Annotated in this window: 104 protein-coding genes, 2 tRNA genes and 1 pseudogene (2 of these 107 cut by a window edge); 54 read left to right on the forward strand and 53 right to left on the reverse strand. The window is 46.0% G+C overall.

Going from position 1 to position 115,343, the window contains the following annotated elements:
- Window positions 1–82, forward strand: the final stretch of a protein-coding gene (locus GV64_RS16120) for a DUF6482 family protein (protein WP_020583912.1). Its footprint begins 173 nt before the window's first position; the window shows 82 of its 255 coding nt (coding positions 174–255); its start codon lies off the left edge, out of view; the stop codon is at window positions 80–82.
- A gap of 91 nt (window positions 83–173) precedes the next feature.
- Here the strand turns inward: GV64_RS16120 and GV64_RS16125 are convergent, their stop codons facing one another.
- Together GV64_RS16125 and GV64_RS16130 are read right to left on the reverse strand one after the other, a co-directional pair.
- Entirely contained in the window at window positions 174–527 is a 354-nt protein-coding gene (locus tag GV64_RS16125) for a 5-carboxymethyl-2-hydroxymuconate Delta-isomerase (protein WP_020583911.1), read from the reverse strand.
- A gap of 47 nt (window positions 528–574) precedes the next feature.
- A complete protein-coding gene (locus GV64_RS16130; RefSeq protein ID WP_020583910.1) occupies window positions 575–811 on the reverse strand; it encodes a DUF5062 family protein in 237 nt (78 codons plus the stop codon).
- A 236-nt stretch (window positions 812–1,047) separates the two neighbouring features.
- Here GV64_RS16130 and GV64_RS16135 point away from each other — a divergent pair, with 236 nt between their 5' ends.
- The 5 genes from GV64_RS16135 to GV64_RS16155 all read left to right on the forward strand — a co-directional run bounded on the left by GV64_RS16135 (window position 1,048) and on the right by GV64_RS16155 (window position 6,830).
- The gene (locus tag GV64_RS16135) at window positions 1,048–1,995 is read left to right on the forward strand and encodes a D-2-hydroxyacid dehydrogenase (RefSeq protein ID WP_020583909.1); all 948 of its coding nucleotides are present in this window, start codon (window positions 1,048–1,050) and stop codon (window positions 1,993–1,995) included.
- Window positions 1,996–2,657: 662 nt separating this feature from the next.
- Window positions 2,658–3,656 carry a TerC family protein gene (locus GV64_RS16140; RefSeq protein ID WP_020583908.1) on the forward strand — a complete coding sequence of 333 codons (999 nt, stop codon included), beginning with the start codon at window positions 2,658–2,660 and terminating at the stop codon, window positions 3,654–3,656.
- A 147-nt stretch (window positions 3,657–3,803) separates the two neighbouring features.
- The gene (locus tag GV64_RS16145; protein ID WP_020583907.1) at window positions 3,804–4,250 is read left to right on the forward strand and encodes a cupin domain-containing protein; all 447 of its coding nucleotides are present in this window, start codon (window positions 3,804–3,806) and stop codon (window positions 4,248–4,250) included.
- Window positions 4,251–4,354: 104 nt separating this feature from the next.
- Window positions 4,355–5,215, forward strand: a complete 861-nt coding sequence (locus GV64_RS16150) for a PA4780 family RIO1-like protein kinase (protein ID WP_020583906.1) — start codon at window positions 4,355–4,357, stop codon at window positions 5,213–5,215.
- A 622-nt stretch (window positions 5,216–5,837) separates the two neighbouring features.
- Complete coding sequence (locus GV64_RS16155) at window positions 5,838–6,830, forward strand: hypothetical protein (RefSeq protein WP_020583905.1); 993 nt, start codon at window positions 5,838–5,840, stop codon at window positions 6,828–6,830.
- Window positions 6,831–6,976: 146 nt separating this feature from the next.
- On the opposite strand, the gene egtD is transcribed toward GV64_RS16155, so the two are convergent.
- Window positions 6,977–7,951 (reverse strand): L-histidine N(alpha)-methyltransferase, encoded by a 975-nt coding sequence (egtD, locus tag GV64_RS16160; protein WP_020583904.1) that lies wholly within the window; start codon window positions 7,949–7,951, stop codon window positions 6,977–6,979.
- 65 nt (window positions 7,952–8,016) lie between these two features.
- Window positions 8,017–9,354, reverse strand: coding sequence for an ergothioneine biosynthesis protein EgtB (gene egtB / locus GV64_RS16165; RefSeq protein WP_020583903.1), 1,338 nt, complete (start codon window positions 9,352–9,354; stop codon window positions 8,017–8,019).
- A gap of 257 nt (window positions 9,355–9,611) precedes the next feature.
- On the opposite strand from egtB, the gene GV64_RS16170 reads away from it, so the two are divergent.
- Both GV64_RS16170 and GV64_RS16175 read left to right on the forward strand, forming a co-directional pair.
- Window positions 9,612–10,631, forward strand: coding sequence for a hypothetical protein (locus GV64_RS16170; RefSeq protein ID WP_020583902.1), 1,020 nt, complete (start codon window positions 9,612–9,614; stop codon window positions 10,629–10,631).
- Window positions 10,632–10,744: 113 nt separating this feature from the next.
- Window positions 10,745–11,011 carry a hypothetical protein gene (locus GV64_RS16175; protein WP_020583901.1) on the forward strand — a complete coding sequence of 89 codons (267 nt, stop codon included), beginning with the start codon at window positions 10,745–10,747 and terminating at the stop codon, window positions 11,009–11,011.
- Window positions 11,012–11,058: 47 nt separating this feature from the next.
- Here GV64_RS16175 and lolD read toward each other — a convergent pair whose 3' ends face one another.
- Complete coding sequence (gene lolD / locus GV64_RS16180; protein ID WP_020583900.1) at window positions 11,059–11,769, reverse strand: lipoprotein-releasing ABC transporter ATP-binding protein LolD; 711 nt, start codon at window positions 11,767–11,769, stop codon at window positions 11,059–11,061.
- A complete protein-coding gene (locus tag GV64_RS16185; RefSeq protein WP_026258460.1) occupies window positions 11,762–13,006 on the reverse strand; it encodes a lipoprotein-releasing ABC transporter permease subunit in 1,245 nt (414 codons plus the stop codon). Before GV64_RS16185 ends, lolD begins: the two co-directional genes overlap by 8 nt.
- 309 nt (window positions 13,007–13,315) lie before the next feature.
- On the opposite strand from GV64_RS16185, the gene GV64_RS16195 reads away from it, so the two are divergent.
- Window positions 13,316–13,660, forward strand: a complete 345-nt coding sequence (locus GV64_RS16195; protein ID WP_020583897.1) for a hypothetical protein — start codon at window positions 13,316–13,318, stop codon at window positions 13,658–13,660.
- A 1-nt stretch (window position 13,661) separates the two neighbouring features.
- On the opposite strand, the gene GV64_RS16200 is transcribed toward GV64_RS16195, so the two are convergent.
- Window positions 13,662–14,612, reverse strand: coding sequence for a helix-turn-helix domain-containing protein (locus GV64_RS16200; protein WP_152554091.1), 951 nt, complete (start codon window positions 14,610–14,612; stop codon window positions 13,662–13,664).
- A gap of 258 nt (window positions 14,613–14,870) precedes the next feature.
- On the opposite strand from GV64_RS16200, the gene galE reads away from it, so the two are divergent.
- The 4 genes from galE to GV64_RS16220 all read left to right on the forward strand — a co-directional run bounded on the left by galE (window position 14,871) and on the right by GV64_RS16220 (window position 19,376).
- Window positions 14,871–15,887 carry a UDP-glucose 4-epimerase GalE gene (gene galE / locus GV64_RS16205; protein WP_020583895.1) on the forward strand — a complete coding sequence of 339 codons (1,017 nt, stop codon included), beginning with the start codon at window positions 14,871–14,873 and terminating at the stop codon, window positions 15,885–15,887.
- Between the two features lie 33 nt (window positions 15,888–15,920).
- Window positions 15,921–16,994, forward strand: a complete 1,074-nt coding sequence (locus GV64_RS16210) for a UDP-glucose--hexose-1-phosphate uridylyltransferase (protein ID WP_020583894.1) — start codon at window positions 15,921–15,923, stop codon at window positions 16,992–16,994.
- 27 nt (window positions 16,995–17,021) lie between these two features.
- Window positions 17,022–18,173 carry a galactokinase gene (gene galK / locus GV64_RS16215; protein WP_020583893.1) on the forward strand — a complete coding sequence of 384 codons (1,152 nt, stop codon included), beginning with the start codon at window positions 17,022–17,024 and terminating at the stop codon, window positions 18,171–18,173.
- Between the two features lie 135 nt (window positions 18,174–18,308).
- Window positions 18,309–19,376 carry a S8 family serine peptidase gene (locus tag GV64_RS16220; protein ID WP_020583892.1) on the forward strand — a complete coding sequence of 356 codons (1,068 nt, stop codon included), beginning with the start codon at window positions 18,309–18,311 and terminating at the stop codon, window positions 19,374–19,376.
- 72 nt (window positions 19,377–19,448) lie between these two features.
- Here GV64_RS16220 and GV64_RS26195 read toward each other — a convergent pair.
- Both GV64_RS26195 and GV64_RS16235 read right to left on the reverse strand, forming a co-directional pair.
- A pseudogene (locus GV64_RS26195) lies at window positions 19,449–22,208 on the reverse strand (autotransporter outer membrane beta-barrel domain-containing protein).
- Between the two features lie 175 nt (window positions 22,209–22,383).
- Window positions 22,384–23,751: a dicarboxylate/amino acid:cation symporter gene (locus tag GV64_RS16235; protein ID WP_236632962.1), complete on the reverse strand. Its 1,368-nt coding sequence runs from the start codon at window positions 23,749–23,751 to the stop codon at window positions 22,384–22,386.
- A 333-nt stretch (window positions 23,752–24,084) separates the two neighbouring features.
- Between GV64_RS16235 and GV64_RS16240 the strand changes: the two genes are divergently transcribed.
- Both GV64_RS16240 and GV64_RS16245 read left to right on the forward strand, forming a co-directional pair.
- Complete coding sequence (locus GV64_RS16240; protein ID WP_020583888.1) at window positions 24,085–24,576, forward strand: hypothetical protein; 492 nt, start codon at window positions 24,085–24,087, stop codon at window positions 24,574–24,576.
- Window positions 24,577–24,848: 272 nt separating this feature from the next.
- A complete protein-coding gene (locus GV64_RS16245; RefSeq protein WP_020583887.1) occupies window positions 24,849–25,589 on the forward strand; it encodes a substrate-binding periplasmic protein in 741 nt (246 codons plus the stop codon).
- A gap of 48 nt (window positions 25,590–25,637) precedes the next feature.
- Here GV64_RS16245 and GV64_RS16250 read toward each other — a convergent pair whose 3' ends face one another.
- Both GV64_RS16250 and GV64_RS16255 read right to left on the reverse strand, forming a co-directional pair.
- Window positions 25,638–25,952 (reverse strand): DUF4286 family protein, encoded by a 315-nt coding sequence (locus tag GV64_RS16250; RefSeq protein ID WP_020583886.1) that lies wholly within the window; start codon window positions 25,950–25,952, stop codon window positions 25,638–25,640.
- A gap of 86 nt (window positions 25,953–26,038) precedes the next feature.
- The gene (locus GV64_RS16255; RefSeq protein WP_020583885.1) at window positions 26,039–26,674 is read right to left on the reverse strand and encodes an O-methyltransferase; all 636 of its coding nucleotides are present in this window, start codon (window positions 26,672–26,674) and stop codon (window positions 26,039–26,041) included.
- Window positions 26,675–27,192: 518 nt separating this feature from the next.
- On the opposite strand from GV64_RS16255, the gene GV64_RS16260 reads away from it, so the two are divergent.
- Together GV64_RS16260 and GV64_RS16265 are read left to right on the forward strand one after the other, a co-directional pair.
- Window positions 27,193–28,761 (forward strand): ankyrin repeat domain-containing protein, encoded by a 1,569-nt coding sequence (locus GV64_RS16260; protein WP_020583884.1) that lies wholly within the window; start codon window positions 27,193–27,195, stop codon window positions 28,759–28,761.
- Between the two features lie 161 nt (window positions 28,762–28,922).
- On the forward strand, window positions 28,923–29,201 hold the full coding sequence (locus GV64_RS16265; RefSeq protein ID WP_020583883.1) for a SelT/SelW/SelH family protein: 279 nt from the start codon (window positions 28,923–28,925) through the stop codon (window positions 29,199–29,201).
- A gap of 84 nt (window positions 29,202–29,285) precedes the next feature.
- Here the strand turns inward: GV64_RS16265 and GV64_RS16270 are convergent, their stop codons facing one another.
- The 3 genes from GV64_RS16270 to GV64_RS16280 are packed head-to-tail and all read right to left on the reverse strand — an operon-like array spanning window position 29,286 to window position 30,851.
- Window positions 29,286–29,963 carry a TIGR04211 family SH3 domain-containing protein gene (locus tag GV64_RS16270; protein WP_026258458.1) on the reverse strand — a complete coding sequence of 226 codons (678 nt, stop codon included), beginning with the start codon at window positions 29,961–29,963 and terminating at the stop codon, window positions 29,286–29,288.
- A gap of 12 nt (window positions 29,964–29,975) precedes the next feature.
- Entirely contained in the window at window positions 29,976–30,275 is a 300-nt protein-coding gene (locus tag GV64_RS16275; protein ID WP_020583881.1) for a YciI family protein, read from the reverse strand.
- A complete protein-coding gene (locus GV64_RS16280; protein WP_020583880.1) occupies window positions 30,276–30,851 on the reverse strand; it encodes a septation protein A in 576 nt (191 codons plus the stop codon). It lies immediately after the preceding gene.
- Window positions 30,852–30,994: 143 nt separating this feature from the next.
- On the opposite strand from GV64_RS16280, the gene GV64_RS16285 reads away from it, so the two are divergent.
- From GV64_RS16285 to GV64_RS16295, 3 genes are all read left to right on the forward strand, one after another.
- On the forward strand, window positions 30,995–31,894 hold the full coding sequence (locus GV64_RS16285) for a PHP domain-containing protein (protein WP_081622187.1): 900 nt from the start codon (window positions 30,995–30,997) through the stop codon (window positions 31,892–31,894).
- Window positions 31,895–32,142: 248 nt separating this feature from the next.
- The gene (locus GV64_RS16290) at window positions 32,143–32,769 is read left to right on the forward strand and encodes an L-threonylcarbamoyladenylate synthase (RefSeq protein WP_026258456.1); all 627 of its coding nucleotides are present in this window, start codon (window positions 32,143–32,145) and stop codon (window positions 32,767–32,769) included.
- A 729-nt stretch (window positions 32,770–33,498) separates the two neighbouring features.
- Window positions 33,499–35,034: a MutS-related protein gene (locus tag GV64_RS16295; protein WP_236632963.1), complete on the forward strand. Its 1,536-nt coding sequence runs from the start codon at window positions 33,499–33,501 to the stop codon at window positions 35,032–35,034.
- Between the two features lie 129 nt (window positions 35,035–35,163).
- Here the strand turns inward: GV64_RS16295 and GV64_RS16300 are convergent, their stop codons facing one another.
- A complete protein-coding gene (locus GV64_RS16300) occupies window positions 35,164–38,676 on the reverse strand; it encodes a hypothetical protein (protein ID WP_152554093.1) in 3,513 nt (1,170 codons plus the stop codon).
- Window positions 38,677–39,175: 499 nt separating this feature from the next.
- On the opposite strand from GV64_RS16300, the gene GV64_RS16305 reads away from it, so the two are divergent.
- The 5 genes from GV64_RS16305 (at window position 39,176) to GV64_RS16330 (ending at window position 44,023) form a co-directional block, all read left to right on the forward strand.
- Window positions 39,176–40,351, forward strand: a complete 1,176-nt coding sequence (locus GV64_RS16305; RefSeq protein ID WP_026258455.1) for a tryptophan--tRNA ligase — start codon at window positions 39,176–39,178, stop codon at window positions 40,349–40,351.
- Window positions 40,352–40,435: 84 nt separating this feature from the next.
- Window positions 40,436–41,164: a hypothetical protein gene (locus GV64_RS16310; protein ID WP_152554094.1), complete on the forward strand. Its 729-nt coding sequence runs from the start codon at window positions 40,436–40,438 to the stop codon at window positions 41,162–41,164.
- A 277-nt stretch (window positions 41,165–41,441) separates the two neighbouring features.
- Window positions 41,442–42,305 carry a segregation and condensation protein A gene (locus GV64_RS16320; protein WP_020583872.1) on the forward strand — a complete coding sequence of 288 codons (864 nt, stop codon included), beginning with the start codon at window positions 41,442–41,444 and terminating at the stop codon, window positions 42,303–42,305.
- Window positions 42,306–43,187, forward strand: coding sequence for an SMC-Scp complex subunit ScpB (scpB, locus tag GV64_RS16325; RefSeq protein ID WP_020583871.1), 882 nt, complete (start codon window positions 42,306–42,308; stop codon window positions 43,185–43,187). It begins immediately after the preceding gene.
- 98 nt (window positions 43,188–43,285) lie between these two features.
- Window positions 43,286–44,023: an SDR family NAD(P)-dependent oxidoreductase gene (locus GV64_RS16330; RefSeq protein ID WP_020583870.1), complete on the forward strand. Its 738-nt coding sequence runs from the start codon at window positions 43,286–43,288 to the stop codon at window positions 44,021–44,023.
- Between the two features lie 82 nt (window positions 44,024–44,105).
- Here GV64_RS16330 and GV64_RS16335 read toward each other — a convergent pair whose 3' ends face one another.
- On the reverse strand, window positions 44,106–45,164 hold the full coding sequence (locus tag GV64_RS16335; RefSeq protein WP_020583869.1) for a hypothetical protein: 1,059 nt from the start codon (window positions 45,162–45,164) through the stop codon (window positions 44,106–44,108).
- Between the two features lie 111 nt (window positions 45,165–45,275).
- Here GV64_RS16335 and GV64_RS16340 point away from each other — a divergent pair, with 111 nt between their 5' ends.
- Together GV64_RS16340 and GV64_RS16345 are read left to right on the forward strand one after the other, a co-directional pair.
- Entirely contained in the window at window positions 45,276–45,770 is a 495-nt protein-coding gene (locus tag GV64_RS16340) for an acyl-CoA thioesterase (protein WP_020583868.1), read from the forward strand.
- 151 nt (window positions 45,771–45,921) lie between these two features.
- Window positions 45,922–46,428 (forward strand): AAA family ATPase, encoded by a 507-nt coding sequence (locus tag GV64_RS16345; protein ID WP_026258453.1) that lies wholly within the window; start codon window positions 45,922–45,924, stop codon window positions 46,426–46,428.
- A gap of 21 nt (window positions 46,429–46,449) precedes the next feature.
- Here GV64_RS16345 and GV64_RS16350 read toward each other — a convergent pair whose 3' ends face one another.
- Genes GV64_RS16350 through GV64_RS16360 form a run of 3 tightly spaced genes read right to left on the reverse strand, consistent with a single transcriptional unit; the run spans window position 46,450 to window position 50,323 of the window.
- Window positions 46,450–47,919: an NCS1 family nucleobase:cation symporter-1 gene (locus GV64_RS16350; RefSeq protein WP_020583866.1), complete on the reverse strand. Its 1,470-nt coding sequence runs from the start codon at window positions 47,917–47,919 to the stop codon at window positions 46,450–46,452.
- An 8-nt stretch (window positions 47,920–47,927) separates the two neighbouring features.
- On the reverse strand, window positions 47,928–49,370 hold the full coding sequence (hydA, locus tag GV64_RS16355) for a dihydropyrimidinase (RefSeq protein WP_020583865.1): 1,443 nt from the start codon (window positions 49,368–49,370) through the stop codon (window positions 47,928–47,930).
- 50 nt (window positions 49,371–49,420) lie between these two features.
- Complete coding sequence (locus tag GV64_RS16360) at window positions 49,421–50,323, reverse strand: nitrilase-related carbon-nitrogen hydrolase (RefSeq protein ID WP_020583864.1); 903 nt, start codon at window positions 50,321–50,323, stop codon at window positions 49,421–49,423.
- A gap of 410 nt (window positions 50,324–50,733) precedes the next feature.
- On the opposite strand from GV64_RS16360, the gene GV64_RS16365 reads away from it, so the two are divergent.
- Window positions 50,734–51,054: a hypothetical protein gene (locus GV64_RS16365; RefSeq protein ID WP_020583863.1), complete on the forward strand. Its 321-nt coding sequence runs from the start codon at window positions 50,734–50,736 to the stop codon at window positions 51,052–51,054.
- A gap of 82 nt (window positions 51,055–51,136) precedes the next feature.
- Here GV64_RS16365 and GV64_RS16370 read toward each other — a convergent pair whose 3' ends face one another.
- Window positions 51,137–51,823: a pirin family protein gene (locus tag GV64_RS16370; RefSeq protein ID WP_020583862.1), complete on the reverse strand. Its 687-nt coding sequence runs from the start codon at window positions 51,821–51,823 to the stop codon at window positions 51,137–51,139.
- Window positions 51,824–51,935: 112 nt separating this feature from the next.
- Here GV64_RS16370 and GV64_RS16375 point away from each other — a divergent pair, with 112 nt between their 5' ends.
- Window positions 51,936–52,871, forward strand: a complete 936-nt coding sequence (locus GV64_RS16375; RefSeq protein WP_201772496.1) for a LysR family transcriptional regulator — start codon at window positions 51,936–51,938, stop codon at window positions 52,869–52,871.
- Window positions 52,872–52,974: 103 nt separating this feature from the next.
- Window positions 52,975–53,448 carry a P-loop NTPase family protein gene (locus GV64_RS16380; protein WP_269078694.1) on the forward strand — a complete coding sequence of 158 codons (474 nt, stop codon included), beginning with the start codon at window positions 52,975–52,977 and terminating at the stop codon, window positions 53,446–53,448.
- 288 nt (window positions 53,449–53,736) lie between these two features.
- Here the strand turns inward: GV64_RS16380 and GV64_RS16385 are convergent, their stop codons facing one another.
- Entirely contained in the window at window positions 53,737–53,976 is a 240-nt protein-coding gene (locus GV64_RS16385) for a hypothetical protein (RefSeq protein ID WP_020583859.1), read from the reverse strand.
- A gap of 660 nt (window positions 53,977–54,636) precedes the next feature.
- On the opposite strand from GV64_RS16385, the gene rluB reads away from it, so the two are divergent.
- From rluB to GV64_RS16400, 3 genes are all read left to right on the forward strand, one after another.
- A complete protein-coding gene (rluB, locus tag GV64_RS16390) occupies window positions 54,637–55,518 on the forward strand; it encodes a 23S rRNA pseudouridine(2605) synthase RluB (protein ID WP_020583858.1) in 882 nt (293 codons plus the stop codon).
- A 112-nt stretch (window positions 55,519–55,630) separates the two neighbouring features.
- Window positions 55,631–55,924, forward strand: coding sequence for a YebG family protein (locus GV64_RS16395; protein WP_020583857.1), 294 nt, complete (start codon window positions 55,631–55,633; stop codon window positions 55,922–55,924).
- Between the two features lie 206 nt (window positions 55,925–56,130).
- Window positions 56,131–57,162 (forward strand): hypothetical protein, encoded by a 1,032-nt coding sequence (locus GV64_RS16400; RefSeq protein ID WP_020583856.1) that lies wholly within the window; start codon window positions 56,131–56,133, stop codon window positions 57,160–57,162.
- A 13-nt stretch (window positions 57,163–57,175) separates the two neighbouring features.
- Here GV64_RS16400 and GV64_RS16405 read toward each other — a convergent pair whose 3' ends face one another.
- Window positions 57,176–58,543, reverse strand: a complete 1,368-nt coding sequence (locus GV64_RS16405) for an amidohydrolase family protein (protein WP_020583855.1) — start codon at window positions 58,541–58,543, stop codon at window positions 57,176–57,178.
- 511 nt (window positions 58,544–59,054) lie between these two features.
- Between GV64_RS16405 and GV64_RS16410 the strand changes: the two genes are divergently transcribed.
- The 10 genes from GV64_RS16410 to GV64_RS16455 all read left to right on the forward strand — a co-directional run bounded on the left by GV64_RS16410 (window position 59,055) and on the right by GV64_RS16455 (window position 71,812).
- Window positions 59,055–60,053 carry an ABC transporter substrate-binding protein gene (locus GV64_RS16410; RefSeq protein WP_020583854.1) on the forward strand — a complete coding sequence of 333 codons (999 nt, stop codon included), beginning with the start codon at window positions 59,055–59,057 and terminating at the stop codon, window positions 60,051–60,053.
- 3 nt (window positions 60,054–60,056) lie between these two features.
- The gene (locus GV64_RS16415; protein WP_020583853.1) at window positions 60,057–60,836 is read left to right on the forward strand and encodes an ABC transporter ATP-binding protein; all 780 of its coding nucleotides are present in this window, start codon (window positions 60,057–60,059) and stop codon (window positions 60,834–60,836) included.
- On the forward strand, window positions 60,833–61,606 hold the full coding sequence (locus tag GV64_RS16420) for an ABC transporter permease (protein WP_020583852.1): 774 nt from the start codon (window positions 60,833–60,835) through the stop codon (window positions 61,604–61,606). Before GV64_RS16415 ends, GV64_RS16420 begins: the two co-directional genes overlap by 4 nt.
- A 102-nt stretch (window positions 61,607–61,708) precedes the next feature.
- A complete protein-coding gene (locus GV64_RS16425; RefSeq protein ID WP_020583851.1) occupies window positions 61,709–62,710 on the forward strand; it encodes an isopenicillin N synthase family dioxygenase in 1,002 nt (333 codons plus the stop codon).
- A 166-nt stretch (window positions 62,711–62,876) separates the two neighbouring features.
- Window positions 62,877–63,281, forward strand: a complete 405-nt coding sequence (locus GV64_RS16430) for a hypothetical protein (protein ID WP_020583850.1) — start codon at window positions 62,877–62,879, stop codon at window positions 63,279–63,281.
- 83 nt (window positions 63,282–63,364) lie between these two features.
- The gene (locus tag GV64_RS16435; protein ID WP_026258448.1) at window positions 63,365–65,467 is read left to right on the forward strand and encodes a protein-disulfide reductase DsbD family protein; all 2,103 of its coding nucleotides are present in this window, start codon (window positions 63,365–63,367) and stop codon (window positions 65,465–65,467) included.
- Window positions 65,464–66,015, forward strand: a complete 552-nt coding sequence (locus GV64_RS16440) for a protein disulfide oxidoreductase (RefSeq protein WP_020583848.1) — start codon at window positions 65,464–65,466, stop codon at window positions 66,013–66,015. Before GV64_RS16435 ends, GV64_RS16440 begins: the two co-directional genes overlap by 4 nt.
- 208 nt (window positions 66,016–66,223) lie before the next feature.
- Window positions 66,224–66,979 (forward strand): outer membrane protein, encoded by a 756-nt coding sequence (locus tag GV64_RS16445; protein WP_020583847.1) that lies wholly within the window; start codon window positions 66,224–66,226, stop codon window positions 66,977–66,979.
- Between the two features lie 402 nt (window positions 66,980–67,381).
- Window positions 67,382–70,270, forward strand: coding sequence for an RNA polymerase-associated protein RapA (gene rapA / locus GV64_RS16450; RefSeq protein WP_020583846.1), 2,889 nt, complete (start codon window positions 67,382–67,384; stop codon window positions 70,268–70,270).
- Between the two features lie 273 nt (window positions 70,271–70,543).
- Window positions 70,544–71,812 carry a hypothetical protein gene (locus GV64_RS16455; RefSeq protein ID WP_152554095.1) on the forward strand — a complete coding sequence of 423 codons (1,269 nt, stop codon included), beginning with the start codon at window positions 70,544–70,546 and terminating at the stop codon, window positions 71,810–71,812.
- 52 nt (window positions 71,813–71,864) lie between these two features.
- Here the strand turns inward: GV64_RS16455 and GV64_RS16460 are convergent, their stop codons facing one another.
- A complete protein-coding gene (locus tag GV64_RS16460; protein ID WP_020583844.1) occupies window positions 71,865–73,814 on the reverse strand; it encodes a BCCT family transporter in 1,950 nt (649 codons plus the stop codon).
- Window positions 73,815–74,168: 354 nt separating this feature from the next.
- On the reverse strand, window positions 74,169–75,122 hold the full coding sequence (gene lpxL / locus GV64_RS16465; protein WP_020583843.1) for an LpxL/LpxP family Kdo(2)-lipid IV(A) lauroyl/palmitoleoyl acyltransferase: 954 nt from the start codon (window positions 75,120–75,122) through the stop codon (window positions 74,169–74,171).
- A 117-nt stretch (window positions 75,123–75,239) separates the two neighbouring features.
- Between lpxL and minC the strand changes: the two genes are divergently transcribed.
- Genes minC through minE form a run of 3 tightly spaced genes read left to right on the forward strand, consistent with a single transcriptional unit; the run spans window position 75,240 to window position 77,145 of the window.
- Window positions 75,240–76,034 carry a septum site-determining protein MinC gene (gene minC, locus GV64_RS16470; protein WP_020583842.1) on the forward strand — a complete coding sequence of 265 codons (795 nt, stop codon included), beginning with the start codon at window positions 75,240–75,242 and terminating at the stop codon, window positions 76,032–76,034.
- Between the two features lie 47 nt (window positions 76,035–76,081).
- On the forward strand, window positions 76,082–76,897 hold the full coding sequence (minD, locus tag GV64_RS16475; RefSeq protein ID WP_020583841.1) for a septum site-determining protein MinD: 816 nt from the start codon (window positions 76,082–76,084) through the stop codon (window positions 76,895–76,897).
- Window positions 76,894–77,145: a cell division topological specificity factor MinE gene (gene minE, locus GV64_RS16480; protein ID WP_020583840.1), complete on the forward strand. Its 252-nt coding sequence runs from the start codon at window positions 76,894–76,896 to the stop codon at window positions 77,143–77,145. The genes minD and minE overlap by 4 nt, the downstream gene beginning before the upstream one ends.
- 19 nt (window positions 77,146–77,164) lie before the next feature.
- On the opposite strand, the gene GV64_RS16485 is transcribed toward minE, so the two are convergent.
- Window positions 77,165–78,265 (reverse strand): tRNA-queuosine alpha-mannosyltransferase domain-containing protein, encoded by a 1,101-nt coding sequence (locus GV64_RS16485; RefSeq protein WP_020583839.1) that lies wholly within the window; start codon window positions 78,263–78,265, stop codon window positions 77,165–77,167.
- A gap of 100 nt (window positions 78,266–78,365) precedes the next feature.
- On the opposite strand from GV64_RS16485, the gene GV64_RS16490 reads away from it, so the two are divergent.
- Complete coding sequence (locus tag GV64_RS16490) at window positions 78,366–79,658, forward strand: M18 family aminopeptidase (RefSeq protein WP_020583838.1); 1,293 nt, start codon at window positions 78,366–78,368, stop codon at window positions 79,656–79,658.
- A 36-nt stretch (window positions 79,659–79,694) separates the two neighbouring features.
- Here GV64_RS16490 and GV64_RS16495 read toward each other — a convergent pair whose 3' ends face one another.
- Window positions 79,695–82,223: a hypothetical protein gene (locus GV64_RS16495; protein WP_152554096.1), complete on the reverse strand. Its 2,529-nt coding sequence runs from the start codon at window positions 82,221–82,223 to the stop codon at window positions 79,695–79,697.
- A gap of 585 nt (window positions 82,224–82,808) precedes the next feature.
- On the opposite strand from GV64_RS16495, the gene GV64_RS25340 reads away from it, so the two are divergent.
- The 3 genes from GV64_RS25340 (at window position 82,809) to GV64_RS16505 (ending at window position 85,877) form a co-directional block, all read left to right on the forward strand.
- Window positions 82,809–82,985 carry a hypothetical protein gene (locus tag GV64_RS25340; protein WP_020583836.1) on the forward strand — a complete coding sequence of 59 codons (177 nt, stop codon included), beginning with the start codon at window positions 82,809–82,811 and terminating at the stop codon, window positions 82,983–82,985.
- Window positions 82,986–83,380: 395 nt separating this feature from the next.
- The gene (locus GV64_RS16500) at window positions 83,381–85,492 is read left to right on the forward strand and encodes a carboxy terminal-processing peptidase (protein ID WP_020583835.1); all 2,112 of its coding nucleotides are present in this window, start codon (window positions 83,381–83,383) and stop codon (window positions 85,490–85,492) included.
- Window positions 85,493–85,643: 151 nt separating this feature from the next.
- Window positions 85,644–85,877: a DUF2789 domain-containing protein gene (locus GV64_RS16505; protein ID WP_020583834.1), complete on the forward strand. Its 234-nt coding sequence runs from the start codon at window positions 85,644–85,646 to the stop codon at window positions 85,875–85,877.
- Between the two features lie 39 nt (window positions 85,878–85,916).
- Here GV64_RS16505 and GV64_RS16510 read toward each other — a convergent pair whose 3' ends face one another.
- The 4 genes from GV64_RS16510 to GV64_RS16525 form a co-directional block, all read right to left on the reverse strand.
- Window positions 85,917–87,143: a quaternary amine ABC transporter ATP-binding protein gene (locus GV64_RS16510; protein ID WP_020583833.1), complete on the reverse strand. Its 1,227-nt coding sequence runs from the start codon at window positions 87,141–87,143 to the stop codon at window positions 85,917–85,919.
- Window positions 87,136–88,035 (reverse strand): ABC transporter permease, encoded by a 900-nt coding sequence (locus tag GV64_RS16515; RefSeq protein ID WP_026258443.1) that lies wholly within the window; start codon window positions 88,033–88,035, stop codon window positions 87,136–87,138. The genes GV64_RS16510 and GV64_RS16515 overlap by 8 nt, the downstream gene beginning before the upstream one ends.
- Window positions 88,036–88,147: 112 nt before the next feature.
- Complete coding sequence (locus GV64_RS16520) at window positions 88,148–89,158, reverse strand: ABC transporter substrate-binding protein (RefSeq protein ID WP_020583831.1); 1,011 nt, start codon at window positions 89,156–89,158, stop codon at window positions 88,148–88,150.
- Window positions 89,159–89,438: 280 nt separating this feature from the next.
- Window positions 89,439–89,918 (reverse strand): MarR family winged helix-turn-helix transcriptional regulator, encoded by a 480-nt coding sequence (locus tag GV64_RS16525; RefSeq protein WP_020583830.1) that lies wholly within the window; start codon window positions 89,916–89,918, stop codon window positions 89,439–89,441.
- 331 nt (window positions 89,919–90,249) lie between these two features.
- Between GV64_RS16525 and GV64_RS16530 the strand changes: the two genes are divergently transcribed.
- The gene (locus tag GV64_RS16530; protein ID WP_026258441.1) at window positions 90,250–92,226 is read left to right on the forward strand and encodes a BCCT family transporter; all 1,977 of its coding nucleotides are present in this window, start codon (window positions 90,250–90,252) and stop codon (window positions 92,224–92,226) included.
- 217 nt (window positions 92,227–92,443) lie between these two features.
- Window positions 92,444–92,818 (forward strand): DUF2237 family protein, encoded by a 375-nt coding sequence (locus GV64_RS16535; protein WP_026258440.1) that lies wholly within the window; start codon window positions 92,444–92,446, stop codon window positions 92,816–92,818.
- 90 nt (window positions 92,819–92,908) lie between these two features.
- On the opposite strand, the gene GV64_RS16540 is transcribed toward GV64_RS16535, so the two are convergent.
- On the reverse strand, window positions 92,909–93,217 hold the full coding sequence (locus tag GV64_RS16540) for a hypothetical protein (RefSeq protein WP_152554097.1): 309 nt from the start codon (window positions 93,215–93,217) through the stop codon (window positions 92,909–92,911).
- Window positions 93,218–93,312: 95 nt separating this feature from the next.
- On the opposite strand from GV64_RS16540, the gene GV64_RS25345 reads away from it, so the two are divergent.
- Window positions 93,313–93,489 carry a hypothetical protein gene (locus tag GV64_RS25345; RefSeq protein WP_157237078.1) on the forward strand — a complete coding sequence of 59 codons (177 nt, stop codon included), beginning with the start codon at window positions 93,313–93,315 and terminating at the stop codon, window positions 93,487–93,489.
- A gap of 308 nt (window positions 93,490–93,797) precedes the next feature.
- Here GV64_RS25345 and yghU read toward each other — a convergent pair whose 3' ends face one another.
- From yghU to GV64_RS23925, 4 genes are all read right to left on the reverse strand, one after another.
- The gene (yghU, locus tag GV64_RS16545; protein ID WP_020583825.1) at window positions 93,798–94,670 is read right to left on the reverse strand and encodes a glutathione-dependent disulfide-bond oxidoreductase; all 873 of its coding nucleotides are present in this window, start codon (window positions 94,668–94,670) and stop codon (window positions 93,798–93,800) included.
- A gap of 92 nt (window positions 94,671–94,762) precedes the next feature.
- Entirely contained in the window at window positions 94,763–95,251 is a 489-nt protein-coding gene (locus GV64_RS16550) for a DUF2269 family protein (RefSeq protein WP_026258438.1), read from the reverse strand.
- 7 nt (window positions 95,252–95,258) lie between these two features.
- The gene (locus tag GV64_RS23920; protein ID WP_051087833.1) at window positions 95,259–95,744 is read right to left on the reverse strand and encodes a DoxX-like family protein; all 486 of its coding nucleotides are present in this window, start codon (window positions 95,742–95,744) and stop codon (window positions 95,259–95,261) included.
- An 88-nt stretch (window positions 95,745–95,832) separates the two neighbouring features.
- A complete protein-coding gene (locus GV64_RS23925; protein WP_051087832.1) occupies window positions 95,833–96,531 on the reverse strand; it encodes an NAD-dependent epimerase/dehydratase family protein in 699 nt (232 codons plus the stop codon).
- Window positions 96,532–97,758: 1,227 nt separating this feature from the next.
- Between GV64_RS23925 and GV64_RS16570 the strand changes: the two genes are divergently transcribed.
- The gene (locus GV64_RS16570) at window positions 97,759–98,253 is read left to right on the forward strand and encodes an MgtC/SapB family protein (protein WP_020583820.1); all 495 of its coding nucleotides are present in this window, start codon (window positions 97,759–97,761) and stop codon (window positions 98,251–98,253) included.
- Between the two features lie 43 nt (window positions 98,254–98,296).
- On the opposite strand, the gene GV64_RS16575 is transcribed toward GV64_RS16570, so the two are convergent.
- The 18 genes from GV64_RS16575 to gspF form a co-directional block, all read right to left on the reverse strand.
- Entirely contained in the window at window positions 98,297–98,866 is a 570-nt protein-coding gene (locus GV64_RS16575) for a response regulator (RefSeq protein ID WP_020583819.1), read from the reverse strand.
- Window positions 98,863–99,921: a diguanylate cyclase gene (locus GV64_RS16580; protein ID WP_020583818.1), complete on the reverse strand. Its 1,059-nt coding sequence runs from the start codon at window positions 99,919–99,921 to the stop codon at window positions 98,863–98,865. Before GV64_RS16580 ends, GV64_RS16575 begins: the two co-directional genes overlap by 4 nt.
- Window positions 99,893–100,972, reverse strand: coding sequence for a chemotaxis protein CheB (locus tag GV64_RS16585; RefSeq protein WP_020583817.1), 1,080 nt, complete (start codon window positions 100,970–100,972; stop codon window positions 99,893–99,895). The genes GV64_RS16580 and GV64_RS16585 overlap by 29 nt, the downstream gene beginning before the upstream one ends.
- The gene (locus GV64_RS16590) at window positions 100,969–103,851 is read right to left on the reverse strand and encodes a hybrid sensor histidine kinase/response regulator (RefSeq protein ID WP_020583816.1); all 2,883 of its coding nucleotides are present in this window, start codon (window positions 103,849–103,851) and stop codon (window positions 100,969–100,971) included. The genes GV64_RS16585 and GV64_RS16590 overlap by 4 nt, the downstream gene beginning before the upstream one ends.
- 12 nt (window positions 103,852–103,863) lie before the next feature.
- Entirely contained in the window at window positions 103,864–104,601 is a 738-nt protein-coding gene (locus GV64_RS23930; protein ID WP_020583815.1) for a chemotaxis protein CheW, read from the reverse strand.
- A gap of 57 nt (window positions 104,602–104,658) precedes the next feature.
- On the reverse strand, window positions 104,659–106,008 hold the full coding sequence (locus GV64_RS16600; protein WP_081622184.1) for a CheR family methyltransferase: 1,350 nt from the start codon (window positions 106,006–106,008) through the stop codon (window positions 104,659–104,661).
- On the reverse strand, window positions 105,998–106,483 hold the full coding sequence (locus GV64_RS16605) for a chemotaxis protein CheW (protein ID WP_020583813.1): 486 nt from the start codon (window positions 106,481–106,483) through the stop codon (window positions 105,998–106,000). Before GV64_RS16605 ends, GV64_RS16600 begins: the two co-directional genes overlap by 11 nt.
- A gap of 161 nt (window positions 106,484–106,644) precedes the next feature.
- Complete coding sequence (locus GV64_RS16610; RefSeq protein WP_020583812.1) at window positions 106,645–108,246, reverse strand: methyl-accepting chemotaxis protein; 1,602 nt, start codon at window positions 108,244–108,246, stop codon at window positions 106,645–106,647.
- Window positions 108,247–108,597: 351 nt separating this feature from the next.
- Window positions 108,598–108,674: transfer RNA gene (locus GV64_RS16615), tRNA-Asp, on the reverse strand.
- Between the two features lie 37 nt (window positions 108,675–108,711).
- Window positions 108,712–108,787 (reverse strand) — tRNA-Val (locus GV64_RS16620).
- Window positions 108,788–108,908: 121 nt separating this feature from the next.
- Window positions 108,909–109,421, reverse strand: coding sequence for a type II secretion system protein GspM (gspM, locus tag GV64_RS16625; protein WP_157237076.1), 513 nt, complete (start codon window positions 109,419–109,421; stop codon window positions 108,909–108,911).
- A gap of 11 nt (window positions 109,422–109,432) precedes the next feature.
- Window positions 109,433–110,839 (reverse strand): type II secretion system protein GspL, encoded by a 1,407-nt coding sequence (gene gspL, locus GV64_RS16630; RefSeq protein ID WP_020583810.1) that lies wholly within the window; start codon window positions 110,837–110,839, stop codon window positions 109,433–109,435.
- Window positions 110,840–110,841: 2 nt separating this feature from the next.
- Window positions 110,842–111,930: a type II secretion system minor pseudopilin GspK gene (gene gspK, locus GV64_RS16635; RefSeq protein ID WP_020583809.1), complete on the reverse strand. Its 1,089-nt coding sequence runs from the start codon at window positions 111,928–111,930 to the stop codon at window positions 110,842–110,844.
- Window positions 111,920–112,657 carry a type II secretion system minor pseudopilin GspJ gene (gene gspJ, locus GV64_RS16640; RefSeq protein ID WP_236632964.1) on the reverse strand — a complete coding sequence of 246 codons (738 nt, stop codon included), beginning with the start codon at window positions 112,655–112,657 and terminating at the stop codon, window positions 111,920–111,922. Before gspJ ends, gspK begins: the two co-directional genes overlap by 11 nt.
- A 32-nt stretch (window positions 112,658–112,689) precedes the next feature.
- Window positions 112,690–113,100 carry a type II secretion system minor pseudopilin GspI gene (gspI, locus tag GV64_RS16645; RefSeq protein WP_157237074.1) on the reverse strand — a complete coding sequence of 137 codons (411 nt, stop codon included), beginning with the start codon at window positions 113,098–113,100 and terminating at the stop codon, window positions 112,690–112,692.
- A gap of 17 nt (window positions 113,101–113,117) precedes the next feature.
- On the reverse strand, window positions 113,118–113,621 hold the full coding sequence (locus GV64_RS16650; protein ID WP_020583806.1) for a prepilin-type N-terminal cleavage/methylation domain-containing protein: 504 nt from the start codon (window positions 113,619–113,621) through the stop codon (window positions 113,118–113,120).
- Between the two features lie 29 nt (window positions 113,622–113,650).
- Entirely contained in the window at window positions 113,651–114,145 is a 495-nt protein-coding gene (gspG, locus tag GV64_RS16655) for a type II secretion system major pseudopilin GspG (RefSeq protein ID WP_020583805.1), read from the reverse strand.
- Between the two features lie 107 nt (window positions 114,146–114,252).
- A protein-coding gene (gene gspF / locus GV64_RS16660; RefSeq protein WP_020583804.1) for a type II secretion system inner membrane protein GspF crosses the window boundary here: on the reverse strand, window positions 114,253–115,343 show its 3' portion. The gene runs 130 nt beyond the window's last position; only the last 1,091 of its 1,221 coding nucleotides appear in the window; its start codon lies beyond the right edge, outside the window — the gene reads right to left on this strand; it ends in the stop codon at window positions 114,253–114,255.

Here is a 115,343-nt window from a genome sequence, read left to right on the forward strand (position 1 = left end):
TCACCACATCGCTCCACATCTACAGCTGGTTTATTCCGAAGCTTACGATGAAATGTTTCATCCTGAAGACAAGAACCAGTGATAAGTCAGGCTCTGTTGATATTAGCGCCCAAGCTCAGTGGCTCAAAGTGATATCCACAAAGCCTGAGGCTTCGTGCCTTAAATCGGCTCAATCATAAAACAACCGTTTTAGCGTAAACTTCACGATCCATATCAACCACTTCAACCGTAAGCGAAACATTTTCCAAGCTGAAGCGTTCAAGGCATTTCAACAGGCCACTTGATAGAAGCCGTTTCTGCTCGCGGTTCCGCCCAGAGAGAATACGGGCTGTCACATGGATAAACCTCATCCCACTTTCAATACCCGCAGTTACACGATAATGGTCGTAGGGGATTGCCCGAACTTTGATTGCCGCCTCTTCAAACAGCTCAGAACTGACCGCCCCCAGATAGACACTTTCCATCAAGTCTTCAGGGCTGACAGTCAACTCGAGGGGTCTGGAATATTCAATGACACAGTGCGGCAAGCAGAAACCTCCATAAAATGATTCTTTTATAAACTCAGGGGGCAGGATTACTTTTGTTTAGAAGCCCAGATCGCCAGCTTATGTTTCATCGTTACCTGAGAAACCTGATCCTCCGGCAAAGGCTGAATGAGCTTATCATGTACCAGGAGCCTGTATATATATTCAATTTTCTCATTAGAAGAGTCCGTCGCTTCAAACTCAACAACCCCCCGCTGCTCACCATATTTCATACCATATTCGATGGCTTTCTTTACCAGCTCTTTCTCATTTTTCAGTTTCTTCATCGAAGCCTCATTTGATCGAGTCATTCATAACCATCAGTCTTACTCTGTTTATATACCATTACGGACAAGATGGCCTGTATTATGTGTGTACCCGTCGCCTTTCAAGTTGCTACTTTGTTGGCTGCGCTTGCTCACACCGATCACATACTCTTTGTAAGCTCACGGGGCTTCGTTCACTTGCCGCCGCGCAGCAACTTGAAATCCTTTGGGTATTTAGAGGATTAACGTCATCAGTCATGGTACAAAATAATATGATCAATGGTGTATTTCTGGATGCCGGCACCCTGGGACCAGACCTGGATCTTTCACCAATGCGTAAACTGCCCATCAACTGGCAGTTTCACGACTTCACTGCACCAGAGCAAACCGTTGAGCGATGTCAGAGCGCTCAGGTCGTTATTACCAACAAAGTGGTGTTAGACGCTCATACCCTGTCCCATCTGAATAACCTGAAACTCATCTGCATTGCCGCCACCGGCATGAACAATGTGGACCTGAAGGCAGCAGAGCAACAGGGGATCGAAGTTAAAAACGTGGTGGGCTATGCCGGGAGCAGTGTTGCCCAGCTGGTATTCAACGTATTGCTGGAACTAACGACCCATGCCAGCCAATACAACCAGTTGGTGAGTACTGGCAAATGGAGCGAAAGCCAATCATTCTGCCTGTTTGATTACCCGATGATAGAACTCACCGGAAAAACCATGGGTTTAATTGGCTACGGTAATCTGGCGAAATCCGTTGAACACCTGGCAAAAGCCTTCGGTATGCAGGTAGTGATTGCTGAACAGAAAGGTGCTGGAACAATCCGACCCGGTCGTGCTCCCTTTGAGCAGGTTCTCAAAGAAGCGGATGCTATCAGTATTCACTGCCCACTGACGGATGGGACGCGAGACCTCTTTACCGCGAGTGAGTTCAAACAAATGAAATCATCCGCCCTCATTATTAACACTGCCCGTGGTGGCATTATTAATGAGCTGGATTTGATTGATGCATTGAATCGTAGGGAGATTGCCGGTGCTGCGGTAGATGTCATCACCACAGAGCCACCTGACAGAGACTACCCGCTGATTGTCAATAAACCAGACAACCTGATCATTACCCCCCATATCGCCTGGGCAACACTGGAAGCAAGGACTCGCCTGCTACAACTGTTAGTCAGTAACATTACCCAAAGCCTGTTCTGAGCAACCTACTTACATCGGAATAACTGCCTGCAAACGCAGGCGGTTGCGTTAAGCACTCAGCCATATGGAATCGAATATTTCTGGTTTATTGAACAGATAGTCTGCAAGGCGCAAAGGCGGGAGCATAGCCGTAGCTATGTGACCAGAGTTGCAACGCAGCAGAGTGCCTGAGCAATGAGTCAGAGCATATGATTTCATATGACTGGGTACTTATAACCACCTCGGTGAACCATTACCCCTCCCTGACAAAATAGCTATTGACTAAAAACCGGGTATCCCTTTAGATAGGCGCATGTTCCCGAAATGAGTTAATAACTAATGGACGTTTTGATCGGCCTTCTTTCTCAAAGGCTCATAAAAACAATGTATAAAGACGACACGGATTACTTAACAAGTGATACCCGTTCACAGGAAAAGCAACGCGAGCGTCTTCTTCGAAAAAGACTTCGCAGATAGCAAAAACTATTACCCGAGCAGATAACAGTCGCTGACTGTTGTTAAGTTTGCATCGTTGGGGAGTAGTCACCCACCTTAGTAGTGGAACCATTATCGTCAGTACGGAGCAATCCCGGTAATGGTGAGCCTTACACGCTTTGACGAGACCAGCACATTACCCATTGATCAGGGTGTCGCATTGCGCACGCTGTGACAGGAGCTGTACCGTGCTGAACAACACATGGCCTATTATTGGCTTTAATATCTTTGTGCTGGCCATGCTGGCCTTAGACCTTTATCTTCACCGCGATAACAAAGAAGTCTCACTGCGTCATGCCCTTGGCTGGAGTGCATTCTGGGTCGGTTGTGCCATCATCTTTAATCTGATTGTCTATTTTTTCTGGGAAACCATTAACCCGGGAAGCCTGTTGACCAATCAGGAAGCCGCCCTAGCCTTTACCACCGGTTATCTGATCGAAAAGTCTCTGAGCATCGACAACCTGTTTGTTTTTGCCATGATCTTCAGCGCCTTTGCTGTTCCCCGGGCTTATCAACACAAAGTACTGTTCTATGGCGTTATTGGCGCGCTGGTTATGCGCGGCATTATGATTGTTGTGGGCAGCGCTCTGATTGCCAAATACCATTGGTTACTCTATGTGTTTGGGGTTCTGCTCATTCTGAGTGCCCTCAAAATGGCGTTCTTCAAACCATCCCAGGATATTGGTGATAACCGTTTGATTCGATCTTTGTCCAGCCGCCTGCCCATGACCGATGATTTCCGGGGGGCCGCTTTCTGGGTACGGGAGAACGGTCGCCTGTTGGCAACTCCCTTGCTACTGGTAGTCATAGTAGTAGAGCTCAGTGACCTGATGTTTGCCATTGACTCTATACCGGCCATCTTTGCCGTTACCACCGATCCCTTTCTGGTGTATACCGCTAACGTTATGGCCCTGCTGGGTTTAAGATCGCTGTTCTTTGTCCTCGAAAGTCTAATGGAGCGCTTTAAATATCTACACTATGGACTGGCAGGCATGCTGGGTTTCGTGGGTATAAAAATGCTCCTGCTGGACACTGTCTGGTCAATTCCGACACCTGTATCTCTTATGGTCATTGTCTGTGCACTGACTATTTCCATTGTCTACTCGCTCTATCGCCAGCCAAAGACTATGCCCGTTATAGCTTTGCCACAAATGATGGCGCCAATACACGGAAAGAGTGCTCACTAACCCCAATCACCTGACAGTTCTCTCTTGCGGACAGGTTCTGTTGACAGCCTTATGTCAACAGAACCAATAGTTATTAAAAAATCTAGAATTGAACCCATTTCCTGCAGCGGGTGTCTATTATTAGATGACCTCGTCAAGGAGAACCCCATGTTCAGATTTGCACTCCCCCTGATAATGGCCGTTAGCTCTACAATCCTCTTTGCCTGCCCTGATCATAAAAAAGAATACGATGGCAAGCTTAAGGCAGACATTGTCAAAGCACAGGGAGTCACCGATGATGGCAGCCCCATGCACTATCCAAAAACCAAAAAACCCATGGTCAAGACGCTGAAAATCACCATACCCAGCGGTGGTGAAACAGGTTGGCATTACCACCCCTACCCGGGGTACGGCTATACCATCTCCGGCACCATGGAAGTAACCCTCAAGGACGGCCAGAAAAACCGTTATGAAGCGGAAGAAGCCATTTATGAAGTGGTGAACACGGCACACAATGGTCGCTGCATCAGTAAAACACCCTGTGACCTGATTGTTACGTTTACCGGGGTTGAAAATGAGCCAATAACGGTGATGCTCCCTCAGAAAAAACAGTAAATGATTAGTAAAACCCGAAGGCGCACACCTCAATGTGCGTTCTACCATCGCTTATTTCCAAAAACGCTATTCCATCGGGTTTACAAATAAGGTACAAGTTCCTTATGAGAACCCCGAAACGAATACAGCCCCTGGTTGATGAAGGTCTGGTGGATGAAGTACTCCGCCAGCTAATGAGTGGTAAAGAAGCCGATGTCTATGTGGTACGCTGCGGATCCGAGATCCGTTGTGCCAAAGTGTATAAAGAAGCCGCCAAGCGCAGCTTCAAGAAAGCCGTCCAATATCAGGAAGGTCGTAAAGAGCGTAACAGCCGAAGGCAACGCGCCATCGAGAAAGGCTCAAAGTTTGGCCGTAAACAGCAGGAAGAAACCTGGCAGAATGCCGAGGTAGATGCCCTGTTCCGGTTGGCACGAGCCGGCGTAAGAGTCCCTAAGCCTTACATCTGTCTGGATGGCGTACTGCTGATGGAACTGGTGACGGATGATGATGGTCAAGTCGCTCCTCGACTGGGCGAAGTCACCATGTCTGCTGAACAGGCCAGAGAAGACCATGCCATCGTCATGCATTACGTGATGCTGATGCTTTGCGCCGGTCTGATTCATGGTGACCTGTCGGAATTCAATGTGCTCGTCGATGAGTACGGCCCGGTAATCATCGATCTGCCACAGGCCGTGGATGCATCTGCCAACAACAATGCACGCGCAATGTTGACCAGAGATATCCAGAACATCACGGACTACTACGCCCAGTTCGCGCCAGACTTGCAGAATAACCGGTATGCCAAAGAGATGTGGTCCCTTTATGAAGAGGGTGAGCTGACGCCAGAGACTGAATTGACCGGACACTTCGAGGAGGTTGAAAAATCAGCGGATGTTGATTCAGTCATGGCAGAAATCAAGGCCGCTCTGGCCGAAGAGCAGCAACGACAGGAACGTCTGAGAGAATCAGACAATCCTGATGTCTGATAGGGAGTGAATTGATTAAAAGCCTGGACTTCCGGGCTTTTTCTTTTTCCATCGTATTTCTGTCTGTACTCGCTATAAAAAGCCGAAGCTCTTAAGCTTATTAAACTTAAGAATATCCAACATACAAAGCAATCATAAAATTAACAAAGAAATCTGATGACTTTTTTAAACATTATTTTTTAGTCAAAATTGAAACTAGTAACAAGAAAAATTATTCATTAATTATATTTAAAAAATAAAACAAGAACCATTCAAACCACCCAGCATTTCCTTCTGGGCAGCAAATATGGCAAGCCATCCAGAATTTTAAGACCGTTTATTAATCATTAAAACATCAACAACGATCAATTAAATAACATCAACAATATACTTTACCCTGAGCAGTTAGAGTAGCCACTACATCAACCAGCTTCTGGACGACTAAGAAATCCACTGCAATACTCATCCAAATAACTAGGGTAAAAGGTGCGATGGCAGAATGCTGATTATTTTTCATAAGAATAAAAATGGGTAATCACACTACTGAAAACCCCCTATCAAATGAGGTCACTTTAAAATTCGGTAACTGCCGTATCGAGCATGGATTTTCACAATTAATTCATTGATACACTGGAGAGTTGCTATGGACTCCAACATGATGTCTGTGACATTCATTCCAATGACTGCTGACCTCTCTAAAGAGGTAGGTGAGAGGTTAACCAATCCAGAAAAAAATCAAAAACCGCCAATAAAACCCGTTCAACTACCCAAAACAGAGGGTCTGTCATCAGATAACAGACCGGTAACCATTGAAAAGCCGTGGTATCAAAGGCAAACAGCAAGATGTCAGTCAATCACTGCCTGGGATGTTTTCAAGTACACCAAAGTCGTTGTCATAACCGGGAGTGCAGTGATAGGTCCCGCTCTGATAAAGGAATTTACCGGCCTGAACGTGGATATTTCCGGGACTACTGCAGCCACTACAAGTGCAGCTCTAATTTATGATGCTCTTTTTTTAAAATTTGCTGACCGGCTTATCAGAGCATGCAGGCCACAAAAAGAAGTGGTTGATGCAACAGTTGAAGAGCAAGACCCCCTAATTCAGCAGATTCCATCTCCAAAGCAAATACCCAACCAAGAAGCCCCCCTTCTTGATGACAAGGAAAACCCCGAATACAAGAGTTTGATGTCTGAGCCATCTATGTTGAGGGCAATGGAAAAACTTGAGATAGAGCCTTTATCCGATAATCCACTACAGAAACTTTATATGCATTTATGGAAAACATTTCATGATAAGACACCAATTGTCTGTGGAAGTGATGATAACACTGTTACGCGCACCTTTTCTGACAACCCTGATGAAGAAGCAGCTACCAAGAAGCCAGTAAGGTCCGCCCCCTCTATTACTTTCGAAGAAAGTACCAGCACTCATGAGCTTGAAGAAACAACTTCAGACAAGGTGCCCAGCTATTTGCTAGAAGCCTATAATCTTTGCCAATTATATAAGTCACTCCACGTGCGTAAGGAAAAAGAAGCTCCACTGGCAGAGTTTGAAGACGTTCTTGAAATAGTACCACCACATGACAGGGATTCTTCTGAAAATAAGGAAACAGTATTGAAAACCACTACTGTTTAATCAATTATTGAATTACAAATTTAAAGTCATAAAACTACTTATACCTTATAGTAACCATGACTTGGTCAATATTTTCCAAATGATTCAAAGGGTATACTGTATAATCAGGTTCTGGTTACTTTAATCGGTAATTTTTACTTTTTCTTTTAATCAAGTTCCAGATAGTGGACGCTGAACAGTACTTCCTCATCCACCCAACTATTAACTACCCGAAAACCTGCACTGGCCACCAGCGTAGAAAAACTGTCTACTGTATATTTATAAGAGCTTTCGGTATGAATGGATTCATTCTTGCCAAAAGTAATGGTTTCACCATCAATACTGACGCTATGATCCCGCTGACTGACCAAGTGCATTTCAATACGCTGTTCATTGGAATTGTAAAATGCGTGGTGTTCAAAATTAGCCAGATCAAAATCAGCCTCAGCTAATTGATTAATGTTATTCAGTGCGTTCAGATTAAACTGCGCGGTTATCCCTTCCCTGTCATTATAGGCAGCATTCAGCAGCGCTTCTGGTTTATGCAAATCGATCCCGATTAATACTCCACCGCTTCCATTCAGGAAAATTTTCAACTTTTCAAGAAAGTCCAGGGCATCTTCAGGTTGCATATTGCCAAACGTTGACCCCGGATAGAACACCAGTCGTTTACCTTCCGGTATTTTCTCTGGTATCCAGCCTGGTTGGGAAAAGTCAGCACATACCGCATGAATATCGAGCCAAGGAAATTGTCCCCCCAGCTTAATGGCCGATTCCAGTAAAAAATCCCCTGCAATATCCATCGGTACATAAGCCCTTGGACGCAGGCTATCCAGCAGGATACGAACTTTTTCACTGCTGCCACTGCCGGGCTCCATTATAATAGTCTCAGTACCACAGTGATCGGCGATTGACTGGGCGTTGTCTTTCAATATCTTCCGCTCAATTCGGGTCGGATAATATTCCGGCAGCTGAGTGATCTTTTCAAATAGTACTGAGCCATGATGATCGTAAAAAAACTTTGGGTTCAGCATTTTCTGTGGGCGTAAAAAGCCTTCCAGAATCTCTTTTTTGTCATTGTAGACCGGTTGATGGTTTTCAAAATTAACATTATCGATCTCCATAATGGCAGGTTCAGACATAAGTGTTTCCTTTTGAATGCAAATAAAAAAACTTGTGAGATGGCAATAACGGGGCTATTAACTGATTAAATACATCTTGCCAGGCGAAGTCCGGAGAACTGCCAACGGTCACGAGGATAGAAAAAATTTCGGTAGGTTGGCCTGAGATGGTTCGCTGGGCTAACGCAGGAGCCACCGCGTAATACCCATTGATTGCACATGAACTTGCCATTGTATTCGCCAATCGCCCCAGCGCCCACCTTGAAGCCGGGGTATGGACGATACGCACTGGATGTCCACTGCCAGCAGCTGTCATAGAGTTGTTTTAGCTGGGCTGAATGAATGTTATTTTCAGCGGGAATGGGCTGAAATATTTGTCCAGAAATAGACTCTCCCTGTCCTTGCTGAACTGCAGCAAACTCCCACTCGGCTTCTGTAGGTAACCTGGCCCTGGCCCAGCAAGCATAAGCATCCGCTTCATAAGCACTTAGGTGACACACTGGCTGTTCGGGTGATCTGGATTGTTCTCCATAGAGTGTAAACTCCATTAGACAACCTTCATCTTCGAGCCAGTAAAGCGGTTGACGCCATTGCTCCCGCTGTACCTCAGCCCAGCCATCAGACAGCCAGAACTCGGGACGATGATAGCCGCCATCGTCAATGAAAACCTGAAATTCCGCATTGGTAACCAATCGATCTGAGAGCTCGAAAGGTTCGATATATACCTGATGAGCAGGGCTTTCATTATCAAAAGAGAATGATTCACTGTCTTGATCAGCCCCCAAATGAAACAAACCACCCTGGTATTGAACCCATTGCGAACCCCGTAAAAGATCAGCCTCACCTTGATAACTGGTATTCTTGATGGATGAATAGCCGGGATAGAGTGGGTTTTTCGAGAGAGAATACTTCAGGTCCGTTAAGAAAAGCTCCTGATGTTGTTTTTCATGCTGTATGCCCAGCTGTACTCGCCTAGAAACCTCTTTCCTTTCCGAGTAGTGTTCATGAAAGGCGACTTTCAGTAATGCGTGCATCGCCTGATCAACATGATGCCGATACTTCATGACTTCATTGACCGTAGGTCTTGATAACAAGCCCCGTTGAGGCCTTGAATACTGCTTGCCAATCGCATTGTAATAGGAGTTAAAGAGCACTTCATAAGCGGTATGAAATACTGTGTACTCTTTACAAAAGGGCTTCAACAGAAAGGTTTCAAAAAACCAGGAGGTATGAGCCAAATGCCATTTCGGAGGGCTGGTAAATGCAGCTGCCTGCAAACCATAATCCTCAATTTCCAGAGGTCTGCACAGATCAACCGACTGCTGACGAGTCTTGCTGAACTGCTCCAATAATCCATTGTCTTCAGTGGCTGAATGAATATCTGCATCATTATTGAGACTGATTAACGCTTCCACCGAAGGCATAGGTGTCTCCTTTGTGGTGCTGATAGAGCTTCATGGCAAACGTCATAAGTTATCGATAAGACCGGATGAGATTTGCCATATGCAGAAGAAGAGTGATGTTCAAAAATTCAGATGATTGTTAAGGTAAGATTATGACGATCAAAAATAGCATATAGATTGTCTAGCAGTGTCTATTAGTCACTTTTTATCTATAAACAGAGATTTTTATAAAAATAATTATAAACAAACACATAACCATTGATTCACAAAAAGATACTATGCGTCTTCTTTTAGCCACTCTTGCTCCTTCTATTTTGATATTTATACTGACGGCCTGTTCAGAGTCAAACAATGCTACAAGTGATCGTCAGGTTGTAGTGATAAAACCACTGACTACCGATGATCAATCGACAAATGATCAACATTTTTCTTTCAAAATAAATTCAGAACCAGGGCGTTTTTTTAACGTTCTCAGCACTACCGACAACAATGGTTACAGCAACTTTCAGGTTGAATATGATAGTATCACTGTTTATGAGGATACAGACCGACATCTGAGCCCAGTTGCTATATGCTATGAACCCAGTTTTCAAAAGCCTGCTCTACTTTATACCGGTGTAATGGAAGGCGTAGGCGTAAACTTTTTAAACATGGTCATTCCCGGTGAATCCAGCGGATCAACAGAGGCCTTTCCACTTGATGCCTCTGATCTACCCGTTTCATGTGTAAATGGCCAATACTCAGATCTTTTGCAAATTCCTGAAAATGAGCCTTTAGAGCTATGCACTTGTGATATCAGTCGACTCGTAGACAGTATGAGAAGAGAACAGCAGCTCCGACAGCTTTTACCAGAACAGATAGAAATATCGTATACACCACAACTCATTAGCGGTAACGAAAAGGCGCTGACATTCGAAAAAGCGCTTCTTCCCATACAAGGAGATAGGCTGGCATTTGAAGAATTGCTAACAACATTACAACTGGCTGATAGCGACCTGAAAATTGAGTGGATTAATAAACCGTCGGGCAGTTTTGTGAATATTATTACCCTCAACCGCCCACTCTATCATCAGGCGTCATACAGTTTTATAAGTAATGCAAAAGGAAACTGGTTTCTGTTGCAGTATATGACCGACTCTTCGAAAGGCTTTAATACCATCAAACATGTCGAAGGGAGCAGGGAGGGGTTTATTGTTGATATGTGCCTGAAATCCTGCAACTGGTGGGGGGACTACGGTGAGGTTAAAATTGATACTCTCCGCCAGACGCTATCTCTGAAAGCTATTACTGATGGTTAGTCAAAAACCTTGTGCGCAGAAAATATTTACTCTAGCTTTATATTCAGCCGCTAATTCATAGCAGGCCATGGACGATAAAAATAAAGTCAGTAACAAAATCCAAAGGACGGAACATGATCATCAGAATTGCTACTACAATGACCCTTATTGCCGGATTAGCTATCAGTGCGGCATCAGCTATCGCCAATGAAAAAAGAGTAACCGGAGGTGATAACGCCTACTACATTTCAGAGCACTCTGGGCAAACTTTCAGCTCAGTCGATTTTTCCTGGCCTGAAAGTCAATTCAAAGGCGGTGATGGCTACAATGGTCCGGTAGAAAGCAAAGCTTTTAAAGCTTATGTTATTCATGAAGAGAAAAAAGGTGGTGATAATCAATAGCTGATCAAAACTCTTGAAAAAAACCCTCTATTGAGGGTTTTTTTTTATTATGCAGGCACAAGGTGCCCATCTTCCAAACGTAATGCCCTATCCATCTGCCGGGCAAAATCCATATCATGAGTCACCACTATAAAGCTGGTTGTCAGTTTTTGACTGAGAGACTCCATCAGTTCATGAATTTTGCTGGCTGTATGAGGGTCAAGGTTACCCGTTGGCTCATCCATTAGCACAAGGTCCGGCTTGGCAACCAACGCACGGGCAATAGCAACCCTTTGACGCTCTCCACCGGATAACTCCGCCGGTTTGTGAGACATTCTTTTCGATAAACCAACCATGCCAAGCATTTTCTCTGCTCGATTTCTTGCCTGCCGAACGGAAACCTCTTTGCGCAACAGCAACGGCATAGCAACATTTTCCAGGGCCGTAAATTCTGGCAACAAGTGATGGAACTGGTACACAAAGCCAAGATGGCGATTCCGTAGCTCACCCTGCTGATGTTCCGAGACATTCATCAATTGATGACCACAGAGAAGAACCTCACCCTTTGAAGGACGATCAAGACCTGCTAACAGTTGCAGCAACGTTGTTTTACCAGAACCGGAGGATCCAACAATAGCCACTCTTTCTGAAGGCATTACCAGAAGATCAATCCCTTTCAGGACTTCCAGCTTTTCCGGACCTTCCGAAAACTCTTTGGTAATTTTCCGACATTCAAGGACGACTTTCTTCACGACCGGCCGTGTTTCAAGATTATTCATAACGCAGGGCCTCCGCAGGCTGGGTTCTTGAAGCACGCCATGCGGGATAAAGGGTTGCCAGGAAACTCATCAGTAGACCAGATACACTGATCACCATAATGTCCTGCCACATTAATTCTGAAGGCAGATAACTGATAAAATAAACATCAGGGCTCAAGAAGTGAATCCCCAGAAACTTCTCCAAAGCACTGACAATTTCAGAAACATTCAATGCACCGATAATGCCCAGCGCAACCCCCAGGAGTGTGCCAATCACGCCGATGAGAGATCCCTGAACCATAAAGATACCCATGATCATTTTTGGGCTGGCACCAAAGGTTCTGAGAATGGCAATATCGCCTTGCTTGTCTGTCACCACCATCACTAATGTAGAGACAATGTTAAAGGCAGCAACCGCAACAATCAGGGTTAACAGAAGTCCGACCATGGTCTTTTCCATCTGGATGGCCTGAAACAAACGGCCATGAGTGCGAGTCCAGTCCTGAACGTAATAGCGGCCAGGCAAAGTAACGGCAACATCCCAGGCCAGTTTTGGCGCAGCAAAAAGATCATCCATTTTCAGGCGAATACCGGTGACACCTTCAGGTACCCTGAGAAACCGAGCCAGATCTTCCCGGTGGGCATAAGCCAGATTACCATCCACATCAGCACCAACAGAGAAAGTGCCCACGACGGTAAAGCGTTTAAGGCGAGGCAAAACACCGGCAAGATTAACACTCGCTTCCGGGAGCACCATGGTCACTTTATCACCCACAGAAACCCCTAGATAGTTGGCCAGGATCTCCCCGAGTAAAATACCGAATTCACCGGGCTTCAAGTCTTCAAGAGCGCCCTGTTTCATATGATCGGTGATGATCGATACTTTTTTCTCATACCCAGGGTCAACACCATAAACCAGTGTTCCACGAACCTGATCACCATTGGTCAGCATCCCCTGGGCATCGACAAAAGGAGCTGCTGCTTCAATACCCTCTTTTTCAGGAATAGTCGTCACCAGTTCTTCCCAGTCTTCAATACCTCCGCCAGCTGCTGTAATCGTGGCATGAGGAACCATACCCAGCACTCTCTGCTTGAGTTCACGGTCAAAGCCGTTCATCACTGACAACACAATAATCAGGACGGAAACCCCCAGCGTCAGTCCCACCATGGACGTACCGGAGATGAAGGAAATAAAGTGATTCCTTCGTTTAGCGCGGGTATAGCGCAAACCTATAAAAAGAGGTAATGGTCTAAACATTTATGCTGCCAGTTCTGCCTGTTTCCCAGCTGCAATGTGCAAAAGAGAACACGCTGTGCCTGTATCAGTAGGGACAAGATGCCTATTATGCCATAAAGGCTGCCGAATCCTGTTGAATTTTCCTGCCCTTTGCATCTATTTCTGCCAACTGCCTGACAACATGAGCAAAATGACCGTCTGTACCTTTCCTATCCGGCCAGACCTGAGATACATTAACCTGTTTTTGAATGAATATTCGTTTGTAAGAGTACATTGTATGCTGATATTTCCCAATGGAGCTATCAGCACAGGGATAAGGCAAATTCACAAATGACCAGAATACTTTTGATCTTTTTATCAGTAGCCCTGATTACCATTAGCTTGCCCTTTACTGCCAAAGTATCTGCCAATAACGATTCGTCTCAAGAAATCCAGCACTTTGATGGCACTATCGTAGTGCCCGTGGGTAGCCAGTCCAACCAGCTACGCCACTCCCAAGCCTTGCCGGAATACGGGCAAACCATGGATGACGTCAAAAAACTGCTGGGCACTGCCAGCCAGACAGATACGATTGGTGAACCTGCAATTACCCGCTGGTATTACCCAGATCAAAGACTGACCGTTTACTTTGAAGGTGAACGAGTATTGAGATCAGTGATTCATAACACGCCATAATTTATAAAAGCTTCTTACGAAACTGCCCCGGCGGCATCCCAAAGTAACGTTGAAAAGCTTCATAGAAGCGACTGAGAGAGCTAAAACCACAAGCATAACCAATATCCGCAATGGGCCGTTCACTGTCCATAAGCAACAGCTGAGCCTTTTGCAAACGTTGAAACTGCAGATACTGCTTAATGGATACCCCCATCACGCTGGTAAAAAGGTTCGTCGTATAATTCTTATGTAAGCCAAGGTGGGCAGCGACATCCGCCGTTGAAATGGGCCGGTGCAGGTTTTCTCCGATAAAGTGAATCATGGTGGAAACATGATGAGCACCTTTTAGTCGAGCGCTGCCAAAGTTAGCGGACATTTGATCCGTTACTGATGGTGATTCCTCAAACTGTACTCCGGGAAAAAAGCTCTCGGGGTGATCCCATCCCTGAAGGCTAATCTTTTTCAACAGCAATGCAAGCTCACCAAGGATAATCTCCTTCAGCTCCGGATGATCACTCTTAAAATCCTCATACCATCGGCTCAACCTCATGACCAGATAATCATGATCCGATTTCGCCAGAGCAATAAATCCAGCCATCACTTCCTGCCTGAGTTGCTCCGTCAATGGCCACTGAAGAAACTCGGGTAGCGGTATATAGAGGTTATAGAGTATGCCTTCCCCCTGTTTTTTTTCCCCAAGAGCCACCAGTCGATGTGGCGTATTAGCCCAGAAGATTGCCAGCCGGTTTTCAGGAATGTGCTGCTCCCGCCCATTGACAATATAAGTAGCTGAGCACCCGAGTAGATAGTTCAACTCTACATGGCCATGAACATGACCACTGTCCATAATATAGGGTGCCCGGTTTTCGATATAGAAGATGTCACCCTGAATATCGGAAATTGACCCAGGCATGGGTACCACGCCTTCGGTTTCTCTACCCTGCCTGACTGGCAATAGTTGACGACTGCCCACAAATATTGACCCTTATCAAAACGCCCAATAATGATACCTGTTGCTTCTGCATAAATCTTTGTTTTCGGGAAAAATGGATAAAAAACCGTAAAAGAAACACCTCTTATACCGCTCTTAAAATGATCGAAAGCAATAAATCAACAGGCATCTTAAAAATGCCTGAAACAGCCATGAGCTGAACATGCAACTCTCCCCTCCTGGGCATGAAAATGGCTAGGAGCCTGATAGAGCTGAATTTTCAGAACAAAGAGGTAGACTATGAGTATCCTGATAACCGGAGGCGCTGGCTACATTGGCAGCCACACCTGCCTGGAATTACTGAATGCAGGTTATGACGTAGTAGTGGTCGATAACCTGTGCAACAGCCATAAAACGTCTCTGCACAGGGTTGAAAGCCTGACGGGAAAACAGCCTGCTTTTTATCCCGTTGACATCCGTGACACCGATGCGCTTCGCACCGTATTTTCTGAACACTCAATAGAAGCGGTTATTCACTTTGCCGGGTTAAAAGCGGTGGGCGAGTCCACCCGGATACCGCTGGCTTATTTTGATAATAATGTCAGCGGTACGGTAAAACTGCTGGAAGTCATGGAAGAGTTCGACGTTCGTCACCTGGTCTTCAGTTCATCAGCAACTGTGTACGGCGATCCCCATGAAGTCCCCATTAAAGAAGACTTCCCAGTTGGTAAGGTTACCAACCCATACGGGCGCAGCAAATTCATGGTGGAAGAGATTCTTCAGGATACCGCTGCTTCAGACCAGCGCTGGAATTTCAGCATCCTTCGTTACTTCAACCCGGTTGGTGCCCATGAGTCTGGCATGATTGGAGAAGACCCCAGCGGTATCCCCAACAATCTGATGCCTTATATTGCCCAAGTTGCCGTTGGCAAGCTGGAGCAACTGAACGTGTTTGGCAATGACTACCCCACTCACGATGGTAGTGGTGTACGTGACTATATCCATGTGGTGGATCTGGCGCTTGGTCATCTCGCAGCACTGAAAACTCACTGGACTGATCATGGAGTCCACATATACAACCTGGGGACAGGCAAAGGCAGCAGTGTATTAGACATGCTTCATGCCTTTGAAAAAGCCTGCGACAAACAGCTCCCCTATCAAATCCAGCCCCGCCGTCCCGGCGATATTGCCCAGTGTTACGCCGATCCTGCCTATGCAGAAGAAAAGTTGGGTTGGAAAGCCACCCGCACCGTTGAAGATATGACCAGAGATACCTGGCGCTGGCAGTCAGAAAACCCAAACGGCTTTAATAAATAACATTTTCTCTATTTGAAACAGGCAATAATAACGATGAGTCAGTTCAACCCTGTGGATCATCCACACCGCCGATTCAACCCACTCGTTGGTGACTGGGTTCTGGTGTCACCCCATCGTGCCAAACGCCCCTGGCAGGGACAGGTGGAAAAAACGGCACCAGACGTTCGCCCAGTTCATGATCCCGAATGCTTTCTATGCCCCGGGAATGATCGTATTACCGGTGACCACAATCCCGACTACACCGATCCCTATGTGTTCCCCAATGATTTTCCAGCGCTGCTGACGGATACCCCGGATGCAACCAGTGATTCAGACCTTTTCCGGAGCAGCCCAGCCAGAGGTGAAGCAAGGGTTATCTGTTTTTCGCCAGATCACAGTAAAACACTGCCACAGCTGTCTGAGCAGGACATTCGCAAAGTCGTCGATACCTGGGCTGACCAGGTAGTTGAGCTAGGCCAGACTTACCCCTGGGTACAGCTGTTTGAAAACAAAGGGGCTGTGATGGGCTGCTCCAACCCTCACCCCCACGGCCAGATCTGGGCCAGCAGTTTTTTGCCCAATGAAGCCCGCAAGGAAGACGATAATCAACGTCAATGGCAGGACGATAAAGGGGTAAACCTGCTGGTTGAATATGCGCTGAAGGAATCTGAATCCGGTGAACGCACCGTCGTCGAAAATGATCACTGGATTGCCGTAGTGCCTTACTGGGCAGCCTGGCCATTTGAAACACTGTTGCTTCCCAAGCGCCATGTACTGCGTATGCCAGATCTGACAGAAGTTGAACGGGATGCTCTGGCCGACATTCTGAAAAAACTGACGACAAAGTACGACAACCTGTTTCAAACGTCCTTCCCCTACTCCATGGGGTGGCATGGCGCTCCCTGCCATCAGGGCGATGCTTCTTCTGACGACAATCACTGGCAGCTTCACGCTCATTTTTATCCACCACTACTCAGATCTGCCACGGTTCGTAAATTTATGGTGGGCTTTGAAATGCTTGCTGAAACCCAGCGTGATCTCACTGCCGAGCAGGCTGCTGCTCGTCTAAGGGAACTGCCAGAAAAGCACTACCTGGAAAATGGCCATGAGCCTGAAAGCAGCCTTTAAGATTGACTCGAGTTTATGGAAAGTACAATGAACCAGAAACAAGCCCTGACCGAACTGTTTGCAAAGACCTTTGGTCATCAGCCAACTCACTATTTTCAAGCACCTGGCCGGGTCAACCTGATTGGTGAACACACTGATTACAACGATGGTTTCGTTCTGCCCTGCGCCATTGACTATCAGGCAATGATTGCTGCATCCCCCAGAGATGACCAAAAAATGGTGGCCACCGCTCACAGCTACGATGGCCAAGTCTCAGAGTTTGAACTCTCACTACCGGTATCGCATAGTGAAGAAGCCTTCTGGAGTAACTATGTCCGCGGTGTAGCCTCCGTTCTGATGGAAAAAGGAATGAGCCTGAAGGGTGTTAATATTGCCATTATTGGTAACGTCCCCCAGGGAGCAGGACTCAGCTCATCCGCATGCCTGGAGGTTGTGACGGGCCTTACACTGACCAGAATGTCCGGACTGGATATCAGCCTGAAAGAACTGGCACTGATCGGACAGAAAGCTGAAAACGAGTTTGTTGGCTGCAATTGCGGCATTATGGATCAAATGGTTTCCGCCTGCGGCCGTGAAGATCATGCCATGCTGCTGGACTGTCGCTCTCTGGACACACGACTGGTATCCATTCCCAAAAATGCGGCGGTAGTGATCATTAACTCCAATGTGAAACGTGGTCTGGTCGACAGCGAATACAATACCCGTCGCGAACAATGCGAAGCAGCAGCAAAGCATTTTGGGGTCAAAGCACTGCGGGATATTACCTTTGAGCAGCTGGAGGCCGGTCGAAATGATCTCGACGAACTGACCTATCGCAGGGCCCGCCATGTGGTCACTGAAAACGAACGAACTCTGGCCGCTGCAGAAGCACTGGCCAGGGGTGACCTGAAAGCCATGGGTGAATTCATGGCGGAATCCCATATATCCATGCGGGATGATTTTGAGATCACTGTACCAGCCATTGACGGTATTGTTGAAATTGTGAAGGACGTGATTGGTAGCGAGGGTGGTGTCAGAATGACCGGGGGAGGTTTTGGTGGCTGCGTAGTAGCACTGATACCGGAAGAAAAAGTGGATGCCGTCAAAAAGGCGGTCCATGAACACTATCCGAAATACGCCAATGGCCTTACCGCTGACATCTACATCTGTCATGCTTCTCAGGGGGCTGGTGAGGCATAAACCACCGCCTTATACGGGACTCCTGAAGGGAGTCCCTCTCCTGAAGGTCAATATTTTCCTGCCTCCCTCCTGAAACTAAATTGCCAGAAATGCAGTCTATAGCATCCGGCTATCAGAGACTTTTAATGACCTGGCATGAACATTAAAAACCTGGCGATATTGCTTCTCCTGTTTTCAAGTGTGAGCAACGTTTCCTCTGCTACCACTGGTAATGACCTGCCACCTGAAAAACCGCATGGAATTATCCTGATTGAAGATATCTTTACGGATCGACTGGGACCTTTTTTCCCGTCCCATGGTCAGCTTATGAGGGATATTATTGTTGGTAAGTACCACAATGAACTCAAGATAAAAGATAAGCGCAATATAAGGTCTTGGGCTGTCACCCTGAACCTGGATGTTATGAAGGGAAATAACAGCGACCTGCCTCCAGCAGAAGAACTGAAAAACCAACTGCCAAAAGCAAACAAGAAAAGTATCCCCGGCTGGTTATGGCGAAGCTTTTTAGACTTACCTGAAACACTGATCAACGTATTTCTGGGGCCATTAGATCGTCCTCCGATACTGAATCTGGACACAGAAAACAATATTATTATTGTCAATCAGAGCTATATTCTTTCGGGCTACAGTGCAACTAGAGCAATTCTTCAGGGATATATTGATCGGCTTCCAGAATTGCCCCTTTTTATCAGTGCTGCGGGCAATGACACTAACCGTTGTACAGAGCAGGCCGCCACCATTAACCGTCATATTGGCTCCACCGAAGCCCCTATCAAATTCTATTTTTTTAATGAGCCTCAATCTGCTTATAAGCAGTTCTACAATGCCTGCAACCTCCATTTGCTGGCAGCACAGGATCTTGGATTGGAAGAGTATTATATTAATGTTGTCGGTGATATGGGCAATGACAAGCCCAATAAACCTGCGGGCGTGCTGAAAAATAGAACGGTCGCAGCACCTTACCATGCAGGCATCTTCAATATTTATGAAGGCACCAGTGGTGCCACTGCCTATGTTACCGCTCTAGCTGGGATGATTCATGAGCGGGCACCTGAACTGACGCCGCCGGAAATAGCCAGCATCATTTTTCTGACAGCGGATAAAAAGGGAGAGAATACGATCAACGAAATATGGGGGCATGGTGTCGTAAATCCCGGGGCAGCCATGGCGCATATGGACTCAATGGGTTACCCAAGACTATAAAAAATAACGATCTAAAATGTGATCGCTATTTTTTACAAGTGCAAACCGCTTATCTTGTTTGCCGGACAGACTTTAAAAATCGTACCGAACCTGAGCCTGCAGACTGTCAGACTTAAATCCTGATGCCCAGCGGTGCTCATAGTTAAGCATCAGGCTCAGATTATTATCCATCCAGTAATCAACACCCAGGCTGGCCTTATAAGAGGTTTTCTCAGGATCGACACCAATGGTGCGCAATGTCAGGGTTTGATTAAAAACGTCTGCAGTCACGCTGGCATCAACCGCATCACCGATAACATCGTGGTAGACCATAAAGCTCGCTTCCGGCAGCAGGATTCCACGATCCAGCTCCACCAAATGACTGAAACGAACACCAGTCCCCAGCTCCAAGACATTAATATTCTCAGAGGATATCTGAGCCGATGGAGACCCATCACTGTAATTCTGAGAGTAGTCTTCCGTTTTCAGATGGCTGTATTCCAGACTGAACCGCGGCTCAACCAGTGTATCGTTATTGTTATACCAGAACTCTTTACCGCCCGTTGCCAGCAAACCAAGCTGCTTACTGTTATAGTCGGAAGTTCCCTTGACACTGCCATCGTAACTGACACTTTACGTATTATTGAATCCAACGTTAACAACCGAATCCACAAACCAGTCATCACGCTGCCAGTTACTGTATACACTGAGTTGATAGCTTTCGATATCACTGCTGGCTGAAGAATCCTTAACATTGACATCAGCCTCGGCATAACTGAAGGAAGCCCCCAGCGTATAGGTATCACTTAAATCAGTGTCACCTCCGAAGCTGATACCTTTCAAACGACTTTTATAACCACTGTAAGTGGTACCATTACTGCTTTGACTGTTTTGATCTGCTTCAGAACCAATGGCCTTAATCCAGACCGCACTCTGTTCCACTAAATCACCGGATGACACACCGGAACGTCCGCCACCTCTAAGGCTTGCCAGTCGAGTCAGCAGATTGTTGAATACCTCACCCTGCATTTGCTCTACGGCCGCAGCAACCGCAGCAAGAGAAGCCGTATCCCCATTCGGATACTGCTGCTGCAGATAATCAATCAACCCATCAGCGTCAGAGATGGTGAGCAGCTGCTCACTGTCAATAAAGCCAGCGGTGGCCTGTTGATCAAGGCTTCCAAGATAGCTTTCCAGAAAGCCGGCGACCTGAGTGACAAGGGCATCGCTGGTATTTTCTGCAACCACTGCAGAAAGATCGGTCGTCGATACAGTGACATCCAGGTGCTGACCATCCACTACAGAGGAGTCGTCAACGGTATAAAGAATGGATTCAGAAGAGACTGATGCCGTTCCTGTAATACCATTTCCTGCGCTCAACACCCGGTATTGCTCTGTGTCCCCATAGGCAAAATCACCGTCGTAATCCGGGGTAACGAACACTGAAGCGCCATCTGAAAATGTTATTGCCGGGCTGCTGAAATTAACAGGCTCATCCATTTGAGGAACAACTTGCGACTGCAGGGTTAACCTGGCGGTTGCACCCTCATTATTGAGGTTATTTTCGGCACCGAGCCTAACCGTCATCTGCCCCTGTTGATTGAGGCCAGTATCGTAGACAACGTCACCACTGCCACCCACTATTAAGTGTCCAGTGTCGTAAATACTCAATACTCCAGAGTCAGAACTGGTAATATTACCGGTTAATTCTGTTCTCCCAGTGACATTGATTGTGGGCACACCCTCTACATTACCATTGACCAGACCACCAGCCAGAATAAATGTATTACCCTGACCATTAAAGCTCACCAGCCCAGTCATGGTGCCGCTATTAATCAATTGATTTAAGTCACCATAAACTTCAACCGCATCGCCGTTCGAGGATGTGATTGTGCCATTATTAATAAACGTGTGAGCATTGCCACTGATCCCGACGGCATCATCTTCCACCGATGTGATTGAGCCGGTATTGGTTACCGTACCAATAGTGCCCTCATCATAGCTTCGGACGTATAAACCATAATCTCGTTGAGAAATCAGTGTTCCGGAATTGAGAACATCACCAATTGTTCCTCTATTGGCAAAAACATATAAGGCATCTTGATCAGAATTAATCGTTCCTGAATTAGTAACAGTGCCAACCAGGGCATTGCCATCGTCACCTTCAAGGTTGTTCGTCTGAACCACAAGTCCCCAATAGCCTGACTGAATATCACCGCTATTGATTACATGACCAACTGTGCTGTTCTCCCTGGCATACACCTTAAACGCATCATCATCACTCTTTATCGTTCCGGAATTAATCACATCTTGAACAGAACTATTACCATAGGTACCAACAAACAGACCAAACCTTGAGCTGGACTCAATTCTATTCTGGTTTTCAATGGTACCAACCTGGCCGTTTCCGCCGAGCTCTACTTCTATGCCTTCCCAAACTGAGTAAATCTCACCGACATTGGTAATATCACCGATAATGCCTGTTGTAGGTTGGTCATTACTCCCGACCTGAATTCCTTCCCGGGCAGACCTGAGAGTGCCGCTATTAATAATATTTCCGACATTTGGCTCATTGCCATCAAACTGTCCAACAGCATTTATATAAAGCGCTGCACCGTCACCACTGGTATCAATCGTACCTTTGACGGATATATTACCAACACGACCATTGCCTTCTGGGTCTGGAGAGGCATCTACACTGACCGCACCACAGGTTTCACCCTCAACACTGATGACAATGTCACCGCCTTCAGAGGCGGGGGATCCTGCACACTGGGCTACCGCTCCACTGGAAAAAGAGAAAGCAGTTACAGCCGCAATAGCGATACTTAACAATGATCGATTAAAATCCATTTCTACGTCCTTATACTTCTGCTTTTTATTAATGTTTTTTCGAGTATAAAGAATAATCTGATAAATCTTCAAACAATTGTTTGATCTAAGGTTATCCTGCCTCGTTTATAAAACAGAAAAGCCAGAAGCACTTATCGTACTTCTGGCTTTATCTTTAGTTCAGGTTTGGAAATATTCAGCTGTACTGAACTTCGCCTGACGTTTTCTCATTATTCTCAATCACAACATCCGAGATCTGACCTTCACTCTTGGCAACAATAGTACTGACAGCAGTATCCCCCACCACATTGGTTACGGTGCAGGCAGCGTCCAGAATCCGGTCGGTGGCAATGATGATGCCTAAAGCCTCGGCCGGCAGACCCAGTGTGTGCAGAAGAACGCCCGTGGTCACCACTGCCCCACCCGGAATACCACCGGTAGCAATCGCCAGCAGAAATGCGGTAAACCCAAGGGTAAACAGTGCAGTGCTGCCCAGTTCCACACCATAGGCGTTGGCAACAAAGATGGTAGCAACCACCATGTAGATTGCCGCACCCGACATATTCATGGTCGCCCCCAACGGTACCGAAAATCCTGCTACTTTCTCAGATACACCCAGTTTCTCAGTCAGTGTTCTGAAGGTCACCGGAATCGTTGCATTGGAACTGGCGGTAGACAGGGAGAACATCATCTGTTCACGGGTCTGACGAATAAACTGCAGTGGGCTGATACCCGTGGTAATGCCAACAGCCAGTGGGTAGAAGACAAACAGCCATACCACCATTACTGCCAAGGCAGTCAGGACATAAGTCATCACACTGACAATACTGCCTGCATCCAGAGTCGCACCCAGCTTGGCCGTCAGGAACAGAACCCCAAGAGGCGCCATACTCATCACCATTGTGATCAGTTTCATCATCACACTGTTCGCCAGGGCAAAGGCATTACTGACACTGTGGGTCTCATGGTTCTCCAATTTCTTGACCGCAATACCGGTGACTATAGCCATAAAGAGAATCTGCAAAATATTACCTTCAGCAAATGCCTGCACCGGATTCGTTGGTACAACAGCAATCACCATATCCAGCAGATTAGGAAGACTGGTACGACTCAATGTCAGGGACTCATCGGCCAGCCCAAGGTTAGCCCCGATACCCGGCTGAACCAACATTGCCAGACCAATAGCCGCAGCAATGGCAACAACGGTGTTGACCAGATACAGGCCAAAGGTTTTAAACCCGAGACGTCCAAACTGCCCAACATCTTCCAGGTTACACACGGCATTGACAATAGAGATAAAGATTAGGGGAACCACCAACAGCTTAATCATGCCTACGAATATGCTGCCGCCTGCATGGAACAAACCACTGACCAGGTAGGTCTGTAAAAATCCATCGGGACTGGCAAAGAGCTGAATGGCGCTGCCGAGAGCAAGACCAATGACCAGAGAGGCAAGAATACGGGTTGCCAGATTTTGATTCATAAACTCAAGTACTCCTTCGCGGGTCATTCTAAACGACCACCTTCTTGTATTTATTGGAATCATCAGAAGAACAGAAGGCATTCTGCCCTCCTTCAGTGGGGAGCGAATCTAACCAATCCTAGACATAAGTACAAGTTCTAACATACTGACATAACAGAAAAAAACCCTTATAAAATATCAATTTTAAATTTTAATTCTGTTTTCAAGCAGTTGACGCCATAAAATTCTAATAAGATTAAAATAAATACAGGATATGCATAGTTAATTTACTTATCACAGTAAACATCTGGCAGGCAGCACCAAAAAAGAACAAAAAGACACAAGGTGCGTCAGAAAAAATTGATGTATTTTCTTTTGGTTCTAAATTAAAGCAATCAATACACATTAATAACCAAAAAAGGTACTAACGAATCAATGGATATTTTTTGCTGTGATATTTGCTGTCTATGCTGTTACTCAGATTCAGATAGTGATGATGTAACAGAAGAGCAGCAGCAAGGTATGATGCGAGGAGCATCAGTGAAAAATGTTTCCGGCAATGCTGAACTTTTACACCCCTTACAGCAAGCCAAAAACAATAATGGTGAAACTGTCTATGCAGAAGCTTATCAAAAAGCACTGAGTGAAAGGAAAGGCTCAAATAGCGAAGGAGCAACAATGCTGGGCATAATAGGGAAAAATATGTTTGGCCTTTCTGCTCCCTCTAAACCCAAAACAGGCCTTGCTTTTGCTCAAGAACTGTTTACCAACTCACAGTATGATATACCTGAAGGAAAAGGGAGCGGTGCACCTCATGGCCACCACCGGGAGTGGGACCGTAGTGGAGGAAGTAAAGGTCTGGGAGAAACCATTCACAGTCATACCCGTGATACCTTCGGGACTAAATCAAACGACAAACAAAAATAACCCCAATATTTCTTTGACCTTAACAATAAATTAGTACTGCCCAATCAGCGAGATACATGGAAACTGCCCCCACTAACAACTATTGAGAGGAATCTACTCCCATAGCAAAAAATAGTGCGCGTTCTTTATTATTTATACTGTAGGGAGCATAACAACAATGTACTCCACCTCCCTCAGATGACAGCGGATATATAGTTTTCAGCCCCCGCCCTTTCTCTTACAATTGACCAGCAATAACTCATCGAACAATATTTCAAGCTGTAGGGATCGCAATGATGTTTCGACGTATTCCATTTTTGTTCTTGCTGTTTTTTTCCTTAACCAGCAACGCCCAGACAACCAGTTTTCATCTGGTCACTGAGAACTTTCCTCCACTGAACATGACCAATAATGGCACTTCCTACGCCAGGAATGACAGGGTATCCGGCTTTGCCACTGATATCATGAGAAAGCTGTTTGAAACATCAGGGTACGAAGTAGACTTCACGCTGATGAGTGACTGGGACGAAGCCTACAACAGTGCTAAAGATACGTCAGGCTATGGGGTCTACTCCACCTTTCGAACACCAGAAAGAGAAGACAGCTTTCAGTGGGTTGGCCCACTGTATGAGGAGGATTGGGTTATTCTTGCACCAGAAGGCAGTGACGTAACCATAAGCTCACTGGATGAACTTAAAAATTACCAGGTCGGGTCCTATGAGTTTGATGCGATTACCGATCATCTGAAAAACAACCAGATTAATGTAGTTCCAGCCAAGAGTGATTCAATCAATGTCGTAAAGTTAAAACTGGGGCAAATTGAACTGTGGGCCTCCAGTTCTCTGACTGGTCCATATACTGCAGCAAACTTTAATATTCCTGTTAAGCCAATTCACACCTTCAGTGAAAGTGGTTTATGGCTGGCCATGCACAAAGATACCGACCACACCATTATCTCCACACTGAATGAAAAACTGCAAAGCATGCACCAGTCTGGTGAAATTCAACAAATGATTGAGAGTTATAATCAATAAACTCAAAGACAGGGAGTACACATACCGGTACTCCCCTCTTCTGTATTTTTACTGTTCTTCCAGTAAAATACGACGGTAAGCTGATAATTGACCGCCAAATCTGTCAACACCTTCCTGACGAAGCGCAGGCGCCAGGTGAGCCAGATAATGATCCAACGAACTCTGATCCTTCACTCGGTAGCGAATAGAAAATCCTTTGGAGTAAGGCCTGTCTACCAGGTGCTCATCATCAACCAGAGTCAGTATTTCAGCACTGATGAACCCATCAGTCGCCAACACTTCATCTGCATGAGTTTTCAACCAGACCCTGAACTCACCGGCAACATCATTATCCACCAGGCAGTTGACTTCATAGATAATCATGAACACTCCTTCAGCTAACTACACTTTTCTGGTTCTTTTGAAAAACAAGTGGATAATAGTAAAAAAAGACAAGTACATGAGTTCAATCAGACTTTACGAACAATATTCAAACCATGTCGAATGGGTAAAAGAACACTTTCCAAGTTTGGATGTTCATAAATATAGCGATTTAGATCTGCAATCACCTGGTCTCTTTCTTCCTGAGGATCAAGTACCTTGCCTTTCCAAAGGGCATCATCAATAACCACAAGCCCTTGTGGACTCAACATGGGAAGTACCAGATCCACATATTCACGATACTTCTTTTTATCCGCATCAATAAATACCAGGTCCAGTTTTTCCCTGATTTCCGGGATGGTATCCAGCGCTCTGCCAAAGAGCACGTTTATTTTATGGCCATGAGGTGACCGGTCAAAAAACTCCTGACCAATATCAATGGAACGAGGGTTGGTTTCGCACGCATAGACAACGCCATCGACGGGTAGGCCCTCTGCCATAGAGAGTGCTGCATACCCTGTGAACATGCCAATTTCCAGCACTGTCTTACTACGACTGATCTGAACCAGCATTTTCAGAGTCTGCCCTACCAGCCGGCCAGAAAGGTTTACCGGGTAACGGGTTCTGTCCACTGTGGCCTGAGCCAGCTCAGCCAGAATCTGAGACTCACCGGACGTCATCTCCTGACAATAATTTTCTATCGCTGGATCTACCATTAAGTCCATCAAAACACCTTCTGACTATATACTTACAACCATGAATTGGTTTAAAAGAGTTTCCGAAAAGATTCAAGCCCCCTTATAAAGCAACCATTACAGTTTTTTAACATCATTTTTTCTGATGCATTCAACTGCAATTCTGCTATTTTCTACTTTCAGCTATTCAGCACTGAGATATACAGACCGACCTGGTTCAGCAACTGGTAGCATTGGCGTATATGCCATGGGACACTTCTAAAAAATCAGAAGCGGATTCTAAGCGAGAGAGGCATGAGTGAAAAGCCCATTATTCATATACTTAGTACTACTGAGAATACATACCATCAATTGAGACAATTATTTCTCAGTAGTTTTAACATATGAATACGGAACTCCACTCTGCAAGAAATAATCTCCATCATATTTTATAAAAAAAGGCTCTGACATGAGTGGTATCGAGGTTCGATAATCCGAATAGTTCGTAGTGGAAGCAATAATGTCCTTAATGCATTTTCATACTATCAATTTTTATTGGAAATAAAACAATGATAAAGTGGCCAACGTTAAGCAATCTGACGGCTACGCACAGTACAATAGCCAGAGCCAGCCAACCAGATAAAACACATCGGGATTTCATACACCTGATTAGTAAAGACCACTTTGAATTAAAAAAAACCAGATCACTATTTTGCTTTTCGATTCAATATATACAAACCACAGAAAAATATTGCGCAAGATGCAGTGAAAAAACTGAAGGTGCTCTGGACTCAGGAATTTCCGATGATATTTATGCTACTCAAAAGATACTTGCAGCCTATCCAGAATGGGCTGCATGTAGAGCAGCCCTGCTGGGTGATGACTTAACTATCCAGGGGATCATGCAGGAAGAGCCCCTGGACTTTCTGGTAAGAAGTGACGCGATCTGGGGCTACACTCCACTGCATTATGCACTCAGAGCATCCGACTGGAAAATAACGGCTCTCATCCTGAATAATATGCCTGATGCAATACTCGTTAAAGACAAGTCGGGAAATACCGCACTTCATATTGCAGCCAGATATCAGTTCTTCCGTGGCTTTCATGAATTACTCCAAAAAGAACAGGGAATGAAATGTCTTTTTATGAAAAATGATAAAGGCCTGTATCCAAGTTGTTTCATCATCAGGAATGCGAAATCAAAAACGAAGATCTGCCTTCGAGATATGGACAGTCCATATTTATCTTCATTAATGGTGCGTTACCCTGTAACCGCAATAAATATCAAACAAAAACTCCATTATGAAGCAATTCTTGCCAGAAGCATTCTTGAAAATCCAGAGAACAGAGAACTGGTTAAATGGCTTACCAAGGTGATATCAATATTGATTTTAAATATGAGTGATATTGAATTCGAAAAATACCGAAATGATGTTAATGATTTTATACTTCGCAGTAATTTCCCCACCAGCAGTCTAATCAATCACTCGAGCAAGAGAAACCTTTCAGCAACACTCCTCTCACTGACCAATATGAGAGGCTGTCATACATCAGATATCCTGTCGACCATATGGCGAATTGTCGGTCACCTGTTAAATGAAAAAAATCCAGCCATTCGAGACAAGACATTCAGGATTTACGCGCAATTTGAGCTAATTGGCAGGCAGCACACAGTACACCCGGACTGGGATGCTCCCGTAATATTTCCCGAGAATTTTATTTGGTTACGCAAGAATCACCTCGGTGAGGCAGAGATACCCAGTACCCTGTTAAAGAACATAAGGCCTCTGAAAAAACTCAGTTCCTACTATATGCATCACACCCATTACAAGATGAACTCAAGTGCTCAAGAGCTCTACCTGTCGGGAATTTCTGGCATGTGTAATGCCTTTTACGCCATATATCCACTGCTGGGAATTGATTTTGATTCGATTACAGGAATACGCCTGGCCGAGCTAATGGCTGCATTCAATGTATCAATTGCTTTTCACACTTTTAAAGAGTGCTTTGATGCTTTCTTTATAACCCATACTTATCTGGACTACCCTGAAAAACTAGAAGTCGATTTCCGCAGAAAAACCGGAGCCTTCACTCAGCTGAACAGCAATGATTTACACAGGAAAAGAGTGAACTGCTGACTCTGCCAACTTCGCTTCGCTTTTCGCTAAGACCTATCCACTTTTACCACCGGAGAATATAATGGCTTTATAAAACATTCATTGCACAGGATGGTTTTATCAATCAAGATAGTGGCCATCCTTAATGATGCATAAGTACAAAAAAGTTCTGTGAGCGGATAATGAGTGATAAACCCATCATCGAGATTGAGTACTGCAGTCAATGCCAATGGTTATTACGTTCTGCCTGGCTGGCGCAGGAGTTACTAAGCACTTTTGCCACAGATATAGGGGAAGTACGGCTGAAACCAGGAACCGGTGGTATCTTTACCATTAAACTTAATGGCGAAGAAATCTGGGAAAGAAAAAAGAACGGTGGTTTCCCCCAACCCAAAGAAATCAAGCAGAGAGTAAGAGATGTGATCGATCCCGGGAGAGACCTTGGCCACAATGATCGTTAGGTTCTGTTGATATGAGTTTATCAATAAAGCTTGGGAGGCTGTCCTTAACGTGACCTCCCAGGCACAAAAGATCGACCTGATTAATTAAACCCAGGCACTCTCTTTTTTACGAATCTTAAGCATAGGCAAAAACAAACCTAAAATAATGCCCAGCAAGATCGTTCCACCACCAAACAGATACCATCGCAAGCTGGTATCTCTGACCAGCTGACGGTTCTCTGCCTGAAGAACCTGTAACTGATTTTTGAGTCGTTCATTCTCTTCAACCAGTTGCTGGTTTCTACGGTCTATAGCTAGAGGCTCTGCAGAAATATCCTGAAGACGCTTCATTTCTACCTGCTGGCGATTCAATTTATCTTCTGTCTTACCCAGTTGTGACGTCACCTCTTCCAGCTGGCTGTCACGCTCCATCAGCAGTCTTCCAAGCTCTTTATTTTCAGCTTCGACTTTTCTGGTGCGATCCAGTGCGGCAGGCAACTGACGAAATGCCGGTGGGCTCTTCATAAGATATTGGGTAGGAACATAACCTTCCTGATCACCATTTTTCACCTTACTGAACCCATTACCGGAATTCTCTTCCAGCATGACCAGGGCGGTACCAGTTTTCAGGCCTCGATGAACTATTCGATACTCATTACTAGGCCCGGTACGCATGGGAACATAGGTAATATCAGTAACGTATCGTGTTTCTGCAGCCGTATGGCCGATCCATAAGAGGCCGAGCAGAATAGTTAGCAATTGTTTATGCATTTTCACAGGCATCAAAATCTCAAATCACGGCAGAACTTTTTTAAACGGCTTGACGGTTACCTGTTGATAAACACCCGCTTCAATATAAGGGTCAGCATCTGCCCAGGCTTTTGCTTCTGTCAGGCTGGCAAACTCAGCCACCACAATACTCCCGGTAAATCCCGCTTCACCCGGGTCATTGCTATCAATGGCCGGACAAGGGCCTGCCAGCACCAGACGTCCGCCATCTTTAAGTTGTTGCAACCGATCCAGGTGGGCTGGACGAGCATTCATTCTCAGAGGCAGGCTATTATCAACATCCTCACTGATAATGGCGTAGAGCATTTACTTCTCCTCGGTTTGAATATGCCTTGAAATGATTAGAAACTGACCAATCACAAACAGGAAAGTCAGAATAAGGCTACCAAACACTTTAAAATCTACCCACATATCGTGGAAGGTAAAAGCAACAAAAAGGTTGGCAGCCCCCAGAAAAATGAAAAATATGACCCAGCTGATATTCATTTTCAGCCAGATATCATCCGGTAACGTCAGCGCATGCCCCATCATTCGCTCAAGCAGCGTTTTTTCACCAATAAACTGGCTTCCCAAAAAGGCAACGGCAAAGACCCAGTTAACAATAGGAGCCTTCCACTTCAGAAAAGCTTCATCATGAAAAGCCAGCGTCATACCACCAAAAAGGACGACTGCAGCCAGCGTGACTACATGACTTTTCTCAAGGTGACGGTTTTTTAAAAACAGGCTGCCATAAATAACAATAGAAGCAACCATCAAAACCAGAGTGGCACTGAATGGGCCGCCAAGCTCATACTCAGATGAGCCCAGGCTGACCACTCTTGGGTCCATTTTATAGACTACAAAGAATAAAATTAGAGGAATAAAGTCAATTAATTGCTTCATATAGGGCCGATAAGAGTAGAATAAGCAGGAACCAGCTCCCAAAATGGGCACCGAAAACTTTGTAGCAAAGAACAGTTAGCCAGTTTGAGCCTGCAAAAGATAACAGTCAAACTACATAATAAACTAATTGAATTTCAGGGTAAGTGACAATTTTGATTTCCATTGATTTACACAGCCACACCACAGCTTCCGATGGAACTCTTGATCCCGTTGAACTCTGTCTCAGGGCACAGGAACGCAATGTCGATACCCTCGCCATCACCGACCATGATACGGTGGCAGCTCACCACTTTCTTAAGGAACACATGCCTGCCGGTGATCTCAAGCTGATCACCGGCATTGAGCTCTCTACCACCTGGTCTGGCGCCGAAATCCATATTGTCGGCCTTAACTTCCCCCTTGGTCACAAAGACCTTGCAACCATTGTCAATTCCCAGGGAGACGCTCGCAGAAAGCGCTCGCACCATATTTCAGAGCGTCTTGCCCGACGGCTGCCTGAATGGAATGCCGAACTAATATTCCAACAAGTGCTTGAGGGCGCCATCAATCAGCAAAAAAGCAGTACTTATGGTTTTACTCTAAAACCTGACGACATTCAGGTTGGACGACCACACTTTGCCCGATGGCTGATCAGTGAAGGATTTTGCCAGGATATGGATGCTGCGTTTCGTAAGTATCTCGACAATAGCAAAATTGGCAACCTTAAAGCCTTTTGGCCAAAAATGAGTCAGGGGGTTGCCTGGATCAGGGCCCTAGGCGGAACGGCCGTTCTCGCCCACCCAGGTAAATACCGAATGACGGCCACCAAGCTCAGAGCATTGATTAAGGACTTCAAACTGGCTGGCGGTCACGCCATGGAGGTTCAGGGCTCCAACCATCCACACAGCCAGGTTGAGCAAATGGCTCGCTTCTGTCGTGAGTTCAACCTAATGGCATCTCAGGGGAGTGATTTCCACAACCCTAACTACCCATGGGTTGATGTGGGTCGCCTGCCCCCCTCTCTACCAGAGAATATTACACCTGTCTGGCAGGCCTGGAGCTAGGACTACTCTCAACTCATCCATAAATATGCCAGCCCTTCTATTACCAGCCTTAAACACTTCTTTCCTGTCAATCACAGTGGTATGATGCGCCACCGCTTTCGCGCAATCACCACTGTGCTCTTTCGCTGAAGGCCCTTACCTTCATCACTTCGAACTATGGCCGACAACCTCCTGTACTAAACAGTACGTACACCACTTGGAAGAACAAGCCATAGAAAGAGTGAATCACACTAATGCTGACGATTGCCATGAGCCAGTTCTTTCAGATTCATCCAGACAACCCTCAGTTGCGATTAATCCGGCAAGCCGTTGACATTATTCGTGACGGTGGAGTGATAGCCTATCCCACTGACTCAGCCTATGCTCTGGGTTGCCATATTGGTGATAAAAAAGCAGTTGAGAAAATAAGGCAAATCAGAAGGCTTGATGAAAAGCATAATTTCACGCTGGTCTGCAGGGATTTGTCGGAACTGGCGACCTATGCCCAGGTCAATAACACTCAGTATCGAATGATTAAAAATCATACACCCGGCCCTTATACCTTCATTTTGAAAGGTTCCCGGGAGGTACCACGGCGACTGATGCACCCTAAGAGAAAGACAATTGGTATTAGGGTACCTGAATGCCCCATTGTGCAATCACTGCTTAGTGAACTGGGCTGCCCCATTATGAGTTCCACATTACACCTGCCTGGTGATGAGTTTCCAATGATGGATCCTTACGATATCCGAATGACCCTTGAACCACAGCTTGACCTGATCATTGATGGCGGATACCGGGGTATGGAGCCTACAACGGTCGTGAACCTGATGGATGATATTCCGGAAGTTATAAGAGTTGGTAAAGGAGACCCAGTACCTTTTCAAGCTGACTAGCGGGTGTCGAGGTAAAGTTGGGGCTGTTAGTCTACATTAAAACAATGTACGAAGATGGCAGCCATTCAACGAAGCTATAGTACAAAATTGAGTATTCATCTTAAGCTACAAGCACCACAGAAAAAGCAAGATGTAACATCTTCAAGCTGCCTTAGTATTTTTATTCACACTATTTTTTTCTTATTTAAAAATATCGTCTAGGATTGAAGTTTTGATTTCAAAACCAAATTCATGTTTTAAGCAGATAGAGTTCAAGAATTAGAGTACGAGAAATCTAAAAACCGATTAATTAATAAACCAAGAACACATCAGACCATGCAACAATCAGCAGCAACAAAAAATAAAGCCACAAGGAACAAAAAAAAGCTATTCATAATATTTATTGGGATTTTTATACCAACTTTAAACATCAATGCTGAACTTGGCATACAAAATACTTATCAAATATCACAACAGCACTTTTCTCAAGCTTACCCTGCCTCTGAAGAAAAACCAGAACCTGAAGACAATGAAAGCGAGCTTCCAGAAATCATTCTCACCTCTGGAGAAAAACGAAAGATTGTATTAAAGGCGCTAACCAGACAAACAAACAATCAGGAAAACTCAAAAAACAAGATTCTGACTCAGTACGCCGTCAAAGATCTTGATCTACTAAATGGATCAACGCTTTCACCTGATCATAGTATTTTGAGAAGCCTTGGAAAGGCAATTACCGTATCAGGGGAAATCATGTTGGCTAACATTCTGATCACCCCTACAACAGATATTAATACACTAAAGAGAAGACAGGCCGTTATACAATACCTGATCGATAACCCAGTCGTAATGAATAAACTGGAAAATCATTTACGTCATTTTTTCGTGAATGAAGATGGTATTATATCTCTGCTTGACCCTTCAGATACAATTTACAAAGGCCTGTTTCAGAGCCTGGATGCTACCAGTCAGTTTGGCTTAAATCCAAAATCCAGCAATGGAAAGGAAATTTCCCGTCGATTTATCGAAAGTCTGAATTTGCTCAGTCTGGGATTTATGCCAACTTACCTGTACTACTATTCATCACATCCTTTACAAATAGCTACCGGCATAACACTTTATGGCCTCACACTTTACCTAGCGCAGAGAAGCGCGCGAAGAGAAAAAAATTATTACTCATACGTAATGGAGCGCAGTAGACGCCCTGGGCTTGCATTATTTGAAGCCAGAAAACTCTGGTTAACACTTGAAGACCACCCTATCTTTAATAGCGTTTTTTTATCTTATCCAGAGTTTTCCAAACTTGAGTATTCCAAAGAGCTCCGGGAAATACTCACTCTGTTGAAAGGCACCCCTGAGAGCCCAGTTACTTCTTCTTGGGAGTACTATACCTCTCATATGGGACGCTACCACATGGCGCTGGAACTTCTGCAGAGGCATAAACATTCTATATTACCCATCATTCAGGCTGTGGGAGAGGTCGATGCCTGGCTGACGATTGCCAAGTTCGTCAGGAAGGGGCAGCAACGAGAAAATAACCCAATCACCTTCGCAAATTATATACCTGGTCATCATTCCCCTTACTTGCGTCTTGACCAATTCTGGAATCCTCATTTATCTCCAGATATTGCCGTTCCCAACAGCATAGAAATCGGAGCCAAACTACCTCTGAACACCATCATTACAGGTCCTAATGCCGCAGGAAAATCAACCAATATGGAAGGTATTGCCATTGCTGTCCTTCTGGCCCAGACCTTCGGCATTGCCCCTGCTCAAAACCTTGAAATTACACCGTTCTCATTGATCCATACTCATATGGATATCAGCTCAGAGGTTGCTGCAGGCCTGTCAACATTCAAAGCAGAATCAGTCAGAGCTATTGAACTGATGGATCATATTGAAAAAATGCAAGAGCAACAGTTCAGCCTGACATTAATGGATGAGATTTTCAGCAGTACAAACCCAATAGAAGGTGAAGCTGGAACCTATGGCTACCTGAAAATAATTTCAAACAACCCAAATTCTATCAATATCTGCACCACTCACTACCCAAGGCCCACACTATTGGCTGACGAATACCCCAGGATTTTCCAAAACATGCATGTCCGGGCTGAGATAACGGATGGTCAACTGCTTTATGATTATCTGTTGAAGCCTGGTTATTCGGAACAGCATATTGCCATCAAAATCCTTGAGGATGAAGGAATCCAATCAGAGTTTCTTGATATTGCTACAGACATCATTAAACACCCTGAAAGATATCCCCTTCAGGGTCGTGGATACCAGTAACGTCACAAAATAAATAGACCATATTAAATTCATTTCAGATGGCTATAAACGTTTAAGGTGCCAAGACTATCCATAAATATTAAGGTAATATAAATTTAAAATCTTTGATGAGCTAGCCGCCTAGCACAGTTACTCTAAAGAACGGTTTAACCTGACAAGATAGTTAGGATCTGCCATAACGGTACGTTTGGACGGATTTTCTAACCAATTATTTATTAATGATTGAAAAAAATTAAAATAGCCATGAGCTTTAATTGATGATTTTAACAGTTTAAGAGTTCTGGAAAACACAGCTACTAACTCATTATCCTCTGCCGTTTTTATAGCGCTCCTCCATCGTGAACCAACCTCTTTTGAATATCTTTCAAATTTCTCATAAGTAATCAGTGCTCTCATTAAAACACCACTCCATTTTTCATCAATAGTGTCAAATTTAACAACAATCAACATTCGAACAAAAACAATATCATTGAGAACTTTTCCAGAATCTTTCAAAATTTCCAAAAGTATTTCCATACTCTCTATCCAACACTTTATTTCTCTAACTATGGCAAGACAGGGAACAGCCGGCGCTGGCATTTGCTGAGTAAAAAAATCTCCAAAAACAATACATTCTCGTATCAATGACTCACTGGAGTATATATTGGCCTGTATAGTGAGAACAGGCTTCCGGCTAACTGTAGTAAATACGTTAATAATTTTTGATTCAGGAATGGCAAAAACTTTTATTGCTGGAACAGTGTTTTCTGCAAAATAAAAACAGTGGTTCTTACACATAACATTCAATTGAATCAATAATTGCCGATATGCACCCAAGGTACATTGCAGATCTACATCTCTAAAGTAGCCATTAATGCCTAACTGAATATTTCTGGATAAGGATCCAAATAAATATATGTCTTTACCGTAGACAGATTCGCGAGATAACACATCAAGGCAAGATAAAAAGATACTGGTCGCTTTTAATTCTATTTCACTTTTTTTATTTCTCGACGGCAAATATACTTTAACAAGGTTGCTGGATACTTTATCAGAACCACAGGCAAACAATGGACTATTTACAGGAAGCACGGTATTAGCATGAGCATATGACAAGTCTGAAATATCCTGCTGTACGATTGCACTTATCTGCTGCCCCCCTGGGGATTCTTTGCCCACATGGGCTGGATCTATAACGACCTGAGCGCAGTTTTTTGGTGCAACATCCAAAGGATTTCCAGAGTCTTCGAACACTGGGGGAGTTTGAACAGATACCACCCCTTCTGACTGTACTGAATTAACAGCTTGACTCTTACTACTAACTTCTAGCTTTTCCAACTCCCTGGAACTCAACATTTCTTTTGCAACCTTCCCTAACGTCATAAGTTCAGATAAAGACTTTAATATCTCTGAGGATTTACTACATAATTTCACGGAACAATCTCGAATCAATTCTGAATCTCGAAGAGATTTTGAACGTTTGCCTTCTTTTTTCGCTCCCATTAAGCCTTTAGCTATGAGAATCTGTTTTCTCTGCTTAAATAAGTCACTAACGGTTTTACATTGCCCAAGAACCTTTCCAACCAGAATTTCAAGCTCACTCAAACACCCAATAATGTATGAGTGAGCCTCTTTCATTGTTAACTCAAGGTGCTTATTACCCTGATAATAATGAAAAAACTCTCTAGTAATATCAGTTACCACTAATAAAATATCAGGAAGAAACTGTTCTATACTGGCATAAAAAACTACAGCTCTTTTAAGTTGATCACTGAGTCTCACATTTGCTCTACTACCTGAAGTCAAATGATTTCTTGCCTGATCTTCTTTAGTTCTCTTAATGCAATGTTCATAATGCGCACCTATTTTCAGAAAGGAATTGATAGAAACATAAGCAATATCGCATAAAGAATAATAGCATTCAGCTGTTTGTTCTGGAGAAATGGTCAAATTTAATAAATCGTCAGTCAGTATAGATTTCAAATATTGGATAATCGTATGAGGCTCTAGCTGTTTCCGGTAAAGAAAGTACCAGTCAATCATTTTAATCACTGTTTTATTATTAAAATCAGCATTGCTATGGCCTATAACTTTTTGATCACATGCTTTATTTCCATTGACTTTTGTTTCCTGCTGCGCAGCAGTTATTTTTTTATTTTTTCTGCGCTTTCTATTCTTCCCATTCACCGAATTACTGGCAGCCATGGCTCTCAGTAACATCTGTTCTCTTGCTACCTTTTTAACTTCGTCTTCTTCTTCCTCAATAAGCTCCTTGGCACACTGCTCATATAGAGTGCTTTTAGTTTTACATTTATCCAGATAAGCTTCAAATTGATCTTGCCAACATTTATAGAGTTCCAGAATAGACTTTTCTGTTTTTCTTTCAGAATCATTTTCAAATGGAGCCAGACATTGAACCACTTGATAAAAACCATTAAACACTTTATTGAAATCACTCCCATTCTGATAGCCTTTATGAACATCTAATGATGGCAGCATTTCATACTCTACAATCTTATAGAAAGCTCTCAGTAAAAGATCAGCTTCCGAATATTTATAATCCCTACTGGGAAAAATATTAATTATAAAGGATAAAAGAGATAAAGCCTCACCATACTCTTTAAGAGTTACAAGAACGATCAGCCTAGCGGTAACATCAGACAGATCATGAAGATCAATATCAAACATATCATTCCATAAAAACAGCACTTCCTTATATCCAACAACTTGCTCAGCAGTCATAATTTGCCAGTCTTCAACCTTTAAATAATCGAGTGAATTTACAACCAAAGACAGAGTATCTTTTCCAACCAGGATTAATAAATCAGGGAAATCATACTCTGGTGTTATTTCAGGCTCAGGTTCAAATTTGGATTTTGGTTTAACATTACACTTCTCAGTGGCTACTAAACCATGAAAAAGATACATCAAAAATTTCAAATGGTCCTGAAGATACTTTTGATAACATAATGCTATCGCCTTATCGTTATAACCATCCTTCCCTATTACTTTTTGATGGTTAAACCCTTGACACGCATCAAACCTTATCTTTTGAGATGGTATTAGTTTTTCACGAACCTCCTTCGATTCAATCTCCCATAACTCATCGAAAGAGTTAGCCTTTAGCCCTTCCCCGGTATAATCAGGCACTGTTTCAGGCAAGTCCAGCTCAATCATCTTTCTTATCAGAAGCTCTTTTGGCTTTCCTTCACACTCTTTTTCAAGCTTTTTAATCTTTAAATGCATTTTTTCAAATTTTCTATCCGTAGGGTAAGTTGACAGAATATGTGCTCGATACTCTCTATTCATTTTGATAACCTGAGAAACATTTTCTTCAATAAGAGAACACTCAAGCTCCAGATCAGCAGATATTTGATATCCTGATGGACAAGTCTGCATGAAATCTGGCAACTGTTTTTTTACATTAGCCCAGCGCATACTTACGTCTTTACCTAAACCAGTTGCCTTTTCCACAATTTTTTCTTCATGTCCATCAAGACGATCAGCCACTGTTCCTTTTTGTTTTTCAGTCACTCTAGCTTCCCTGGTAAGTCTTATTGAAGGCTTGACTTTTTGGTGACTATTTAAAAATGGCAACCTTAACAATTGATCATCAAGTGTTATTTTTCTATCTTCAATCTTCTTATAATGCTTAGTACTCAAAGTTTCACGCTCTACCTTTGCAGTAATGACTGTCGTGACTTTGATTACGGCTTTGGATGCTTTCGTGGGTAAAGCTTGTGTTTCAAATTCATTCCCCCCCTCCCCACAATTTAACTCCTGTGTTATGTGCAGTAGCTGGTAGCATCTTTTTCTCTCACGACAAATTATTAGAATAGGGCGCAGTTAAGACAGTTAATTTCAAAGAATATTCATACGGTCAATCATTATTTATTTTCCAATTTCAAACTATTCCGAGGCAACGTCACTATACTGAGCACATGATGAAAATAATTGAACAGCAGCCAAATCATTAATACCAAAACAACAAACATGAATGATGAATTTATATGCCCAAAGACAACGTTTCCTGTTTCAAGCAGAGCTCGTCCAAAGCCCCCCTCTTTCCCCTGGACTAAAACTGTCGTACCCTGTCCCCTCAGGATGAATTAGGGAGAGCCCTTTGAGCGCTGTAGACCCTCAGTCGCGAGTCTTATCTGGTATGCGACCCACTGGCCGGCTTCACCTCGGCCACTATCACGGTGTTTTGAAAAACTGGCTGACACTGCAACACGAATATGACTGTTTTTTCTTTGTTGCAGACTGGCATGCACTCACTACTCATTATGAAGATCCACAGCACGTTCAACAGCATATGCTGGACATGGTCATTGACTGGCTGGCGGTAGGAGTCAACCCAGGCTCTTCCACAATTTTTATTCAGTCACGTGTACCGGAACACGCCGAGCTGCACCTACTGCTCTCCATGATGACCCCGCTCTCCTGGCTGGAGCGGGTACCGACCTATAAAGACCAGCAGGAGAAACTTAGGGAAAAAGATCTGTCCACCTATGGATTTCTGGGCTATCCACTGCTTCAAAGTGCGGACATTCTGGCTTATCGTGCAGGCAGTGTACCTGTCGGTGCGGACCAGGAAGCCCATGTTGAGATCACCCGTGAAATCGCCCGCCGGTTTAACCATCTTTATGGCCGAGAACCTGGTTTTGAAGTGAATGCCGAGCTGGCTATAAAGAAAATGGGTAGAAAACAGGGTGAAATCTACCGAAAACTGCGCAAAACTTATCTTGAAAAAGGTGATGATGAAGCACTTGAAACAGCCAAAGCATTGTTGAAAGAGCAGAACAACATTACCCTGGGGGACCGGGAGCGCCTCTTTGGTTACCTGGAAGGTACCGGTAAAGTTATCCTGCCCGAGCCCCAAGCCTTGATGACACCTCATGCCAAGATGCCGGGCCTTGACGGGCAGAAAATGTCCAAGTCCTACAACAATACCATCAGTCTCAGGGAGAGTACTGATGATGTGGATGCAAAAATCCGTAAGATGCCCACTGATCCCGCACGTATTCGCAGAAACGACCCGGGCGACCCACAGAAGTGTCCTGTATGGCAATTCCATAAACTTTATTCCGACCAGCAGCGCCAGGACTGGGTGCAGAATGGATGTACCACTGCTGGCATTGGCTGTCTGGATTGCAAAAAGCCTTTGATTGAAGCGGTACAGGCTGAGCTGGAGCCTATTCGAATTGAGGCGCTGGAGCTGGAAAATAACCACGACGTCGTAAAAAGTATTATTACCGAAGGCTGTGAAAAAGCCCGGGATGAAGCTCAGGACACCCTTAAAGAAGTCCGTGATGCCATGGGGCTTCACTATCGTTGATAGTGAAGATCTAAAAACATGGAACTTTTAAGGCTTAAATCAAACAAAGCTTGAAAGGTGCCTGACACCTGGATGTATCTGTTATTGAGTTATCAGATACATCCATTGCTTGCCCAAGACTTTGTTAGAGTGTTTTTATTAATGGATACCCCGCTTACAGCCCCCCCCACTACTTACGTTTCCCTTCATATTACTGTTCCTCAGAGACTTCATGAGGAAGTAGTCATAACCCAATCATACTTTATTGAATTGGCTACTTCATCTAATGGCAAGTATTTCATCAAGGATACCCATTACATTGTCAAGTCAGACCTGAGGCTGGAGAAACAAACAATAGTATCCATGCCTGGAAAACTGACAGTAAAAGGTCGGTTTGAGATACGGGACTGTCAAATTGAAGAAATAAGAAGTGAAATTGCAGTTGATGGCTCTTTTTTCATCAGCAACTGCAATCAGCTCAAAGGGATTTTCGGAAAAATTCACACTGGTAAAGCATTCAGTATACGCGGCCTGAAAGCAATTGAAGAAATCGCATGTGAACTTAAAATTACTGCACAGATGGATGCTTTAGGGTGCGAAAAACTGCGAAGCCTGGCTGGCAGTGATATTGAAGTAGGAACAATCCTTATCCTGAAGTTTTGTAAGGTGCTCGAAGAACTGCCTCAGAAAACTGTTATCGTTGGAGTGTGTGCAGACTTACGTGGCTGCAGTGCACTTGAGATCGAGAATAAAGGATATACTATTCGCCAAGGCACAGGAGATACATATCAACTGAGTGAAGTCCCCAAAGAACTTAAGCTTGTCCGCACTTAAACTATCAACTGGTTATTTTATATAGTCACCACTCCCCTTCCCTCTGCCCAAAGAGTTAATCGCAAAGCGATATAGCACAACTTGATGAAAGTAACTTTGAGCCTCTTTGTCTTTGTGGTTAATACAATCCTCCCCGCCCCACGGTAACTCCCCTCTAGACAGAGCCCCGCCCTTGCAGGCATGATGGAACTGATTAACAAATAAGCCGTCAAACCTCCGTACCCCTGTCAGGGCTGATACAGAGCCCGACGAGCAGCCAGCAAGAGGTGAACTGCCCATGACCACGACGGAAGCCGTGGCCGAACAACCAGAACAGGCTCCAGCCCCATCGGAAGCAGACACCGTAACCGATGCACTTGAAAAAGTAGAACGGTCGCTGGCACTGGTTAAGGGTCAACCATTCACCAAACTGCCTGATGATCTCTATATCCCTCCTGATGCTCTGGAAGTCTTCCTGGAAGCCTTTGAGGGTCCGTTGGACCTTCTGCTCTATCTGATCAAACGCAACAATATGGATATTCTGGATATCCAGGTCGCCCAGATCACCCATCAGTACATGGAGTACGTCAAACTGATGGAGAGTTCCCAGTTTGAACTGGCGGCAGAATACCTGGTGATGGCAGCCACTCTGGCGGAAATTAAATCCCGCATGTTGCTACCCAGAGTCAGTGAAAGTGAAGAGGAAGAAGAAGACCCTCGTGCTGAACTGGTTCGCCGCCTGCAGGAGTACGAACGCTTCAAAAAAGCAGCGGAGGATCTTGACGAACTGCCCAGAATGGGTCGGGATACCTGGCCATCAAAGGTTCAGGCACCCGATTATGAACGCGCACAGGTTCACCCGGATGTTGATCTGCAAGACATATTGGTTGCTCTCAGCGAAGTTATGCGCCGGGCGGATATGTTTGAGCACCACCATGTAGCTGAAGAGGCCCTCTCCGTTCGGGAGCGAATGAGTGAAGTACTTGCCATGCTCTCCCCCGAACGTTTTACACCGTTTGTGGCCCTCTACCGGGTCAGTGAAGGCCGACTGGGTGTGGTGGTGACATTTATGGCCATTATGGAACTGATCAAGGAATCCCTGATCGAACTGGTACAGAGCGAGCCTTTTGGCCCGATTCATGTGAAAGCACGGATTGAATAAATGAGCGAAAAGCCTGAACTCTCACTGATTCTGGAAGCGGCCATCATGGCCAGCAGCCGCCCCCTAAACATCGAACAACTGGCCGCCCTTTTTCCGGAAGAAGATCGTCCAGACGGTAATGAAATCCGCGAAGCACTGGTTGTGGTTTCTGAAGCCTGTGAAGGCAGGGCCTTTGAGCTGAAACAGGTAGCCTCAGGCTTCCGTTTCCAGGTGCGTCAGCAAATGGCGCCATGGATTGGCGGACTCTGGGACGAAAAACCCCAACGCTATACCCGCGCCCTTCTGGAAACCCTGGCTCTGATCGCCTATCGCCAGCCCATAACCCGTGGGGAGATTGAAGATATTCGTGGTGTCAGTGTCAGCAGTAACATTATCCGCACTCTGCAGGAACGTGAATGGGTTCGAGTCGTCGGCCACCGGGATGTGCCCGGAAGACCGGCCATGTTTGCTACCACACGGCAGTTCTTGGATTACTTCAACCTTCAGAACCTCAACGAATTACCACCGTTATCGGAAATTCGGGATCTTGAAGAAATCGCAAAATCACTGGAGATACCGCCGGAAATTGCCGAAGCACTGGCCCAGGCTGGTGGCACTCTGGAGCAGCCAGAGTTGGAAGATCAGGAGGTTATCAAAGAGCGTTCAGCCCAAGAGCTCTTTGATGAACTGGATGCCATGGAAGCCGAACTGCCCACTGGCTTTAATGACCTGATCAAAAAACAGAAAGTCCCTGCACTGGACCTGGAAGAAAACACAACCGGTTCAGAATCTGGTATAAGTGACGTAGCTGAACCATTATCAGGTGACCAGCTTACTGTTGAACAATTGTCTTCGGAAGAACCCTCTAACCCTTCCGAAGAACCCGATGAGTCCCTACATTGACTTTAACCACAAAGTAAGAGAGTTTCTAATTAGAAGCCTCTTCTTTTATGTCCACACTTTTTATATAAACCACCATGCGCCTTACCAAAAAAACAATAATGATCATTGGCGCATCTTCCGGTATTGGTCGTCAGGTCGCTCTGCAACTAAGCAAACAAGACAATAACCTTGTGATACTGGCTCGCCGGGAAAACCTGCTGACTTCCTTATCAGAAGACATTATTAATAATGGCAGCCAATGTTTACCCGTTGCCGCTGATGCTCTCTGTTCTCAACAGATGGAAGATGCCGTTGACTTGGCTACTGCTACATTTGGCATCGTTGATGCGGCACTCATCAATGTCGCTGATGGCCCTGCTTTTGATATGGCATCAACAACGGTTAATGAGGTTCTGCATAACATGGCGATCAACTACAACACGCTGGTTTGCAGCCTGTTGCCGTTGATAACTGCTATGAAAAAACAAAACTACGGACTGATTGCACATACCAATTCATTAGCTGGGTTTCTGGGACTTCCCCGTCAAGGACCCTACTCAGCAGCTAAGGCCGCAGGTCGTATGTTGATGGATACCTGCCGAATCGAACTGGCCCAGTGGGGTATTAAATTCCTGTCCCTCTACCCGGGATTCGTTGCCACAGAACGAGTTTCTGATGATGGTATTCCTGCGCCCTTTGAAATATCGGAATACTCGGCCGCCAAGCATATCATCCATGCTATGGAAAAAGAGAAACAGGACTATCTTTTTCCATTCTCCCTGAAATGGCTGATTCGTCTGGCAAGGGTGCTACCAAAACCGCTGATCGCATCGATAACGAAAAAGATAATGAACTGAAGCCTTTGACGCATGTGCCTTAAAGGCTCGTAGATTTATAGTCAGCACGACCGCCTTCGAGGGAAGACTCATCAACCACCTGCTACTGATAACTTTCCACCAAACTTCTTTCCGGAGCTGAAGCACCCGCTTCACGCATTTCACCGAATACAGGCCGTAAAAACCCATTCAACTCATCAAAAAAGTACGGAATACCTTTCTGACTATCGCCATCTAACAGGAAAGTAAAATCTGCTAGCTCTCTATTATTTACCCATGATAATGAAAGGGACAGTACAGGTTTATATATTCCGTCCTCCGCACGAGTGCAGAGGCAATAGCCTGACAGCTGTATGTCATGCTTACCCAGATAAGAATCAATTTTTTTCATTAATTCATTCAAAACAACCATCACACCTGAATTAGCAACACCATTGATATAACCATCGAACTGTACATTACATAAACTTCCGGTTTTTACATCAGGTACTCTAATCCCCCCAGGTTGAACTTCAAACTTACCAATTAATTTACTATTTTTTTCCAGCCATGACTGAATTCCACAAGCGGTTTTATTTAACTCCTGAAGATCATCTGACAAGTTAGAACCAATAGAGTTTCCGATCATCAGACCAAGTTCCTCTATTGCATTTTCATACTTTGCTTTACCTTCTTCACTATCTGCCTGCCCTGATAATGATTCAAGCTCCATCAGCTTTACCGTCAGATCTTCCAATAGTCTTTTCAGCTTATCTATACAGGGTTCCGCAGCATTTTCAGTGGATCCTACCGTAAGATCTTCTAAGCGTTGCGCCAACCGACTGGCACCTGCCTCTTCTGAACTTAAACTGGAACCAAAGTTAGATAACTCAGAAGAACCGCTGTCAGAATCCTCATGGTCTGAACCATCTTTACGACTTAAGGAAGAAGACTCGCAAGGATCACTCTCTGCCTGTGACTGAGTCATAAAAGTACCTTCTGGCATATGAGCATTGGGAACGCGACCACCTACAGGCTGGTAATTGGCATGATCTTCAGGAGTACTATTTCGAAATGTACCACCCGCAACATTAGCATCTACAGCTGCTGGATTATCACTGGACTCATAACCATTAAAGTGTGCCCCATTAACAGAGGCTGCTGCACCAGTTGCGCCATTCATGTTCAAACCTTTAGACGATAGATATTCGCTCCACATAGACATCATGCTTTCTAAATAGGTTCACTATTCATTAGAATATTACTCTGAGAGCACGGATTAAAAGAAATAGAAATGAAAAAAAACAAACGCGAAGTAACACTACGTTTTCTCGCTGAACCCAGTGACGTAAATTTTGGCGGGAAAGTGCACGGTGGCGCAGTCATGAAGTGGATTGATCTGGCGGCTTATGCCTGTGCCGCTGGCTGGAGTGGCAAATACTGTATTACTGCTTACGCAGGCGGCATTCGATTTGTGAACCCGATTCATGTCGGTCATCTGGTTGAAGTTACGGGAAAGGTGATTTTTACCGGTTCCTCATCCATGCACATAGCCATTGATGTTCAGGCCAGTGACCCTAAAAATCTCGATAATATTTTAACAACACACTGCATCGTGATTATGGTTGCTGTTGATGAAAATGGAAAACCAACCAAAGTTAAGGAGTGGGTACCCAAGACAAAAGAAGACATCAATTTGCGTGAGTCAGCAATCCGGCTGATGAATATGCGCCAGCAGATCAGCGAAGAGATGGAAGCTCATGTAAAGCTTATGAAGCGGACTGACTAGTTTTCCAACGCTACTGGAATCACGGTAATTACTTTCAGGGGTGCACCTCTGCTGGCAGAATCCGTGTTCATATCTAAGGGCTGGATAAACAGCTAAAAGACTGGTTTTCAGATTGACGCTAATTCAATTTAGACACTGTAATGGAGGCTATTTGGGCATTCCTACACTGTATATTTTTTCTGGCCTACCTGCTTCAGGAAAATCAACGTTAGCTCAATTACTCTCAAGACACCTGAGAGCAATGTACGTTCGCATTGATACTATTGAGCAAGGACTTAGAGACCTTTGCAGCCTTAAGGTTGAAGGTGAAGGCTATCGTCTGAGCTATCGAATAGTTCAAGACAACCTGAAACTAGGAATCAGCGTCGTATCAGACTCCTGTAATCCCATTAAATTAACACGGGATGAATGGCAGGAAACTGCAATCCAAACTACCGCCAACTTTATAAATATTGAGATTCACTGTTCTGACACAGTTGCGCACCAGCAACGAGCCAAGAGCCGCAGCTGTTCAGTCACTAACCTGAAGCTACCCGACTGGAATTCTATACAACACCGACAATATGCCCCTTGGGATCGAGAGGTAATCCGGATTGATACTGCCAACAAATCCATTGAGCAGTCTTTTTCAGAACTGATTGAAAAACTGGCCCTCTAAAACAGGCTGGTTGCTCTCCACTCAGGCAGACGCTCTGGTAAGCTGCCTGATATTAAATAACGCGTATAAAGCGCCGCCAATCAGGGACCCACAGAACCAGCCATAATGGTAAAACCACGCCAATGATCCGGTCATCATGGCGAACACACTTAAACTACCGGGAACCAGAAAAGCGGCCATACCTGCCATATTCACTTTTGGGTAAACCCCATCAGGTAGGTAAAGATCTTCAACACTGAGCACCTGTCGTCTTACGAAGAAATAATCCACAACCATAATTCCAGCAATGGGTCCCAGCAGGCTGGAGTAACTCAGGAGCCAGCCACTGTACATCGCCTCAATTGAAATATCCGAATCCAGCCACCCGACTTTCTTTAAGAGCTCAAACCCCATCAGCAACAGGCCAATAAAACCAGTCAGAATAACACCACGAGTGTGATTAATATGCCTGGGTGACAGGTTTTGAAAGTCATTGGTAGGGGAAACGATATTGGCTGCGGTATTGGTGGACAATGTAGCGATAATGATCAATACCATCGCCATTGCCTTCCACGTGGTGTTATCTATCATCCCAATAAGATGCACCGGATCAGAGATCGTATGACCAAACAGTGAGGGAGTCGCTGCAGTCATTACTACACCCAGAGCGGAAAAAAAGAACATGGTCAGGGGCAAACCTAGTACCTGTCCTTTAATCTGATCTTTCTGGGAACGGGCATAACGACTGAAATCAGGAATATTCAACGACAGCGTTGCCCAAAAACCAACCATCGCCGTAAGCCCACCAAAAAAATAGCTCCACAATGACGTATCCGCTGGACGATTTGCCGGCTCGTTCACCAGGGCAACAATATCCACCCTGGGGACAATCCACATCATTAGCCCTACTGATACCACCAGCAATAGCGGAGCAGAAAAAGCTTCCATTTTTTTTACAGAATCAGCTCCCCGGATCACCACCACTAGATTCAGAAGCATAAAAATAAAAAAGCCAATGACCTCACCGGTTTCTCCCAGGTTGGCCCAATCGCTGGAAAACGATGAAAACAGTAGATGAACAGCAATCCCACCAAATAGGGTCTGCACCCCAAACCAGCCACAGGCAACCGTAGCCCTGATCATACAGGGCAGATTTGAACCAATAGTGCCAAAACTGGAACGTAAAACCACCGGAAACGGAATACCGTATTTGGTTCCCGGAAATGCATTCAGACAAAGAGGAATCAACACAATGGTATTAGCAAGTAGAATGGTGATCAGTGCTTCAATAACGGAAAGGCCAAAAAAAGCAGTAAGAACACCGCCCAAGGTATAGGTTGGTACACATATGGCCATACCTACCCACAGGGCAGCGATATCACCCGATGTCCAGTTTCTCTCCTTTATCCGGGTTGGTGCGATGCTGTTATTAAATAACCTGCTGTCTTGCAGATGACTACCAATCTCCAGTTCATACAAACTGTCTTCTACTGCCTGTGATTGTTCAGCCATTATACAAGTTAACCCCGTCTAACCGCTTCTGGTTGAGTAAGTACGTTTCGTTTGGTCAGTGTTTCATAGACCGGTGGATACGCTGGTCGTCGGACAAAACGACCCCGCCCTTCAGGTGCCTGGAGCTCTCCATTATTCCAGACCAGCTCACCCTGGCTGATCGTTTTTATGGGCAGTCCCCGAACCTGCATTCCCTCATAGATATTGAAATCCACATTCTGATGGTGAGTAGTGGCAGAGATGGTTTTCGTAGCTTCCGGATCCCATACGACAATATCTGCATCAGCCCCTACTGAGACAGATCCTTTACGGGGATAGATATTGAAGATCTGTGCAGCATGGGTTGAAGTTACCGCCACAAAATCATTCACAGAAAGCTGCCCGCTGTTTACGCCCTTGTCCCAGATCACTGCCATCCGATCCTCCACACCGGCAGTGCCATTGGGTATTTTCGTAAAATCATCCCTACCCATGGCTTTTTGGTCCGCACAGAAACTGCAGTGATCGGTCGCCGTGGTCTGCAGAGTGCCACTTTTCAAAGCATTCCAGAGCACTTGCTGGTGCTCCTTCGACCGAAAAGGAGGACTCATTACATGAGCAGCTGCAAAAGACCAATCTTTACTCTGATAAACTGAGTCATCAATCAGCAAGTGGCCCGCCAGGACTTCACCAAAAACTTCCTGACCATGAGCCCGGGCATAAGCAATGGCATCCACCGCATCCTGTGTAGAAACATGAACAATGTAGATGGGGGAACCCAGGGCTCCCGCAATATGAATGGCACGGTTAGCGGCTTCGCCTTCAACCAGGGGGGGACGTGACAGGGGATGAGCTTCTGGGCCTGTAATCCCTTTTGCCAGTAGCTCCTGCTGCAAGTAAAAAACCAACTCACCATTTTCTGCGTGTACAGTGGGAATCGCCCCCAGTTCACGACACCGGTTGAAGCTCCCTACCAGAATATCGTCAGTGGCCATGATAGAGTTTTTATAGGCCATGAAATGTTTGAAGCTGTTTACACCTTCGTCGCTTACCAGAGTGCCCATATCATCATGGACGCTTTTATCCCACCAGGTGATGGCCACATGAAAAGCGTAATCCGCTACCGCCTTTTCGGCCCATTCCTGCCAGGTTGAAAAAGCTTCCATCAACGACTGTCGGGGGGCCGGAATGACAAAATCGATAATCATGGTGGTGCCACCAGCAAGGGCTGCCCGGGTGCCAGTGTAGAAGTCATCGCTCACCACTGTCCCCATAAAGGGCAACTGCATATGAGTGTGGGGGTCAATCCCTCCAGGCATCACCAGACACCCGTGGGCATCAACGGTTTCCGTCCCGAGCGGAACATCAGGATTCACTCCTACGCTATGGATAAACCCGCTGGCACAATAAACATCAGCCGTTTCACTTCGATCATGATGAACCACTGTGCCGCCCTTTATCAGAAGCCCCATCACACGTCTCCATCAGAAAAAGTGAAGTTAATATATAGTCAGCCTGATGCTTATTCGCTCTGTGTAAGCTTGCTATATAGATCAGGACGACGATCACGGAAGAACTGCCAACTGTCCCTTGCTTCCTGAGTCAGGGACAAGTCTAGATCATGCACCAGTAACTCATCATGCCCTTCGCTCGCTTGAACAGTAATCTGCCCCCAGGGGTTCACAAAGTAAGAAGAGCCATAGAATGTTCCGATATTCCAGGGGGCTTCGGTTCCCACCCGATTGATAGCAGCAATCCACACCCCATTGGCGGCAGCACTGGCTGGCTGCTCTAATTCCCAGAGATATTGAGACAAACCTGCCACGGTGGCAGAGGGATTAAAAATGATTTCAGCGCCGTTCAAAGCCAACGCTCGCCAGCCCTCAGGAAAGTGCCGGTCATAACAGATATATACACCGACTTTGGCATACCGGGTTTGGAAAACCGGCCAGTTGGAAGAGCCCGGCTTGAAGAAAAACTTTTCCCAGAAGCCGGCAACCTGAGGAATATGAGTCTTCCGGTACTTTCCCAGATAACTTCCGTCGGCATCAATAACGACAGCCGTATTGTAATAAACCCCTGCCATCGTCTGTTCATAGACAGGGGCTATGATCACCATCCGATACTTTTCTGCCAGTTCCTGTATTTTTCGGGTAGTGAAGCCTTCGGGGATTCTTTCTGCAGCCTGATACCAGCGCTTGTCCTGACTTGGACAAAAATACGGCAGAGTAAATACTTCCTGAAAACAAAGTATCTGAACACCCTGCTCCGCAGCCCGTTCTATAAGTGGAAGATGGGCCTCCAGCATTTTATCTCTGATCTGCTCAACAGGTTCACTGGTATCTGCTTTCAGGCTCAACTGGATAAGCCCGGTTCGAACTTCATTTTCTGCCAACTCTCGCTTATAAGGCAAAACGCTATCCACCGGTACAACACCTGGAAGCTATGTTTCGGGAACAAGGAAAGGCTCACCAAAGGTCGATGAGTCACGACCACTACAAGCCTCAATTAAAAAGCAGTAAAAGCCAGACCAAGCGTAATACCGTGTACAGCTATGTAACCGCGCAATAATTAATAGATCATCTGCTTTTACATGCAAGTAGTTACCCGAAATCATGAGTACTAAATATATAACTATTGATTCCTACTTATGCAGCCATACCTGCAGGATCCATCAGTTGTTTTGTCATGTTTATCTTTTTCTTTCTTTTCTGTTAACAACATGAATCATCTAAGGCAATATTGCATAACAGCTATGCGCTGTACTGTCTGGCCTTCATCACTTCACTAGATTGTCACCACTATGCTGTTTTGACTAAAAGGTAAATGACCAACATGTTGCCAGCACTGTTTTTGACACTTCTGACCATAAGTATTATTTACCTGACCCGGAAGGCGAAGGAGCTTTTCGCCTATATGGAAATACATCACCACACCCTTTGGGTTCGCATGGGTTCACCTAGCCGTTTACCCGGTATGGTCGCCGGCACAAAAGAACCCGCCTTTATTTTTCTGTTTGAAGGTGGATATCGAGATATATCCGATCGTCAATTAAGGGCTATGTGCAGAAGTATTAACCGATCATCAAAAGCCTTTGCAGCCTTACATAGCATTATATTTACAGTACTTATCACTGTCGCAGCTACGAATAATTAACCTGAAGCACATAGAATCGGGAATAGGGTACTGGTTTAACCAATACCTTTATTCACCGTAAATATAATTACTTCTTGGACACTCAGCCCTCAGCCACAACTACCAGACTGACACCTCCAGTCGTGTTCACCTGAAGGTTGTGACCTCGAACAAGATCTCCATCCTTTACTGTAACCGTTTCATCCCTGTCACTAACAAGACTTTCACCGGCAAAAACATACACCAATGCTTCCTTCGGTAGTTCAGTGGTATCACCGGCATTCAGATGAACAATATCGATTGTAGTGTGGCTGTCGAAGGTTTCACTCTCACCTTGACGACCACCATAAATACGCGTGGTTTTGCCTGATTCAGGGCTGTAGTATTTATAACCCGCAGGCTGCCCTGCCTGCTCCGGTAGAACCCAGAGTTGCAACATACGGTTATGGATGTCATCAGGGTTAACTTCGTTATGGCTGAACCCTTCACCACCAGCACGCTGAACCTGTACATCCCCCTCTTCGAGGCTTTTTCCGTGCTCCAGAGAGCCTTCATGAGCAACCCGCCCCTCTACCATCACTGAGATCACATCAATCTCACTGTGGGGGTGCATATGGGTCTCCCCTCTTGGATTGAACCGTGCATCTGCCAGGTAAACAAAATTACCTATCCCTTCAGAAGCTTCCGGTGATTTATGACCACCAAATACGCGGGAGTCAGTCACAATTCGATACTCACGCAGACCGGCAAATCCACCCAGTGTCAAGGATTCTCTTGAAAGCTGATACATGGCTATCTCCTGTTATTGATCATTATGATTACAGAATAGGCCTGCACCATTGTTTGATAAATACCAGAAAATGGATAACATTATTACAATTCTAACAACAATAACGTTCCTTATGATGCCTATTAGCAACACAGATATTAACGATATGCTGGCCTTTCTGACCGTGGTGGAAGCAGGCAGCTTTACCCTGGCCGCCGATCGAATCGGTATTCCCAAGGCCAATATCAGCCGTAAGGTTTCCAGGTTGGAAGAGCGATTGGGTGTACGTTTGCTGGAACGTACCACCCGAACCCAGCATTTGACTGAAGCCGGCAAACGTTACCTGACCCACTGCAAACGAATTCAGGAAGAGGTAGATCTTGCCGAAGCGGCTGTATCAGAGGTACTGAATAGCCACCGTGGCCGCCTGCGTATCGGTACATCGGTATCCATCGGTCAGCAGATACTCCAACCTGATCTACCCCGCTTTCTCCATCAATACCCCGAGCTGGAAATGCAGCTGAACCTGGTCAACCGTCGTGTGGATTTGATTGAAGAAGGTTTCGATATGCTGATCCGGGTGGGCAAGCTGAACGACTCCCGTCTGATTGCCAGACGCCTTGGCACAGCGCAGCGCAAACTGTTTGCCAGCCCGGAGTATTTTAATCACCGCTCCACCCCCCAAACCATTGATGAGCTGTGTGGTGAAACAGGCAAGGAGCCAGGTGCCTGCGATATACTGGTAATGGGTAGCGTCCATGGCGAACACTCTATAGAACTGGCCAATGGCAGGAAACGAAAACAACTGACCCTACAACCAAGGCTGTTGGCGGATGATTTTGCTATGATCAAACAGGGAGTTCTGGATGGTCTGGGGGTTGCCATATTCCCGGAATATATGTGTATACAGGAAGTCGCCGAAGGACGGTTAATTCCCGTGTTATCCAACTGGGGAATGGAGCCCGTGGATATCTTTGCCCTGTACCCACAACACAGGGTAAAAATCCCCAAGGTTAAGGCATTTCTGGAGTTTGTGGTTGAGCTATTTACTCAGCGGCTCTCAGTGTAAAAATACTACCTGACGTGATTTTCGTATAAATAGCCGTGTTTATCTGATATCTGAAAACTATGGAAGACCACTCTCACCAGGAGTCCAGATTGAAAAAATCGTAATTTTTGGCAATTCCGGCTCAGGAAAATCCACGCTGGCAAAGACATTGTGCAGGTCAGAGAGTCTGCAGCACCTTGACCTGGACTCTCTGGCCTGGAAAGCGGTATCACCACCCGAGAGAAAGTCGATAGCAGAATCCAGGCAGGAAATTGAGGCATTTGTCAGCCTGAATAAAAGCTGGGTAATAGAAGGCTGTTACTCTGATCTACTGGCACTCGTTATGCCCTTTTCAAGCGAAATTATTTTTTTAGATCTGCCAGTGGAAGCTTGCATTGCCAACGCCAGAAAGCGCACATGGGAACCGCATAAATACGAGTCAAAAGAGGCACAGGATGCAAACCTGAATATGCTGGTTGACTGGATCGCTCAGTACCCACACCGAAGCGACACATTCTCCAGATCTTCACATGAAGCATTATTTAATGGCTACAGCGGCAGGAAAAGAATTTTCAAGAAAAATAACCAGCAGGAATAATATGTAAAACTGAATGTTCTGGCTGCAGCATAAAACTGCTGCAGCTTAACCATTACTCAGTTTTTATTCATGAAATTTAATCGCCGATTCGATCAATTTGATAGTGTCGATCAACAATGTACGTACTATCCAAAATATCATTACGGTACTTAAATTGAGGCTTTCTGATTTTCTTCAATAAGTCTTACTGATTGCTTAAGAAATAAACGACATCTCATTTTAATCGTATTTTTTACATTCGAACATTACTTTCATGGTATTCACTAAAACAATTATTCTGTCAATATCTTATGCATTTACGCTGCGAAATACATTCCAGATTTTCACAGTGTGCAAAGGGGCATACTGATTATCCATTATCTGATTCAATGTTTGCGACTCATGCGTACTGATTTCCTTTCCACACTCACCAGAACATTTGGCGACCAGTGCCGGACGTGATTTTCCAGCGTGAATCATCACAAGTTCCTGATTGTGCGTCATCTTCCCACAACAGCTGCAGGGGCGTTCAATAGTTGATTCAAACATTAATTATTCCTGATTTTTTAGTAAGTTATTATCAAGCACCCAGGGACATTAATTTATATAACCGGGTATGGGTTTTAAATCCAGCGTCAGGGTAAAATCGTTATTTTTGATTTTCTACAGGACGATCATCTGGATCTTTGAAGCCAAATGCAAAAAAATGCAACTTCAAAGGTAATTTGAGAGAATTAATGACGAAGGTTTATCGTCGGAAAGCATCTAATTCTAGACTTTGGAGGAAGGTTACTCGCTATAGGCTACTGCCCACTGCTTTCTATTCTTTAAATCCCCATCACCATGGGTAGTTCTACTACTCTCTTGATTAACGAATACTACTCCCTTTTTACAGACAGAGATAGCCTTTTCACAAATTATTTCATACCTATACACAAAGAATTTGGAGTTGCTATGCAGCGGCCAGGGAGTGAAGTCTGAAAGCTTAGATATACCAAGTGACCGGGCCCAGGCTGGCGCACTAGTGAGCGAGCGCAGCCAACAAAGTAGCAAATTCAACGGCAACGGGTATATTCAAACCCTGAGATCAACCCGCTCATATCAAACACCACATTTTACTGCGGCTCAACCCGATTGTCTGCACCCTACCCTGCCGTTATACTGCCCATCCTCTTATTGAACACTGGGCGGTCACACCGCCAATATCACATGACTACTGAAGACACACTCCCTCCGCAGGGCGAAAAACTGCAAAAGATCCTGGCGGGTGCTGGCCTTGGCTCGCGCCGTGAGATGGAGCGCTGGATTTCCGAAGGCCGGGTTTTGGTCAATGGCGAAAAAGCAACCCTGGGCGATCGTGCCTCCCGTTTTGATACCGTCACCGTCGATGGTCGACCCGTAAAACTGGATGCCTATGCTGCCGGTATTCGTCGGGTTATCGCCTATAACAAGCCTGAAGGTGAAATCTGCACTCGTTCAGATAAAGAAGGCCGTCCAACCGTTTTTGATAAACTGCCGAAGCTGAAAGGCGAGCGCTGGATATCCATTGGTCGACTCGACCTGAATACTTCCGGCTTATTGATGTTTACCAATGATGGTGAGCTGGCCAGCCGTTTGATGCACCCCTCCAACACCGTTGAGCGGGAGTACGCTGTACGAGTCATGGGTGCTGTTACCCCCCAAAAAGTAAAGAACCTGTTTGAAGGCGTAGAACTGGAAGACGGTATGGCACGCTTTACTGATATCGTTGATTCGGGTGGTACCGGCATCAACCACTGGTTCCATGTCTGTATTCTGGAAGGGCGCAACCGGGAAGTTCGTCGTCTGTGGGAATCTCAGGATCTGAAAGTCAGCCGGTTGAAGCGGGTTCGCTTTGGCAGCATGATCATTCCTGACCACCTTCGCCAAGGGCAGTTTCAGGAGCTGGACAAGCAGGATATCGATGCTCTTGCTGCACTGGTTGACCTGCCTCCCGCCCCCTCCTTCCACAAAAAGCCTCAGGATCGACTGAAAAAGAACGAAGTACAGGCCAAGAAAGTGAAAGGCAGCGCCCGACGCTTCAGCCCTCATCCGAAAAAACGTACCCGATAACTGCCGATTAAGCCGGATAAGTCTACACTTGTTCGGCTTATTGGACGGATCCGCCTAGACAATAATACTGTATTTATATACAGTAACTAGAACCTAATACAGGAGGAAGCCCATGTCCATTACACCCATGTGGCGAGTTGACCGGGATGGAAGCATGTTTACTGATAAAAAAGCCGCAGAAGAACACGATCGCATGCTCGAGCTGGCCGACGGTATCACTGGCATGCTGGAAGCTAATTTCAAGATCGATGAGCAGCTGGCAGAAGAGATTGGCCTGCTGATGTCCAGAAACAAGGACATTCTAGCCAAAGCCTTTAAAGGCAAGCCAGAAGTACTTCAGGAAATTCAGTCAGGCAGTGAACCAGCTGCTGACAATACCGTGGATATTCGTGAAGCAGTTGCTTGACCTGGCTTTTAACCATGGTATTTGAAGGCATAAAGGCACGATGCTTTTTTAATTCAAGTCTGTCCTATCCCTTAGTGCCTTCTTTCTCTACGATTTCAAATCCTCTTATTTACTCTTGGAGGCTCTCACCTCCTGAAGCCTCTCTGCCCCAACCTCTGTACGCCTATACTTCAATATAAAGTCACTGGGCACTCAGAACCAAGAAGATGAAACATAATAAAAAAGAAAATGTTACTGACCTTTGCTCCCCCCCTTACTTTTCTTCAAATTGTCGTTTTCAACGCCGCCTGACTACCTTGACTCTGCTGCTTGCAAGCATCACTGCTAACACTGCGGTTGCCGATCTCTTTTACTGTGAACCCAGTTCAAATCCTCAATCACTTCACCCCTATGATGACATGATCACCCTCTCAAACATTTCGGGAGGCAAGGTCATGACCCTGGGTGAGTTCACAGAGAATATGGAGCAATTATCCAGCTCAACGCCAAACATTGACAAAACCAGACTGACTGATAGTCAATGGTATTTTTCAGGACCCGTTCAACCACAGCGTAACGGGTCATCAGGTTCTTTCCATTTTTCCATTGACCCGTCTGTTGACGCCATAAGAATCAGTCAGAAACGAACCTCACCTGAAGGCTTAACCATCCACCCTCCCGGTACAGTGGAAACCATGACTCAGGAGACACTGCAGACACAATGCATTTTCCTGCAACAACCGGCTGTAGCGGGAGAGTGGTCACTGAGTACACTTGACGACACCATTATTCACATCCAGTCACCTCTGGAAATTGCCAGCTTTGAAGAAGTAGTACCGGTTCCCGGTCGACATGGCTGGGGGTTTCTATCTTCACACTTCACGAAAGATGACTCCCTGAGACAGGTATCCTTTTACCAGCTTTCCATCTTTGATGGGCCTTATTCGAGCGCTTCTCGAGCCGTCAGCATTCATAGCGTATCGCTTTACAGTGATCACCAGCTGCTCCAAAGAATCCCTGTCTCTCCCTGTTCAATGGAGCGGTGGCATCTTTTTTCAGTTCAGGGAACCTTAGCACTCCCTATTGATCAAGATACCGGGTGCTATATGCCCCTTAGTGAGAACGAGCCACTTCTGGAAGAAGCATTCATTCACCTGAACAAAAAACATTCACACCCTCTTCGCTATGTAGTTATTGAGGGATACCTCAAAAGTGGAGAACCTTTTCGCCGTATGGAATTACTCCCTGAGAACCAGTGAGACTCCCTCTACCTTATTGAGAAACCAGTTTGGTCAGCTCTGTCAGGGCTGAGTGGATATCAGTAACCAGTTGTCGTTCATCAATACCCGCTACTTCGCCATGTTCAACCCGAAGTTTGCCATTCACAAACAAATAATCCACCTGGGCAGGCTCACCACACATCAATGGAGCCCATAATGGAGAGTGAACAGAGACCATTCTTGGGTTATCGACATTATAAAGAGCAATATCTGCAGCCTTACCGACCGCAATCTCTCCAACTCCATCTAGCCCCAGTATTTTCGCTCCACCCTGGGAACCCCACTGTAGAACCCAGTCAAGATGAGTGGCTTCTGCCCCATGCTGTGTTCGATGCAACAACCAGGAGAGATTCAGCTCCTGAAGCATGGAAGCCGATTCTGCCGAAGCCGAGCCATCGACGCCAATACTGACAGGAACCCCCGCCTCTACCATTTCAATCACGGGGGCAATACCACTGCCCAACCGACAGTTCGACGTTGGACAGTGACCAATGCCTGTTCCGGTTTCAGCCAGCGTCTGAATAGCATGGGTATCCGTCTTCACCAGATGCGCAAACCAGACATCGGATCCCAGCCAATCACAGGACTCGGCATAATCAATGGCACTCATGCCGTACTTTGCAAGCGCCTGTTCATCGTCGTATGACACTTCCAGTAAGTGCGAGTGCATTTTCAGCTGATGACTTCTAGCATAATCAGCCATCACTCTCAGGTGATCCGGCTCACTGCCATGCACCAGACTGGTTGGCGCAACCACCAAGCGTTTCATGGCTATGGGAGACGGATCATGATGACGGGTTCTTGTGCCTTCCAGAAGCGAAAGGTATTGATCCAGCGATTCAGACTCAACGGCAGATTTCTCCATCCCCCTATGAGAGCCATGCGTCGTTGTTCCACCACGGCAGAGCACAAAACGAATACCCACCTCTTCCGCTGCCTGCCAAACTGCTGCTTCCACTTCAGGGCTGGTGTTTTTGTGATAAAGGTAGTGATGATCGGCACAGGTTGTGGTGCCGGAACGGAGCAGTTCATAGAAACCCAGACGGGCCGCCTGATACATCAGCTCTGGAGTAACCTTTGGCCAGAAGCGGTAAGGTACAGAAACCAGCCAGTCACCAAGCCCCTGGTTAAGCCCTTCCGGAACTCCCTTTAGAATAGACTGGGCAAGATGGTGGTGAGTATTCACCAAACCTGGATAGACGACGCAGTGCGAGGCATCAATGACCTGCTCCTGGTGCCCCGGCAACGGTAAGAGCCCTTGCCCCAGTTCAGTAATAAAGCCTTCTGAAATTCGAATGTCCGTTGACTCTGGTGAACCCGGTGCATAAACCGCCCTGGCATTTTTTATTAGAAAACTCATACACAACTCCAAAATATTCTGGATTTATCAAAGCAATCTTCAAGCCAGAGAGCACTCAAAAATACTTCATTGGCACTCAGGCGGGGAAAAGCCATTGCCACCCTGCGCTACTCCTTTCCCTTGGGAACGGCGACTGAAATAGAAATACCTCTAATAGCAAATGCCAAGTGATGGAGCAGCTGAAGCCCCCGCCGCACCATTCTGGCGCACGGATACATAACAAAAATTTATTAATTCCAGATTTTCTCCATGATCCCCCTTTCATTTGCGGTATTCCTTGATCTGGCACACCACTTGCTCAGGAGTCATTGCAAGTTTTTGCATTGAGTAGAAGCTGTCAAGGCGTCGCCTGGGTCATTGCTCAACGCACAACCACACTCAGTGATGGTCACGCGCCCGTCTATACGATGGCGTGGTACTGACAGTTCAGCCAGTGTGGCAGGCGTTGATACCCGGAGTTCTTACCTGCCCCATCATTGAGCCCCTATTTAACCCAGTGGCAGGACATACAATGACAACACCTCGATGGATACGAAAACTCTGCTCTTCACTGGCCTTTGCCATTACCTCCACACAGGCCATTGCCGCAGACCAGGTCACTTTTCAGCTGGACTGGCTGCCAGGCGGCGATAAGGCGCCTGTTTACGTTGGCATTCATGAAGGTTTTTTTGCCGAGCAGGATATTGAAGTAAAAATCTCTTCGGGACGAGGGTCTACTGATGCCATCAGTAAACTGGCTACCGGCACCGCCGATATCGGCCAGGCCGACCTGGTTGCCCTGATGATGGCCAAGGCCAATGACCAGGTTCCAGTAACCGCCGTTCACTCTGTTTTCAGTGAGGCGCCCCACGCCTTCTTTATACTTAAAGGCTCTGGCATCGACAGTGCCAAAGATGTCGCTGGTAAAACCATAGCCACCTCCCCATTTACTTCATCCAATATCTTTCTTCCCCTGCTTTTGGATTTGAACAATGTTGAAGAAGAGAGCATCAATCTGGTGAAAGCCAACCCAGGCGCCCTGAACCCGATGCTGATGACTGGAAGCACAGATGTGGTGATTTCCTGGCTGACCGACACTGAGCGCTATCGCCAGCAGGCCAGAGATGCCGGAAAGGATCTTGAAGTACTCCCCTGGTACGACGCAGGCCTTGAGTTTTACTCAACGGCACTGGTCGCCTCCGACCAATTCCTTGCAGAACGCCCTGATGTTGCCAGACGCTTTATCAAGGCTTTTGCCAAAGCGATTGACTATACCTGGAAAAACCCGGAAGCCAGTGGTGTGGCCATTAACAAACAGGTACCCGAGGTAGATGCACAGGTTGCCGCTGACACCATCAAGGCCATCAAGGGGCTGGTATATAACGAAGCCAGTGCTTCCCATGGGCTTGGCAAATTTGATCCAGAGCGGCTGGCAACCACCTGGAGCTGGACTGCCAGGGCGCAACAGTTGGATATTGCCAGCTTTAACCCCGCATCTGCCGTAACCCCGGACAGCCTTAACGGAGAGTAAACCATGCGACACTGTGTAGAGTTTTCCGGCATTTCTCACAGCTATGAGAAAGACAATGGCGAAAAAGTACTGGCGCTCAATAATGTCAATTTTACCATTGAGCAGCATGAGTTTGTTGCTGTCGTCGGCCCCTCCGGCTGTGGCAAGTCGACTCTGCTCAGATTGCTATCGGGATTGATAACCCCCAGCCAGGGGACAGTGCGGATTTATGACCAGCAGGTTGATGGTCCGAGAGAGGATGTGGGCATCGTATTTCAAAAACCGGTGCTCCTTCCCTGGCTGAACGTAATGGATAACGTGCTGTTCCCAGTAAAACACAAGTACGGCCGCATTACTCAAAGTCATCGAGAACAGGCCATGGCCCTTCTGACCATGGCGGGTCTGGAAGCGTTTGCTCACCATCGCCCCGATGAGCTGTCAGGTGGTATGCAACAGCGGGTAGGTATTACCCGCGCTCTGTTGCTTGATCCGGATATTCTGATCATGGATGAACCTTTCTCCGCACTGGATGCACTAACCCGTGAGCAAATGGGGTTTGATCTTTTGGGCCTCTGGCGGGAAAAACCCAAGACCGTTCTGTTCATCACCCATTCGATTTCCGAAGCGGTATTGCTGGCCGACCGGGTACTGGTCATGAGTGAGAGGCCCGGTACGCTGGTCGATAATATTACGATCGAGCTGCCCAGACCCCGTTCTCTGGATACTTTACAGCATCCTGAATTTGGCTATTACACGCGAGTACTGCGCGATTACATTTATCAGACTGACAGGGTGGCCGCATGACAATGAAAACCTTTCTGTCCCATAAAGTGCTGCCCATACTCGCGCTGGTCAGCCTGATTCCTCTGTGGGAGCTGATCTGCCGACTGTTAGAGATCCCGGTGTTTGTTCTGCCTGCACCCAGTGATATTGCCGAAGCTTTTTTCCAGGTTGAAAGCCAGCGCTGGGTTGGACATCTATGGGCTACGGTCAGTATTGCTCTTCAGGGATTTTTGCTGTCGATTGCCATCAGTATTCCCATGGCCATGCTGATGGTACGCTCCCGATTTCTGGCTCGAACTCTTTACCCATTGCTGGTCATCATTCAGTCGACACCTGTCGTCGCCATTGCACCACTGCTTATTGTTATTCTGGGCACCGGTGAAGCACCAAGACTGGTCATTACCTGTCTGATTACTTTTTTCCCACTGGTGGTTTCTGCAACCACCGGCATGCTGGCAACGCCCCCGGAAATGATTGAACTGTCCCGTTCGCTGAAAGCGCCGGTGCATAAGGAGATCTGGCAAATTCGCCTGCCCTACGCAACCCCGTATATTTTCAGCGGTCTGAAAGTGGCCATTACCCTGTCGATTATTGGCGCTGTTGTCGCAGAGTTTGTCGCTGCTGAGCAGGGGCTGGGGTACTTCGTTCAATTCTCAACATCGTACTTTAAAATTCCACAGGCTTTTGCCGCCCTGTTCTTTCTCGCTGCGGTCAGCCTGATCCTGTTCAAGCTGATCCAGTGGATTCAGAAGATCGGCTTTGCCTGGAGCCTGACCAAAACAGAGCTGTAACCCTTTATTTTTTCAACTCTGGAGTAGAAGCGGCAGATTTCCTTCCAGAAATCAGGCATTGCTCCAATAACGGCAATTCTGCCCAACTATTGGAGAAAGACAATGCAAACCACCAGTCAGCAAAACTATTCACTGACAGAATTGAATCTGGAAAAAAACCTGGGCAGCCGGGGCACCGAGAACGATCAGAGATCCATCCCAATCATTGACCTCAGTCGATTTAATGAGAGAAAACCGGAAATAACCGAACAACTCTGGTATGCCGCCGTGGAAGTGGGTTTCTTTCAAATAAAAAATCATTCCATTGCGCTGACTGATATCAATAAGGCTTTTCAGTACTCTGAGCAGTTTTTCAGTCTGCCTATGGCGGAAAAAGAGCAGTACCCACTGAAAGATGGCCTGAATGCTGGCTGGGAGTTTCAGGCTCAGGTTCGCCCATCCACCGGAACAGCTGACCGTAAGGAGTCCTATCAGATTACCCGCCCTCATATGTCAGGGCTCTGGCCAGAGAGTCATGAAAATTCAACGACCATTGACGGGTTTCAAGATTTCTTATTGACCTTTGAGCAGCAATGCTGGCAACTGGGTATGAATATACTTTCCTGTTTTGCCGACAAGCTTGGCTTTCCTTCTGATTTTTTCCACAAAGCACATACCTGGCAGGCAGAAGACTATCAATCCACCTTGCGCCTGCTGCACTACCTCCCCATGGAAGGCAAAGCGACACCCGGTATCTGGCGTGCAGGCGCTCACACCGACTTTGACTGTTTAACCATGGTTTTCCAAAAATCCGGTCAGGGGGGACTGCAGGTTTGCCCGGGTAAAGACAGTAAAAACAAGCTCGAATGGACCAATGTGGTCCCGATGGACGGCATCATCACCTGTAATATTGGCGATATGCTGATGCGCTGGAGTGATGATCAGCTGAAATCCACCCTGCACCGGGTCAGAATGCCCAGACCTGATGAAAACCAGGGTTCACGCTATTCCATGGCTTTTTTCTGCCAGGCCAATCGTAATGAGGTGATCCAGGGACCCAGGAAGAAGTATGAGGCCATTACTGCAGCCGATTATCTGCAGCAGCGAATCAAGGCAAACTTTTAGCGTGGCTCATGCGGGCAAGAGGCGAAGCTTCTTGCCTGATTATCCGGTCCTTTACCTTTTCAAATTGAAAAGATTACCTTCCCGATCAAATCCACCGGTTAGCCAATCCTGCAATAGTCGATATAATCGCTTACTCTAAAGAGTCATTCAGAGTGGAATTCAAGACTTGGTCAGCAGACACCTCAGCCAGCCACAAAAAAAGGCCATTGCCCGGCAGTCAATACTGCTGGTCTGCATGGTGCTGGCTGTGTGCCTGTGGCAACGAGCCGGATTGGGTAGCGCCTGCCCGATTAAAGCCGATCAATATCACAGTGGCTTCATTTTTTCTTCCAATACAGGCCTTCATCAGGATATTTCTGAACCTGAATCTACTGATACGGAATGCGAGCTGAGCAATCACCTGATTCAGAACCAGTCCCAGTTGATCGAGCTCGGAGCTCTATTAGCTCCACTGTTACTGCTGATCCTTGCTTGGTTCTGTGCTGGAAGCAAAGTTACTTTCCCCTCTCTGACGGAACCCATTACTCCCCGTCGAAGGCATCACCTGGTGCTGTGTGTGTTTCAAGAATAGACACAACTCAAATCGCTAATCACCGAATGTTCGCTGGCATTTGAGCCCGCGCTGTAGATTTGTGTCTATTGGAGTATCTGGCATTGAAGCACCCTGCTAAGCCCCTGGCTACTGTTCTATCATTTTTGAGTATTTTACTGCTCTCATTTTTACCGTTCATGGCTTCCGCCAGTGAAGTCAGTACCGGCTGGTTAACGGATCCCAAACACCCCCCGCTTTCGGTTCGTTTGATGTTGACCGGAGAAACCGACCCACAGGCTAAAACGGTTGAAGGCCTGCTGGAAGTTCAACTGGATGGCGACTGGAAAACCTACTGGCGATCGCCTGGTGAAGGTGGCGTTGCCCCCTCTCTTGATTGGAGTAAGTCTGAAAACCTGAATCAGGTGGAGTGGCACTGGCCCATTCCTGGTCGTTATGCGTTTATGGGAGTAGAAACCCTGGGCTATAAAGACCGAGTGGTTTTTCCGCTGACAATTCATGTCAACAACATGCAGGAGCCAGTCTGGTTTCTTGGCACACTGACCATGCCCTCATGCACCAATATCTGTGTGCTTAACGACTATGAGCTGAGCCTGACTTTTCAGCCTGACCAGCTTGACCTCTCTGAGCAGGCCTTGCATTTGTACAATCAGGGAATCAGTCAGGTTCCCAGGCCATCAAATACGGTTGAAGTGATGGGTGCCTTCTGGGATCAGGCAAAAGAAATCGCCATCTTCCAGATAAGCAGACCACAGGGCTGGAAAAATCCGGACGTATTCGTGGATAGCAGTAGCGATGAGCTGAAAAACTTCATCTTTGACACTCCGAATATCCGGGTAAACGGGGACACAATCACTGCCTCGTTCAAAGTGACCAACTGGCTTGAGCCCATTGATTTGCACAATAGAGCCCTACCTCTGGTGATAACTGACCAGAATCTGGCCACAGAGCTGCAGGCAACACTGGGAAATGAGCCTCTCAAAGGGCTTCAGGATAAAGGGCTATTGACCATTATGGTTATTGCCCTGCTCGGGGGATTAATCCTCAATATCATGCCCTGTGTGCTTCCGGTACTGGGCATGAAACTCAGCAGCGTTATTTCAACCCAAGGTCTGGAGAAGCAGCAGATTCGTGGCCAGTTTCTGGCTTCTGCAGCAGGCATTCTGGTGTCTTTCTGGCTCCTGGCACTATTTCTGGCGGCCTTAAAGCTGTCAGGTCAGGCACTGGGCTGGGGTATACAATTTCAAAACCCTTATTTTATCGGTGCAATGGTATTGGTGACCGCTGTTTTTGCGGCCAATATGATGGGCCTTTTTGAAATACAGTTATCCAGCAACACCAGCACCTGGCTGGCCTCAAAAGGTGACAACTCCTACGCAGGTCATTTTATTCAGGGTATGTTTGCAACCTTACTGGCAACGCCCTGCAGTGCACCCTTTCTGGGAACGGCGGTCGCCTTTGCCCTGGGCGCTGACTACATTGTCCTGTTTCTGGTCTTTACTGCACTGGCCATTGGCATGGCCATTCCGTGGTTATTGATCGCCAGCTTTCCACAACTGGCCAGCTTGCTACCCAAACCCGGTCGTTGGATGAATACAGTAAAAACACTGTTTGGTTTTATGATGCTGGCCACCAGCTTGTGGCTGCTTAGTCTGATAACCAGTTTCGTCGGTGCAGCAGCAACGCTGATTATCGGAGTCATCTTTGTTATCGGTTTGCTCTGGCGACTTGGGAAAACCAAAGGCAGTCGTTCAGTGGTTATGACTCTGGCATTTTTAAGCTTTGTGTCCGCTGCTGGTTTACTGCTCAGTTTTACAAACGGTCGCCTGTCTCCAAAGCCTGCTGCAGAGATTTCATGGCAGCCATTAAAAACAGAATCGATTCAGGGGGCCGTTCAGCAGGGTAAAACGGTGTTCGTGGATATCACCGCAGGATGGTGTATCACCTGTAAAGCCAACAAAGTTGGCGTTCTCCAGCGAGAACCGGTGTATTCACAACTGCACGCTGATAATCTGATTGCCATGCAAGGTGATTGGACGCAGCCTTCAGAGTACGTAACCAATTTTCTGCAGTCTTATGGCCGCTACGGAGTCCCGTTTAATGTTGTATATGGCCCGGGAGCCCCGGATGGTATTGAGCTTCCGGTTATCCTCACCAGTGATGCAGTGATTAAGGCCATTGAGCAAGCCAGAGGACATTCTCAATGAAACAGGGAAAAACTGAGAAGACCGAAGCAAACAACAAAGAAAGCAGAAAACCGGGACGACTGAAACGCTGGACTCGTGAGGCCATTTTTATGGCCGTGATCTTCACTGCGGTCAGCGTTGCGATGGATCTCTGGCGAGGTCAGGAAATACCTGATGGTGAGATGCCTGAAATGGTGGTTTCAACCCTTCAGGGAGAAACATTGGATGTTAAGGCCATGAGTTATGAAAAACCCGTGCTGATCTATTTCTGGGCCTCCTGGTGTTCGATCTGCCGGTTTGTCTCACCCACGGTTAACTGGATGAGTAACGATTATCAAGTTGTGTCTGTTGCGCTCTCTTCAGGAGAGAACGCCCGGTTAGCCGGATATTTGAAACATCACGAGTATGATTTCCCAACCGTCAATGACAACAAAGGGGTAATTGCCCGGCAATGGGGAATTAGCGCTACACCAACCGTCGTAATGGTGAAGAATGGCCAGGTGGTTTCTTCAACCACTGGGATCAGTACACCACCGGGCATCTGGTTAAGAATGCAGCTGGCAAGATAAATTTGCCGCTGTATTAACCAGCTCTATAGCCAACCCATATCTCACCAGGTAGCACAAAGAACAAGACAGGAGCTTAGCCAGGGAGGGCTATAAGCTTCCTTCCACTCCCAGCTGAATACTTACTGCACATATTTTGTCTATTCTTTTTAATTAGAAAGTTAGCTGTTGTTACTTCTATTAATAAATTCTAACCATGGAACGGTACAAAATGATTAAAGCTTTCAATGCAATACTGGCAGGAATGGTTCTTGCCATGCCTGTCACCAGCCACGCCATCGATATCTATGCTTTTGCCCGCGGGGGAGTTGCCTATACACAGATAAAGGATACGGAGGCTACTAACCCCTTTCTTCTGCCAACAGATCCGGACTATGGCACCTCACCTACAAATGGCAGCAATGGGATAGTTGGAGAAGACAATAGTGACGACGCTTCCACTGGAGCCTTGGGTCTTGGATTTGTGTTTAACCGGAATTTCCGGTTAGAACTTGAAGGGTCAATGCAACAGGCATCTGATTATCAGATTGATCTGCAGATCGGCACAATGGTAGGGGGAGGTCCATTCAATTTTCTTCTCGTAGGCACCGGATACAACAACATAAGCATTGAGTCTGAGGTCTACATGCTTAAGGCCTATTACGATATGCCCATCAATAAGCACGTTGCGCCCTATTTCATGGCCGGTGCCGGTTATGCACGGAATAAAGCGTCCGGAGTGCAGACCTTCTCCGCAAACCCTAACTGGAATGAAAAGTGGGAAAACAACACCAACAATGAAATGGCCTGGACGGTTGGTGTCGGGGTTTCTTACTTATTCAGCAAGCATCTTGCCCTGGATCTTGGCGTAGAACACCGAAATCTGGGTGACTGGGAGCTGAAAAACCTTCCTGCCACCGGTGACGAGTCTTTCAAAGGCAAGCTTGAATCGACCAATGTACTGATGGGCTTGCGTTACCACTTCTAAAGATCTATCGACATTAACTCTGTGCAGGCTGCGAGCGGTTCCTGTGCAGCACCCCCGCCTTAAAGCCTCAATAAAGCAAAGCTGAGCAAATAGAAAGCAAACTCCCGTCTATAATCATCGTTGCATTATGAATTTCGGTCATCCCCGTAGTGCAATTTAAGAGGATTCCGCTAATATAGCGCGCTTTTTGGTACATCGGTCATAATCTTCACGCAAAACACTGCAGGGAAGCGTATGATTGAGATGGCTGAGTAATTTGAGTACTTCTCTGCTCACAGATAAGTCCTCACCGTAAACCATTTTTTAAATACAGCCTGCAGGTCCATCTCCGACCTGCGCTATCGCTGAAGAGTGATACCGTACAATAGCGGGCTGTTAGTCAGGCAAGGTTAGTAGTCAAATATGACGAGTTTCGTTTCTGGACAACGCTGGATTAGTGATACTGAGACCGAACAGGGGCTGGGCACGGTGCTCACCTTTGACAGTCGAATGGTCACCCTGCTGTTTCCTGCTACCGGTGAAACCCGGCTTTACTCCATAAGCAACTGCCCTTTGACCCGCGTCGAGTTCAACCCCGGAGATCGTGTTGAAAGCCACGAGGGCTGGACAATGCTGGTCACCGAGGTTATCGAAAAGAACGGGCTGCTGACTTATCTTGGAACCCTTCCCGACGGGGAGCCCGGCCAGCTGCCAGAAGCAGAACTGGGTAATCACATTCGATTCAACAAGCCTCAGGACCGCCTGCTGGCCGGTCAGATCGACCAGAACAGCAATTTTACCCTAAGGTACAAAACGCTTCAGTACAACTACGGTCTGCGTAAATCCCCCATGCGCGGATTGGTTGGCCCACGCACCAGCCTGATTCCACACCAGCTGCACATTGCCCGCGAGGTTTCTCAGCGCCATGCGCCACGAGTCATGCTGGCTGATGAAGTGGGTATGGGTAAAACCATTGAGGCCGGTTTAATACTGCACCAGCAGCTGATTACCGGTCGTGCCAGCCGGGTACTGATTCTGCTGCCAGAAAGCTTGGTACATCAGTGGCTGGTAGAAATGCTGCGCCGTTTCAACCTGCGCTTCAGCGTTTTTGATGAAGAGCGCTGTCGCCAGTCTTCCGATGAGAACCCGTTTGACACTGAACAGCTGATTATCTGCAGCATCGGCTTTCTCTGTCATGACGATGAACGTCGTCGACAAGCGATGGAAGCTGGTTTTGATCTCCTGATTGTCGACGAAGCCCACCACCTGATCTGGTCTGAAGAAGAGACAAACCCGGAATATCAGTGCGTAGAAGAACTGTCCCAGCAGATCCCCGGATTACTGCTGTTAACAGCGACCCCGGAACAGATGGGAGCCAAGAGCCACTTTGCCCATTTACGCCTGCTGGATCCAGACCGCTTCCACGATCTGGCCGCTTTCGAGGCGGAAGAGAGTCGTTACGAACCCGTTGCTGAAGCTGTTCAGGAACTGCTGAATAACGAGAACAAGGCTCTGCCTCCCCGGGCAAGAGACCACCTGATCAGCTTCCTTGGGGAAGACAGCAAGCCTCTGATTGATGCTCTCGATCAAGAGCTGGATCAGGGCGATGAAGAAACTAGGAATACCGCTCGAACACAACTGCTTCGCCGCCTGCTGGATCGTCACGGCACCGGCCGAGTCATGTTCCGGAATACCCGCGCAGCCGTGGGTGGTTTCTCTGGTCGTGCGGTTCAGGGATACCCTCAGCCTTTGCCTGAGCTGTATGAAATTGCCCTCGAAGAAGAGAGCCATTATCGCCACAACCTCTACCCCGAGCTGGCCTATCAGGCACAGATTCAGGTAGAAGACATGGACCCATGGTGGAAAGTCGACCCTCGAGTGGACTGGCTGATTAATCTGCTCAAACTGCTCAAGAAAGAGAAAGTGCTGGTTATCTGTGCCAACGCTAATACAGCTCTGGATCTGGAAAATGCGCTGCGTATTCTTTCCGGCATTCCTGCCGCCGTTTTCCATGAAAACATGAGCATCATTGAGCGTGACCGTGCCGCCGCCTACTTTGCGGAAGAAGAGCATGGTGCGCAGGTACTGGTGTGTTCCGAAATCGGTAGTGAGGGACGTAACTTCCAGTTTGCCCATCACCTTGTATTATTCGATCTACCTGAACACCCAGACTTACTGGAACAGCGCATCGGTCGACTGGATCGTATCGGCCAGACTGAAGCCATCAAAATTCACGTTCCTTATCTGCTGGGCACTGGTCAGGAAGCCATGTTCCACTGGTATGATCAGGGTTTGAATGCTTTTGCGGATACCTGCCCTGCCGGTAGCATGGTACAGATGCAACTGGGCGAGGAATTAGTTCCCTACCTGCAACCGGGCAGTCAGAGCTCCTCCGAAGCGATGGAAACATTGCTGGGTCAGGCTTCTCAATTGAATCAGCAGCAGGTAGAACACCTTCACAAAGGCAGGGACCGTTTACTGGAGTTGAACTCCCGCGGCCTGATCTCCAGTGAAGATATGATCAATGACATTGAAGAGCAGGAACAGCCAAGACAACTCAAGCGGTTTATGGAAAAGCTGTTTGAAGGCTTTGGTGTTGAAGCAGAAGACTACTCCAAACACTGTCTGGTCATTCGCCCTGGAAGCCATATGATTACCACCTTCCCGGGCCTTCCGGATGATGGTATGACCGTTACTTTTGACCGTGAAATGGCACTATCCAGGGAAGATATGCACTTCTTGACCTGGGAGCACCCGATTGTTTCTGAAGGGATGGACATGGTGCTGACCAGCGAGCTGGGCAATACCTCTGTCGCTCTCCTTAAGAACAAGGCGCTTAAGCCTGGCACCATGCTTCTGGAAGCCATCTATGTGGTGGAAACCAGTGCAGATCGAACCCTGCAACTTGACCGCTACCTGCCGGCAACACCGATTCGCTGCCTGATTGATCCGGGATTCAACGATCTGTCTGAAAAGGTTGCCTTTGATACTCTGAATGCCCAGCTTCAACCGTTGAAACGCGGTGTTGCCAAGAAACTGGTGAATGCACAGCGTGCACCATTCCTGACAATGCTGGATAAAGCGGAAGGCTACGCAAAAGATCGGGTACAGCCCATCGTTAATCAGGCCTGCCAAAACCTGCTGACCGATGTCACAGAAGAGATTAAACGGCTAGCGGCTCTTAAGGTGGTTAACCCCAATGTTCGAAGTGAAGAGATTGAGTACCTCAAGAACCGTGCAGCACTGGGCCACCAAGCTCTTCAGAAAGCTGTTCTGAGACTAGATGCTTTGCGGATTATGATTGCCGGTTAATGTTTTCAGAGTTAGCTTAACTCTGAAAATGGCAAGCTGAGGTTTAATGCCCCGGCTTGCCTGCCATCTTTTGCTGAACACTCATTTGTACATCATTCTATGCTCCCTTGGAGCCTTTACCCTCTCTATCTGACAAACCTGAAGCAATACATCTCTTTTAAATAGCCCCACAAAATCAGCCCACCACCAAACATATACCTTTGTAGAATATTAAATTTTTCCTACCAACTTACAATTGGTGAAATTTAATTTAAATACAAGGATGTATTAACAATGACATTAACAACTCAAAGAAATGAAGGAAACACGACAATATCCCCCCTCCCGTTAAGGGACTTCAATGATTTAGACCCACAGATAAAACTTTGTAAGAATACAATTATACCAAAGTCTGATGATCGCCTATCTCATTCAGTTAATCCTATTGATAAGAAAAAAGTAGTCTGCATTGAAGTTCATCCACAAATACTAGATAAAGTAGCTCTGGATTGCAGAGTTCCTTGCAGAACAAGATTTTTCCTGGAGTGTTTATGCAATGATAAATTAAACAAAGATCATATATATGATGGTATGTTTAAAATGCTCATTCAGGACATTAATGAATCCCCAAAATTACAAGAAGGTATTGAAAAAGAGTTATGTCGTAGATTCCCCGAAAATTATGAAGAAGGCGTTCGTGCTTTTTTTACCACTTACCATAACGGTGTGAATGTACTGCAATCCCTTCAATGTCTGCATGCATCAGATGAAAGATACCATCGTTTTTACTCACCATTAGACTTCATCAAAGGAATTCTCGATAACATTTATTCAGGCCTGCCAACTGTAACAAGCATTGAGGACTCAACCTTACATGTTGAATATAAGCCATTGAATAGATCGGAGATTAAAACTGACTGGAGAGAGTTAGATGAAAATCCTGACTATGTTAGAGGAAGTGTTGTTTCTATCAAAAAAGAATTACTCTCATCACCAAAAGCACGCATTGAGACAAAAGAAGATTTGGATAGATGGTTTTTAATGATTAAACGTGTATTACCTGCTAAAAGAATAGATAATGGCTGCTTTCAACGATGCGCCTTTACTGAATCCCTACTGAATGCAATGGGTCTTGAAACCCAAATTGTTACTATTTATCCCGAAAAAGGGGCATATCAAGTTAAATTTAATCCTGATAGTAGATACCAACTGGACGTAAACTGGACACAGCACCGGGTATGCGCTGTCAAATTACCCGGTTCTGATGAATTGTATATTCTGGACTTTCCGTATGACGAAACCATTCCATTGAGTATGCACCCAAACATATACAGTGGTAATCGATGGGAATCTTGCGATCCTGAGCAGGATCCGGAGCCTAGATCGAAAAATGTGAGCTATGGCTATTCAACCATAAGTTTTTTACAGCGTGAATGGAGAGCACAACAACTATCCGATACTGAGAACTATGCACCAGACAAACCTAAAAATAGCCTTTATTTTCAAAGCATGACATGGGACAAACAAAGCCGACAATGGAAGCACCGTGAAAGTGAGCAGTAAACAATCACAGTCAAGCCAGCTAGAACAATCTAGCCAGCTTGACGAATTTTAATTACGCCTTTCCCATACGCATCAGAATTTCTTCTTTTGCCTGGAGACGCTCAAGCTCACGCTGCCCCTCTTCTTTCTGACGCATCAGCTCATTGAACTCCATACGAGCCTGCTGAGCCAGTTCAGAAGCAGCCAGCTTCTTCTCATTGGCTTCTATAGCAACCTGAGTCAAACGCTCGACTTCTTCAAGCATATGAGCAGGTGCATCACCAAGATCCGACCCTGTCGCACCTCGAGACATGGCTTCCATACGAATCTGCTTTTTCAGCGCTGCCAGCTCATCATGTGCCTGACGTTCTGCACAAACTGCCTCTGTCGCCTGATCTTTCAACTGCTCAAAGCGGGCCAACGCAGAACCTTCCAGACTCCATGGATCCACCTCAGGCAGCTCTTCAATGTTGATCGTAGGCTCTTCGTAGCCTTCCTGACGGGATATATCCAACATGGTGGCTTTAACTGCAGAGATCATCAGCATCACGGCAATTACCAGCAGTGGTAAACCACCCACAATAGCGGCAGTCTGCAGTGTGGCCAGTCCACCCATAAACATCAGCACAGAGGGCATCAGCGACAAGGTGAAGGCCCAGAACAGCCGATTCCAGCGCATTGGATCTTCAGTCACATTATTCTGCACCACAGACGCCAGAATAAAGGAGATGGAGTCAAACGTAGTAGCTGTAAAAATAATACAGAGCACAGTAAACAATGCGATGATCAGGTAGCTGAACGGCAGCTGTTCAAGAACACTGAAAATTGCGGTTGTTGCGCCCTGTTCATTCAAAATACCCACGACATCCAGCTGCCCAGAAAGCTGCAGGGATAAACCATAGTTACCCAGAACCATGAAATAAACGGCACAGCCAAATGAACCACAGAAGATAGCGCCGGCAACCATCTGTTTAATGGTACGACCTTTGGAAATACGAGCAACAAACAGCCCCATACTCGGTGCAAACACCAGCCACCAAGCCCAGTAGAAGATAGTCCAATCCTGCGGAAAATGAGTATCTTCAAAGGTTCCGTAACCACCAAAAGGTTCTGCCCAGGTGGCCATCACAAAAAAGTTGGACATCATCCGGCCAATTGAATCCAGACCAGTCTCCACCATAAACAGAGTTGGTCCACAGACAAAGATAAAGGCTAATAGACCAATAGCTCCCCAGAAGTTGATGTTACTCAACAACTTGATACCACCATCCATTCCCTTATAAGAGGAGTAAGCAAACAGTGCCGTACACACCATCAGCACACCAATCTGTGTTGCATTGGTGGACGGAATACCCGTCAGGTACGTCAACCCTTCATTAATCAGAGGTGCTGCCAAACCCAGAGTAGTTGCTGCACCGCCTAAGAGACCGAAAATAAACAGTACATCAATAATTTTACCAATCGGACCATTACTCCGCGCTTCGCCCAGCACCGGCATCAATGCTGCGGAAACTTTCAGAACCGGGTTCTTACGAACATGGAAAAAATAGGCGATAGGCAAAGCCGGTATCATATAGATACACCAGGCAATCGGCCCCCAGTGAAAGATTCCGTAAGTTGCCGCCCAACGAACCGCTTCTTCACTGCCAGGCTCCAACTGGAAAGGCGGTGACTGATAGTAATAAGCCCACTCAATACTGCCCCAATAAAGAATACTGGCACCAATACCACCACAAAACAGCATGGCTGCCCAGGATGCAGTAGAGAATTCAGGCTTTTCATCAGCATCACCCAGTTTGATCTGGCCGATATCAGAGAAAACCACATAGGTCATAAACAGCACAGCGGCTAACCCGAGTGCCAGATACAAAACCCCCATCGTGTCGGTCATAAAGGTTTTAGCAATGGCTATCCAGTGAGCTCCTTCATCTGGAAATAGTGCCAGTGGTATAACTACCGAGATCAACAAAATTACCGCACCAAAAAAGGTGGGCTTATCAATAAGCTTAAAATGCTCTTCCATCGTCTTTGGTCTTCAAGAAAAGAACAGCCATTGCGGCCGTCAATAACAAATAGTTTCCGGTGTGTGCAAAAAGGATATTAATTCTTTGGCTTCATGCTCATGGTGAACATCATGCCCGATATGCCACTCCAACAGGATATTTATATACCGGAATTACCGAAAAGATAATAAGTAAAATAACTTATAAAACCATTAGAAATATCAATCAGAGAGTGATCTGAATAAGGGAAATGGCAAGCAACAGGATAGGTACAATCCACCTGATCATTTTACAATCTACTGACATGAGTAGGCAAAAAATTTGCCCACTCAACCCTCTGGACACTCATCAGGTGAGCATCCAGAGAAAGAATATTATTCTCTATAAAAGTCAGCCTCACCCTCTGGACGATTTTTAAACCGTCGATGAAGCCACATATACTGTTCGGGATGCTCTCGTATTCGTTGCTCCACAAACTGATTCACATGAAGTGCATCCTCATAGTCATCACCAGAAGGAATGCTCTCAAGAGCAGGATGTAAGCGAACCTCATACCCTTTGGCATTGGGCAGGCGAGTCACAGTCATGGGTATTACTTTAGCCCTCCCCGCTTTGGCAAGACGCGAAGTACTGGTGATAGTCGCTGCCGGAATACCAAAAAATGGTACAAACAGGCCATTTTTGGTGCCGTAATCCTGATCAGGAGAGTACCAGACAGTTCTACCCGACTTTAACGAGCGCAGCATTCCACGAACATCACGCCTTCTCAGCAACTGGCTGCCTGGGTCAAAGCGATGCCTTAAGCGACGTTGAACGTATTCAAATACCGGATTGCCATGCTCCCGATAGGTCGCATCGACACTGTGCCGTTGGGTTATCAGTCGTCCTGCCAGTTCAATGGTAGTGAAATGCATTACCATCAAGATCGCTCCATCATCGGACTCAAGGTTTTCCAGCCCTTTATAGGAAACGATCTTCTCAAGCCTGTCAGTGGACCACCACCAGGCAATGGTGACTTCCATAATACCGATACCCACTGATTCAAAATTCTTCTTTAACAGCGCCTCACGTTCCTGTTGAGTCAATTCGGGAAAGCATTTCTCCAGATTAACTCTGGCCACATGAACCCTATCATTAGCAACACGGTAGCTAATGCGCCCAAGCCATCGGCCCAGCTGCAATATCCAGCTATACGGAAGGAGTGAAGGAATAAACGTTAACCCGATACCCAACCAGGTTGGCCAGTATTTCGGGTGCAGATAAGCCCGATGAAAAACATCATCTTCACGGGCATCGGCCCTTGCCTTTATATCCGGGTTTTGCGACATATAGATTAATTCAATACTTGTATCTGATCGTTGAGTTCTCTACGCTACAATCTGTTGCATAAAAAGCTGACCATTTAATCTGCTGATTCTCGTTACACAAAACCAGAGTTGTACGTTATGACCCTTCAACTGCAAACCGGTACTGCCGCTGCAGCTTTCAAGATGACAGGTGGTATTTATACACTGACTACTCTTGAATTGCATTCAACGAATCCAGCGGATATTACCAATCAGCTGGAGAACATGACACGCAAGGCACCTAACTTTTTCCAACAAACCCCGGTCATTATTGCTTTTGACCAGGTAACCCCTGAACAACCACCCATTGATCTATATAAACTACGCCACAGTTTACAACAGTTTGGCCTGATTCTTATTGCTGTTCGTGGTGGCCAGGAAAATCATAAGCAGGATGCTATGATGGCAGGCATTCCTTGGCTCCCCTCCCCAAGACAGCGTAACAGCACAGAGGAAGATTCTGTCGAGGGTGCTGAAACAAATGTGGTCATCATGCAGAAATCCCGTGCCACTGGCAACCCTGCTGCAGAAACACCAAGCCAGCGACAAACAGCACCGGAAACGCAGAAAACCACCCTTATTGAACATCCGGTTCGTTCTGGCCAGCAAGTCTATGCTGAAGGAGACTTGGTGATTACCAGTCCTGTCAGCTCTGGCGCAGAACTTCTGGCGGGTGGCAATATACACGTCTATGGTTCTCTGCGTGGTCGCGCACTGGCTGGCGTCAATGGCAACACTGATGCCCGTATTTTCTGCCTGAAGTTTGAGGCCGAGCTCATTTCTATAAACGGTCAGTACAAGATGCCCTCAGCAACCAATAACAGTGACCCTCTCTGGGGTAGCAGTGTGATTGTTTCCCTTGAAGAGCAAAGCTTGCACATAAAGAAACTTTGAGAAATACTGGACAATAGTTCAGTTCTCGATTATCACAGGATTTCACCTTGGCTCGTATTATAGTTGTGACTTCTGGAAAAGGTGGCGTCGGAAAAACCACAACCAGTGCTTCCATTGCAACAGGATTGGCTCTTAAAGGTCACAGGACAGTTGTCATTGACTTTGATGTGGGCCTCAGAAACCTCGACCTCCTGATGGGCTGTGAGCGGCGCGTCGTATACGACTTTGTAAATGTAATTAATGGTGAGGCCGAGCTGCATCAGGCGTTAATCAGAGATAAACGTACCGAAAACCTCTCCATATTGCCGGCATCTCAAACTCGCGACAAAGAAGCCCTTACCCATGAGGGTGTTGAGAAAGTCCTGAATCTGTTATCAAAAGATTTTGAATATATTGTCTGTGACTCTCCGGCAGGTATTGAACACGGCGCCCTGATGGCACTCTATTTTGCCGATGAGGCCATTATTACTACGAACCCCGAGGTCTCGTCAGTTCGTGACTCCGATCGGATTCTGGGTATTTTGCAGAGCAAATCCCGTCGTGCTGTAGAAAATCTTGAGCCAGTTAAAGAGCATTTGCTGGTTACCCGCTACAATCCTGAACGGGTAACGCGTGGTGAAATGCTCAATATTCAGGATGTTGAAGAAATCCTCGCCATCCCACTTATTGGTGTTATTCCTGAATCGACCTCTGTATTGAAAGCCTCTAATCAGGGGGTTCCGGTTGTATGCAATATCGAGAGTGATGCCGGTCAGGCTTACAGCGATGTGGTTGCCCGCTTCCTTGGTGAAGACGTACCACACCGTTTTCTGGAGCCCGTCAAGAAAGGGTTCTTACAGCGCATGTTTGGAGGAATAGGATGAATCTTATGCAGCTATTCCGCTCACGCAAAGAAGACAACAGCGCAGCGATTGCCAAGGAAAGGCTACAGATTATAGTGGCTCACGAGCGAGGCAGTCGAGGCGGACGTGACTTTTTGCCAGCCATGGAGCGGGATATTCTTCAGGTTATTCAAAAGTACATAGAGATCCAGCAGGAATGCATTGACATCAAGCTGGACTCTCAGGATGGTTGCTCTATCCTCGAGGTCAATGTACAGCTGCCGAACTGACGGCAGCTGACGATCTTAATCAGACTTTTGCCGTATCTCTGATCCACTGTTGATAGAAAGGTCGCAGAGCCCTCCACCCCAGAGCTTTGATATCAGGAGCCACCAGTAGTTCTCCTCCTGCTTTTGCCTTGGCCATTTTTTCCAAACGGCCAGCAAGTGTTTCTGCCTCTTTTTCTGCATCCTTCTCAAAGGACGGGTAACGGAAGCGTTTGGCAAACAGTTCAGGATAGGCAAGGCGCTCTGGAACTACAGGCACACAACCTGCCGCCACCGCCTCCAATACGGCAATGCCCTGAAAGTCATGAATAGCCGTAGAGAGAACGGCATCACTTTTTTGAAGCAGTGATCGATACTCATCCACACTCTCAATAAAGCCCCAGCATCCAATCTGCTCTGACAACACCGAACGCATTTCTGAAAAAGCAGGCGGAATCTGACGAAAGCCCTGTCCAACCACATGCACCCTGAAAGGCACCTTGCGACTTTTAAGAATCTTCAGAGCCTGGAGCATTCTTTCCGGAGCCTTATCGTATTCCCACCGATGATTAAATACGATCTGCAATACGTCACTGGTATCATGCACCTTCCCTAGATAAACATCATTTGGCAGAGGAACAGGTAGAACGGCCGACTTCTCCTGTAACAGGTCGAGAATATTACCAGGCACATAATCCGGTAATTTTTTCAATAATCGCCGCACCCCTGCAAAAAACGTCTGCCGGTTATAGACTGAATTAAACAGCACTTTATCTGCGGCCAGTGCAGTATAAAGGTTAAGCATCAATGGTTCGACGCTGGCATTTTGTTGCTCTGAAGCTGGATAGGCAAACTGGTTCTCATGAAAATAACAGAGAACTGGAACAGCGGCCAAAGCGGGCACCATCCCTTTCAGCGCCGACAGATCCGTCATAGAGGTACATATCAGTAAATCATAGCCAGCACTGAGCACTTCTCTTTTTGAGTATGCCCAGGTAAGGCTGTTTCCCCGCAAGCGCCAGCTGAAATAACGGGGAGGTAATGTCAGTACTGTCCAATCATATTCCGGAAAAGCTCCCACCAGCCCTTTACGCCAATACTGGTGACTCAGGGCATCATAAGCCGAAAGCAGAAGAATCTTCATTCATCGTCCTAATGTAAACTTGCACAAACTCATCCCATCACGAAATGAAATAAAACATATCTTTGTAGTAAGATCACAACTTAAATTGCAAGGTAGCCCCATGAGCAAAGAACACTTCAATCAGGAGCTTATCCAGTTCCTCAACGCTTCTCCGACCCCTTACCATGCGGTAGCCACCATGGTGGTCAAACTTCAGGAAGCGGGCTTCAAGCCATTGGATGAGTCAGAGTCCTGGGCCCTCAAAGAAGGCGAAAAATATTACGTAACCCGCAATGGTTCTTCCATCATTGCTTTCACCATGGGCAAACCCGAACTGGGTGCCAGAATGGTTGGAGCACACACCGACTCGCCCTGCCTGAAAGTAAAGCCGCAACCAGAAATGAACAAGCACAGCTATTTCCAACTCGGAGTGGAAGTATATGGTGGAGCTCTGTTGAACCCATGGTATGACCGGGACCTTTCTATTGCTGGTCGGATTCAGTACCTCAACAACCAGCAGCAGCTTTGTCATCAGCTGATCAACTTTGAGCGCCCTATTGCCATTATTCCAAGCCTGGCCATTCATCTGGACCGCGAAGTAAACAGCGGTCGTGCAGTGAACCCACAGACCGATATTCCACCTATCCTGTTCCAATTGGCCGATGATGAGAAAGTCGATTTCCGTGAACTGCTGAAAGAAGAACTGATTCGCCTGGGTAATACTGACTGCCAGGAGGTCATGGAGTACGACCTGTCTTTTTATGACACCCAAAGCGCTGCTGTCATTGGCCTGAAAAACAACTTTATCGCCAGCGCTCGCCTGGACAACCTGCTCAGTTGCTATGTAGGCCTGGAATCACTGCTCAACCATAGAGGTTCGGATACAACCGCACTACTGGTCTGCAACGACCATGAAGAAGTAGGTAGCATGTCGACTACCGGGGCCCAGGGACCATTCCTGAAAAGTGTCCTTGAGCGAATTTATGGTACCGGTGAGCCTCTGACCCAGGCAATGAATCGCTCAATGCTGATTTCAACGGATAATGCACATGGCATTCATCCCAACTATGCCAGCAAGCATGATGAGCATCATGCACCAAAGCTGAATCAGGGCGCCGTCATCAAGGTCAACGCTAACCAGCGCTATGCCACCAATGATGAAACATCTGCTCTGTATCGCACCCTATGCCAGGCAAGTGGCAGCAAAGTACAGCACTTTGTTACCCGTACCGATATGGCCTGCGGCAGTACTATTGGCCCACTGACTGCCGGTGTACTTGGGGTACGAACTCTGGACCTTGGGCTACCAACGTTTGGTATGCACTCTATCAGGGAACTCGCTGGTACTGAGGATGCATTTGAGTTAAGCCAAACGCTGGTGAATTTCTTTATGATTAAACTGCTTCCATTGTGATTTTCTGGATTTGAAAATATCAAAGGCGTCCAGTTTTTAGACTGACGCCCTACTATCGCTTGAAAAAAACTCCGCCTTTTTCAATGCAGCCAGTTCATTGTGAAGTCTCTTATGCTTGCCTTCCAACCACTCCAACGTCTTACCGTTAGACCTGAGCCTTTCTTGGTGTTTACTGGCGCTGAGTGACAGGGACTGGGTCCCCTCATGCTCTCCATCCACCGCCCCCCTCTCTGTACCAGGAATTTCTGAAAGCCAGCTATCCCTATCATCAAAGGCCTGATCCAGTCGACAAGTAGACAATTTTAATAAAGGTAAAACCCCCCCCATTGCTTTATGTAGCTTTTCAACCTCATTGATATACCATTTAAGCTTGCCTAAATCCTCATCAGGTACAGTTTCTGTTAAAGATTGCAGGCTGGTTTTCAATTCATCAATCGAAAAGCTCTGCTGCTCGATGGGAATAGTCCATTTCTTATCGAACTGCTTTGTCATTTCATCCGCTTCATCAGACATCTGCTCTAACTCACAAGCCTTAGTTTCCAATCGATACCCCCTGGAAACGCACGCATTTCTAAAGTCATTAAATATCCTATAGCTCTTACGGATAATTTGTTTGCAGCTCAAATAATCCTGATCAAAACCTAATTCTTTAAAATCAACTTCCATTAAGGCCAACTTACAAGAAAAACTGATGAGAGGATTATCACACGCTTCCAAAACTTCCTCATAGAGTGCTCTTGCTTTAGTCACATCGCCATTTCTAAACAATTCGCAGGCACGATCGCACTTATCCTCATTAGATAGTATCGTTTTGACCTCTGCATACTCTACGCCCTTCTCAGCTTCTTTTGTATCCTCATCATTTTCCATTCCCATTAACTTTTCAGCATGGAGTAATTCCTCTCCATTAATAATGTCATCTTCCAGTCTAGATCGCCTGACTCCTAACTGCTCCCCTCGTATGTACCAATATTCAGATAGAAAGTAATTTTGACTAACCTCTAAATCCTGCATCCAAACTTCTCTATCGATAGGCATAAGAGGCTCAGAATGTACGTTTCTATGAAACAGATTAAGAGGAAGGTTGAAAAAAGCACTGAAAAACTGAGAAAAACAATGTTGAACCAGCTCCTTCTGCAGGGTTATACACCCATTTAATCCAAGCCTCTTCTTGAAGTCTTGGTATATATTCACAATTAAATCATTCTTATTTTTCCGGCTAACTTCAAAATAACATGCAATTTTTTTAGCCAGCCCAGCCGACATATCCAGAGGAATTCTACTTACATATGGAACAAGCATACCTAAATCAATGTGTAAAAAGCTGACCCCCATCATAGAGTCAGACATCAGAACATCAAGAGTACGAAATAGCAATTCACAAACACTGTCATCTATTTCATCCAAATATCCTTCAAAGGCCCTTGCAATAACAGGATCAAATTTAACCAAAATTCTTTCAGCTGAAATAAGCTCAACCTTTTGTTTATCCCGTGGACAACCTCTTGAAAAGCTGTAAAGCCTGGCCCGAGCATCAACTAAAAGTTGCAATTCAAATTCACTTAAAGAAACCCATACATGCTGCGACTTATTTTCGTCAATGGACTTCACAACATTCTGGAGACGATCAACAAAAAGGCTCGGATCATCCTTATTCATTGATTCTATCAGCAATCGTAGTTTTTTCCTCATATCTGGAATTGCAGACAAAGGCACCGAAAATTCTTCCTTTACCCGCAGCTCCACTGTTGGCTCAGCCTTGGCTGCGCTATCGTGCTTTGCAGAGCCATGTTTAACCGCAGCTCCGACTGCAACAGACGACAGTTTTTTTTTGGGCTTTACATCTTTCCCTTTCTCTACTTCAGACCCCATACCTAAAGAAGCGGATAAGTTTTGAGAACAGCCATTTCTTCTTCGCCTGCGCCCTCTGCCTATTTGTGCAGAAGCATCATCAGTTATTCTTCTTGATGATTCACCACTCTCAGCTGCTGCAAACTGTGACTCTTGAGAAAAGGCACTTACATTGCCTTGTTCAGGCTCAGCAGAAAATGGTTCACGAACTGCTGCATTTAAATCAAAACCACTCTCCGAAACCTGCTCTTGACATGCACCATAAAGACCGGTATGCATTGATGATATATTATTTATAACAGGTATCACGCCTCTATTAATATCGTAAAACTGCACAGCCCCCGGAGCACCAGAAGAAAGAGGTTGTATACTCAATCCAGCCCCCCCTGCAATGCCATTCCCACACCCAACATTCCCAGTAGACTGGTATACCGCATCACCATGGCAACAACCAACCTCGGGCAGCCCCATAAAAATGACAGGCTGACGCTGAACGGTTACCTGCTGCCCATGAAATACACCATCAACTCCTCCCTGCCGATTACAATAAAGAGTTTCCATAAACTGGGTATTGAGGACACAAGCGTTCTGATCCGGCTGTAATGTATGGGGCTGGCCATATAAAAAGCTATTCTGCAAAGCAGGCGCAGGAATATTATTATGAACTATTGATGGATGAACCATTGTAACAATACGTGAGGAAGGCACTCCCATAGTGGAAGCTTGTGGCGAAGGAGGCCAAAGTACAGGAGAGCCATAGCTATAATACACGGCTCCATTAGACTCAAAACAGAAGACTGACTGCCCCCCACCCTGCGCCGATGGAGAAGTTGTTTGAACCTGAGGGTAACCAGCATGCGTTATACATCCATTGCTTGATATATTTAACATACAGACAACCTGTTACTACTGAATAGTAGTTAATGTGTGTGGCTGGCAAGTAATGTCTAACAAGGCTGCCACATAAATCACGGAGCCGTCAGTTCCTCTAGAAACTTAACCCCGCCACCAAACATGCTGCTTAATACCTCTTTGAAGACAGTATTAAACTTTATTGCAAGCTAGGATCAGAACACATAAGTGCTAAGGAAGTTCCTGATATTGAAATGCTTTACAGATAAAGACTGGAGAGGTTGCCCGGTGAATTAATAACTATTTAAACAACCAGTCACAAATTACATTTATTTGCAAAATGCAACGTAAACCCGTGCCATACGTACAATTTCAGACTCCAATTATTCGGCCGATATTGCTATTCTTACTAATGTCAATAGACCAGCCACTATCACAGGCAATCCGATGAAAGTCCAACCAAAAAGCCGACAAACACTGCGCCCAACTTCTCAGTCCCAGAATATTTTCTCAATTCATCGCAGTACAATTAATCCTATTAAACCGTTGTTAAAGGCTTCAACGACCCTGCCTGTGACACAGTCATTTGATGAAACCGGTGGTTTTATCAAAGGTTATAACTGAGTCTTGTCCTGACAAAATTACCTTCCTATTTTGGGCAAAGGCAGTTAAACGGCCTCTGCCCCTACTATTTGATGCTGTAAACTCTTCACAGCCCCCCTTCACACCAAATGAATCATTGATTTTTTCCAGCAGCCTTGTTGGAATAGGATGTATTCACGCATTTTATCGACTTTAGATTAACGGCCTGATTTACATAAAGTTGTCAGGTCTCAAAGGCTCAACGGCTGTCTTCCGTCAGGTGACTGTATTATGCTGTAATCAGTCCCATGGAATAACTCAAGAGTTTGACAAGCTGAGCGATGACTTGAGTAATGGAAAACGTCTTAGCCGTTAGGTTACTACTGAGCCAGGATGGCACTCTTCAACAGACAGAATGACACGGAGCTAGAGCCTCTATGATATCGAAACTGCAGCCAGCCAAAGGAATCCTGCTATTCTTTCTGTCGCTGCTTTTCACTGCAACTCTGGCTCAAGCCGTTGATAAGGACATCAGCCAGCCCGTTCCGACGCTGAGTCCAAACCTGCAACAGGCCATTGCCAGTGTTCACGTAGTTCAATTACTCTCACGAAGTCATTATCGGAAAATCCCTCTCGATCAAAGCAATATGGAAAAGGTGTTTGATCGTTACCTGGATCGATTGGACCCAAATCGCAGTTTTTTCCTACAGTCCGATATTCAAGAGTTTGAGCCTTACCGGAAAAAACTGGGTGACTCCTTGAAAAGTGGCGACCTAAACCCTGCTTTTTCCATTTTTAATCGTTATCGAGAAAGAGCTGAAGAGCGAGCTCGCTTTATGCTGGCGCAACTGGACAGCGGCATAAAAGACCTGAACCTCAAAAAGAATGAAGTGCTGATCATTGAGCGCAAGGAAGAGCCGTGGCTTCTAAACAAGAAGGCCCAGCAAGACCTATGGAGCAAACAGTTTAAAGATAGTGTATTAAGCCAGAAGCTGAACAATAAAACGGATGAAGAGATCATCAGTCAGTTGCGCAGAAGGAATAGCAACCTGCTTCGCAGACTGCATCAAAGCAAAAGCGAAGATGCATTCCAGACATACATTAATGCCTTTGCAGGGATCTACGACCCTCATACTCAATACTTCTCTCCACAAACTGCAGAGAATTTTGATATTAACATGAGCCTGTCCCTTGAAGGGATCGGAGCGGTGTTGTCGGCAGAAGATGAGTACACTAAAGTTGTCAGTGTCGTTGCCGGCGGCCCGGCTGAAAAAGCAGGACAACTCAAGCCTGGCGATAAAATTGTTAGTGTCGGACAAGGAAAAAAAGGCGAGCTTGAAGATGTTGTCGGCATGCGTCTGGACGACGTTGTTAAGCTGATCCGTGGCGCCAAGCATACTCTGGTTCGATTGGAGATCATCCCCGGCAGCAGTAAAGACAGCAGCACTCGGGTCTATGAGATCGTCCGTGACCGAGTCAAGCTGGAAGAACAAGATGCTTCAAGCAAGATTATTGAAGTTCCCATGAATGGCAAAACCGGCCGAATCGGTGTAATTGAGCTGCCAACCTTCTATATTGACTTCAAGGCGGCCCAATCCGGTGACCCCGACTACAAGAGCACAACCCGCGATGTCCGCAGACTACTCGACAAACTGAAAAAAGAGAAAGTCGATGGACTGGTAATCGATCTTCGCGGCAATGGAGGCGGCTCTTTGCAGGAAGCAAATGAGCTGACAGGGCTGTTTATTGACAAGGGGCCTACCGTTGTGGTCCGAAACAACAGAGGCCGCTCTGAAAGACAGGAAGACCCCGATTCTGATCAACTCTACGATGGGCCAATGGTCGTAATGATTGACCGCCTCAGCGCATCAGCGTCTGAAATCTTTGCCGGGGCCATGCAGGACTATGGCCGAGCTCTGATTGTCGGCAGCCAGAGCTATGGTAAAGGTACCGTACAAAGCATTCAGCCATTAAATCATGGTCAGCTTAAGCTGACTCTTGCCAAGTTCTACCGTGTTTCAGGCCAGAGTACACAGAACCGCGGAGTAATCCCCGATATCATTTTCCCATCCCTGTATGATGGCCGTGATATTGGTGAAGACACGCTACCTGATGCACTCCCATGGGATAACATAGCACCAGCCTCATTCAGACCCTATGCAGATTTTAGCCCTTACTTGCCTGGCCTACAGAAAAAGCATGAATATCGCACCCATAAAAATGCTGACTTTGTTTACCTTCATGAGATGAAAGACTACTTTGAGCATTATGAAAACCAGACCAAAGTATCTCTCAATCAGGAAAGGCGTCAACTTGAATTACAAACCATGCGAAGCCAGCGTCTGGCCATCGAAAATCGCCTGAGAAAATCCAGGGGCCAAGCCTTGCTGAACAATCTGGATGAGCTGGAAGAGATCAATAACCAGGAGCTGGAACAGAAGAAGAAAGATAAAGAACCCGACGCCTTTCTCCAGGAAGCAGGTGTCATCCTGACCGATATGGTGAAAGCTACGAACAACAAACAACTGTTTACCCGTCGTTCTGATTAAAAAGCAATACATCTACAAAAAAGCCCGCTATCAGCGGGCTTTTTTGTAGATGTATTTTGAGTAAAATAAAAACACAGTGCCTATCAACCACCTGCATTATTGATCTGGTCTATCTTAATTAAAGAACCTCAGTCTCTAATAAGGCGATGCGATGATGGATTCACAACTGAATGATCTTTCCAATCTATTTTCTCAGCTAGGCCTCGACAAAAACCCGGATGCGATTGAGCACTTCCTCAGCAAACACTCTTTGAAAAGCGATGAAAAGCTTGAGGATGCGGCGTTCTGGAACCCTTCACAAAAAGCATTTCTGATAGAAGAGCGAGATCAAGATGCAGACTGGTGTGAGGCAATTGACGAGCTGGACACTCTACTGAGACATTAAGCAAGGAGGCAGTTAATACCTCCTCTCTCAATAAATCCACTAATGACTTGTGGATACATCCCCCAATACTTCTGCAAGGCTTGATCTGGAAAGCTGCCCCTGTAACTGGCCATCATCATCCACTACCGGCAAAGGAAAATCAGTATCCAGAGTATCAGGTATTACCGCCTCCAGGATTGAATCAGCTTGAATCGTTGGCACTGTCTCAATCGATATAGAGCTCAGCTTCCGATGAACCCCGTTCAGTACCGCCTGCTCAAGAGTATCCTGAAGAATAACACCCTGATAACCCTCATCATTGACATAGTAACCGAAATCTTCCGATGTTTTTTTCATCTGACTCAGCGCTTCATCAATGGTTTCAGCAGTAATTCGACAAGCAGGTGGCTTCATCACCGTTTCAACAGTCAGCGCCCTGGCACGATTCACATCTTTAACAAAAGCCTCTACGTATTCTGTCGCCGGATTCAGCAAAATCTCTTCTGGAGCACCCTGCTGAACCAGCTCACCATCTTTCAAAATGGCAATACGGTCTCCAAGCCTGAGCGCTTCATCAAGATCGTGGGTAATAAAGACAATGGTCTTATGGAGCTTGCTCTGCAATGCTATCAGCTGGTCCTGCATTTCACTACGGATCAATGGATCCAGCGCTGAAAACGCTTCATCCATCAGTAGAATTTCTGCATCGGTACACAGCGCCCTGGCCAGTCCAACCCTCTGCTGCTGCCCACCTGACAACTGCGCTGGATATTGCTGCTCATACCCAGCCAGACCAACCGTCTCCAGCCATTGCCCTGCTTTTTTCAGACGCTCAGCTTTAGCAACACCCTGCACAGCCAGACCATAAGCAACATTGTCTATTACGGACCGATGAGGCATCAAACCAAAACGCTGAAAGACCATGGACATCTTCTGCTGACGGAATGCTTCCAGCTCTTTGGCAGAATACCGGGTAATATCAGTGCCATTAACGAGAATCTCACCTTCGGTCGGGTCAATCAAACGGTTAAAATGTCGAATCAAAGTCGACTTCCCCGAACCGGAAAGCCCCATGATGACAAAGATCTCACCCGCATTTACTTCAAGATTAATATCCCTGAGCCCGAGGGTATGCGCTGTATCAGCTAGAATCTGATCTTTAGACTCACCACGGTGAACACGGGGCATGACCTTTTCAGGCTGTTTGCCGAATAATTTATAAAGCCCCTTAATCTGGATCAGCGGCTGACTGCTGTTCTTCGGCTTAAGGCTGTCTGTATCACGCATGCTCAACTCCTCCCAGATGCTTCTGGGTTCTTCGGGCATACGCCTGGGAAACCCGGTCAAAAATGATAGCTAGCGCAACAATGGCCAGGCCGTTAAGCAATCCCAAGGTGAAATACTGATTAGTGATGGACTTCAACACTGGCTGTCCCAATCCCTTCACACCAATCATGGAGGCAATGACAACCATAGCCAGAGCCATCATAATGGTCTGGTTAATGCCAGCCATAATGGTTGGCATAGCCAACGGTAACTGCACACCCCATAAACGCTGAAATGAACTGGCACCATAGGCAGTTGCTGCCTCCAGAACCTCTTTATCCACGAGACGAATCCCCAGGTTTGTCAGTCGAATAACCGGAGGAATGGCATAAATCACGACAGCTATAACACCCGGAATTTTTCCAATCCCAAGCAGCATGACAACAGGAATCAGATAAACGAATGCCGGCATGGTCTGCATGATATCCAGCATTGGGGTAACTATTTTCTGAACCCGATCTGAACGGGCCATGGCTATACCAATTGGTATACCCAATAACAGAGAAAGCAACGTACATACAGTAATAACGCTCAGAGTTCTCATGGTATTTTCCCACATACCAAAATACCCAATGGCCAGCATTGAGCAGACAACTCCAAGACTCAGCTTCCATGAACGACTGGCGGCATAAGCCAGCCCAGTAATAGCGGCCAGTACCAAAAGCCAGGGGGAAGCAATTAACAGGTTTTCAAACCAGACAAGAAACGAGAGTAATGGATCAAAAAACGATTCAATCAGATCCCCGTATTCACGGGAGAATTCACGGTAAGCACCATCCAGAGATTTGCGGAGTGCGATAAGATCACTGCGCTCCATATCTGGAAACTCAGTCATCCATGATTCCTTAGCCATACACTTCAGCCTTTATTATGCTCTTTTACAAGAGAGAAATGGCGGTGGCCACACAAACAACTATCTACTACAAAAGCGTGCAACCACCATTGCAAACAGGCGAGTGACGACCTCAAAGAGCAGCGAGCTTTTGCTTCACTTTTTCAACAACATCGGCAGACAACCACTGAGTCCAGATAGACTCATAATTCGTCAAAAAGTGTTCCACCGCTATCTCACCATCAGCCTGATTTTCTTCCATCCAGGCCAGTAGCTCATTCATTTGCTGGTTAGTAAAAGACCGAGTGGCCAGATATTCATAGGCAGCAGGTGCTTTGACAGCAAACGCTTCAGTGGTGATGGTGTTGACTGGAGAGGGTGGGTACATCGTAACCTTTGGTGATAGACAGTCTTCTTTGGTCGTACAGTTCAGGTATTCATCAACATCAATACCGGAGCCGAAGTCAACCTTGACCATTTCGTACTTACCCAACACCGAAGAGGGTGCCCAGTAATAACCAAACCAAGCTTCTTCACGCTCATAAGCTTTAGCAATGGCACCGGACATTCCAGCCCCAGAACCCGGATCAACGAGGTCAAATCCATACTCTTCAAGTTCTAGCGCCCTAAACAGATTTCCGGAGTTGATCTGGCAATTCCATCCGGCAGGACAACCATAAAAGGCAGAAAGCATTGAATCTTCAGGGTGTTTGAAAATCCCAGCCTTCTTTTTAATACCTTCAATGGTTTTCAAATCAGGGTATTTATCGACCATATATTTCGGTACCCAGAAACCTTCTTCTCCTCCTTCTGAAAGAGAGTTCCCTGCGTAACGAAGTCGTTTTTCTTCCACGCCTTTATCAAAGGCCTTCCTCATCGAGTTGCTCCACATTTCCGGAGCAATATCAGGCTCACCCTTTTCGACCATGGAGGTTCCGGTAGCCATAGTATCACCCGGCACCAGCTCGACATTACAGCCAAATACATTCTGCAGAATAAATTGATCAACGTGAGCCATTAATGTTGCTGAGTTCCAATTCATATCAGCAATGGTTACATCACCACACTCATTTGCAGACGCAGCCCCCACAAAAGGAAGCGAAAGTGCAAATATGGCCCCCGCCGTAAATTTACTTTTTAGCATTGCTATACCTTTTTTATATAAATCCATTTTTAATACTGGTTTGAGCTTATCTGCCCTTTCGAATCCTTGAAAAATTGCGGATAAGAATTCCTGCTCAATCGTTAGACAACAAATCAAAAATCAGGCATTTTTAAACCAATTCTCGAACAAAGCCCCCAAAGCAGGCCCAACACCAAGCATCAACACGGGCAATAATTTACACTTCTAATAGTTAGATATCAAATCACTTTCCATTTTAACCCTGCGTAAGCTGTAGAAAAAACATACAACAATCATAGTGTTATGGGTCTGGATAGCCGATATCCAGAAGCGGCGCAGCATCAATAGACTCAGCATCCATCATGGCTGCCACTCTTTGAAGCGAAGAAAGCACTTGAGTTTTTTCCCAGGGCTCCAAAGCCTCAAAACGCTCGATAAACTTTTCATGCAGCAGGGTCGGAGCCGTGGCGAGGACAGAGCGTCCAAGCTCTGTCAGACGGGCATTCACAATACGCTTATCGTTGGTGCTGCGAACCCGCTCAAGATACTGCCGTTCTTCCAAACGGTTCAAAATAGTAGTGACTGTAGCCTGACTCAGTGAGACATGCTGAGAAATACGCTTAACCGTCACATCACCCAGCTCATGAATAGCCCGTAACACCATAATCTGTGGCGTGGTTAAACCACAGGATTTTATCATTCGCTTTGAGTGCAGATCCGTTGCACGAATAATTCGCCTCAGCGATATAAGTACATCAGTCCAATAACATGTTTCACTCATACAACCTACCCACAGCAAGAGGTTAAGGACACCCATCATCCGAAGATGCCGCAACCCATTCAAATTAAGAGAAAAATCTCTGACAAAGCACTCTCACAATAAAGAGCTAGAATAAGATATTGAGCCTATTTGCCATAAAATCACGAGCATGACAAACATAATTTGATATCAAATAATTTGAGCTGTAACATATTTCACCTAAACTCCTACAAAGCTGTAAACAGGATTCTCTTCATGTCACTCCCTTCAGAGCGTTGACTGGCTTCTTGCGGATAGCTCTCTATTCAAACGATCAAACTGATTTTGAACAATACCTGCAAGAGCCTGTAACATGTCCCAATCGGAAAACTCGATGCCTTCCAGGCAAACGATCAATCCCCCTGTATTCTTTGGTTCCGCCATTTTAATACTTCTGCTGGTGGGCTATACGGTTTTCTTCCCTGAAGATGCCAATAACCGTTTTACTCACCTTCAATCCAGCATCATGACCAACGCCAGCTGGTTCTATGTGATGGCTGTAGCCCTGATTCTCTTATGCGTCGCATTTCTTGGCCTCTCCCGTTATGGGGATATCAAACTGGGGCCCGATCACGCAGAGCCCTCCTTCAGCTTCGGCTCCTGGTTTGCCATGCTGTTTTCTGCCGGCATGGGCATCGGCCTGATGTTTTTTGGTGTTGCCGAACCGGTCATGCACTTCCTCTCACCACCACTGGGTGAAGCAGGGACCGTTGAAGCCGCCAAAGAGGCCATGAAACTGACCTTTTTCCACTGGGGCCTTCATGCCTGGGCAATTTACGCCATCGTAGCGCTGATTCTTGCCTTTTTTGGCTATCGTCATGACCTACCCTTAACACTCCGCTCCGCTCTGTACCCTATTATTGGTGATCGAATTTATGGTATTGCCGGCCATACCATCGATGTATTTGCCATTTTGGGCACCATTTTCGGGGTGGCCACCGCTTTGGGCTATGGCGTATTGCAAGTCAATTCCGGACTGAACTACCTGTTTGGTGTAGAAATCAGCACTCATGCACAAGTTATTCTAATTATTGCGATTACCGCTCTGGCTACCATCTCTGTCGCTACCGGTCTGGACAAAGGCATCAGACGGCTTTCAGAAGCGAACCTATTGCTTGCCCTAATGCTGTTAGTGATGGTTGTACTTCTGGGGCCCACCGTCTTACTGCTGCAAATGTTCGTTCAGAATACCGGTGGTTACCTTTCTGATATGGTTGGCAAAACATTCAACCTCTATGCCTATGAACCCACCGAATGGCTTGGGGGATGGACGCTGTTCTATTGGGCCTGGTGGCTTTCCTGGTCACCCTTCGTCGGTATGTTTATTGCACGAATTTCAAGGGGCAGAACCATCCGCGAATTTGTCACCGGGGTTCTGTTTGTGCCTACCGGTTTAACGCTGATCTGGATGACTGCTTTTGGTAATACCGCCATTGATATGATTATGAATCATGATATGGCCAGCCTGGGTCAAGCTGTCGAAACCGATGTACCAATAGCACTGTTCAAATTTTTAGAACACTTTCCGTTTTCCAATATCTTATCGATGATAGCCATTGTTATGGTCGTTATCTTTTTTGTCACTTCATCAGACTCCAGCGCCATGGTCGTTGATATGCTGGCTTCTGGCGGGAACAGTAAAACACCAATCTGGCAGCGGGTGTTCTGGTCAAGCCTGATTGGCATTGTAGCCATGGTGTTATTACTGGCCGGTGGATTACAGGCGTTGCAAACAGTGACTATAGCCTCTGCCCTGCCTTTTTCCATTGTTCTGTTAATTTCCGCCTATGGCTTATTAAAAGCACTGGCAGTCGATGCCGCAAAAAGAGAAAGTCTGGTTAATACAACTTTAACACCGAAAGCGGGCCACAAAGCGGTTCCCTGGCAAAACCGCCTTGCTACATTGATCAGCTACCCACGGAGGTCCCATGTCAGCCGGTTTATACAGGACATCGTACTTCCAGCGATGGAATCCGTCGCATCAGAGCTCAGCAAACAGGGAGTAGAAAGTACTATTCAGCTGGATACTGAGAAACAGATTCCAAGCCTGGTTGTCCTCCATGGCGATGAAGTGGACTTCTTTTATAAGGTAACCCCTCGTTCCTACCTCCAACCCAGCTTTATGCTGGATGAAGAGGATGAAGAGGAGCGGAAATACTTCAGGGCTGAAGTCTTTCTAAGAGAAGGTGGCCAAGGTTATGACATTATGGGCTGGACCAGTGATCAGGTGATTGGAGACATCATTGACCAGTACGAAAAGCATATGCACTTCCTCCATATGGTTCGATAAACCTACTCTTAGGGCCTGTTGACGTTTTTCTGAGCCACAAAGCTTAGGAGGCTGACCGGGCATAGCGCCCGTAGCGAGGATGCAGTCTATTCTCGGACAGACTTCTGGCAACGAAACGCCAACAACAGCCCCCAGGGTGAGAGCTTATCTCTTCACATTAGTCTATAGCTTTTTTCTCGCTTAAGAGCTACTGAATAGGTTTCTGCAAAGCACGTCAATGGTTACACTAGCATCCACACAGAAAAATGTTTTCAACAAGCCTTTAAAGCCATGCTGCCTGAACCCAGCGGCTGGCTTCTTTCGAGATGGTTTCTGTCATACTGTCGAACAGGACGTTGGCAGGCATACCGTTTGCGCCTTAATGACTGATGAATTCCTGAAATTTTCACTGTCCAAAGGCAATGACCTGATCACCCCAAGGCCAGAGTGGGGTTTCCCGGGGCTAAAGGCAGGCGACCGCTGGTGCCTCTGCGCCAATCGCTGGAACGAGGCTCTAAAGGCAAATGTTGCTCCTCCTGTTTTTTTAGAAGCAACTCATCAGGAAACCCTAAATATTATACCCATGACCACACTGCAAAAATTTGCTGTTTAATAAACAGGTTATTCAAGAACAGAGCCGCAGTTCTTCTTTTGCCATGTATAAACAAAAACCCTTCTTGCAACCCACTCTTCTTTCTGCTCACTATTTTATATATGGATAAACAAACTCAAACTGCTGCCCCGTCAAATTAATCGTTACTTTTGAATTATATGAAGCATCGTAGCGCTCCATCCATCCATCAGCAGTAATGTGATAGTTGTTTTTACTGCCATCATTCGTCAGGTGCCCGGATAAATTACCTGTTAAGGTTTTTCCATACACATTAATCCCTTTGAAAAAAAAGCTAAAATTCACACCACTGCAGACATTCACCAAATCTGCATTGCTGCTATAGGGAATCACTACAAACTGCTCTTCGCGCCCCCGCCTTGGCTTGAGCTTTAACCTCATAACCATCATCCCGGAATTGCTGACATGCAGATAAAGCACCAGTTTATATAGCCATATTTTTTCCGTTTTCGAGATACTGTAGGCATCAAACCGGTATGTTCCTGCTGGTATTTTGCAGGCAGTCACTGGCGACGAATCTGCGTACATTGGTTGTGAATAAGTTGGCACAGGCTCTGATCTATAACCCCGATATGAGTGATCATGAGAGGGTGGATATAATGGCCTCTCAGGATGAGGGTGGGCTGGAACATCAGGGTAAGGAGGAGGGTTAAACCGTTCAAAACCAATAGGTTCACCGAAAGCAATCGATGGTAATAAAAAAATAATAAGTTTATGAAGCTTCATAACATCACAGCCATAAAAAGGATTCATTATTCATAGGGCTTTACGGTCTGTGAAGAATAGGCCAAATTCAAAAGCCTATTAATTTGGTTCAAAATTAAACAGTGTCGTTTTAATCTCGTCTCATATAAGCACGGGATAAGCGTGACTGGATTTCGGTCTAATAATGGAAGCTGGCACAAAAGGAACGGTATAAACCCCGTTCCAAAAGTGAAAAAGGCAAACAATGTAAATTAATTCATTCTGAAGTTTCCAATTTATCCTGAGTTCGAAGTTCAAAATCTGAGGCATCATGGCGATTTCTCAACTGCTCAAATGGTTCACCCGAGGTTCTGTTCACCATCCTTCCTCGTTGAACAGCTTTACGCAGCCCTATCTGCGATGACCACCGAACAACATGTTCGTAACTATCCACCTGCAGAAACTCGGCTGCACCGTACAATTTGCCATCGACCAGAGCTCCATACCATGGCCAGATAGCTATATCTGCGATGGTGTATTCATCACCGCACATAAAGGTATTTTTTTCTAAATGCTGGTTCAACACATCCAGCTGGCGCTTGACCTCCATGGAAAAACGATCAATGGGGTACTGGTACTTTTCCGGAGCATAGGCATAAAAATGACCAAAGCCACCACCAAGGAATGGTCCACTACCCATCTGCCAGAACAACCATGAGAGACACTGCGCACGCTTGGCTGGTTCAGCTGGAATGAAGGCATCAAATTTTTCAGCCAGATAGAGAAGAATAGCTCCTGATTCAAACACAGGAATCTCACCACCGCTGCTTCGATCCACCATAGCAGGGATCTTTGAGTTTGGATTGACATCCACAAAGCCAGAGCCAAACTGCTCTCCCTCCATGATCTCAATCAGAAAAGCATCGTACTCTGCCTCTTTTATTCCCAGTTCGAGCAACTCTTCAAACAGTATGGTTACCTTTACACCATTAGGCGTTGCCAGCGAATAAAGCTGGAACGGATGCTTGCCAACAGGAAGCGCTTTCTCAAAACGAGCGCCAGCAGTTGGCCGGTTAATTCCACCAAACTGGCCGCCATTCTCATTTTCCCAAGCCCACACCCTCGGAGGAACATACGATGCATCTACCATGGACAACTCCTAGACCTTTGTTAGCAGGAAAGAGTCCACCATAAGACAATTCCAACAGAAAGGTAAGCGCCTTTCATCATCAAATGCAGAAATTAAAACAGGGTAAATGGTTTAAATACCATGAAGTAGAAAACAGCTATCGTAGCAATAAATGCCAGAACACCTAAACCATACCACCAATTCATTAAACGTCGATGTCTATATGACCACTCTGTCATTAATAAGCGGCTGCCCAATAATGCTTGCTCGGCCAGAGCAGCTACCTTTAGCTGGATAAAAACGACTGGAATCCAACATAAGCCAATAAAAATGTACAAAACCTGCGACACTAATAGCCAATGGGCAGAAAAGGGGTAGCCTGACAGATATATCATCAACACCCCCGTTAACGGCTGAATAATTATAGTCAGAGTGGTAAAAAGCCAGTCAGCAAATACAACATTCTTAGCTACCATGGCAATGATGGACACATCGCCACTTCTGTCAGCCCGCCACATATAAAATGCAGAACCCAAGCCAGTCCCAAAAAGCACAGTTGATGAGAGAATATGGATCAGTTTTAAATAGAAATAATATTCCAAAAATTTGCTACCGAAGTTCGTTTATCGCCCAGCAAATCAAAAGCAAAGGGAAAATTATTAGATTTTTCAGAAGCCCACCCAACGGTTCAAACCAGAATTGAGGGGCCAGAAAACCAATAATAAGAGTATACGAAAGCGTTGCTATCAGCATTAACAGGATAAAGCGACTTCGGAGAGAACCAACCAAGAGCCCAGCCCCAAGAACAATATCAACCCATCCTGTCGTCAACACTAATGGATAATGCCAAACAACTGGAACGCCTATAGTGTCTAAAACGGGCTTAAAATTCTCCAGTGGAGTGACTAAACCAACTAAACCGGAAGCCACCCAAACAAACGCAAGAAACAGAATGACCAAAGGCCTTAACAAATACAGTCTGGCATGCCAACGATCTTGCACATAACTGGCTTCACTCTCAAGAGCATGAATGACATTAGCTGGTGAGATATTTAACACATCAGATATCTTTTCATATTCATTGGCTGTCGCCACATTGCCTCTGTTCAAGAGACTATAGACAGTTTCACCCAGTGGCCCATGGCCAATATATTAACCCGCTTTCACGACCAGCTGCACCAGCTTAAGTGGAATTGTAATTACCCTTGGATTCGAAAAGCCAAGCCATCGCCTTGTAGCCAGTATCAAAGCTTTCAGGGTTATAATTTCTGGCCCCACTGCGTACAACAAACGTTGTACACATCGTAGGCTGCTCCACTGATTCAACAACGATACTTGCAAGATCATCCAATAAAACTGGTTGAATGGTTTGAGAACCATCCCCAGGCAAAAAAACGACAAAGGGTAAAGCGGCCAGACTTCGAAGCAGAGAGCTTCCACCATAAGAGCCCCGTAGTGATACCACCACCGATGGTCGGATGACGACTCCCTCCACGCTACTGGTTAATACTTTTTCATCAAAAGCGTGCTTACTTTGAATAAACTCAGCATCCTCAGGATGCCCTAAAGCAGAAACCTGAATAAATCGCTTTACACCAACCTGTTCACAAGCATTTAAAAGTGCTGTGGGAGCCTGACAGTGAACTTTCTGAAAATCACCTTTATTATTTTCCCTTAAGATTCCTGCACAGTTAATAACGATATCTATACCGCTAACTAATGGCAGCCAGTCATCCATTGACAGTAATTTTTTAAAGTCACAGATTACCCCCCTGTGACCAATGGATTTTTGAGAGCGATAAATCGGCACCACTTCATAGTTACGAGCTTTTAACTTCTGGATTACCGCACTGGCAATAAAGCCTGAAGCACCTGTAACCATTACTCTCAAGTCAAAGTCTCCCTTATAAACTCAACAACAAACCATATAAATATCATATATATCAATAGATATTCCAGCTAGAAAAAGAACTAAAGCATGAATATTGCGTCTAAATCATCAATCCGCTTTCACACTACAGTCAATCAATACCAGCTAAATCCTATGAATAGCATCTGTCCTCCATGTTTTGCCCACTTGGAAAAAGCAATACTTGCACTGGATAAATCAACCCCAACATCAGAAATCATATGGAAATCAAGAAAATTCGGACCTACTGAATCCTACAAGAATATTGGTTCATTAAAAATGAATAAGTTCACGACGGACATCTCCCCGTCAGAAATTCCTTCGCGATCGAGTTGTATTTGAAGGACATGGAATATGTAACCTTCCAATTAAAAAAATTAAAGTCCCTCCGGCAACAACCATCACTTTATATACTGGACTGAACTACACCTTATCTGAAGATGTAACAAAATGCATAGCAAAAGAGCAGAAACTACCAAACAGCTTACGTTAAAGGGGGAACAAATATTTTTGGATATCATGATGCAGAAATACTTGGTGGACGTTCATACCTTACTGGACATAGGAGAACGTACTATGATGGAGAAATGGTTCCCAATTATCTTCTCTATCCACCTTCCGGGTATATGAACATTGGGGATAAGCAAGTCACAACGACTAAACCCATTTTTCTCAAGCCCCTGCTACTTAAAATAAGGGAAAAGATTGTCACTGGGCTTCATGCACAGCAGTGAGATTTACCAAAAAAACCAGTTTCATTCTAATATGTAACAGCCACATCAAAGCAATACTACTGCTACTCAGAATCATCTACTTCTCCAGATACGCTTATTTAATTATTTTTTCATACTTTTACATGAGTTCAAACCAACATAATCGGAGTGTGCAAATAATGATAAAGACAGTTGTTATATCAGCTCTGCTTCTTGGCTGTTTTCTCGTTATGGCCAACCTTGTTCCTAACCTGCTGCAGAATACACGCTCCCCTGCTAATAAGCATGAACCAGAAAAGCAGAACCATGACCAAGTTATTAAATCCATCGTTTTATTAATTGGAATGGCTATCTTGCTTACACTTATTTTGCATTTCTGGCACTGAGTACACATCGGTGATTCATTAATTTAACCATTTAGCATTGCATCTTCGATGGCAGAAGTGAAAAATAGAATATGTGGAAATCAACAGTGACAAGGTCGTCCATGATACCAATAGAATCTTTTCTTGATATATCACCTCTTAACTGGAAGGCTCTACTAACGAGCCTTCTTTGTGGAACCCTGCTTGGTGCTGAGAGACAGTTTCGTGGTAAGCCAGTCGGCATTCGAACCGCCTCTCTGATTACTCTAGGGACATCTCTAGTCATTATTCTTTCTAAAAGTGTTGTTGCCGAGGCAACAGACCCTTCAAGAATCATAGGGCAGATGATTACCGGTATTGGTTTTATCGGAGCGGGGGTGATGTTTTCCAGAGACGGTCTGGTACAAGGTGTAACATCTGCAGCAACCATCTGGATTCTGGCAGCGATTGGCATTGCAATAGGACTTGGTTATTACGAAGCTGCAGTAAAAGTCAGCCTTTATGCTCTGTTAATTCTCACCAGTGTTAATGTATTAGAACGTTTGTTTAAAAGTTTAAATCGTGGGGTTCATGTCAAAAATGCAAAAGCAGGAAATCAGTCGATATCAGATCAATAATTTATAGACCAAGTATCAACTTTATAAGACATATATACTGTTTTTATTTTGATTTCCTTTGCCATTTTACTTTATCAACCACACCATCCCAACAGCCAAAGGTAATCCCCGGAAAAACTCGCTCCAAGTCATTCATCGCACTATGGCTATAAGTTTTATGGTCCAGCAGGTAATTTTTACTGGAACTCTTTTCAGTGATAGGCTCTTTTTGATTTTTTTCACCTCTGATTATTGTATCAGCCATCGCCAGCAACGCATCATCCTGAAAAGGTCGAGTCAAATAACGAACGCCCGGGTAATACTGGAGTTCCTGAAGAACCAGCTTCAAATCTCCAAAGTTACACAAAACAAGTCCTGGAACACCATCTCGCTCTTCCTGAACTTCATCAATCAAGCTTATGCCATTTTTTCCTTTTAGTCGGTAATCACAAATCACTAAATCAACAGCCAAACTACCAACTTGCTCAACAGCTTCTTTCCATGAGAGCGCTGTCTCACAAAGATACCCATTCGAGACAAACAGGTTTTGCAGACGACCAATAAAACCTGGATTATCGTCCACCAGCAATATGCGATTCCGGTAACTTTTTCGCCCCCCCGATGACTGAGTCATTGTGATTTACCCTCAGAATGATTCAGATCCAACGACTTAACAACCCGATTGCGCCCCTGCATTTTGGCTTCATAGAGCGCCTCATCGGCACTCTTGATCAACTGTTCAAAAAACGTACCTTCAGTACCAGGCATACAGCTTGAGACCCCAATACTGATGGTTACCCAAGCACACACTTCAGACTGCACATTATCAAGCTTCAATGAATCAACAACCTTGCGGAGCCTTTCCCCAACCGCAGCAGCACCATCAATATCAACCCCCGGGAGGAGAGCAACAAACTCTTCACCTCCAAAACGAGCAACCAGCTCCGATTTGTGCTCCATACTGCTTTCCATCGCTTTTGCGACCTTGCAAAGCACTTCGTCACCATACTGATGGCCATAATGGTCATTGCATTTCTTGAAGAAATCAATATCCATCAGAACAACAGACAACGGTTTACCATCATCAGTCGCTCGTTCCCATTCATTCTGCATGGTTTCCTGAAAGTAACGACGATTAGGAATACCAGTAAGGCCATCCATACTCGCCAGCTGCTGAAGCTTAATGTTACTGGCAGCCAGCTTTCGCTGACTGATATCCAAAGCCCGGAATGCTTCATCTCTTTGCAATAGCCGAATATAGCAATTTGAGTGATAACGAATTCTGGCTATTAGTTCGATGGCTTCTGGCAATTTTATCAGATAATCATTACCACCAGCAGTGAAGACTTCAGCCTTCAACTTTGCATCATCCTTCATAGACAGAGCTACAACAGGAACCGCCCTGGTTGATTCATTCACTCTTAGATAACGCAACAGCATTAAACCATTAATGTCCGGCATAACCATATCAAGCAAAATAACCGTCGGTTTGAGCTGCTCAGCAACATCAAGCGCACTACTGGCATCTGAGCAATAATGCATACGGAGGTCATCTTCATTTTCCAGCATCACACGCAGCGCTTCTGCAACCATCGGGTCATCATCTATAAGCAGCACCAGTCCGTGTGACTTAGCATCAATTCGTTGACTGATAGACTCTTCATCCATTGCCACGGGCTTTTCCTCCATGAATCTCGCGCTTTCGATGAGAAGGCTTGATCATTTCCTTTAACCGTCTGCCAATCTGCTGCGGTTCCAGTATTTCATCGGCAGCGCCACGCTGCGCAGCATCCTGGGGCATCCCATACACCGCACAACTGGCCTGATTCTGGGCAAAGGTATAACGGCCAAGACGTCGGAGAGCAAGCAACCCTCTTCCACCATCACGCCCCATTCCCGTGAGTAGGACTGCAGCCATATCATGCTGCCAGTGCTGGGCTGCACTGCAGAAAAATTCATCCACCGAGGGTCGATAGGGGTTATCAACCGGATCACGGGTATAAATCAAACTGCCAGAGGCATCCATAATCAGATGATCATTGGTCTTTGCCAAAAAAACGGTACCTGCCTCCGGTTTTTCCCCACCATGTATGGTTCTTGTTCTCATAGGGATTTGCGAATCAAGCCACTCTGCCATCCCGGAAGCATATTCCTCATCCATATGTTGTACGATAACCACTGCAGCCTGTGAGTTTTCAGGAAGCTCTGACAACAAAAGTGCAACTGCCCCCGGCCCACCGGTTGAGCATCCAATAGCTATCAACAAGTCGGGCAAGTCAGGCGAAAAACGACTTCTGCCACCTTGCAAGGAATCCCTTCTTGATGAAAAGCCCTTACTGACATTTTTTAATGCTTTTTCCTGGGTAACGGTTTTGAGCTTACGCATCTTGCGAACAAAAGTGGAAATACTGTCTGATTGCCTGGAAGGCATTTCAACGGCATCTATTGCCCCTGCAGAAAGGGCCTTGAATATGGACGCGTTATAACGCTCTATGTAAGAAACGATAACAATCGTGCAATCGTATTTTTTCAAAATCGCTTTTGTTGCTTCTACACCATCCTGCTGCCCGGAAAGTCTGATCGCCATGAGGATCAGATCTGGAACCTGCTTCCTGCAACGCTGAGCAGCCTCAAGCCCGCTGCCAACGCCCCAGACAACCTCCCAGCCCAAACGCTCCTTCACCAGGCGGATCAAATGCTCTCGCTCCGACAAGTCGCCCCTGACAACCCCTACTTTCATAAATTCAGGACTCCTCCATCACCCGCACTGTCATCAGGATACGCACTGCCAATCAGGTCTCTGACGGTACTGATGAATGTTTCGTCCATAAAACTACCCTTGGTAAGGTAGTGGTCAGCTCCCACTTCCATACCTCGCTTTCTATCAGACTCACGGTCCTTGTAAGAGATGATAATGACAGGCAAATGCTGCAGGTGCCCGTCCCCACGAATGTGGGAAATAAGACCAAAACCATCCATTCGGGGCATATCAATATCAGTAACGATCAGGTCATAATCATTCATGCGCACGGCATTCCACCCATCAGCACCATCGACCGCCACATCCACACGATACCCCTTATCTTCCAGTAAACTTTTTTCCAGCTCACGAACCGTGACAGAATCATCAACTACCAGCACGTGCTTGGCAGAAGCAGCCCTTTCATCGGCTGATGCTGCTGCATCACAGCGGTCTATACGTCCTTCACTAACCAGTCGCTCAATAGAAAGCACAAGATCATCCGCATCCAGAATCAAAATTGGCGTACCATCATCAAGGAAAGCGGCTGAACTGATATCCTTTATCTTCCCCATACGAGGATCAATGGGTCTTTCAACCAGTGTCGTCTCACCGATCACAGAATCAACGGTCACAGCATATTGATGGGTTCCACGCCCCAAAACCACGGCTTGCTGGTGATCCACTGCCTGATTGTTTTCAGGAAGCTCCAGCAATTGATGGGCACTCACCAGACCCAGCTGACCTTCACTGCCATCCTGAACATACTGTCGATTCTCAAGCACCTTGATATCATCAGCGGTGAACGTAAGCACCTTATTAAGCGGCCCTACCGGCAAGGCGTAATAATATCCAGCCACTTCAACAACAACGCAACGCAGCATTGAAAGCGTTAAGGGCAACAACAGCTCGAAGCAAGACCCCTTTCCCTCTTCAGAGTGAACAGCAATTCGCCCACGCAGGTTTTGCACCATTTCGTGGATCAGGTTCATACCGACACCACGGCCAGAAACGGTAGTTACCTCCTCTTTAAGAGAAAAACTGGGAAGCAGGAGAAACTCATAGAGCTCTGAATCAGACATATTGGCAACCATCTCTTCAGTCGCCATGTTTTTCTGAAGAATTCTTTCTCTCAGCTTCTGCCGGTTAACGCCACCACCATCATCCTTGACAGTAACAACCAACAAACCCGCTTTATGGCTTGCTTCAAGAGTGATAATACCCTCTTCTTGCTTGCCTCGTTCGCGGCGCTGCTCTGTTGATTCAAAGCCATGATCAATCGCATTCTGAATCAAGTGAGTCAAAGGCACATGAAGCTGCTCAAGAATGTCTCGATCGACTTGAGTGTTTTCACCTCTTATATCCAGACGAACCTTTTTACCCAGCTTGTGTGAAACCGTTCTCACCAGACGAAGCAAACCCTGGGTTCCCTCTCGAAAAGGGCGCATTCGGTGACCCAGCGTTTCACGAACCAACTTATCCGTTAGCCAGGTAGTTTTGCGTTCATACTCTTCCAGAACAGCACAGTTATGGTTAACCGCCTCCTCAACAGCTAACGACTCCCTCATCAGTTCATTGATATAGTGTCTATCACTTTCCTCAAGTTGATAATTCCTCATCAGCTCAAGGCATTTTTCAACCAACAGATTCATACTCCGTGCGCTGCGTCTTAGCTTTATATTCTCCTGCCAGAACTTTTTCAGCTGACGCGACTCAACGGACAACTCACCGGCCAGACCAATCACTTTATTGAGCTTTTCTGCATTTACCCGAATAACCCTTTCTGCGGAAGCTTCCTCTTCTTTAGGAACATCCGTAGCTATTGGCTCTTCAGATGAGGTAGGTGTTGGTATCTCACTTTTTTCAGGCTTTTTGAAACTTTCAGGAGCCGTTAATACTTTTCCCAGCTCCTTTCTAAGCGCTACAGAGTTTTGCAATGCGTCAGTATCAACTTCGCCGCCCTGAGTGGCCATCCCTGACAATTGGACAATGCTATCAACACCTTTCAGCAGTAAATCCGTATGATTGCTATTGATGGTAATCTCTTGCTTCTGAGCACTGACAAAAATGTCTTCCAATGTATGGGCCAGCTTCATTACCGGATCAATATCTGCCAGTCTGGCACCTCCCTTGATGGTATGCGCCATACGCATCATGGTTTCCAGGCGCTGATCTGAGCTCAAACCTTGTTCAAGCTCCAACAAATGCTGCGTCAGGACTTCAACACGCTCTTCCAGTTCTTTCCAGAAAAGATCCCTTATCTTCAGGAGCGCAGGGGTAACCTCTTTCTTTTGACTTAATGCTTCAGATTCTGAAGACTCATCTTCATGTACATTTGACGCAGAGTCCTGATCAGGCGTGGTCAGCTCAACGGGCTCGATGTTTTCAGGCTCATCAATCGGTATTTCAACACAGGAGGAACTTTTCACGGAAACAAGAGTTGAGCCAAGCTTAGAAGCCTCTTTTCCCAGACTTTCGCGAACACCATCATTTCTGACGGCATCATCAGCAATGCGTTGTAAACATTTGCAGGCAGAAAGCAGAACAGGAATGTGTTTTTTGATCAGAGACTGTTGCTGATCTCGCTCTTTTGAAGACTTTTGACACCAGTTTTCAGCAAAGTACTCAGACCATTGCATCATTGCTTCAAGCAGCTCAGAAGCCTCATTCACCTTGGCAAGGATAGCCCCTCCTCGGGCAGCGCGAAGCAGCTCAGTCAACTCAGCAAGGTCCACACGCTCTAAACCAGCCTCCGCCTTAAGTTTCAGCAGCTCCTGAAGCCGAGTAGTCTGTCGGTCGACCTCTGACTGAAAGAGCGTTACAACAGCCCCGGATGGCTTTGCTTTTCTTTCCTGTTTACCGGCATCCTTGTCGGTCATAAACCCTATCCATCATTTCATGGCCTGTTCAAGCCCATACAGCAAAAGAGTAGAGTCCAATAACCCTACCCGCTTATCTTCCAACTGCAGAAGGCCAATACTGTATTTATGTGCAGCTTTACTGACTGTAGACGGCAGTGGTATCACACTCTCTGAGCTGTACCTTGCCTGCCCCCATACTTCATCAACTTCAATAACCAGCGGTTTATCGGTTTTTCCAATGGTCATCATCCGTGGATATGCTTTGTGAGTCTCCTGGTCTGGCTCATCACTGCTCTCTAAGGCACGAATACCCAATAACTTTGCCATGGAAACCACCACCAGAGCATCGCCATCAACATTGGCAATCCCCTTGATACCACGGCTGCTTCTATGGGGTACCCAGCAACAGGGCTGAGGTTTAAGGATACTCCCCACTACAGCGGTATCTAACGCAAACCACTCGGCCCCGAGGCGAAACAGAGTCACTTTTCTCAAACCCGAGTCTGAATATTGCTTGGCTTGACGATAAAACGCACTGTAATGCTCCATTTCAGCAGCATCTGGCAATAACTGGCCTGAAAGACAGTCTCGCCCAGCCTGAACATAAGTCGGGCAGTTACGGCAATGGATCACATCATTCAGTACAGGACAAGTCGCACCATGGCTTGCCCAGACACCAATCTCCTGCCAGCAGGCATCAATTTCTGCTGCGGTCTCCGCTACAGAGTCGTTCTGAATCAACGCTTCCTGTGACTCGTTCTCTGCCATTCCCTATTCCCTCAATGGCTTTTGCCAAACCCTGTTATCCGCTCAGCTCAAATATGATCAGCTGATTAAACGGCTTAATCTCACCCTGAAATTTTCTGCCTTTCCCATCTCACCTTGACGTTCACAAACCATGGCACTGTGCAGCAATGCTTCATGATGTTCCGGGTTCAGGTACAGGACCTTGCGAAAGTAGTTGGATGCTGCGTCCCACTCTCCCTCTGCCTCGCTGATAATCCCCATCATGAACTGAGCCCCCGTATCTTCCGGGCTATGCTGCATAAGCTGCTGACATGACTCTCTGGCTTTACTAAGCTTTCCGCAATCCACCAGTTCTTCTATTGCTTCAAGCATTGCGTCACTACTCAGTATTCCTCCTGCGGATGTCTCTTCAGGTGCCTGGCCAGACAGGCTTTTTTCTATCATTTCAGGTTTCTGTAACAATGATGATGCTTGCTTACTGCACTGTAGATCCGTGGTCTGAAGGCTTTTTGTGAATGAACTGGCTTTTTGCTGAGTAGCATTTAATGAAGATGAAGGTTCTTTTGCAGGCTTACGTTGCAGAGGGAGAAAAACTGGTTTTCTAGTCCTTGAATCATCCGTCTTCTGAGCATTATTTACTTTTTTGCTAAAGCAGAATCGCTTGCTTCTATCCAGAGTTGAAAAACCAAACTGAGACATAGAAGGCGCTTCACAATGGCCTACGATCAGAACTCCGTGATCCTTCATACTCACTCGTAATACATCTGCCATTTTTTTGCGACTGGCTGTATCCAGGTAGATCAGGAAATTACGGCAGAAAATCACATCATAAGGCTTAACTTCAATATCTTGGGTCAGCTCCAGTAAATTAACCTGATGAAAATTGGCACACTGCTTAACCGATAACTTCAAGTGGAAGCCTGCTGCAGTTTGATCAAAATAAGGCTTGGAAAAATCAGGCATCGTTCCTCGAAATGAGACCCGGCCATAATCTGCCTTGTGAGCTTTCTGAATCGCTTCCGTGTTGATATCAAAGCCATCAACAACAAACTGGTCTGACTGCAAGCCAATATCCATTAAAGCCATCGCTATGGAATACGCCTCTTCGCCACTGCTGCATGGCATACTGGCCACCCTAAAAGGTGACTGACTATTGAGACTTGTTCGGCAGCGCAACGCTTTCTCCTGCAACACAGAAAATGCCCGAAACTCTCGAAAGAACCAGGTTTCACCAACGGTTATTTCATCCACAAGTGCACTTAGCTCTTGCGGCTCTGCCGTTACCATCAGGTAATACTGTTCGGGATTGGTTACCCCGACAGTATCCATTCGGCGTTGTATGCTTTGATCAACCGCATCCTGACCAATAGATTCAGGATCCAAGCCTATGTACTGCCTTAATAATCCGGTAAGGGCTCTAATTGACATGGTTTACTGGCTCCCCATGAATATCTTGTTGGGGATATAGCTGGCTAGCGATTTCATGAGGTATGATCTTCTCCACCTCCAGACAAAAAACCAGCTCGCCATTGCTCAACATTGCAGAGCCTGAATACGGGATATGTTTATTGCTGACAACCTCTGGTGTAAATTCGCCTTTTTCAAATTTCATGGTTTCGGTTGCCTGCTCAACAATAAAAGCCAGTAATAAACTCTCATCCTGTACACGATGAAAATTAACAACAACAATACGAGTACATGCCAGTTGTTTGCTGGGCTTGTGACTAAACAACATGGCAAGATCAATGACCGGAATCAGGTTTCCCCGGTAATTTAGGGTACCCGCCAGCACTGGGGAAGAATGAGCCATTTTATTCACAGGTAAAAAGGGAATGACCTCAACAATGGCATCACTGCCGAGGACATAAATCTGCTCTGCAATTTCAAAGCGTAAATAAATCATGCTACTGCATCATCCCTGAAAAAGGGTTACCTCAAAAGCTAACTGCGTTCCTGAGAATGCTTATTAACAAATTTTATAATTTCAGACTTTAAAGTGATTTCAATAGCGATTTAATTTATTCACTTTTTCCCGAAACCAACTTTAATTCCATTAGCAGTGGTTCATTCTTTTAATTGAAATACGGTAACTGATTGTTGTAAACGTTCTGATTCACAATTTAATTCATCAACGACACTGTTTGACATCCGCATTGAATCATTCAAGTTACGAATAGTTTCACTTAATTGTGAAAGTGCTTCTTTGATTTGCTCGGCTCCATCAGACTGTGAGCGCATACCTGTATGGACTGACTCAAAGTGGGGCCCCAATGTCTGAACTTTCTCAACAATCAATCTTAACTGGCCACTGACCTGCCTGGTATCATCCACCCCCTGACGGATTTCATCAGAGAACTTCTCCATTCCCATAACACCTGCAGATACAGCTGCCTGCATTTCCTTGACCATCTCTTCAATATCAAAGGTTGCTACCGCTGTCTGATCTGCCAGGCGTCTTATTTCAGTAGCAACAGTACTGAATCCGACACCATACTCCCCAGCTTTATCAGCTTCGATGGCAGCATTAACGGATAACAGGTTTGTCTGATCAGCAATTTTGTTGATAGTGGTCACTACCGCATTAATCTTGTTTGCTTTCTCATTCAATACTGTCAGCTTGTCGGAGATATTCTGGGATGCCAGCACCATCTGTTCTACGGTACCACTCATTCTCGCAAGGCCATCATGACCCTGCTCCGCAAGACCCGAAGTATCGTCAACTGCCCGTGCAACTTCATCCATGTTATCTACAAGATCACGAGCAGTTTGTGAAATATGTTCCGAGGTAGCCATAATCTCATGAGTTGTTGCTTCCTGCTCTTTCGCAGAAGCCGCCTGCTCTTTGGTGGTAGCGCTGATATTCACCGCCGTACTTGAAAGCTGTGTGCCAGACTGTTGAACATTATTGACCAGCTCAGAGATGCTATCAGCCATATCATTAAAGGATTGGCCCAGCTGCGCCATCTCATTGGTTCCCGGGGCATTAATACGTGTTGTTAGATTACCCTTGGATATTTCTAATGTGGCATTGACCACTCTGTCCAAACGCGACGTCAGCGCCCGGGAATAGAACATAATCAACAGACCCGCGAGAATGATGACGAGAACGCAGGTGATCACTAGCTGTTTGATCAAATAGCCATTTTCAGTTTCATGCAATGTATGCACCGTCTGAATCAATGCCTCAAGCTCATGAATCAGGGCAGCTTCTTCACCACCCGTCATTTGATCAACTTTTCTATAAGATAACGTTTGTTCCGGATCAAATATTTTCAGGGCGGAGATGTGCAATTGATTTAGTTCTTCATGATGCAGCATGACCTCTTCTACACCGGCTGTATCAATCTCAAGGCTGGAAAGAATAACCAACACATCTGTCAAATATTTGGCAGAAAGCACTTCCATCTCATGCATTTGCGTGAGATGAGTATCATAAGCCTGCTGGTCATGACCACGAAGCAGAATGTTCTTCCACTCATCCAGCTGCCGGGTCACCGCAACTTCAGACTTTTCAAGAAGGAGGTCTGCCCGATTTAGCTGCTCAGTCTTCTGAAACAACCAGAAACCCGTGCCTCCGAGGCCAGCTAACATGACAATAAAAACCAAAACCAGCATAACGAAAAGCTGCATCTTGAGCTTTACATTATTTAAAAACAGGTTCCACATGCAGATTCCCTTCTCGGCAGACTGTTCGTATTAAAACTGTAGGGGGATGGAATTCAAACTATTCCCCATATCTAAATAAAGCCTAGCCGATTGTGAATAAGGATGGTTGAGAGGATTTACCCAATTTAGTTACGCAGTAAAGAAAAATAGGGAACTGCATCAGCAGTCAATTATTTGATAAAAAAAATAGAACGCAGCCACTGCAAGTCAAAAACGTGGCTGCTGCGAAATGAATAAAGGATAGGTGTGGCTTAAGCGAAAAGCAGAATGTTGTGCACGGCTATCAGAGGCCAGCAAACAATCTTCACAAAAAAAAAACCTTACGAAGGGTATCGTAAGGTTTTTGATATATGGCGGACCGGACGGGACTCGAACCCGCGACCTCCGGCGTGACAGGCCGGCATTCTAACCAACTGAACTACCGGTCCGCTGCTTTCCAATAACTTCTGGAAGTTATTGAGAACCTGGTGGGTGATGACGGGATCGAACCGCCGACATTCTGCGTGTAAAGCAGACGCTCTCCCAGCTGAGCTAATCACCCTGCATGTGTGGGCGGTATAATAGCGAATCGAGAGATACTGTCAATCCCTTTTTGTAGAATTCACTAGGAAAACTACCCGAGAAAGACAAACTTCAAACACATGACAGACGTTGTACCGGAGTTAACCACCCAAATGGATATAACTCTTAATCCGCCCTTCCTCTTTCAGCTTATCGATGCGGATCTGCTGTACGGCAACACCATGCTTTGTTTGCAATAGCACCAGCCACTTGAGCAACTTCTGGTAAGCTGCGTCTTCTATCCAGACCGAAAGGCCTTTGCGGTCTGGCTGTACTCTTCCCAGGGTAATACCTGTCTGTTGAGCCACACTGGCCGCGATGGAAGAAAGTTCCTGTCGCACCGATGCTACCTGCTGGTTCTTCTGAAGATCACGAGCCTTTGATAAATTGCTATGCAGCCAGGTGTTGATCTCTTCCTGATAGAGGAAGTCTGCTTTCTGGCTTTCAGACCACTGGATTACCGGCTCCCAGACCAGAAAGTAGATCAGTCCCACAAACAGTGCCGCAGCGAGCAACTGGAGTGCTTTCCGGTCTCTCGGTGAGCGTATCTCATACCATAATTTACATTGCTGCCAGTACGGATTAGCCATCAGAAGGTTATTCAATTTTTGCATGGTTCCCCCAATCATCTCCTGATGGTAATTCTGGCAATCACGCTGGACTTACCCTGGTTGGCATTATCCAATTTGCCTTGAAAGCCGGAAGCGTTAAGCTTTTCCAGAAATTGGTTAACCGTTTCCAGTTCACCCGCTTCAAATTCGTAAACGAGTTGGCCAGAGGCGTCGTTGAAATCCAGGCTTCTGGGTTCAAGCTTCGCTTTCTCCCCCATTGAACCAGAAACGGTTGAAAGCGCCTGGAGCATCGGCAAAAATGGGATTTCTGATGTCTGAGTGTCCAGACTCCGGAAACGGTTCTCCATCACCTGCTTAACATTAAAAGACATTTGTTGCCGAGTCTGTGCCTGCTGAGCCTGTCGGTCACTGGGGAATACAGAGAGATAACTTTTTATGGAGTCTTTCCAGAGCGATTCTGACTGCTGCTGATAAATCACTCCCTCTGTGACTGACAAACCAAGTTCAAGGATCAGCCAACAACCGGCCACCGCTGCCAAAGGCCACCAGCGACGGATAAACCGCCCAGCCCTTCTTGGACACTGATAAGCTCCCTGCCGGAAATCAATCAGCTGATTATTGCGCCTGAAGGCAAAATAGCGTTCTGCAAAATACTCAAATACGGCGCCATTAAGCGGCACCTTATCTACCAGCCAGCCTCGCTCAGACAGCAAATCTGAAACTTCATCAATTCTGATAGTGGAGACCGCCAGTGTACTGTCTGAGAACATCAGCCTGACTTGTGACAGCTGATCATCCGTTGCCTCGGTAACCGTCTTTTCAAGAGAGTCTACCAAGGTGTCAGGCAAGTCTTGTTCAAATTGATCCGACTGGCCCGGGAATAGGAAAGGCAGTGCCTCATAATTGAGGGCAATGCCTTCACGCCCCGGCAATGCCATCATCACAGACTCATTATCCAGCAATAACGAAGTGCATTGTGCGTCCGATACCAGAAGCTGCATTTCAGCCACCATTCTCGTGAGTGGTAGTTGATGATCCTCAAATAGCGCAAGCATGGCCTGCAAAGCTGAATGCGGAATAGCAGCAACAGAAACCTGCGAATCCTTATCCGGAAAGCCATTCACTATGTGCATGGCTTCAATATCCTGAGCCAGGTGCTCTTCCACAAGATAAGGCAGTGCCGTAGTCAGGTGTTTTTTCTGACCGGTATTAATTGTCAAACGCTTATAAAAACACGATGATCCACCCAGGAGTAAAACAGTTTCATCAGGCAAACTGTCTTCTACCCCCACTCCCTCAGGTTCATCAGCAAGCCACGCTTCTTTGAGCTGGTCTATGGCTGTCAGGTGGAGGTCTCCGGTAAGCGAGCCAGCCGACGTATACTTGCCCCACTGAACAACCGTATGCGCGTCAACAGAGCTGATAGGAGGGGGAATTCGAATCAATAGCACTTTTTTCATTATTAAACCTCAGGACTCCCTGTTGAATGCATTTCATTAGCAGGGGTCCAATATTGACTCGGTCCAATCTCTCTCCCGACAACCTGCACATGCCCCTCACTGCTTCGGTAAAAAAGCGTTTTTAAATAAAAGGTTGTACCCCGATACGTTGCCTTGATCTGTGCACTGAAATATTGGCTACCAAAAACCACAAGTTCATTTTGATTCCCCGCATTAAAGAGCCCGGCCATTCCAGATAAAGCGACAAGCTGATTCAATTCTTCAATATTTGATAACCCGGCATCGCCTCGACCATTAGTGATCATCAGAGCATCCCCCTCCGTTATATTATTATTCAAAGAGCGAATAACCTCTGGTAGCACGGTATTCATATTCATTTTTGATGATTTCGGAATAACCGTAATATATGGCAACAGTTTTTCAACTTGCTCGCTATCAAAACCATCAATTAATAGCAGCTCCGAGACCGAGGTCATTTCAGTCTGCCCTGTTCGTCTTGGGGGATCCAGCAACAGGTAGATCTGATCCTCAGTCCCCACAGCTGCATTCTTCTGCTCTTTACTGACCCAGCGCTTCACTTTATAAGCCAGTTGAGGATCCATGGATTGAGTCGACAGCAGATTCTCAAACATTTTCACCGTAGGTGAACCGCCTTTTTCAGCCGCTTTATCACCAGACTGATTATTTTCATTTGCCAGCCAATTTACATTAAATCGGCCCTGTTCATCCTGAACCAGTAATTCGATATCCCCCTGTTCTACTTCATAATTAATGGTTTCAACATTCCATAACTCACCTTCATGATCCACCATTCGGTTATTCTTTTTATCCTGTTCGAAATCTTTCTCCAATAACCACGCAACGTATTGCTCTGCCCCTAAGGCATAGTGTTTTGCCTGAGTCCTTTCCAGATACCTTGAATTCTTCTCAGTATGCAACCAGAGATTCATGACAATCTGAGAGGCAATCGTCGTGATCAGCAGGAAAATCAGCAGTACGTAAATAAGAGCTATTCCAGACTGATGGTATGACCGGAACTTACTTACCGAAGATCGAACTGACTGACAGTCTTTAACCAGTTCAGTAGCCATCGCTGCCTTCTCTGGGTGGTGGACGTAAATTACCCGGCTGGTCACTCATATTGCCCTGTGCAGAACCGCCCTCTTTATTAGCCTGGTCGGGTTTATAGGTAGCCAGGGGAACCACCGTAACCATAGAACCCTGCTTTTCATGAACAATGGTCAGCTCAACAGCAGCCGGTATCTGAGCCAGGCTATCGTCATTAGCTCCTTGCTGAAATTTCTGCATAGGGGGCCAGACGCTTATCCAACGTTTATGATCATCAAGAAACCGGAATTTGACACTGTTCACTTCGGACATCACAGTCTGACGAATACGTGTAGAATCCGGAGCTCTATCCAGCATTGGCCAGTAATAGCGAATTAACTGATGCCCCTCCAGGGCATAGGCGACACGCTGTAGCGTGCTTCGTGTGACCTGAAGGGGGTTTTGCCACCCTGAACGCGTAAACTCAACCAGTGTACCTCCAGTACCTGGGACTTTAAGTGCTGGCTGCTGCCGGCCACTCTCATCTCTTACCGGTCTTCGAGTCATTTGGAACAGATCTTTTTCCAGTACAATTTCAACTCTTTGCAGTTTATCAAGGTCATCCAACACTAACTGCGTAACTTCCTGCGCGCGTGTCACCGACATAAACAGCTTATAGGCTGCCGTGCTGATCATACTGAACAGTACAATAGCGACCATTAGCTCGAGTAGAGTAAAGCCACTGGGTATGTGGACATTATTCCGAGGCAAGCCCGTAGCTGGGTGAAAGCCTTCGCAAAGCATTATTGCCGGGGCCTCCTCAGCCAGGTAGATAACCTTGCCAAAGGAGCAGAACCTTTCTCCGGCTCAGACTCACCAATAAACACTTCAACCTGCACTCTCCGAAAATCAGGTGATCCAGTTATCGATGAAGTTTCCCGAACATACCACTGATAACCAGCGTAGCTTTCAATTTGTGGCCGAACTGCGGGACCACTCCAGCGACCCTCAGCATGCAGCACATTGAGATAATGGTCAGCAATCTGCGAGGCCAGTATTTTTTCCTGCTGATAGCGGGTTTGCCGAATACTGTTTCCATCAGAAAGAATGAGCATGGAAGCAGCCAGGGCAAATACCGCCAATGCCACCATAACTTCCAGCAAGGTAAAACCATTACAGAAAGACAGGCTCTTGTTTGGAAAAAGCCGGTTCACCTTGAATCCCCTAAGCATCATTCCCTAACTCGTTCAATATCTGACAGCCCATCTGTTAACAGATAGAGCGACTGTTTTCTGTTTTCCACCGGAATAATGCGAAGTCTGAACGGTGTTACCTGATAGTCTGAATAGAACACGACCGATGGGGACGCTTCATCTGTATCAAAAGGTCTGGAATCCTCAATTGACTCCAGGCTCAAACTTAACGTTTCTGGCATCAATCTGGGCTGAAAAGGGGATTGTTCCAACGCCACCCAGTCCTGACTTTCTGCCGGTAATACCCACCAACGATAATAACCCTCACTATCAACAGAAAAGCCATAATGGATATTTTCTATCAGCGCTTTGTCACGAACCTGGTCAAATAGCACTTGCAACCGGGTCGCTTCCCCCTGAATCACCTTGTGAATACTTCCCGTAATTGGACTTAGCAAGGTAATACCCAGTAAAACACCAACGATGATCACCACCACGAGCATTTCGATCAGAGTAAATCCTCGCTGTTGCGGTGATACCATTACCTGCTCCGCTTTCTATAAAGAGCCGCTCATGGCTGTTTATCCCAGTTTCCAATATCGGCATCCAGACCTTCCCCACCCTCGCGACCATCAGCACCCAGTGAATAAAGGTCATACTTACCATGGTTTCCTGGCTGCAAGTACATGTAGGGATTTCCCCATGGATCCACTGGAACCCGTTTTAAATACCCCTCAGGGTTCCAGTTTCTGGGCTCTGGAGTAGAAGATGGCTTCTGGATCAATGCCTCAAGCCCCTGATCCAGGGTGGGATAAAAGCCATTATCGAGCCTGAAAAGTTCAAGCGCCTGAGAAATGGTTTCAATATCAGAGCGGGCAACCGTTACCTTTGCCTGGTCTGGCCGGGAGAGAATTTTGGGAACAACCATTGCTGCCAGTATTCCCAGAATGACAACCACCACCATAATCTCAATCAGCGTAAAGCCACCCTCTGTTTTACCCGCAATTGCCTTGCCAGCACGGCACTCTCCTCTTTCAGGCCTTCTCGTAAGCCATTTTTTTATCATGGTTGTTAACCTCGGTTTTCTATGAAAATGCCATTCAGCATTTTTCACATATGATGGTTGTATTCCGTTCTATGTCGCTCAGAGCCGTCTATCACTCAAAGCCCACATCAATTCAACAGCTGGTTCATATTGAGTATGGGCAACAGAATGGCCAAAACGATCATCATGACCACCCCCCCCATCAGCACCAGCATCAGAGGCTCAAACAACCCGATCATGACCGTTATGCGCCCTTCAAGTTCCATCTGCTGATTCTGGGCCGTACGCTCCAGCATCTGATCCAGCTCTCCAGTTGCCTCTCCACTGGCGATCATGTGAAGCATCAGTGGTGGAAAATAGCCGGCTTCTGTCAGCGCCCTGTTGAGACTGGTTCCTTCACTGACTCGCCTGGCAACATCCTGAACGGCATTTTTGATGGCATCGTTATCCACCACCTGCGCAGCAATCATCAGGGCTTCAACCAGTGAAACACCGCTGCGTGTTAAAATACTCAATGTACTGGCAAAACGGGCCGCATTGGCCGTACGAACAAACCGCCCAACAAATGGGAGCTTCAACAGGGTTCGATGCCAGGAAAGACGTATCGACTCTCTTTTCAGAAGGTGTCGAACTACCAGAATAACCACGGCAATTCCACCAAAGATTAAAGGCCACCAGGCCTGAAACCCCTCACTGGTATTGATCAGCAGTTCCGTAATTAATGGCAACTCCTGCCCGGAATCCAGAAAGACCTTTACCACATCCGGCACAACAAACCCGAGTAGGAAGCTAACAATACCCATGGAGGCCACTATCAGGATGACTGGATAAACCAATGCCTGCTGTATTTTCTGCCCGGAACGCATTCTGGCCTCAGTGTAGTCGGCCAGACGATTGAGAACACGGTCAAGATAACCTGCATGTTCCCCAGCAGCGACAGTCGCCCGGTACATCTGAGGGAAGACTTCAGGGAATGCTTCCAGGCTTTTTGCCAGGGTATAGCCTTCAAGAACACGGGATCGAACAGCCAGCAGTATATTTTTTATTCTTCGCTTTTCCTGTTGAGCGGCAACCCCATTAAGCGCTTCCTCAATTGGCATGGCAGCCTGAATCAGAGTCGCCAACTGTCGGGTCACCGTAGCCAGTTCAATGGCTGAAATACCCCGGCGAAAAAAAACGCCTCTACCCTCTTCCCCCTGCTGCTTACGCTCGGTAAGTG

Source organism: Endozoicomonas elysicola (genome assembly GCF_000710775.1).
GTDB classification, from domain to species: domain Bacteria; phylum Pseudomonadota; class Gammaproteobacteria; order Pseudomonadales; family Endozoicomonadaceae; genus Endozoicomonas; species Endozoicomonas elysicola.

Bases quoted from the DNA above. Each gene is read 5' to 3' on its own strand.
- GV64_RS16130 (WP_020583910.1), bottom strand. From the start codon at position 811: ATGAAGAAACTGAAAAATGAGAAAGAGCTGGTAAAGAAAGCCATCGAA.
- GV64_RS16135 (WP_020583909.1), top strand. From the start codon at position 1,048: ATGGTACAAAATAATATGATCAATGGTGTATTTCTGGATGCCGGCACC.
- GV64_RS16145 (WP_020583907.1), top strand. From the start codon at position 3,804: ATGTTCAGATTTGCACTCCCCCTGATAATGGCCGTTAGCTCTACAATC.
- GV64_RS16150 (WP_020583906.1), top strand. From the start codon at position 4,355: ATGAGAACCCCGAAACGAATACAGCCCCTGGTTGATGAAGGTCTGGTG.
- GV64_RS16155 (WP_020583905.1), top strand. From the start codon at position 5,838: ATGGACTCCAACATGATGTCTGTGACATTCATTCCAATGACTGCTGAC.
- egtD (WP_020583904.1), bottom strand. From the start codon at position 7,951: ATGTCTGAACCTGCCATTATGGAGATCGATAATGTTAATTTTGAAAAC.
- egtB (WP_020583903.1), bottom strand. From the start codon at position 9,354: ATGCCTTCGGTGGAAGCGTTAATCAGTCTCAATAATGATGCAGATATT.
- GV64_RS16170 (WP_020583902.1), top strand. From the start codon at position 9,612: ATGCGTCTTCTTTTAGCCACTCTTGCTCCTTCTATTTTGATATTTATA.
- GV64_RS16175 (WP_020583901.1), top strand. From the start codon at position 10,745: ATGATCATCAGAATTGCTACTACAATGACCCTTATTGCCGGATTAGCT.
- lolD (WP_020583900.1), bottom strand. From the start codon at position 11,769: ATGAATAATCTTGAAACACGGCCGGTCGTGAAGAAAGTCGTCCTTGAA.
- GV64_RS16185 (WP_026258460.1), bottom strand. From the start codon at position 13,006: ATGTTTAGACCATTACCTCTTTTTATAGGTTTGCGCTATACCCGCGCT.
- GV64_RS16195 (WP_020583897.1), top strand. From the start codon at position 13,316: ATGACCAGAATACTTTTGATCTTTTTATCAGTAGCCCTGATTACCATT.
- galE (WP_020583895.1), top strand. From the start codon at position 14,871: ATGAGTATCCTGATAACCGGAGGCGCTGGCTACATTGGCAGCCACACC.
- GV64_RS16210 (WP_020583894.1), top strand. From the start codon at position 15,921: ATGAGTCAGTTCAACCCTGTGGATCATCCACACCGCCGATTCAACCCA.
- galK (WP_020583893.1), top strand. From the start codon at position 17,022: ATGAACCAGAAACAAGCCCTGACCGAACTGTTTGCAAAGACCTTTGGT.
- GV64_RS16220 (WP_020583892.1), top strand. From the start codon at position 18,309: ATGAACATTAAAAACCTGGCGATATTGCTTCTCCTGTTTTCAAGTGTG.
- GV64_RS16235 (WP_236632962.1), bottom strand. From the start codon at position 23,751: ATGCCTTCTGTTCTTCTGATGATTCCAATAAATACAAGAAGGTGGTCG.
- GV64_RS16240 (WP_020583888.1), top strand. From the start codon at position 24,085: ATGGATATTTTTTGCTGTGATATTTGCTGTCTATGCTGTTACTCAGAT.
- GV64_RS16245 (WP_020583887.1), top strand. From the start codon at position 24,849: ATGATGTTTCGACGTATTCCATTTTTGTTCTTGCTGTTTTTTTCCTTA.
- GV64_RS16250 (WP_020583886.1), bottom strand. From the start codon at position 25,952: ATGATTATCTATGAAGTCAACTGCCTGGTGGATAATGATGTTGCCGGT.
- GV64_RS16255 (WP_020583885.1), bottom strand. From the start codon at position 26,674: ATGGACTTAATGGTAGATCCAGCGATAGAAAATTATTGTCAGGAGATG.
- GV64_RS16260 (WP_020583884.1), top strand. From the start codon at position 27,193: ATGATAAAGTGGCCAACGTTAAGCAATCTGACGGCTACGCACAGTACA.
- GV64_RS16265 (WP_020583883.1), top strand. From the start codon at position 28,923: ATGAGTGATAAACCCATCATCGAGATTGAGTACTGCAGTCAATGCCAA.
- GV64_RS16270 (WP_026258458.1), bottom strand. From the start codon at position 29,963: ATGCCTGTGAAAATGCATAAACAATTGCTAACTATTCTGCTCGGCCTC.
- GV64_RS16275 (WP_020583881.1), bottom strand. From the start codon at position 30,275: ATGCTCTACGCCATTATCAGTGAGGATGTTGATAATAGCCTGCCTCTG.
- GV64_RS16280 (WP_020583880.1), bottom strand. From the start codon at position 30,851: ATGAAGCAATTAATTGACTTTATTCCTCTAATTTTATTCTTTGTAGTC.
- GV64_RS16290 (WP_026258456.1), top strand. From the start codon at position 32,143: ATGAGCCAGTTCTTTCAGATTCATCCAGACAACCCTCAGTTGCGATTA.
- GV64_RS16295 (WP_236632963.1), top strand. From the start codon at position 33,499: ATGTTGGCTAACATTCTGATCACCCCTACAACAGATATTAATACACTA.
- GV64_RS16305 (WP_026258455.1), top strand. From the start codon at position 39,176: ATGCGACCCACTGGCCGGCTTCACCTCGGCCACTATCACGGTGTTTTG.
- GV64_RS16320 (WP_020583872.1), top strand. From the start codon at position 41,442: ATGACCACGACGGAAGCCGTGGCCGAACAACCAGAACAGGCTCCAGCC.
- scpB (WP_020583871.1), top strand. From the start codon at position 42,306: ATGAGCGAAAAGCCTGAACTCTCACTGATTCTGGAAGCGGCCATCATG.
- GV64_RS16330 (WP_020583870.1), top strand. From the start codon at position 43,286: ATGATCATTGGCGCATCTTCCGGTATTGGTCGTCAGGTCGCTCTGCAA.
- GV64_RS16335 (WP_020583869.1), bottom strand. From the start codon at position 45,164: ATGAATGGCGCAACTGGTGCAGCAGCCTCTGTTAATGGGGCACACTTT.
- GV64_RS16340 (WP_020583868.1), top strand. From the start codon at position 45,276: ATGAAAAAAAACAAACGCGAAGTAACACTACGTTTTCTCGCTGAACCC.
- GV64_RS16350 (WP_020583866.1), bottom strand. From the start codon at position 47,919: ATGGCTGAACAATCACAGGCAGTAGAAGACAGTTTGTATGAACTGGAG.
- hydA (WP_020583865.1), bottom strand. From the start codon at position 49,370: ATGGGGCTTCTGATAAAGGGCGGCACAGTGGTTCATCATGATCGAAGT.
- GV64_RS16365 (WP_020583863.1), top strand. From the start codon at position 50,734: ATGTTGCCAGCACTGTTTTTGACACTTCTGACCATAAGTATTATTTAC.
- GV64_RS16370 (WP_020583862.1), bottom strand. From the start codon at position 51,823: ATGTATCAGCTTTCAAGAGAATCCTTGACACTGGGTGGATTTGCCGGT.
- GV64_RS16375 (WP_201772496.1), top strand. From the start codon at position 51,936: ATGATGCCTATTAGCAACACAGATATTAACGATATGCTGGCCTTTCTG.
- GV64_RS16385 (WP_020583859.1), bottom strand. From the start codon at position 53,976: ATGTTTGAATCAACTATTGAACGCCCCTGCAGCTGTTGTGGGAAGATG.
- rluB (WP_020583858.1), top strand. From the start codon at position 54,637: ATGACTACTGAAGACACACTCCCTCCGCAGGGCGAAAAACTGCAAAAG.
- GV64_RS16395 (WP_020583857.1), top strand. From the start codon at position 55,631: ATGTCCATTACACCCATGTGGCGAGTTGACCGGGATGGAAGCATGTTT.
- GV64_RS16400 (WP_020583856.1), top strand. From the start codon at position 56,131: ATGAAACATAATAAAAAAGAAAATGTTACTGACCTTTGCTCCCCCCCT.
- GV64_RS16405 (WP_020583855.1), bottom strand. From the start codon at position 58,543: ATGAGTTTTCTAATAAAAAATGCCAGGGCGGTTTATGCACCGGGTTCA.
- GV64_RS16410 (WP_020583854.1), top strand. From the start codon at position 59,055: ATGACAACACCTCGATGGATACGAAAACTCTGCTCTTCACTGGCCTTT.
- GV64_RS16415 (WP_020583853.1), top strand. From the start codon at position 60,057: ATGCGACACTGTGTAGAGTTTTCCGGCATTTCTCACAGCTATGAGAAA.
- GV64_RS16420 (WP_020583852.1), top strand. From the start codon at position 60,833: ATGACAATGAAAACCTTTCTGTCCCATAAAGTGCTGCCCATACTCGCG.
- GV64_RS16425 (WP_020583851.1), top strand. From the start codon at position 61,709: ATGCAAACCACCAGTCAGCAAAACTATTCACTGACAGAATTGAATCTG.
- GV64_RS16440 (WP_020583848.1), top strand. From the start codon at position 65,464: ATGAAACAGGGAAAAACTGAGAAGACCGAAGCAAACAACAAAGAAAGC.
- GV64_RS16445 (WP_020583847.1), top strand. From the start codon at position 66,224: ATGATTAAAGCTTTCAATGCAATACTGGCAGGAATGGTTCTTGCCATG.
- rapA (WP_020583846.1), top strand. From the start codon at position 67,382: ATGACGAGTTTCGTTTCTGGACAACGCTGGATTAGTGATACTGAGACC.
- GV64_RS16455 (WP_152554095.1), top strand. From the start codon at position 70,544: ATGACATTAACAACTCAAAGAAATGAAGGAAACACGACAATATCCCCC.
- GV64_RS16460 (WP_020583844.1), bottom strand. From the start codon at position 73,814: ATGGAAGAGCATTTTAAGCTTATTGATAAGCCCACCTTTTTTGGTGCG.
- lpxL (WP_020583843.1), bottom strand. From the start codon at position 75,122: ATGTCGCAAAACCCGGATATAAAGGCAAGGGCCGATGCCCGTGAAGAT.
- minC (WP_020583842.1), top strand. From the start codon at position 75,240: ATGACCCTTCAACTGCAAACCGGTACTGCCGCTGCAGCTTTCAAGATG.
- minE (WP_020583840.1), top strand. From the start codon at position 76,894: ATGAATCTTATGCAGCTATTCCGCTCACGCAAAGAAGACAACAGCGCA.
- GV64_RS16485 (WP_020583839.1), bottom strand. From the start codon at position 78,265: ATGAAGATTCTTCTGCTTTCGGCTTATGATGCCCTGAGTCACCAGTAT.
- GV64_RS16490 (WP_020583838.1), top strand. From the start codon at position 78,366: ATGAGCAAAGAACACTTCAATCAGGAGCTTATCCAGTTCCTCAACGCT.
- GV64_RS16495 (WP_152554096.1), bottom strand. From the start codon at position 82,223: ATGGGAGTGCCTTCCTCACGTATTGTTACAATGGTTCATCCATCAATA.
- GV64_RS25340 (WP_020583836.1), top strand. From the start codon at position 82,809: ATGAAAGTCCAACCAAAAAGCCGACAAACACTGCGCCCAACTTCTCAG.
- GV64_RS16500 (WP_020583835.1), top strand. From the start codon at position 83,381: ATGATATCGAAACTGCAGCCAGCCAAAGGAATCCTGCTATTCTTTCTG.
- GV64_RS16505 (WP_020583834.1), top strand. From the start codon at position 85,644: ATGATGGATTCACAACTGAATGATCTTTCCAATCTATTTTCTCAGCTA.
- GV64_RS16510 (WP_020583833.1), bottom strand. From the start codon at position 87,143: ATGCGTGATACAGACAGCCTTAAGCCGAAGAACAGCAGTCAGCCGCTG.
- GV64_RS16515 (WP_026258443.1), bottom strand. From the start codon at position 88,035: ATGGCTAAGGAATCATGGATGACTGAGTTTCCAGATATGGAGCGCAGT.
- GV64_RS16520 (WP_020583831.1), bottom strand. From the start codon at position 89,158: ATGCTAAAAAGTAAATTTACGGCGGGGGCCATATTTGCACTTTCGCTT.
- GV64_RS16525 (WP_020583830.1), bottom strand. From the start codon at position 89,918: ATGAGTGAAACATGTTATTGGACTGATGTACTTATATCGCTGAGGCGA.
- GV64_RS16530 (WP_026258441.1), top strand. From the start codon at position 90,250: ATGTCCCAATCGGAAAACTCGATGCCTTCCAGGCAAACGATCAATCCC.
- GV64_RS16535 (WP_026258440.1), top strand. From the start codon at position 92,444: ATGGTTACACTAGCATCCACACAGAAAAATGTTTTCAACAAGCCTTTA.
- GV64_RS16540 (WP_152554097.1), bottom strand. From the start codon at position 93,217: ATGAGGTTAAAGCTCAAGCCAAGGCGGGGGCGCGAAGAGCAGTTTGTA.
- GV64_RS25345 (WP_157237078.1), top strand. From the start codon at position 93,313: ATGTTCCTGCTGGTATTTTGCAGGCAGTCACTGGCGACGAATCTGCGT.
- yghU (WP_020583825.1), bottom strand. From the start codon at position 94,670: ATGGTAGATGCATCGTATGTTCCTCCGAGGGTGTGGGCTTGGGAAAAT.
- GV64_RS23925 (WP_051087832.1), bottom strand. From the start codon at position 96,531: ATGGTTACAGGTGCTTCAGGCTTTATTGCCAGTGCGGTAATCCAGAAG.
- GV64_RS16570 (WP_020583820.1), top strand. From the start codon at position 97,759: ATGATACCAATAGAATCTTTTCTTGATATATCACCTCTTAACTGGAAG.
- GV64_RS16575 (WP_020583819.1), bottom strand. From the start codon at position 98,866: ATGACTCAGTCATCGGGGGGGCGAAAAAGTTACCGGAATCGCATATTG.
- GV64_RS16580 (WP_020583818.1), bottom strand. From the start codon at position 99,921: ATGGAGGAAAAGCCCGTGGCAATGGATGAAGAGTCTATCAGTCAACGA.
- GV64_RS16585 (WP_020583817.1), bottom strand. From the start codon at position 100,972: ATGAAAGTAGGGGTTGTCAGGGGCGACTTGTCGGAGCGAGAGCATTTG.
- GV64_RS16590 (WP_020583816.1), bottom strand. From the start codon at position 103,851: ATGACCGACAAGGATGCCGGTAAACAGGAAAGAAAAGCAAAGCCATCC.
- GV64_RS23930 (WP_020583815.1), bottom strand. From the start codon at position 104,601: ATGGCAGAGAACGAGTCACAGGAAGCGTTGATTCAGAACGACTCTGTA.
- GV64_RS16600 (WP_081622184.1), bottom strand. From the start codon at position 106,008: ATGTCAATTAGAGCCCTTACCGGATTATTAAGGCAGTACATAGGCTTG.
- GV64_RS16605 (WP_020583813.1), bottom strand. From the start codon at position 106,483: ATGATTTATTTACGCTTTGAAATTGCAGAGCAGATTTATGTCCTCGGC.
- GV64_RS16610 (WP_020583812.1), bottom strand. From the start codon at position 108,246: ATGTGGAACCTGTTTTTAAATAATGTAAAGCTCAAGATGCAGCTTTTC.
- gspM (WP_157237076.1), bottom strand. From the start codon at position 109,421: ATGCAAAAATTGAATAACCTTCTGATGGCTAATCCGTACTGGCAGCAA.
- gspL (WP_020583810.1), bottom strand. From the start codon at position 110,839: ATGAAAAAAGTGCTATTGATTCGAATTCCCCCTCCTATCAGCTCTGTT.
- gspK (WP_020583809.1), bottom strand. From the start codon at position 111,930: ATGGCTACTGAACTGGTTAAAGACTGTCAGTCAGTTCGATCTTCGGTA.
- GV64_RS16650 (WP_020583806.1), bottom strand. From the start codon at position 113,621: ATGGTATCACCGCAACAGCGAGGATTTACTCTGATCGAAATGCTCGTG.
- gspG (WP_020583805.1), bottom strand. From the start codon at position 114,145: ATGATAAAAAAATGGCTTACGAGAAGGCCTGAAAGAGGAGAGTGCCGT.